71 protein-coding genes, 1 tRNA gene and 1 pseudogene are annotated in these 84,305 nt (G+C 73.0%); 21 read left to right on the forward strand and 52 right to left on the reverse strand.

Annotated features, from left to right (window positions below; all coding sequences use genetic code 11):
• Positions 1-49: 49 nt before the first annotated feature.
• Entirely contained in the window at positions 50-808 is a 759-nt protein-coding gene (locus tag ABIB16_RS03300) for an SDR family oxidoreductase (protein ID WP_123243847.1), read from the reverse strand.
• A gap of 37 nt (positions 809-845) precedes the next feature.
• A complete protein-coding gene (locus ABIB16_RS03305) occupies positions 846-1,592 on the reverse strand; it encodes a beta-ketoacyl-ACP reductase (protein WP_036315234.1) in 747 nt (248 codons plus the stop codon).
• Between the two features lie 171 nt (positions 1,593-1,763).
• On the opposite strand from ABIB16_RS03305, the gene ABIB16_RS03310 reads away from it, so the two are divergent.
• From ABIB16_RS03310 to ABIB16_RS03320, 3 genes are read left to right on the forward strand one after another with little or no spacing between them, the layout of a single operon-like run.
• Complete coding sequence (locus tag ABIB16_RS03310) at positions 1,764-2,231, forward strand: DUF3099 domain-containing protein (RefSeq protein ID WP_036315237.1); 468 nt, start codon at positions 1,764-1,766, stop codon at positions 2,229-2,231.
• Positions 2,232-2,257: 26 nt separating this feature from the next.
• The gene (locus ABIB16_RS03315) at positions 2,258-2,599 is read left to right on the forward strand and encodes a hypothetical protein (RefSeq protein WP_152743496.1); all 342 of its coding nucleotides are present in this window, start codon (positions 2,258-2,260) and stop codon (positions 2,597-2,599) included.
• On the forward strand, positions 2,596-3,513 hold the full coding sequence (locus ABIB16_RS03320; RefSeq protein WP_036315243.1) for an SURF1 family cytochrome oxidase biogenesis protein: 918 nt from the start codon (positions 2,596-2,598) through the stop codon (positions 3,511-3,513). Before ABIB16_RS03315 ends, ABIB16_RS03320 begins: the two co-directional genes overlap by 4 nt.
• Positions 3,514-3,543: 30 nt before the next feature.
• Here ABIB16_RS03320 and abc-f read toward each other — a convergent pair whose 3' ends face one another.
• Positions 3,544-5,142: a ribosomal protection-like ABC-F family protein gene (abc-f, locus tag ABIB16_RS03325; protein ID WP_036315246.1), complete on the reverse strand. Its 1,599-nt coding sequence runs from the start codon at positions 5,140-5,142 to the stop codon at positions 3,544-3,546.
• 122 nt (positions 5,143-5,264) lie between these two features.
• Here abc-f and ypfJ point away from each other — a divergent pair, with 122 nt between their 5' ends.
• The gene (gene ypfJ, locus ABIB16_RS03330; RefSeq protein WP_101967462.1) at positions 5,265-6,212 is read left to right on the forward strand and encodes a KPN_02809 family neutral zinc metallopeptidase; all 948 of its coding nucleotides are present in this window, start codon (positions 5,265-5,267) and stop codon (positions 6,210-6,212) included.
• A gap of 108 nt (positions 6,213-6,320) precedes the next feature.
• Here ypfJ and ABIB16_RS03335 read toward each other — a convergent pair whose 3' ends face one another.
• The 5 genes from ABIB16_RS03335 to ABIB16_RS03355 form a co-directional block, all read right to left on the reverse strand.
• Positions 6,321-6,647: a metal-sulfur cluster assembly factor gene (locus ABIB16_RS03335; protein ID WP_002855327.1), complete on the reverse strand. Its 327-nt coding sequence runs from the start codon at positions 6,645-6,647 to the stop codon at positions 6,321-6,323.
• A gap of 1 nt (position 6,648) precedes the next feature.
• The gene (gene sufC, locus ABIB16_RS03340; protein WP_036315253.1) at positions 6,649-7,413 is read right to left on the reverse strand and encodes a Fe-S cluster assembly ATPase SufC; all 765 of its coding nucleotides are present in this window, start codon (positions 7,411-7,413) and stop codon (positions 6,649-6,651) included.
• A 46-nt stretch (positions 7,414-7,459) separates the two neighbouring features.
• Positions 7,460-8,698 (reverse strand): Fe-S cluster assembly protein SufD, encoded by a 1,239-nt coding sequence (sufD, locus tag ABIB16_RS03345; RefSeq protein WP_354436041.1) that lies wholly within the window; start codon positions 8,696-8,698, stop codon positions 7,460-7,462.
• A 1-nt stretch (position 8,699) separates the two neighbouring features.
• Positions 8,700-10,172, reverse strand: coding sequence for a Fe-S cluster assembly protein SufB (gene sufB, locus ABIB16_RS03350; protein ID WP_049158418.1), 1,473 nt, complete (start codon positions 10,170-10,172; stop codon positions 8,700-8,702).
• Positions 10,173-10,248: 76 nt separating this feature from the next.
• Positions 10,249-10,944: a helix-turn-helix transcriptional regulator gene (locus ABIB16_RS03355; protein WP_101962887.1), complete on the reverse strand. Its 696-nt coding sequence runs from the start codon at positions 10,942-10,944 to the stop codon at positions 10,249-10,251.
• A 138-nt stretch (positions 10,945-11,082) separates the two neighbouring features.
• On the opposite strand from ABIB16_RS03355, the gene ABIB16_RS03360 reads away from it, so the two are divergent.
• The 3 genes from ABIB16_RS03360 to ABIB16_RS03370 are packed head-to-tail and all read left to right on the forward strand — an operon-like array spanning position 11,083 to position 13,880.
• A complete protein-coding gene (locus ABIB16_RS03360; RefSeq protein WP_225348482.1) occupies positions 11,083-12,048 on the forward strand; it encodes an ABC transporter ATP-binding protein in 966 nt (321 codons plus the stop codon).
• A complete protein-coding gene (locus ABIB16_RS03365; RefSeq protein WP_041105178.1) occupies positions 12,045-12,821 on the forward strand; it encodes an ABC transporter permease in 777 nt (258 codons plus the stop codon). Before ABIB16_RS03360 ends, ABIB16_RS03365 begins: the two co-directional genes overlap by 4 nt.
• 42 nt (positions 12,822-12,863) lie before the next feature.
• Positions 12,864-13,880, forward strand: coding sequence for a COX15/CtaA family protein (locus ABIB16_RS03370; RefSeq protein ID WP_041105180.1), 1,017 nt, complete (start codon positions 12,864-12,866; stop codon positions 13,878-13,880).
• Positions 13,881-13,969: 89 nt separating this feature from the next.
• Here ABIB16_RS03370 and ABIB16_RS03375 read toward each other — a convergent pair whose 3' ends face one another.
• Complete coding sequence (locus ABIB16_RS03375; protein WP_041105182.1) at positions 13,970-14,953, reverse strand: heme o synthase; 984 nt, start codon at positions 14,951-14,953, stop codon at positions 13,970-13,972.
• A 262-nt stretch (positions 14,954-15,215) separates the two neighbouring features.
• On the opposite strand from ABIB16_RS03375, the gene tkt reads away from it, so the two are divergent.
• The 5 genes from tkt to ABIB16_RS03400 are packed head-to-tail and all read left to right on the forward strand — an operon-like array spanning position 15,216 to position 22,716.
• Positions 15,216-17,390: a transketolase gene (tkt, locus tag ABIB16_RS03380; protein ID WP_210079359.1), complete on the forward strand. Its 2,175-nt coding sequence runs from the start codon at positions 15,216-15,218 to the stop codon at positions 17,388-17,390.
• 59 nt (positions 17,391-17,449) lie between these two features.
• Positions 17,450-18,568: a transaldolase gene (tal, locus tag ABIB16_RS03385; RefSeq protein ID WP_036338557.1), complete on the forward strand. Its 1,119-nt coding sequence runs from the start codon at positions 17,450-17,452 to the stop codon at positions 18,566-18,568.
• Between the two features lie 56 nt (positions 18,569-18,624).
• Positions 18,625-20,226 carry a phosphoglucose isomerase-related protein gene (locus ABIB16_RS03390; protein ID WP_206495725.1) on the forward strand — a complete coding sequence of 534 codons (1,602 nt, stop codon included), beginning with the start codon at positions 18,625-18,627 and terminating at the stop codon, positions 20,224-20,226.
• On the forward strand, positions 20,216-21,778 hold the full coding sequence (gene zwf / locus ABIB16_RS03395; RefSeq protein WP_354436042.1) for a glucose-6-phosphate dehydrogenase: 1,563 nt from the start codon (positions 20,216-20,218) through the stop codon (positions 21,776-21,778). Before ABIB16_RS03390 ends, zwf begins: the two co-directional genes overlap by 11 nt.
• Entirely contained in the window at positions 21,775-22,716 is a 942-nt protein-coding gene (locus ABIB16_RS03400; RefSeq protein ID WP_036315284.1) for a glucose-6-phosphate dehydrogenase assembly protein OpcA, read from the forward strand. Before zwf ends, ABIB16_RS03400 begins: the two co-directional genes overlap by 4 nt.
• 93 nt (positions 22,717-22,809) lie before the next feature.
• Here the strand turns inward: ABIB16_RS03400 and secG are convergent, their stop codons facing one another.
• The 11 genes from secG to uvrA all read right to left on the reverse strand — a co-directional run bounded on the left by secG (position 22,810) and on the right by uvrA (position 35,811).
• A complete protein-coding gene (gene secG, locus ABIB16_RS03405; protein ID WP_036315286.1) occupies positions 22,810-23,061 on the reverse strand; it encodes a preprotein translocase subunit SecG in 252 nt (83 codons plus the stop codon).
• A gap of 81 nt (positions 23,062-23,142) precedes the next feature.
• Positions 23,143-23,934, reverse strand: a complete 792-nt coding sequence (gene tpiA / locus ABIB16_RS03410; protein ID WP_036315288.1) for a triose-phosphate isomerase — start codon at positions 23,932-23,934, stop codon at positions 23,143-23,145.
• 2 nt (positions 23,935-23,936) lie between these two features.
• Complete coding sequence (locus ABIB16_RS03415) at positions 23,937-25,184, reverse strand: phosphoglycerate kinase (RefSeq protein WP_145951126.1); 1,248 nt, start codon at positions 25,182-25,184, stop codon at positions 23,937-23,939.
• 107 nt (positions 25,185-25,291) lie between these two features.
• Positions 25,292-26,302 carry a type I glyceraldehyde-3-phosphate dehydrogenase gene (gap, locus tag ABIB16_RS03420; protein ID WP_044658949.1) on the reverse strand — a complete coding sequence of 337 codons (1,011 nt, stop codon included), beginning with the start codon at positions 26,300-26,302 and terminating at the stop codon, positions 25,292-25,294.
• 185 nt (positions 26,303-26,487) lie between these two features.
• Positions 26,488-27,114, reverse strand: coding sequence for a superoxide dismutase (locus ABIB16_RS03425; RefSeq protein WP_036315296.1), 627 nt, complete (start codon positions 27,112-27,114; stop codon positions 26,488-26,490).
• Positions 27,115-27,263: 149 nt separating this feature from the next.
• Positions 27,264-28,229, reverse strand: coding sequence for a DNA-binding protein WhiA (whiA, locus tag ABIB16_RS03430; RefSeq protein ID WP_145951128.1), 966 nt, complete (start codon positions 28,227-28,229; stop codon positions 27,264-27,266).
• 31 nt (positions 28,230-28,260) lie between these two features.
• On the reverse strand, positions 28,261-29,307 hold the full coding sequence (locus ABIB16_RS03435) for a gluconeogenesis factor YvcK family protein (RefSeq protein WP_049147872.1): 1,047 nt from the start codon (positions 29,305-29,307) through the stop codon (positions 28,261-28,263).
• Positions 29,304-30,200: an RNase adapter RapZ gene (rapZ, locus tag ABIB16_RS03440; protein ID WP_119217298.1), complete on the reverse strand. Its 897-nt coding sequence runs from the start codon at positions 30,198-30,200 to the stop codon at positions 29,304-29,306. Before rapZ ends, ABIB16_RS03435 begins: the two co-directional genes overlap by 4 nt.
• A complete protein-coding gene (uvrC, locus tag ABIB16_RS03445; RefSeq protein WP_036315391.1) occupies positions 30,197-32,122 on the reverse strand; it encodes an excinuclease ABC subunit UvrC in 1,926 nt (641 codons plus the stop codon). Before uvrC ends, rapZ begins: the two co-directional genes overlap by 4 nt.
• Entirely contained in the window at positions 32,115-32,786 is a 672-nt protein-coding gene (locus ABIB16_RS03450) for a lysophospholipid acyltransferase family protein (protein WP_036315306.1), read from the reverse strand. The genes uvrC and ABIB16_RS03450 overlap by 8 nt, the downstream gene beginning before the upstream one ends.
• Positions 32,787-32,826: 40 nt before the next feature.
• Positions 32,827-35,811 carry an excinuclease ABC subunit UvrA gene (uvrA, locus tag ABIB16_RS03455; RefSeq protein ID WP_145951130.1) on the reverse strand — a complete coding sequence of 995 codons (2,985 nt, stop codon included), beginning with the start codon at positions 35,809-35,811 and terminating at the stop codon, positions 32,827-32,829.
• A 113-nt stretch (positions 35,812-35,924) separates the two neighbouring features.
• Here uvrA and ABIB16_RS03460 point away from each other — a divergent pair, with 113 nt between their 5' ends.
• A complete protein-coding gene (locus tag ABIB16_RS03460) occupies positions 35,925-36,605 on the forward strand; it encodes an MBL fold metallo-hydrolase (protein WP_144826482.1) in 681 nt (226 codons plus the stop codon).
• Between the two features lie 30 nt (positions 36,606-36,635).
• Here ABIB16_RS03460 and ABIB16_RS03465 read toward each other — a convergent pair whose 3' ends face one another.
• Positions 36,636-37,559: a methyltransferase domain-containing protein gene (locus ABIB16_RS03465; protein WP_036382741.1), complete on the reverse strand. Its 924-nt coding sequence runs from the start codon at positions 37,557-37,559 to the stop codon at positions 36,636-36,638.
• 42 nt (positions 37,560-37,601) lie between these two features.
• Here ABIB16_RS03465 and ABIB16_RS03470 point away from each other — a divergent pair, with 42 nt between their 5' ends.
• The gene (locus ABIB16_RS03470) at positions 37,602-40,235 is read left to right on the forward strand and encodes a DEAD/DEAH box helicase (protein WP_041102711.1); all 2,634 of its coding nucleotides are present in this window, start codon (positions 37,602-37,604) and stop codon (positions 40,233-40,235) included.
• Between the two features lie 32 nt (positions 40,236-40,267).
• Positions 40,268-41,734: an alpha/beta fold hydrolase gene (locus ABIB16_RS03475; protein ID WP_354436043.1), complete on the forward strand. Its 1,467-nt coding sequence runs from the start codon at positions 40,268-40,270 to the stop codon at positions 41,732-41,734.
• A gap of 52 nt (positions 41,735-41,786) precedes the next feature.
• Here ABIB16_RS03475 and ABIB16_RS03480 read toward each other — a convergent pair whose 3' ends face one another.
• The 7 genes from ABIB16_RS03480 to coaE (ABIB16_RS03510) all read right to left on the reverse strand — a co-directional run bounded on the left by ABIB16_RS03480 (position 41,787) and on the right by coaE (ABIB16_RS03510) (position 50,734).
• Positions 41,787-43,046 carry a TerC family protein gene (locus ABIB16_RS03480; protein WP_144826485.1) on the reverse strand — a complete coding sequence of 420 codons (1,260 nt, stop codon included), beginning with the start codon at positions 43,044-43,046 and terminating at the stop codon, positions 41,787-41,789.
• A 16-nt stretch (positions 43,047-43,062) separates the two neighbouring features.
• Positions 43,063-43,995 carry a TerC/Alx family metal homeostasis membrane protein gene (locus ABIB16_RS03485; protein WP_049147867.1) on the reverse strand — a complete coding sequence of 311 codons (933 nt, stop codon included), beginning with the start codon at positions 43,993-43,995 and terminating at the stop codon, positions 43,063-43,065.
• Between the two features lie 82 nt (positions 43,996-44,077).
• A complete protein-coding gene (locus tag ABIB16_RS03490; RefSeq protein ID WP_122054304.1) occupies positions 44,078-44,842 on the reverse strand; it encodes a hypothetical protein in 765 nt (254 codons plus the stop codon).
• Entirely contained in the window at positions 44,839-45,477 is a 639-nt protein-coding gene (locus ABIB16_RS03495) for a SatD family protein (protein ID WP_354436044.1), read from the reverse strand. The genes ABIB16_RS03490 and ABIB16_RS03495 overlap by 4 nt, the downstream gene beginning before the upstream one ends.
• A 76-nt stretch (positions 45,478-45,553) precedes the next feature.
• Complete coding sequence (gene uvrB, locus ABIB16_RS03500) at positions 45,554-47,683, reverse strand: excinuclease ABC subunit UvrB (protein ID WP_354436045.1); 2,130 nt, start codon at positions 47,681-47,683, stop codon at positions 45,554-45,556.
• A gap of 37 nt (positions 47,684-47,720) precedes the next feature.
• Complete coding sequence (gene coaE / locus ABIB16_RS03505) at positions 47,721-48,368, reverse strand: dephospho-CoA kinase (protein WP_036315330.1); 648 nt, start codon at positions 48,366-48,368, stop codon at positions 47,721-47,723.
• Positions 48,365-50,734, reverse strand: coding sequence for a dephospho-CoA kinase (gene coaE, locus ABIB16_RS03510; protein WP_354436046.1), 2,370 nt, complete (start codon positions 50,732-50,734; stop codon positions 48,365-48,367). Before coaE (ABIB16_RS03510) ends, coaE (ABIB16_RS03505) begins: the two co-directional genes overlap by 4 nt.
• A 154-nt stretch (positions 50,735-50,888) precedes the next feature.
• Here coaE (ABIB16_RS03510) and ABIB16_RS03515 point away from each other — a divergent pair, with 154 nt between their 5' ends.
• Positions 50,889-51,590 carry an IMPACT family protein gene (locus ABIB16_RS03515; protein WP_069941453.1) on the forward strand — a complete coding sequence of 234 codons (702 nt, stop codon included), beginning with the start codon at positions 50,889-50,891 and terminating at the stop codon, positions 51,588-51,590.
• The gene (locus tag ABIB16_RS03520) at positions 51,583-52,800 is read left to right on the forward strand and encodes a class I SAM-dependent methyltransferase (protein WP_354436047.1); all 1,218 of its coding nucleotides are present in this window, start codon (positions 51,583-51,585) and stop codon (positions 52,798-52,800) included. Before ABIB16_RS03515 ends, ABIB16_RS03520 begins: the two co-directional genes overlap by 8 nt.
• Before the next feature lie 135 nt (positions 52,801-52,935).
• Here the strand turns inward: ABIB16_RS03520 and rpsA are convergent, their stop codons facing one another.
• The 3 genes from rpsA to polA form a co-directional block, all read right to left on the reverse strand.
• Positions 52,936-54,393 (reverse strand): 30S ribosomal protein S1, encoded by a 1,458-nt coding sequence (gene rpsA / locus ABIB16_RS03525; RefSeq protein ID WP_036315338.1) that lies wholly within the window; start codon positions 54,391-54,393, stop codon positions 52,936-52,938.
• 142 nt (positions 54,394-54,535) lie between these two features.
• Positions 54,536-55,909, reverse strand: coding sequence for a GNAT family N-acetyltransferase (locus ABIB16_RS03530; RefSeq protein WP_135019263.1), 1,374 nt, complete (start codon positions 55,907-55,909; stop codon positions 54,536-54,538).
• Entirely contained in the window at positions 55,893-58,706 is a 2,814-nt protein-coding gene (polA, locus tag ABIB16_RS03535) for a DNA polymerase I (protein WP_203552464.1), read from the reverse strand. Before polA ends, ABIB16_RS03530 begins: the two co-directional genes overlap by 17 nt.
• A 67-nt stretch (positions 58,707-58,773) precedes the next feature.
• Between polA and ABIB16_RS03540 the strand changes: the two genes are divergently transcribed.
• Entirely contained in the window at positions 58,774-59,292 is a 519-nt protein-coding gene (locus tag ABIB16_RS03540) for a PaaI family thioesterase (protein ID WP_010078745.1), read from the forward strand.
• A gap of 31 nt (positions 59,293-59,323) precedes the next feature.
• On the opposite strand, the gene ABIB16_RS03545 is transcribed toward ABIB16_RS03540, so the two are convergent.
• The 7 genes from ABIB16_RS03545 to ABIB16_RS03575 form a co-directional block, all read right to left on the reverse strand.
• Entirely contained in the window at positions 59,324-59,701 is a 378-nt protein-coding gene (locus ABIB16_RS03545; RefSeq protein WP_010078746.1) for a cation:proton antiporter, read from the reverse strand.
• Between the two features lie 13 nt (positions 59,702-59,714).
• Positions 59,715-59,999, reverse strand: coding sequence for an MrpF/PhaF family protein (locus ABIB16_RS03550; RefSeq protein WP_010078747.1), 285 nt, complete (start codon positions 59,997-59,999; stop codon positions 59,715-59,717).
• Complete coding sequence (locus ABIB16_RS03555) at positions 59,996-60,430, reverse strand: Na+/H+ antiporter subunit E (protein ID WP_010078748.1); 435 nt, start codon at positions 60,428-60,430, stop codon at positions 59,996-59,998. Before ABIB16_RS03555 ends, ABIB16_RS03550 begins: the two co-directional genes overlap by 4 nt.
• A gap of 38 nt (positions 60,431-60,468) precedes the next feature.
• Positions 60,469-62,139 (reverse strand): monovalent cation/H+ antiporter subunit D family protein, encoded by a 1,671-nt coding sequence (locus ABIB16_RS03560; RefSeq protein WP_044658965.1) that lies wholly within the window; start codon positions 62,137-62,139, stop codon positions 60,469-60,471.
• Positions 62,136-62,567: a cation:proton antiporter subunit C gene (locus ABIB16_RS03565; protein WP_010078750.1), complete on the reverse strand. Its 432-nt coding sequence runs from the start codon at positions 62,565-62,567 to the stop codon at positions 62,136-62,138. Before ABIB16_RS03565 ends, ABIB16_RS03560 begins: the two co-directional genes overlap by 4 nt.
• Entirely contained in the window at positions 62,564-65,437 is a 2,874-nt protein-coding gene (locus tag ABIB16_RS03570; protein ID WP_044658966.1) for a DUF4040 family protein, read from the reverse strand. The genes ABIB16_RS03565 and ABIB16_RS03570 overlap by 4 nt, the downstream gene beginning before the upstream one ends.
• 70 nt (positions 65,438-65,507) lie before the next feature.
• A tRNA-Leu gene (locus tag ABIB16_RS03575) sits at positions 65,508-65,589 on the reverse strand.
• Positions 65,590-65,765: 176 nt separating this feature from the next.
• Between ABIB16_RS03575 and ABIB16_RS03580 the strand changes: the two genes are divergently transcribed.
• Positions 65,766-66,362 (forward strand): ANTAR domain-containing response regulator, encoded by a 597-nt coding sequence (locus ABIB16_RS03580; RefSeq protein ID WP_203552466.1) that lies wholly within the window; start codon positions 65,766-65,768, stop codon positions 66,360-66,362.
• 18 nt (positions 66,363-66,380) lie between these two features.
• Here the strand turns inward: ABIB16_RS03580 and pyk are convergent, their stop codons facing one another.
• From pyk to ABIB16_RS03650, 14 genes are all read right to left on the reverse strand, one after another.
• Complete coding sequence (pyk, locus tag ABIB16_RS03585; protein WP_203552467.1) at positions 66,381-67,868, reverse strand: pyruvate kinase; 1,488 nt, start codon at positions 67,866-67,868, stop codon at positions 66,381-66,383.
• Positions 67,869-67,921: 53 nt separating this feature from the next.
• A complete protein-coding gene (locus ABIB16_RS03590) occupies positions 67,922-69,379 on the reverse strand; it encodes a glutamate synthase subunit beta (RefSeq protein WP_354436048.1) in 1,458 nt (485 codons plus the stop codon).
• Positions 69,372-74,000, reverse strand: coding sequence for a glutamate synthase large subunit (gene gltB, locus ABIB16_RS03595; protein WP_354436049.1), 4,629 nt, complete (start codon positions 73,998-74,000; stop codon positions 69,372-69,374). Before gltB ends, ABIB16_RS03590 begins: the two co-directional genes overlap by 8 nt.
• A 180-nt stretch (positions 74,001-74,180) precedes the next feature.
• Positions 74,181-75,182, reverse strand: a complete 1,002-nt coding sequence (gene lgt / locus ABIB16_RS03600) for a prolipoprotein diacylglyceryl transferase (protein WP_041102695.1) — start codon at positions 75,180-75,182, stop codon at positions 74,181-74,183.
• 2 nt (positions 75,183-75,184) lie between these two features.
• Positions 75,185-75,991 carry a tryptophan synthase subunit alpha gene (gene trpA / locus ABIB16_RS03605; protein WP_354436050.1) on the reverse strand — a complete coding sequence of 269 codons (807 nt, stop codon included), beginning with the start codon at positions 75,989-75,991 and terminating at the stop codon, positions 75,185-75,187.
• Positions 75,988-77,313, reverse strand: coding sequence for a tryptophan synthase subunit beta (gene trpB, locus ABIB16_RS03610; RefSeq protein ID WP_217564719.1), 1,326 nt, complete (start codon positions 77,311-77,313; stop codon positions 75,988-75,990). The genes trpA and trpB overlap by 4 nt, the downstream gene beginning before the upstream one ends.
• Positions 77,314-77,342: 29 nt before the next feature.
• The gene (trpC, locus tag ABIB16_RS03615; protein WP_060973958.1) at positions 77,343-78,149 is read right to left on the reverse strand and encodes an indole-3-glycerol phosphate synthase TrpC; all 807 of its coding nucleotides are present in this window, start codon (positions 78,147-78,149) and stop codon (positions 77,343-77,345) included.
• Positions 78,150-78,154: 5 nt separating this feature from the next.
• Entirely contained in the window at positions 78,155-78,478 is a 324-nt protein-coding gene (locus tag ABIB16_RS03620) for an HGxxPAAW family protein (RefSeq protein WP_010078761.1), read from the reverse strand.
• A gap of 125 nt (positions 78,479-78,603) precedes the next feature.
• Positions 78,604-79,209, reverse strand: a complete 606-nt coding sequence (locus ABIB16_RS03625) for a Trp biosynthesis-associated membrane protein (RefSeq protein WP_044658968.1) — start codon at positions 79,207-79,209, stop codon at positions 78,604-78,606.
• On the reverse strand, positions 79,209-80,759 hold the full coding sequence (locus tag ABIB16_RS03630) for a chorismate-binding protein (RefSeq protein WP_049146872.1): 1,551 nt from the start codon (positions 80,757-80,759) through the stop codon (positions 79,209-79,211). Before ABIB16_RS03630 ends, ABIB16_RS03625 begins: the two co-directional genes overlap by 1 nt.
• Positions 80,756-81,136, reverse strand: coding sequence for a phosphoribosyl-AMP cyclohydrolase (hisI, locus tag ABIB16_RS03635; protein ID WP_010078764.1), 381 nt, complete (start codon positions 81,134-81,136; stop codon positions 80,756-80,758). The genes ABIB16_RS03630 and hisI overlap by 4 nt, the downstream gene beginning before the upstream one ends.
• Before the next feature lie 44 nt (positions 81,137-81,180).
• A complete protein-coding gene (hisF, locus tag ABIB16_RS03640) occupies positions 81,181-81,951 on the reverse strand; it encodes an imidazole glycerol phosphate synthase subunit HisF (RefSeq protein ID WP_010078765.1) in 771 nt (256 codons plus the stop codon).
• A 46-nt stretch (positions 81,952-81,997) separates the two neighbouring features.
• Positions 81,998-82,846, reverse strand: coding sequence for an ATP phosphoribosyltransferase (gene hisG / locus ABIB16_RS03645; protein WP_036338660.1), 849 nt, complete (start codon positions 82,844-82,846; stop codon positions 81,998-82,000).
• Between the two features lie 48 nt (positions 82,847-82,894).
• Entirely contained in the window at positions 82,895-83,158 is a 264-nt protein-coding gene (locus ABIB16_RS03650) for a phosphoribosyl-ATP diphosphatase (protein WP_010078767.1), read from the reverse strand.
• 126 nt (positions 83,159-83,284) lie between these two features.
• Between ABIB16_RS03650 and ABIB16_RS03655 the strand changes: the two are divergent.
• Together ABIB16_RS03655 and ABIB16_RS03660 are read left to right on the forward strand one after the other, a co-directional pair.
• Positions 83,285-84,133, forward strand: a pseudogene (locus ABIB16_RS03655) (IS481 family transposase); the annotation flags it as partial.
• Between the two features lie 49 nt (positions 84,134-84,182).
• Positions 84,183-84,305 (forward strand): transposase (locus ABIB16_RS03660; protein ID WP_354436051.1); only part of this gene is annotated, 123 nt, incomplete at its 3' end.

Below are 84,305 nucleotides of genomic sequence, written 5' to 3' on the forward strand. Positions count from 1 at the left end.
GGGCCGGATCCCACGGATCCGGCCCACGTCGTCAGGGGTGTGGTGCGGTTCAGTCCTGCCCGAGGAAGTCCTCGGCGCCGCCCACGAGCTCGGTGTGGCCGACCTCGAGGTCGTCGCGGCCCACGAGGGAGGCGATCTCGGCGGCGAACTCCTCCACGGAGTAGAGCTTGCCGGCGGCCTCGCGGCGGGCCTCGATGGCACCGGGCTCGGCGCGGTCGAGCAGGGTGGCGGTGATGGTGCCCTCGATCATGTCGCCGGAGACCACCACGAAGCCCACGCCCTTCTCTGCGAACGCGGGGATGCGCTCGCGCAGGGCGTCCTCGCCGGCGCGCTTGGAGCGGGCCACGGGCTCGTAGGAGTCCATCGTGGCGACCTCGTCGATGAAGTGCGCCTGGTGGGAGGTCACGAACACGATCTGCCCGCCGGCACCCATGCGCTCGAGCGCGGCGTCGGCCAGCGCGGCCTGGGCGTCACGGTTGAGCTTCAGGGCGTAGTCCTCGCCGAACTGGGACTCCATGCCGCCCGAGGCGTTGAGCACGAGCACGTCGAGCGAGCCGAAGTGCTCCACGGCGGCGTCCAGCAGCGCGGCCCGATCCTCGGCGACGGTCACGTCGCCGCCCACGGCCACGGCGCGGCCGCCGGCGTCCTCGATCCTCTGCACCACCTTGTTCGCGCGCGGCGCCTTCTGGCGGTAGTTCACCACGACGCCCGCGCCGCGGGCGGCCAGCAGCTCGGCGGTGGCGGCTCCGATGCCGCGGGAGGAGCCGGTGACGACGACGCCGCGTCCGGCCAGGTCCTGCTCGGTCATGTTCTGTGCTTCCTGTCTGCTCAGCGGTCGGTGGTCGTCAGTGGCCCATGCCCAGGCCGCCGTCCACGGGGATCACGGCCCCGGAGATGTACGCGGCCTCGTCCGAGGCCAGCCAGCGCACGACGCCGGCCACCTCCTCCGGGGCGGCGAAGCGGCCGGCCGGGATGGACGTCTTGTACTGGGCCTTGAGCTCGTCGTCGAGGGACTGCGTCATCTCGGTGTCGATGTAGCCGGGGGCCACGACGTTCGCGGTCACGCCGCGCGCGCCGAGCTCGCGCGTGATCGAGCGGGCCATCCCGACGAGGCCGGACTTGGAGGCGGCGTAGTTGACCTGGCCGGGCGAGCCGAGCAGGCCCACCACGGAGGAGACCAGGACGATGCGTCCGCGCTTCAGGCGCATCATGCCCTTGGTGGCGCGCTGCACCACGCGGAAGGCGCCGGTGAGGTTCGTGTCGATCACCGAGGTGAAGTCGTCCTCGGACATGCGCAGCAGCAGCTGGTCGTGGGTAATGCCGGCGTTGGCCACGAGCACCTCGACCGGGCCGTGGACCTCCTCGACCTCGCGGAAGGCCGCGTCCACGGAGGCCGCGTCCGTCACGTCGGCCCGGACCGCGAGGACCCCCTCCGGCCCCTCCCCCGAGCGGGAGGTGATGGCCACCCGGTCGCCGTGCGCGGCGAACGCCCGGGCGATGGCCAGGCCGATGCCGCGATTGCCCCCCGTGACGAGGACGCTGCGGCCGGCGGCCTGCGCGTCCGCTGCGGGCGTGGTGGTCTGATCGGCCATGGGAACACCTTCCGGACGGGACGGGACTAGACTGAAGCACCGGCGCGGCGCCGTCGACGCCGTCCTGCGGGACGCCGCCGAGGGCGGGCGCGCCGGCATGTGAACCACCACTCTACGTCCGCGGCCACGCGGGGGCCCTCCGCAGGGCGCGACGTGCCAGGAGGATGCGCCATGACCAGCTCCGCCGCCGGCTCCCGAGCCGGCCGTCCCGCCCGCGCCGGGCGCGGGACGACACCGGAGGTCCAGGGGGTCACCACCGCCGCCGCCGGCCGCAGCGCGGACCGGGAGGCGCGCATGAAGGTCTACCTGGTCCAGATGCTGCTCCGCACCGCCTGCTTCGTCGCCGCGCTCTTCACCCACGGCTGGTGGCAGCTCGGGTTCATCCTCGGCGCGGTCGTGCTGCCCTACGTCGCCGTCGTGCGCGTGAACAACACCGGCCCGCAGCAGGCCGGCACCCTGCGCGCCGTGCCCGCCCAGGGACCCGCCCTGGCCCCCCGCCCCGACGACACGGCGGCGCCCAAGCCGGTCGTGCTCACCGGCGACCTCGTGGACGACCCGCGCGACCGTGCGCCCCGGGCGCTGGGCCGAGGGTCCTCGTCCGCCGGCGGTCCCGGCCTGCCCGGACGGGGCGCCGCGTGATCGGGGCGGGCCCGGGTGAGCCGGGCATGGACCTGCTGGGCGCCCTCGCGTCCGGCCGCCTCGACCCCGCCGCCGGTGCCTCCGCCGCCCGATCCCCGCACGCCGCAGCGGACGGGCCCGAGCGGCCGGTCTGCTCGCGCCGCGGGTGCACCGCGGAGGCGACCTGGGCCCTGGAGTGGAACAACCCGCGCGTCCACGCCCCGGACCGCGTGAAGACCTGGCTGGCCTGCGCGGACCATCGACCCTTCCTGGACGACTTCCTGAGCGCCCGCGGCTTCCTGCGGCGCTCCCGCCCACTCGACCCGCCCGCCACGGAGGCGCCCGAGGTCGAGACGCCCGAGACCCCGCAGGAGCCCCCGCGCCCATGAGCACCCCCGCACCCATGTCGGCCCCGACCGCCCGCGACGCCGAACGCCTGCCTCCCCTGCGCTTCGGCTTCCTCGCCACCGGCCCGTGGATCCTCGGCTTCGTGCTGTGCATCCTCTTCGCGTTCCTGTGCCATGCGCTCGCCCAGTGGCAGTGGGACCGCCGCGTGGAGGTCCAGCACCGCGTCAACCGCGTCCTGGAGAACTACGACGACGACCCGGTCCCGTTCGCCGAGGCCTCCCGGCTGTTCACCGCGTTCCAGACCGAGGACGAGTGGACGCCTGTGACACTGACCGGCGAGTACCTCGTCGACGAGACGCTCATCGTCCGCAACCGTCCCCGCGCCGGCCAGCCCGGCTACGAGGTGCTCGTGCCGTTCCGGACGGACGAGGGCCCCGTCGTCGTGGTGGACCGCGGCTGGCTCCCGGTGGGCAACAGCCCGGGTCAGCCGGACGCCGTGCCGGCCCCGCCCGCCGGCCACGCCGAGGTCGTGGTGCGGGTCAAGCCCGGGGAGCCGGCCCTGGACCGCGACGCCCCGGACGGCCAGGTGCCCTCGATCGACCTCGCCGAGATCGCCGACACCGTGGGCGGGCCCGTGGCCGGGACGGCCTACGGGATCATGGTCACGGAGGACCCGGCGGTGGAGTCGATGCCGCAGAAGCTCGTCGAGCCCACCCTGGACGAGGGCCCGCACCTGTCCTACGCGATCCAGTGGTACCTGTTCGCGGCCATGGGCTTCGGGGTGTGGGGGTACTCCGCGTGGATGCGCGCCCGCAACGACCGGGCCGACGCCCTCGACGACGCCGCGGACGACGGGCTGCTCTCCGCGCACCGGGTCCCCCGCGCCAAGCCGGCCCGGCGGCGGCGCGACGGGCGGCTTACGGACGAGGAGGCCGAGGACGCGCTCTTCGACTGAGCCCGCCCTCCGCCTCGGCGGCCCGCGCACTCAGGCGAGGGTGATGAGGTCCCTGTAGTCGTCGTTCCAGAGGTCCTCGACCCCGTCCGGCAGCAGCACCACGCGCTCGGGGTCGAGCGCCTCGACGGCGCCCTCGTCGTGGGTCACGAGCACCACGGCACCCTCGTACTGGCGCAGCGCATGGAGGATCTCCTCACGGCTGGCGGGGTCGAGGTTGTTCGTGGGCTCGTCCAGCAGCAGCACGTTCGCGCTCGAGGCCACGAGCGTGGCCAGCGCCAGGCGGGTCTTCTCGCCACCGGAGAGGACGCGGGCGGGCTTGTCGACGTCGTCGCCCTGGAAGAGGAACGATCCGAGCAGCGTGCGCGCCTGGGTGTCGCCGAGCTGCGGGGCGGCGTGGCGCATGTTGTCCAGGACCGACGCGTCCTGGTCCAGGGTGTCGTGCTCCTGGGCGAAGTAGCCCAGCTTGAGCCCGTGGCCCGCCTGGACCTCGCCGGTGTCCGGGGTCTCCTCCCCGGCGAGCATGCGCAGCAGCGTCGTCTTGCCGGCGCCGTTGTAGCCCAGGATCACCACGCGCGAGCCGCGGTCGATCGCCAGGTCCACTCCCGTGAAGATCTCGAGCGAGCCGTAGGACTTGGAGAGGTTCTCGGCGCGCAGCGGCGTCTTGCCGGAGGCCTGCGGGGTGGGGAAGCGGATCGCGGCCACGCGGTCGACCGCGCGCTCGCCCTCGACGCCGCGCATGAGCCGCTCGGCGCGCTTGATCATGTTCTGCGCGGCGGTGGCCTTGGTCGCCTTGGCACGCATCTTCTCGGCCTGGGCCATGAGGGCCGAGGCCTTCTTCTCCGCGTTGGCGAACTCCCGGCGGCGGCGCGCCTCGTCCTGCTGGCGCTGGGCGAGGTAGTTCTTCCACGTCATGTTGTAGACGTCCATGGTCTGCCGGTTCGCGTCCAGGTAGAGGACCTTGTTCACGGTCATCTCCATGAGCTCCACGTCGTGCGAGATCATCAGGAGGCCGCCGGAGTAGGTCTTCAGGTAGTCGCGCAGCCACACGATCGAGTCGTGGTCGAGGTGGTTGGTGGGCTCGTCCAGCAGCATGATGTCCGCGTCGGAGAAGAGGATGCGGGCGAGCTCCACGCGGCGGCGCTGGCCGCCGGAGAGGGTGTGCAGCGGCTGGTCCAGGACGCGGTCCGGCAGGCCGAGGTTGGACGTGATCCGGGCGGCCTCGGACTCGGCCGCGTAGCCGCCGCGGGCCTCGAACTCCGCCTCCAGACGGGAGTAGCGGTTCATCGCCCGCTCCCGCTCGGCGTCGTCGACGGCGGCCATCCCGGCCTCGGCCTCGCGCATGCGCCGGATGGTCTGGTCCAGGTCGCGGGCGGAGAGGATGCGGTCTCGGCCGGACTGGTCCATGTCCTCGACCTTGGGGTCCTGGGGCAGATAGCCGATGCGCCCGGTCCGGGTCACGGTGCCCGCCGTGGGCTGCCCGCCGCCGGCCAGGACCTTGGTCAGCGTCGTCTTGCCGGCGCCGTTGCGCCCCACGAGGCCGACCTTGTCCCCCTTGTCCACGCGGAAGTTCACCTCGTCCATGAGGAGACGGGCGCCCACGCGCAGTTCGACATCGGTGACGGTCAGCATGGGGGTGTCAGACTCCAGGGGTCGAGGGAAGAACAGGGGTGCACCGGCGGGGCCCGGGCGATCCCGACGGGCGGGGGCCAGTGCGGTGCCGGGCCAGTCTAGTCCGTCTACACTCTGGCCCCATGAGCTTCAACGAGAACGTGCAGATCGACGCCGGCCGGGCCCGATCGGGCGGTGGCGGCGGGCTGGGGGGCCGGGGCATCGCCATCGGCGGTGGCGGCGGCCTGCTCGCGTTGCTGCTCGCGATCTTCGCGCCCGGGCTGGCCGAGCAGCTCGGCATCGACACGGGCGGCGGATCCGCCGGACAGAGCCAGTACCAGCAGCAGACGGGCTCGGGCGGCCAGGGCCAGCCCATCTCGGACGAGGCGTGCGCCAGCGGTGCGGACGCCAACCAGAACACGGACTGCCGCGTCATCGCGACCACCGAGGCCGCGGACGAGTTCTGGGGCGAGTACCTCGCCCAGTTCTCGGACATCCAGTGGCGCCAGCCGCAGCTCACCCTGTTCCGGGGCGGCGTGAGCACCGGCTGCGGCAGCGCCTCCTCGGCCACGGGCCCGTTCTACTGCCCGGCGGACGAGTCCATGTACTTCGACACCGCGTTCTTCGAGACGCTGCAGACCGACTTCGGCGCCGAGGGCGGGCCGCTGGCGGAGGAGTACATCGTGGCGCACGAGTACGGCCACCACGTCCAGCAGGTCACCGGCTACCTGCAGCACTCCAAGGACGGGACCACCGGCCCCACCTCCGGCGCCGTGCGCGCGGAGCTGCAGGCCGACTGCTTCGCCGGCATGTGGGCCGGGCACGCCGCTTCCACCGTGGACCCCGAGTCCGGCGCGCCGTTCCTGAAGCCGATCTCGCAGGACCAGCTGCGCCAGGCCATCGACGCGGCCTCCGCCGTGGGCGATGACCGCATCCAGTCCACCCACACCGGCCGGGTGAACCCCGAGGCGTTCACGCACGGCACCTCCGAGCAGCGCATGGCCTGGTTCATGCGCGGCTACCAGAGCTCCCAGCAGGAGCCGGACATCCGTCAGTGCGACACGTTCCGGGCCTCCTCCCTGGACATCTGAGCCGGGAGCCCCGGGGCGCCTGCGGGCCCGTCCGCACTCCCCCACCACGACGGCGGCCCGTCACCTTCACGCAGAAGGTGACGGGCCGCCGTCGTGGTCCGGGCCGGATCAGATGTTGAAGCCGAGGGCGCGCATCTGGTCGCGACCGTCCTCGGTGATCCGCTCGGGGCCCCACGGGGGCATCCAGACCCAGTTCAGCCGCCACTCGTCCACCATGGTGCCGATCGCGCGGGAGACCTGGTCCTCGATCTCGTCCGTGAGCGGGCAGGCCGCGGTGGTCAGGGTCATGTCCACGAGCAGCGCGCCGTCGTCGGCGTAGTGCAGCCCGTAGAGCAGGCCCAGGTCCACGACGTTGACGCCCAGCTCCGGATCGATCACGTCCTTGAGGGCCTCACGGATGTCCTCCGTGGGCGCCTGGTTCGTGGTCTCCGTCATCTCAGGCCCCCGCCGCGGCCTTCTCGAAGCGGGCGTAGCCCTCGGCCTCGAGCTGCTCGGCGAGCTCCGGGCCGCCGGACTCGGCGACGCGGCCGTCCACCAGCACGTGCACGTGATCCGGCTTGATGTAGTTGAGGATCCGCGTGTAGTGGGTGATCAGCAGGGTGCCCATCTCGTTCTGCGCCTGGGCGCGGTTGACGCCCTCGGAGACGATGCGCAGCGCGTCGACGTCGAGGCCGGAGTCGGTCTCGTCGAGGATCGCGAACGTGGGCTTGAACAGCTCGAGCTGGAGGATCTCGGCGCGCTTCTTCTCGCCGCCGGAGAAGCCCTCGTTGACGTTGCGGTTCATGAACGCCGGGTCGATCTGCAGGGCCTCGAAGGCGCCCTTGACGTCCTTGGTCCAGGTGCGCAGCGAGGGGGCCTGGCCGTCGAGCGCGGTCTTGGCGGTGCGCAGGAAGTTGGTCATGGTGACGCCCGGGATCTCCACGGGGTACTGCATGGCCAGGAAGAGGCCGGCCTGCGCGCGCTCGTCGACGCTCATCTCCAGCACATCCTCGCCGTCGAGGGTGATGGAGCCGGAGGTGACCTCGTAGCGCGGGTGGCCGGCGATGGTCGAGGCCAGGGTGGACTTGCCGGAGCCGTTCGGGCCCATGATCGCGTGGGTCTCGCCCGTCTCGATGGTCAGGGAGAGGCCCTTCAGGATCTCCTTGGGGCCGTTCTCGGTCGCGATCTGCACGTGCAGGTCGGTGATCTGCAGGGTTGCCATGGTGGTTCTCCTCGGGTGGAAGGCGGTGGGGTCTGCGGGGCGTCGGTCAGAGCTGCGCGATGCGGAGCTCGTCCTCCATGACGGCGGTCAGCTCGTCCTCGACGTCGCCGATGCCGATCTTCTGGATGATCTCGTTGAGGAAGCCGCGCACGATCAGGCGGCGGGCCTCGGTCTCGGAGATGCCGCGGGCCATCAGGTAGAACAGCTGGGTCTCGTCGAAGCGGCCGGTCGCGGACGCGTGGCCCGCACCCTCGATCACGCCGGTCTCGATCTCCAGGTTCGGCACCGAGTCCGCGCGCGCCCCGTCGGAGAGCAGCAGGTTCTGGTTCTTCTCGTACGTGTCCGTGCCCTCGGCCTCCTTGCGGATCAGCACGTCGCCCACCCACACGGTGCGCGCGTCCGTGCCCTGCAGGGCGCCCTTGTAGAGCACGTTCGAGACGCAGTCCGGCTGGTTGTGGTCCACGAACAGGCGGTTCTCGAGGTGCTGACCGGCGTCGGCGAAGTACAGGCCGTACATCTCGGCCTCGCCGCGCTCGGCGGCGAACCGCGCGGTCGGGGTCAGCCGCACCACGCCGCCGCCGTAGGACACGGCCACGTGCTTGAAGTGCGCGTTCGTGGCGACCGAGGCCTGCTGGGCCGAGACGTGCACGGCATCGCCCTCCCAGGCCTGCAGCGCGACCACGTTCAGGCGGGCGTCGCGGCGCACGTCGAACTCGACGTTCTGGGCCAGCACGGCGGTGCCGCGGTGGGCGATCACGACGTCGGCCTGCGCGTTCTCCTCCACGAGCACGGTCAGGTGCATCGCGGCCGGGTCGGAGGAGGAGCCGACGACGTCGATGCGCACCGGCTCGGCGACCTCGCCGGAGATCGTCACGACGGTGGCCTCGGAGACCGAGTTCCAGGCCGCGGCGGACACGCGGTCGTCCGGGGTCAGGACGGAGCCGACGCGGGCGTCGTCGCGGGCCACGGTCTCCACCGTGACGCCGGCCTGCTCGGCCACGGTCACGGCGGGGGCGGCACCGGTCAGGCGCGCGTCGTCGCCCTCGGGCAGGTGCAGCCCGCCCAGGCGCTTGAGCGGGGTGAAGCGCCAGTCCTCCTCGCGCCCCGTGAGCACGGGGAAGTCGGACAGCTCGAAGGAGCTGAGGCGATCGGCGCGCGAGCCCGCGGCGTTGCGCTCCCGGCCCCCGGCCCGGGCGGCCGGGTTCTGCGCGGCGGTGAGCTTCTCGCCCTCCTCGCCCATGCCCGGGATCATGGTCCGCTGGGTGTTCTCAACGGTGTCGGTCATGTCAGCCCACCGATCCTTCCATCTGCAGTTCGATCAGCTTGTTGAGCTCGAGCGCGTACTCCATGGGCAGCTCGCGGGCGATCGGCTCGATGAAGCCGCGCACGATCATGGCCATGGCCTCGTCCTCGGACATGCCACGGCTCATGAGGTAGAAGAGCTGCTCCTCGGACACCTTCGAGACGGTCGCCTCGTGGCCGAGGGTCACGTCGTCCTCGCGGATGTCGATGTACGGGTAGGTGTCGGAGCGGGAGACCGTGTCCACGAGCAGGGCGTCGCACACCACCGAGTTGGCGGAGCCGTTCGCGCCCTCGGCGATCTGCACCAGGCCGCGATAGGCGGCGCGGCCGCCGCTGCGGGCCACGGACTTGGACACGATCGAGGAGTTCGTGTGCGGGGCCATGTGCACCATCTTGGAGCCGGTGTCCTGGTGCTGGTCCTTGCCCGCGAACGCGACGGAGAGGGTCTCGCCGGTGGCGTGCTCGCCGGTCAGGTACACGGCCGGGTACTTCATGGTCACCTTGGAGCCGATGTTGCCGTCGATCCACTCCATGGTGCCGCCGGCCTCGACCACGGCGCGCTTGGTCACGAGGTTGTACACGTTCGTGGACCAGTTCTGGATGGTGGTGTAGCGCACGCGCGCGTTCTTCTTCACCACGATCTCGACGACGGCCGAGTGGAGCGAGTCGGACTGGTAGATCGGGGCGGTGCAGCCCTCGATGTAGTGCACGTACGAGTCCTCGTCCGCGATGATCAGCGTCCGCTCGAACTGGCCCATGTTCTCCGTGTTGATGCGGAAGTAGGCCTGCAGCGGGATCTCCACGTGCACGCCCTTGGGCACGTACACGAAGGAGCCGCCGGACCACACGGCCGTGTTCAGGGAGGCGAACTTGTTGTCGCCGACCGGGATCACGGTGCCGAAGTACTCCTCGAAGATCTCCGGGTGCTCCTTGAGCGCGGTGTCGGTGTCGAGGAACACGACGCCCTGCTCCTCCAGGTCCTCGCGGATCTGGTGGTAGACGACCTCGGACTCGTACTGGGCGGCGACGCCGGCCACGAGACGCTCGCGCTCGGCCTCGGGGATGCCCAGGCGCTCGTAGGTGTTGCGGATGTCCTCGGGCAGGTCCTCCCAGGTCTTGGCCTGGCCCTCGGTGGAGCGCACGAAGTACTTGATGTTGTCGAAGTCGATGCCGGACAGGTCCGGGCCCCACGCCGGCATCGGCTTGCGCTCGAAGTACTTGAGGGCCTTGAGGCGCAGGTTGCGCATCCACTCCGGCTCGTCCTTCTTGCCGGAGATGTCGCGCACGACGTCCTCGTTCAGACCGCGGACGGCCTTCTCGCCGGCCGCGTCGGAGTCGGCCCAGCCGTACTGGTAGGCGCCGATGGCGTTGAGCTCGGGGTTCTTGTCGAGGATCTCCTGGATCACGCCGGGGTCGGCGGTCTCCGCGGAGTCCCGCTGGACGATCTGGTCGGTCATCTCAGCCTCTCTCACTAGTCACTGCGGTCGGGGTCGGTCGGGTGGTCGGCGGGAGCCGGGGCGAGGCCCGCGCGGCTCAGTCGCGGCCCAGCGGCACATGTGTGGTGCACACGTGGGCGCCGGCGGCGAGGGTCGAGAGCCGGCGCACGTCCACCTCGAGCAGGCGGGCGAACAGCGCGGTCTCCTCTTCACAGAACTCCGGATGGCGCGCGGGAATTCCCTGGAACGGGCAGTGCCCCTGGCAGACCTGGTCCGCGCGGAGGGTGGGCGCCAGGCCCGCGCCGAAGTGGCGCAGCGTGCCGGCGTAGCCGGCCTCGTCGAGGACCCGGGCGAGGATCCGGGTGCGGTCCTGCAGCGCGGTCTCCCGGCCGCCGACGGCGGCCGTGAAGCGCTCCTCGATCTCCCGGAAGGCGTGGCGCGCGGCGCGGCGCACCTCCTCCTCCCCGCCGAGCTCCTCGAGGCGGGCCAGGGTGTCCAGGGCGACGGCGAGGTGGTCCTTGGGCAGGTGCTCCTGCGCGTGCGAGGTGACCACGTAGCGACGGGAGGGCCGTCCCGCGCCGCGGGCCGCGGTGACCCGCTTGACCTCGACGAGCGAGTCCTCCTCGAGCGCGTCCAGATGGCGGCGCACGGCGGCGGCGGTCAGCTCCAGCTCGCGACCGATCTCGGCCGCGCTCACGGGTCCACGCGTCAGGACCAGCTGCAGCACACGCTCGCGCGTGCCCTCGGCCGGGGCCGGAGCGGGGGGCGACGCAGACTGATCCGAATACACCACGCCATCATGACCTATTGATCTGGAACGGTTCAAGTGAGGCTCGCCTGGCTTGATGACGCCCGCGGCGGAACCCGCGTCAGACCGGGCGCCCCGGCCCCACGAGCCGGGGTCGCAGGGCCCGAGGACTAGACTGGCACAGTGCCCCGACCTCCCCTGACCCCGGATCCCGTGCCGCGCGACGAGCCCGTCCTGCGCCTGAGCGACGTCCACCGGAGCCTCGGCCGCGGCCGGTCCCGCACCCCCGTCCTGCGGGGCGTCGACCTCACCGCCCGTGCCGGCGCCGTCACGGTGCTGCTCGGCCCCAACGGGGCCGGCAAGTCCACCACCCTCGGCCTCTGCCACGGCATGGACCGGCCCGACGCCGGCACCGTGCGCGTCTTCGGCGCAGACCCGTGGCGGGCCTCCGCCGACCTGCGCGCCCGCATCGGCGTGATGTGGCAGGAGGGCGGCCTGCCGCCCGCGATCCCCGCCCGCCGCTTCGTCGGCCACGTGGCGTCCCTGTACCGCGACCCGCTGCCCGTCGAGCCGCTGCTGGAGCGCCTGCTGATCGCCGACGTCGCCGGTCGCCCCCTGCGCCGCCTCTCCGGTGGCCAGCGCCAGCGCGTCGCGCTCGCGGCCGCCCTCGTCGGCCGGCCGGACATGCTGTTCCTCGACGAGCCCACCGCGGGCCTCGACCCGGAGACCCGGCCCGTCGTGCACGACGTCGTGCGTGAACAGACCGACCGCGGCGCCGCCGTGCTGCTGACCACGCACCTGCTCGACGACGCCGAGCGGCTCGCGGACGACGTCGCCATCCTGCGCGCCGGCCGCGTGGTGCGCTCCGGCTCGCTGGCCGAGCTCACGCGCGTGGCCGAGGGCGACGTCGTCGACGTGGACTTCGGCGACGCCTCCCCCGACGCCGTCCGTGCCTGGGCCGACACCCTGCCCGCGCCGCTGCGCGCGGCCGGCCTCGGCGAGTCCGCCCGCCTGCGCGTGGCCGGCGTCCGCGGCCCGGACGACCTGGCCGTCCTCGCGGCGAGCTGGCGGGAGCACGCCCTGATGCCCACCCGATTCGAGCGCGCCGGACTGCGCCTCGAGCAGATCCTCCGGGAGACCGCCGCATGAGCACGCCCGTCGTCGACCACCGCGCCCCGGCCGGCATCGGAGCCCACGCGGGCGCCGCCCCGCTGGCCGCCCGCGTCCTGCGTCAGGCCGGCTACGAGACCGGCACCGCGCTGCGCAACGGCGAGCAGCTGCTCGTGACCGTGGTGCTGCCCCTGCTCGCGCTCGTGGGCGTGCACGTCACCGGCCTGCTCGACGCCCCGGGCCGATCGGGCCTGGACGTGGCCGTGCCCGGCGTGCTCGCCCTGGCCGTGATCAGCTCCGCGTTCACGGCCACCGCGATCGCCACGGGCTTCGAGCGTCGCTACGACGTGCTCGCCGCCCTGGCCACCACCCCGCTGGGCACGCTCGGCCTCGTCGCCGGCAAGGCCCTGGCGGTGGTGGCCCTCCTGCTGGTGCAGGTGAGCGTGATCGGCGGCGTCGGCCTGGCGCTCGGGTGGCGTCCGGACCCCGAGGGGATCCTGCCGGCCCTGGTCGCCCTCGCACTGGGGGCCGCCGCCTTCACGGCCCTCGGGCTGCTGCTCGCCGGCACGGCCCGGCCGGAGGCGACCCTCGCCGTCGCCAACCTGCTGTGGGTGCTGTTCGGCGCCGTCGGCGGCACGGTGTTCCCCGCCCGGGTCCCCGGCGTGGACCTGCTCCCCTCCGGCGCGCTGGGCACGGCCCTGCGGGCCGCCCTCCTGGACGGGTCCTGGTCGCCCGTCCCCCTGCTCGTGCTCACCCTGTGGGGCGCCGTGGCCGTCGCGGCCGCGCTCCGCTGGTTCCGCTGGCGGCCCTGAACCGTTCCCCGTCCCCCTGCATCGAACGATCGGAAGGACACCGTGTCCACCACCACCCCCGCGGCCCGGACCGCCCCGGCCGGACTCGCCGCCCGTCTGCCGCAGCGCCTCTCGAAGGCCACCATGGCCCTCGCCGTGGCGTCCCTGGCGTCCGAGATCGGCATCATCGTCACCGGCGGCGCCGTGCGCCTCACCGGCTCCGGCCTGGGCTGCCCCACGTGGCCCAAGTGCTCGCCCGAGTCCCTCACCAACACCCCGGAGATGGGCATCCACGGCTACATCGAATTCGGCAACCGGACGCTGACGTTCGTCCTGGTGGTCATCGCCGCCGCCATGTTCCTGTCCCTGTGGAACCTGCGCGGCACCCACCGGAGCCCCTTCTGGCTCTCCGTGGGCCTGCTGGCCGGCATTCCCGCGCAGGCCCTCGTGGGCGGCGTCGTGGTCCTGACGAATCTGAACCCGTGGTGGGTGGCCGGCCACTTCATCGTGTCCTCGATCATGGTGGCCGTGGCGACCCTGCTCGTGGTGCGCATCGCCGCCGAGCGCCGTGCCGGCCGGGCGGGGGTGCCCCTCGTGGACGGCGCCACCACCGGCCGGTCCCGTGCCGCCGCCTGGGCGGCGTTCGCGCTGACGTGGGCCGCCGTGTACCTGGGCACCGTGGTGACCGGCACGGGCCCGCACTCCGGCGACCCCGGCTCGCCGCGCCACGAGTTCGACCCGCTGCTGGTCACGCGTGCCCACGTGGTCCCGGTGTACCTGCTCCTGGCGGCCACCCTCGTCCTGTTCTTCACGGTGCGCCGCGCGGCCGGTGCCTCCCGCCTGCAGCGCGCCGCCGTGCTGCGGCTCCTGCTCGCCCTCGTGTTCCAGGCCGTCGTGGGCTACACCCAGCACTTCACGGGCCTGCCGATCGGCGTGGTCCTGCTGCACATGCTGGGCTCTGCCCTGCTCGTGGCCGCCGCGACGGAGACCTGGGACCGCCAGGTCGCCCGCTACGTCACGGCCGGGCCGGGTGTCCCGGTCGAGGCCGCCGCCCCCACGCGCACCGTCGCCGCGGGCTGACGCCCCGCGCACGCGAACGGTCCCGCACCGGCAGGTGCGGGGCCGTCGTCGTCTGCGTCCCGGGGAGAGCGCCCGGGGCGGATCGGCGCTCAGGCGCCGAAGTGCATCAGCGGCGCGCCCACGAACGGGTCCACGGCCAGGGCGATGAACAGCAGCGTCAGATAGGTGATGGAGAGGTGGAAGACCTTCATGGCCTTGCGGTCCTCGAAGTCCTCGCGCTGGGCCTGCACCTGCAGCACATGGGACTCCCAGATGAACCAGGCTCCGACGACGAGCGCGACCGCGGTGTAGACGATGCCGGCCCAGCCCATCGGCACGAGCAGGAGGGAGCACGCCACGGTGGCCCACGCGTAGAGCACGACCTGGTTGGAGACGTGGCGCGCGGAGGCGATGGCGCCGAGCATCGGCACGTCGGCCTGCTGGTAGTCGCGCTTGTACTTCATGGACAACGGCCAGTAGTGCGGGGGCGTCCACAGGAAGACCACGAGGAACAGCACGATGGCCGGCCACTCGACGGTCCCGCGCACGGCCGCCCAGCCGATCAGCACGGGGAAGCAGCCGGCGATGCCGCCCCACACGATGTTCTGCTCCGTGCGGCGCTTGAGCACGAGCGAGTACACGACCACGTAGAAGAAGATGGCGGCCACACCCAGGCCGGCCGCCAGCCAGTTGGCGCCGAACCCGAGGATCAGGATGGACACGACCGTCTGCACCCACGCGAACACGAGGGCCTCGCGAGGGGTGACCTCGCCGGTGACGAGCGGCCGGTTCTCGGTGCGCTTCATGACCCGGTCGATGTCGCGGTCGATGTAGCAGTTGAAGGTGCCGGAGGCGCCGGCGGCGAGCGCACCGCCGACGAGCGTGGCGATCATGGTGAGCACGTCCGGGAAGCCGCGCTGCGCGAAGATCATGGTCGGCAGCGTGGTCACCAGCAGCAGCTCGATCACCCGGGGCTTCGTCAGCTCGACGTACGCCCGGACCTTGCGGCGCAGGGGCAGCGGGGACCGGTCGACGACGCCGGGCTCGTCGGCGGTGACGCGGGCGGCGGACGGCGACTCCAGGGAGGATGACATCTGCTTCTCACGGTGAGGGGACGGTGGGCGTGCCCGTCCCGGGGTTCGGATCGGCCACTCGGGCGGTCCGCCTGCGGGCAGGCCTTGACCCAGTCTACTCGTGTCAACGGCTGTTCGCCCGGGGGCGAACCATGTCATGGGGCGCTCGGTCGGGCCCGCCCCGCCGTCGCGCGGCTAGGCTGGGACGACGGCCCCGCGCCGCGACGCCCCGGCGTCGGCCGGGGCCGCACCCCGACGCTCCCGATCCGCCAGGAGAGAACCCGTGACCGACGCCGCGCAGCCGTCCACCCCCCCGACCCTGGACCGGGTGGCCCCGGCCCGCGGGTTCGTCTACTCGGAGCAGGACCGCCGGATGGTGGACACGCTCAAGGCGCTCTCGGCGGACGCCGTGGAGAAGGCCGGGCACGGCCACCCCGGCACCGCGATCTCGCTGGCCCCCGTGGCGTGGCAGCTGTACCAGAACGTGATGCACCTGGACCCCACGGACGACCGCTGGGAGGGCCGGGACCGCTTCATCCTCTCCGCGGGCCACGCCTCGCTCATCCAGTACCTGCAGCTGTTCGCCGCGGGCGCCGGGCTCGAGATCGAGGACATCCAGGCGCTGCGCACCGAGGGATCCAGGACCCCGGGCCACCCGGAGTACGGCCACACCCACGGCGTCGAGGTGACCACGGGTCCGCTGGGCCAGGGCCTGGCGATGGGCGTCGGCTTCGCGTACGAGCAGCGTCGCGTGCGCGGGCTGATGGACCCCGACGCCGCCCCCGGCACCTCCCCGTTCGACCACCACGTGTTCGTGCTCGCCTCCGACGGGGACATCCAGGAGGGCGTCGCCGCCGAGGCCTCCTCGCTGGCGGGGCACCAGGAGCTCGGGAACCTGGTGGTCGTCTACGACGCGAACCGCATCTCGATCGAGGACGACACGGACGTCGCGTTCACCGAGGACGTGGTGCGCCGCTACGAGGCCTACGGCTGGCACGTGCAGGAGGTCGACTGGACCAACGGCGCCCAGGGCCACGCCGTGACCGAGTACACGGAGGACGTGGAGGCCCTGTACGACGCCCTCGTGGCGGCCAAGGCCGAGACCGGCCGGCCCTCGCTGATCAAGCTGCGCACCGTGATCGGCTGGCCCTCCCCCACGAAGCAGAACACCGGCGGCATCCACGGCTCCAAGCTCGGCACGGACGAGGTCGCCGGCCTCAAGGAGGGCCTCGGGCTGGACCCGGCCACGACCTTCGACGTCGACCCCGAGCTCCTGGCCGGTGCCCGGTCCATCGCCGAGCGCTCGGCCGAGTACCGCCGCGGGTGGGAGGCGGCGTTCCAGGCCTGGCGCGAGGCGAACCCGGAGAACGCGCGGCTGTACGACCGACTGGCCGGTCGAGAGCTGCCCGCCGGCTTCGCGGACGCGTTCCCGTCCTGGGACGCGGACGAGAAGGGCCTGGCCACGCGCGCGGCCTCCGGTGAGGTGCTCACGGCCCTCGCGCCGGTCATGCCCGAGCTCTGGGGCGGCTCGGCCGACCTCGCCGGGTCGAACAACACGACCATGAAGGGCGAGCCCTCCTTCATCCCGGCCCACCGCTCCACCGCCACCTGGCGGGGCGACGAGCACGGCCGCACCCTGCACTTCGGCATCCGCGAGTTCGCGGCCGGGGCGATCGTCAACGGCATCACGATCGGCGGCCTGACCCGTGCGTACATGGGCACGTTCCTGACGTTCTCCGACTACATGCGCCCCGCCGTCCGCCTGGCCGCCCTCATGGGCACCCCGAGCACGTACGTGTGGACGCACGACTCCATCGGCCTCGGCGAGGACGGCCCCACGCACCAGCCGGTGGAGCACCTGGCCGCCCTGCGGGCCATCCCCGGGCTCGACGTCGTCCGCCCGGCCGACGCCAACGAGACCGCGTGGGCGTGGCGGACGGTGCTCGAGCACCGGGACCGCCCGGCCGGGCTCGTCCTGTCCCGGCAGAGCCTGCCCGTGCTCCCCCGGGACACGGACGGCTTCGCCCCCGCCTCGGGCGTGGCCCGCGGCGCCTACGTCCTCATCGACGCCACGGATGCCGACGGCGCGCCGACGCCGGCCCGCGCGCTGCTGATCGCGACCGGCTCCGAGGTCTCCGTGGCCGTGCGGGCCCGCGCGCTGCTGCAGGCCGACGGCGTCCCGACCCGCGTCGTCTCCGCCCCCTGCCTCGAGTGGTTCGCCGAGCAGGACGAGGCCTACCGGGCCGAGGTCCTGCCCGACGGCCCCGACGCCCCGGTCCGCGTCTCCGTCGAGGCCGGCATCGCGATGCCGTGGTTCGAGCACACGGTGACGGCCTCCTCCCCGGGCGCCCGCGTGAGCCTCGAGCACTACGGCGAGTCGGCCGACGGCGCCCGCCTGATGGAGAAGTACGGATTCACTGGCGAGCACGTCGCCGAGGTGACCCGCGGCCTCCTCTGAGGCCCGGCGCCCACGGCGCCCCGAGCACGTCCACCCCGAAGGGAAGGCACCCGCAGACCATGAGCACCCCGCAGAACCCGAACACCGCCGCGCTGGCCCAGGCCGGTGTGTCGATCTGGCTCGACGACCTCTCCCGCACGCGGCTGGACGAGGGCACGCTCGAAGAGCTGATCGCCACCCGCTCGGTCACCGGCGTCACCACGAACCCGTCCATCTTCGCGGTCGCCCTCGCGGACGCGGGCGCCTACCAGGGACAGCTGCGCGAACTCGCCGCGGCCGGCGCCTCGGTGGACGAGGCCGTCGTCGCCCTGACGACCGAGGACGTGCGCCGCGCCGCCGACGTGCTCGCGCCCGTCCACGAGCGCACCGGCGGGGCGGACGGCTTCGTCTCCCTTGAGGTCGATCCGCGCCTGGCCCGCGACGCCGCCGGCACCGTGGCGCAGGCCCGCGAGCTGGCGGCGGCCGTCGACCGTCCCAACCTCATGGTGAAGATCCCCGCGACCGTGGAGGGCCTGTCCGCCATCGCGGACGTGCTCGGCGCGGGCATCAGCGTGAACGTGACCCTGATCTTCTCGCTGCCCCGCTACCGCCGGGTGCTCAACGCCTGGCTCACCGGCCTGGAGAAGGCCCGGGCGAACGGGCACGACGTCCGCCGCCTCCACTCGGTGGCCTCCTTCTTCGTCTCCCGTGTGGACACGGAGGTCGACGCGCGGCTGCGCGCGATCGGCACCCCCGAGGCCGAGGCGCTGACCGGCCGGGCCGCCGTCGCCAACGCGCGCCTGGCCTACCGAGCCTTCGAGCAGGCCCTGGACTCGGAGCGCTGGCGCCTGCTCGAGGCGGCCGGCGCCCCCGTGCAGCGGCCCCTGTGGGCCTCCACCGGCGTCAAGGACCCCGCCCTGCCGGACACGCTGTACGTCACCGAACTCGTGGCACCGCACACCGTGACCACCCTGCCGGAGAAGACCCTCGAGGCGGTCGCCGACCACGGGGTGATCGCGGCGGACACCGTCACGGGCGCCTACGCCGAGGCCGATGCCCTGCTCGACGCGGTCGGCGCGGCAGGCGTGTCCTACCAGGACGTCGTGGACGTGCTGGAGACTGAGGGCCTGGAGAAGTTCGAGGCCGCGTGGGACGAGCTGCTCGGCTCGGTCCGCTCCGGGCTCGACGCCCATCGCTGACCGCACCCGCCCCCCGACCCCGCCGCCCGCTCGCCACGCGCACGGAAGGACCCCCCATGAGCACCCTCGGCCTCACCGCCACCGGAGCCGCCCTCGAGGCGATCGACCGCCATCTGCCCGCCCTCCTCCAGGACCGCGTCGCCTCCCGCCTCGGGGCGCAGGACGCCGACCTGTGGGGGGCGCCGGCCCGCGACGAGGCCGCCAAGCGGCTCGGCTGGATCGACCTGTTCGAGGACTCCCGCGCCCTCGTCCCGCACATCGCCCAGCTGACCCGGGAGCTGCGCGCCGAGGGCGTGGACCGCGTGCTCCTGGCGGGCATGGGCGGTTCGTCCCTGGCCCCCGAGGTGATCGCGGCGACGGCCGGCGTCGAGCTCGAGGTCCTGGACTCCACGGACCCGTTCCAGGTCTCCCGTGCCCTCGAGCGCGACCTCGTGCGGACCGTGCTGGTGGTCTCCTCCAAGTCCGGCTCCACCGTGGAGACCGACTCGCAGCGCCGCGTCGTCGAGGCCGCGTTCCGCGACGCCGGGATCGACCCCCGCACCCGCCTGGTCGCCGTCACGGACCCGGGCTCGCCGCTGCACGCCGCGTGCGAGTCCGCCGGCTGGCGCGCCGTCTTCACCGCGGACCCGACCGTGGGCGGGCGCTTCTCGGCTCTCACCGCGTTCGGCCTGGTCCCCACCGGCCTGGCCGGGGTGGACGTCGCGGCCCTGCTGGACGACGCGGAGGCCGTGCTCGACCTGCTGACCGCCGACGACGAGGACAACCCGGGCCTGCAGCTCGGCGCGGCCCTGGGCGGCACGCAGCCGCTGCGCGACAAGCTCGTCTTCGCCGACCACGGGTCCGGCATCGCCGGACTGCCGGCCTGGATCGAGCAGCTGATCGCCGAGTCCACGGGCAAGGACGGCACCGGGCTGCTGCCCGTCGTCGTCGCCCCCGGCGACCCCGAGACCGTGTGGGACGCCCCCGACCTGCTGCAGGTGCAGCTCGTCGGCGAGGACGACGTCGCGGCCCCGGGCCACGGCGTGCAGGTCGCCGGCTCGCTCGGCGCCCAGCTGCTGCTGTGGGAGGTGGCCACCGCGGTGGCCGGCCGCCTGCTCGGGATCAACCCCTTCGACCAGCCGGACGTGGAGGCCGCCAAGGCCGCCGCGCGCACCCTGCTGGACGGCCCCGCCGCCGAGCGGACGGCCGACGGTGAGGTGGAGGGCGTCGAGGTCTCCGGCCCGGCGTCCGTGACCTCTGCCCCGGACCTGGCCGGCGTGCTGCGCGCCACGGCCGCGCTGGTGCCCGAGGACGGCTACCTGGCGGTCCACGCCTACCTCTCCCGTCATGACGACGCCGAGCTCGAGGAGCTGCGCGCGGACCTGGCAGAGCTGGTCGGCCGCCCGGTCACGTTCGGCTGGGGTCCGCGGTTCCTGCACTCCACCGGACAGTTCCACAAGGGCGGCCCGGCCGTCGGCGTGTTCCTCCAGATCACGGGTGACGCCGGCCTGGACCTCGAGGTGCCCGGACGCCCGTTCTCCCTGGGCAGGCTCATCGCCGCGCAGGCCGCGGGCGACGCCCGGGTGCTGGGCGATCTCGGCCGCCCCGTGGTCACCCTGCACCTGCGCCGCCGCGACGCGGGCATCGAGGCCCTGAGGAACGCCGTCCGTGGCCGGTGAGTCCCGGACCGTCCCCCGCAACCCGCTGCGCGACCCCCGTGACCGGCGCCTGACCCGCATCGCGGGTCCGTCGGCCCTCGTGCTGTTCGGCGTGACGGGCGACCTGGCGAAGAAGAAGCTCCTGCCGGCCATGTACGACCTGGCCCAGCGCGGCCTGCTGCCGCCGGCGTTCTCCCTCGTCGGCTTCGGCCGCCGCGACTGGTCCGACGAGGAGTTCGCCGACTACGTGCGTGCCGCCGTGGAGGCCTCCTCCCGAACCACCTTCGACGAGACCGTGTGGGACCAGTTCCGGGGCGGCCTGCGCTTCGTCTCCGGCGCGTTCGACGACGAGGCGGCCTATGTCCGTCTCGACGAGGTGCTCGCCGAGCTCGAGACCTCACGCGGCACGCGCGGGAACACGGCGTTCTACCTCTCCATCCCGCCGGACTGGTTCGAGGCCGTCTCCCACCACCTGGCCGACCAGGGCCTGGCCGACCGGTCCCAGCCGGCCGACGGCCCGTGGCGCCGCGTGGTCATCGAGAAGCCCTTCGGCCACGACCTGGCCAGCGCGCAGGAGCTCAATGCTGTGATCGAGCGCGTCTTCCCCTCGGACGCGGTGTTCCGCATCGATCACTACCTCGGCAAGGAGACGGTGCAGAACATCCTCGCGTTCCGGTTCGCCAACCGGATGTTCGAGCCGCTCTGGAACGCGGAGCACGTGGACCACGTCCAGATCACGATGGCCGAGGACATCGGCATCGGTGGACGGGCGAGCTACTACGACGGCGTGGGCGCGGCGCGCGACGTCATCCAGAACCACCTCCTGCAGCTGCTCGCGTTCACCGCGATGGAGGAGCCGATCTCGTTCGACGCGGACCATCTGCGCGCGGAGAAGGAGAAGGTCCTCGAGGCCGTGACCGTCCCGGACACGCCCGAGGGACTCGCGGCGGCCTCCGCCCGCGGCCAGTACACCTCCGGCTGGCAGGGCGGCGAGCGGGTCACGGGATTCCTCGACGAGGAGGGCTTCAACCCGGCGTCCGTCACGGAGACGTACGCCGCGCTCAAGGTGGGCATCCGCACGCGGCGCTGGCAGGGCGTGCCGTTCTACCTGCGGGCCGGCAAACGCCTCGGCCGGCGGGTGACGGAGATCGACGTCGTCTTCAAGAAGCCCCCGCACCTGCTGTTCCCCGTCCACGACGGGGACGAGTTCGGGCAGAACATCATCGTCATCCGGGTGCAGCCGGACGAGGGCGTCACCATCCGCTTCGCGTCCAAGGTGCCCGGCACGCAGACCGAGATCCGCGACGTCACGATGGACTTCGGCTACGGCCACGCCTTCACCGAGGACTCCCCCGAGGCGTACGAGCGTCTCATCCTCGACGTGCTCCTCGGGGAGCCGCCGCTGTTCCCGCGCCAGGCCGAGGTGGAGCTGTCCTGGCGGATCGTGGACCCGTTCGAGGAGCACTGGGCGAGCCTGGGCACCCAGCCCGAGCCCTACGCCCCGGGCACGTGGGGACCGCCCTCGGCCGACGCCCTCATGGCCCGCGACGGACGAAGCTGGAGGCGCCCGTGAAGATCCGCATGCACGACACCACCACCTCCCAGGTGGCCAAGCGCATCACGCAGCTGCGCGAGAAGAGCGGGGTCGTGGCCCTCGGCCGCGTCCTCACGCTCGTGATCAGCACGGACGACGCCGGCATCGAGTCCGCCGTCCAGGCCGCCAACGCGGCCTCGCTCGAACACCCGTGCCGCATCGTCGTCCTGGCCCTGGGCGACCCCGCGGCCCCCACCCGCCTGGACGCCGAGATCCGGGTCGGGGGCGACGCCGGCGCCTCCGACGTCGTGGTGCTGTGGTGCGCCGGGGAGAACGCCCACGCCGACGAGTCGCTCGTCTCCGGGCTGCTCCTGCCCGATGCGCCCATCGTCGTGTGGTGGCCCGGGGTGCCACCCGGGGTCCCCTCGGCGACGGCGCTCGGTCGCCTGGCCCACCGCCGGATCACGGACACGGCCTCGGCGTCCGCGGCCGAGCCCGCCCTGTGGGCTCTGCGCGCGGGCCACCATGAGGGGGACACCGACCTGGCCTGGACGCGCCTGACGCTGTGGCGGATCCAGGTGGCCGGGATCTTCGACACGCTCGACGTGGCCACCCTGCGCTCGGTGACGGTGGACGGGGCGCCGGACTCCCCCAGCACCATGCTGCTCGCGGCGTGGCTCACCCTGACCCTGAAGGTGCCCGTGACGATCGCGCACTCGAAGGTCGGCCACGGGATCCGTGCGGTGCGCCTGCGGTGCACGGACGGGGACGTGGTGCTCTCCCGCTCGCAGTCGCAGGTGGCCCGGCTCTATCAGCAGGGCCGGCCGGTGCAGCGCATCTCCCTGCCACGCCGGACGATCCAGGACTGCCTGGCCGAGGAGCTGCGCCGCCTGGACCCGGACGAGGTCTTCGGCGCCGTGCTCCACCAGGGCCTGCCGCGCACGGACCTCTCCCCCGTGCAGGCCTCCGAACGCTGAGGGGCCCCCGGCGCCCCACCGGTCCGGGACGCGCGAACGCCCCGCACGGATCTTCCGTGCGGGGCGTTCGCGTCGGGGCCCGGCGGGGCGGCCTCAGGACTCCATGGTCAGACGCGGCAGGACGCCGAGCAGGGCGATCACGACACCCCAGGCGACCACGGAGCCGACGGTCAGGCGGGTGAGCAGACGCTGGGCGGAGCCCGAGGAGCTCATCGAGCTGGTCACGCCGCCGCCGAACATGTCCGAGACGCCGCCGCCGCGGCCCTTGTGCAGCAGGATGAGCAGCACGATGACCACGCTGAGCACGACCACGAGGATCTGCAGGGCCAGGGTCAGGACGTCCACGGGAGGGCTCCTCGGGTCGAGGTGCGGCCCCGGCGCGCGCCGGGGCCGTCACGGAGAATGCGGTCGGTCGGGCCGGACGGATCAGGCCTGGTCGAACCGGACGATCTTAGCAAACTCGTCCGCGTCGAGGCTGGCGCCGCCCACGAGGGCGCCGTCCACGTCCGGCTGCGCCAGCAGCGCCGGCGCGCTGGAGGACTTCACGGAGCCGCCGTAGAGGATCCGCAGTCCGGCGGCGACGTCGTCGCCGTGCAGTGCGGCCACGCGGGCGCGCAGGGCCGCGCACATCTGCTGCGCGTCCTCGGGGCCGGCGACCTCGCCCGTGCCGATCGCCCATACGGGCTCGTAGGCGACGACGACGCCGGCCACGTCCTGCGCCGACAGGCCCGCGATCGAGCCCTCCAGCTGGGCGAGCGTGTGCTCGACGTGCCGGCCGGCCTGGCGCACCTCCAGGCCCTCGCCCACGCAGATCACCGGGGTGAGGCCGTGGCGCAGGGCCGCGGCGGCCTTGCGCGCGACGAGCGCGTCGTCCTCCCCGTGGAGGGTGCGACGCTCGGAGTGGCCCACGATCGCGTAGCGGCACCCCAGCGCGGCCAGGAACGCGCCGGAGACGTCGCCCGTGTAGGCGCCGGCGTCCTCGGGCGAGAGGTCCTGCGCGCCGTAGGCGAGGTCCAGGCGGTCGCCGGTGACGAGCGTCTGCACGGCCCGCAGGCCCGTGAAGGGCGGGAACACCGCGACCTCCACGGCCTCCTGGTCATGGTCCGCGTCCGTGAGGAGCCACGTGAGGCGCTGCACCAGGGTGACGGCCTCGAGGTGGTCCAGGTTCATCTTCCAGTTGCCCGCGATCAGCGGCACGCGTGTGGTCTGCTCCGCCATGCTCACGCCCGCCCCTCGCCGGCCAGGGCGGTGACGCCCGGGAGCTCCTTGCCCTCGAGGTATTCGAGGGAGGCGCCGCCGCCGGTGGAGATGTGGCCGAACGCGTCGTCGGCGAAGCCGAGCGTGCGCACGGCCGCCGCGGAGTCGCCGCCGCCGACCACCGACAGGCCGCCGGCCGCGGAGGCCTCGGTGAGGGCCCGGGCCACCGCCCGGGTGCCCTCCGCGAAGGCCGGGAACTCGAACACGCCCATGGGGCCGTTCCAGAACACGGTCTGGGCGCCGCGGATCTGCTCCGCGAACGCCCGGGCCGTCTCGGGGCCGATGTCCAAGCCCATGGCGGACGCGCCGTGCGCGCCCGAGGTGAGGGCGTCCACGGCCAGGACCTCGTGCTCGGCGTCGGCCGCGAAGCCGGAGGCCATGACGATGTCCGTGGGGAGCACGATGCGGGCGGCCCCGGCCTCGGAGCGGCGCAGGTACTCGCGGACGGTGTCGAGCTGGTCCTCCTCGAGCAGGGAGGTGCCCACCTCGTGGCCCTGCGCCTTGAGGAACGTGAAGAGCATGCCGCCGCCGATCAGCAGCGTGTCGGCCTTGTCCAGCAGGTTGTCGATCACGGCCAGCTTGTCCGAGACCTTCGACCCGCCCAGCACGACGACGTAAGGCCGCTCCGGGGACTCGGTCAGACGGGTGAGCACCTCGAGCTCGGCGGCGACCAGCGGACCCTGGTAGGCCGGCAGCTGTGCCGCGACGTCGAACACGGAGGCGTGCTTGCGGTGGACCGCGCCGAAGGCGTCGCCCACGTAGGCGCCGTCGTCGCCGGCCAGCGCCGCCATCTCGCCGGCCAGTGCGGCGCGCTCGGCATCGTCCTTGGAGGTCTCGCGGGCGTCGAAGCGCACGTTCTCCAGCAGCAGCACCTGGCCGTCCTGCAGGGCGGCGGCCTTCGCGCGCGCGTCGTCCCCGGTCACGTCCGCGGCGAGGGCGACGTCGGTGCCCAGCAGCTCGGCCATGCGCGCGGCGACGGGGCGGAGGGAGTACGCGGGGTCCGGCTCACCCTTGGGGCGGCCCAGGTGGGCCATGACGATCACGCGCGCACCGGCCTCGGCCAGGTCCCGGATCGCGGGCAGCGAGGCACGGATGCGGCCGTCGTCGGTGACGGTGTCCCCGTCCAGCGGGACGTTCAGGTCGGACCGGATGAGCACGGTGCGGCCGGCGACGCCGGCCTCGAGCAGATCGGTGAGGGTCGGTGCGGGCATGATGCCTCCTGGGGTGCCGGAGCGGGGTCGGTTCACGGTGCAGTCTAGGCGGACGGCCCGGGCCGACGGAGGAACCGTCGGCCCGGGCCGTCGGGCGCCGTGCGGGCTCAGAGCTTCGAGCCGATGAGGTCTGCGAAGTCCATGAGCTGGGAGGTGTAGCCGTACTCGTTGTCGTACCAGCCGATGATCTTCACGGTCTGGCCGATGGACTTGGTCAGCGGGGCGTCGAAGGTGCACGCCGCCGGGGAGGTGATGATGTCCGAGGACACGATCGGGTCCTCCGAGTAGACCAGGCGGCCCTGCAGCGGACCGGACTCCGCGGCCTTCTTGAACGCCGCGTTGATCTCCTCGACCTCCACGTGGCGCGTCAGCTCCACGGTCAGGTCGGTGGCCGAGCCGGTGATGGTGGGCACCCGCATGGCGAAGCCGTCGAGCTTGCCCTTCAGCTCCGGGATGACCTCGCCGATGGCCTTGGCCGCGCCCGTGGAGGTGGGCACCATGTTCTGGGCCGCGGCGCGCGCCCGACGGCGATCCTTCTTGTGCACGTTGTCGTGCAGGTTCTGGTCGCCGGTGTACGCGTGGATCGTGGTCATGATGCCGTCCACGATGCCGAACTCGTCGTTGAGGACCTTCGCCATCGGGGCCAGGCAGTTCGTGGTGCACGAGGCGTTCGAGACGATGTGCATCGACTCCGCGTCGTAGGTGTGCTCGTTCACACCCATCACGAAGGTGCCGTCGACCTCCTTGGCGGGAGCGGAGATGAGGACCTTCTTGGCCCCGGCGTCGAGGTGGGCCTGCGCCTTGGGGCCGGTCGTGAAGATGCCGGTGCACTCGATGACCAGGTCCACGCCGAGCTCACCCCACGGCAGCTTCGTCGGGTCGGCCTCCTGGAAGAACGCGACGTCGCGGCCGTCGATGCGGAACCCCTTCTCGGTCCGCTCCAGCTCGCCCGGGTAGCGGCCCAGGATGGTGTCGTACTTGGTGAGCCAGAACAGGTCCTCGGGGTCGGCGAGGTCGTTCACGGCGACCAGCTCGAGGCCCTCGTGGCCGCGGTCCCTGAGCACGCGCACGATGTTGCGTCCGATGCGGCCGTAGCCGTTGATGGCGATCTTGGTCATGGTGGTCTCTCTCGTTAGTTCGCGTTGCGTGGTCCCCGTGGCGGTGGGTCCGGGGCGGTACGGTCGAGCGGTCGCGCCCGGTCCGGGCGCGCGGTGGGGACAGGGCCGGAGCGCCGAGCCCCTCCCCGCATCGGGGCGCTGACGTCGTGGGGCCACGACATCAGCGCCCCGGTGCGCGGTGTGGATCAGGCCGGGAGGATCAGGCCGGAGGCGCCGGCGCGGGCGGCCTCGAAGCGGGCCTGCACGTCGGCCCAGTTCACGATGTTCCAGATCGCCTTGACGTAGTCCGCCTTGACGTTCTGGTAGTCGAGGTAGAAGGCGTGCTCCCACATGTCCAGCTGGAACAGCGGGATGGTGGCGACCGGCACGCCGTTCTGCTGGTCGTAGAACTGCTCGATCACCAGGTTGCCGCCGATGGGCTCGTAGGCCAGCACGGCCCAGCCGGAGCCCTGGATGCCGAGGGCGGCGGCGGTGAAGTGGGCCTGGAACTGGTCGAACGAGCCGAAGTACTCGTCGATGGCGGCGGCCAGCTCGCCGGTCGGCTTGTCGCCGCCCTCCGGCGAGAGGTTCTTCCAGAAGATCGAGTGGTTCGTGTGCCCGCCCAGGTTGAAGGCGAGGTCCTTCGACAGCTGGTTCACGGAGCCGAAGTCGCCGGCCTCACGCGCGGCGGCCAGCTTCTCCAGGGCGGTGTTCGCGCCCTTGACGTACGTGGCGTGGTGCTTGGAGTGGTGCAGCTCCATGATGCGGGCCGAGATGTGCGGCTCCAGCGCGGCGTAGTCGTAGTCCAGCTCCGGAAGGGTGTATTCGGTCATGCTTCCTCCTTGGTCAGGCGAGGCTGCGGGCAGGACGCCCTCGGCCTCCACCTCGGGCAACCTCGCGTCTCGGCGGCGTATTCCGTCCGTCTCCATTGTGATCGGGGGCGGAGCGCCGGGGCCAGATCCCGTCGACGGTGATCCCGCGCTCAGCCCTCGGAGGCCGCGTCCGTCCCGGGGATGCCCCGCTCGGCGGCCCGCTTGTCCGCCATGGCCAGTAGCCGGCGGATGCGCCCGGCGACGGCGTCCTTGGTCATCGGCGGGTCCGCGAGGCGGCCGAGCTCGTCGAGGGAGGCCTGCTTGTGCTCGAGGCGCAGCCGTCCCGCGTAGCGAAGGTGGTCGGGCACCTCGTCCCCGAGGATCTCGAGGGCCCGCTCCACCTTCGCCCCGGCCGTGACAGCGGCCTGGGCGGAACGGCGCAGGTTGGCGTCGTCGAAGTTCGCCAGGCGGTTGGCGGTGGCCCGGACCTCTTTGCGCTCGCGCCGCTCGCGCCAGAGGGTCGCGGTCTGCTCCGCGCCGACGGCGGCGAGCAGCGTGGCGATCGCCTCGCCGTCGCGGACCACGACGCGGTCCGACTGACGCACCTCGCGCGCCTTCGCCGCCACGCGGAGCCGACGCGCGGCCCCCACCAGCGCGAGCGCGGCCTCCGGGCCCGGCGTGGTCACCTCGAGGGCCGCCGAGCGGCCGGGCTCGGTGAGGGAGCCGTGGGCCAGCAGGGCCCCGCGCCACACGGCGGCGGTGGCCGCCGTCGTCCCGCTGACGAGGACCGGCGCGAGGCCACGCACGGGCCGTCCCCGCTGGTCGATGAGCCCGGTCTGCCGGGCGAGGTCCTCTCCCCCGCGCACGACCCGGAGCACGTACCGCTGACCACGGCGCAGGTTGCCGCCGGAGACCACCACGATCTCCGGGGCCAGGCCGTACAGGTCGGTGATGGCGGCGCGCAGGCGGCGCGCACTGGCGCCGTGGTCCAGCTCCGCCTCCACGACGACGCGGCCGGCCACGAGGTGCAACCCCCCGGCGAACCGCAGCATCGCCGCGGTCTCCGCCCGCCGCTCCGGGGTCGCGGCGACCGGCACACGGGCCAGCTCCTCCTTGAGGGTCATGGTCAGCGCCATGCTCGTGCTCCTTCTCGGCGAGGTGCGCGCGTCAGTGGGTCATCGCCTCGTCGATCGCGACGGCCAGGCGCAGCGGGTCGTGGACCTGGGGATCCTGGGCACTGCTCACTCTACTGAACGCCACGCGCGCGCCCATCCGGGCCGCCTCGGCCTCCACCGCCGCCCGGTCGGTGACCGCGTCCACGTCGGCGATCACCACGTCCAGCCGAAGGTCCGGCGCATAGGAGCGCAGCACCTTGAGGTGGTCGGCGTGGGTGAGGCCGGTGGTCTCCTGGTCTCCCGTGCGCAGGTTCAGCACCATGAGGCGCCGGGCGGTGGTGGCGGCGAGGGCCGCGCGCACGTCCGGCATCAGCAGGTGCGGCAGCACCGACGTGTACAGCGAGCCGGGTCCGAGCACCACCCAGTCGGCCAGCTCGATCGCCGAGAGCGCCTCCGGGGTGGCGGGGGCGTCGGACGGGCTCAGGCGGACGTCGGTGACGCGCCCCTCGAACGCGGCGACCGCGAGGGCCACCTGGCCCTCCACGCATCGGGTGCGCAGGCGGCCGTCCGGGCCGGCGCTGAGCACGTCCCCGCCGATGGTCAGCGGCACCCGCGAGACCGGCAGGACCTCGCCGTGCGCCCGCAGCAGGGCGCCGGCCCAGCGCAGCCCGTCCACCGGGTCGCCCAGCAGCTCCCAGAGGGCGACGATCAGGAGGTTCCCGAGCGCGTGGTTGTCCAGGGTGGCCTGGTCGGCGGGCACCTCGGTGGAGCGGAAGCGGTGCTGCATGACGTGGGCCCAGGTCCGACCCCAGTCGGTGTCGTCGCACAGGGCGGCCAGCGCCATGCGGAGGTCGCCGGGCGGCAGCACCGCCATCTCCCGGCGGATGGTGCCGGAGGAGCCGCCGTCGTCCGCCACCGTGACGACGGCCGTGAGGTGCCCGGCCACGTGCCGCAGGGCCGCGAGGGACGCGGAGAGGCCGTGGCCGCCGCCGAGGGCGGTGACCCGGGCCGTGGGGCGGGACATGCCGGCGCCCACCCCGCGCCCTTCCGAACCCATCCCGGGCGGCAGGGGCAGCTGGCCGGTGAGCGGGGACGTCATTCGCGCCCCATGTCCCGGTGCTGGACGTGCACCGTGACGTGGGGCACCTGGGCCAGGCGCCGGGCCAGCTCCTCGGCGACGGCCACGGAGCGGTGCTTGCCGCCCGTGCAGCCGATGGCGAGCGTGGCGTAGTGCTTGTTCTCCCGCCGGTAGCCCTCGAACACCGGCCCCAGCATGGCGACGTACGCGCGCAGGAAGTCCTCGACACCGGGGCGGGAGAGCACGTAGTCCGCGACCGCGGCCTCCGTGCCCGTGTGCGGACGCAGCGCCGGCACCCAGTGGGGGTTGGGGATGAAGCGCATGTCCGCCACGAAGTTCGCGTCCGCCGGGACGCCGTACTTGAACCCGAAGCTCATGATGGTCAGGCGCAGCGTGACGGGGCCGGACTCCGAGAACAGCTCGGTGATCTCCGTGGCCAGGCCGTGCACGTTCAGCTCGGTGGTGTCCACCACGACGTCGGCACGCGCCTTGAGCGGCTCGACGACGTCCCGCTCCGCGCGGATGCCGTCCAGCAGCCGGGCGTTGCCCTGCATCGGGTGGGGGCGGCGGCCGGCCTCGAAGCGCCGGAGGAGCACGTGATCGTCCGCATCGAGGAACACCGTGCGGTACTCCACCCCACTGTTGGCCAGGTGCTGCAGGGCGGCGTACAGCTCCTCGAAGTAGGAGCGCGAGCGCACGTCCACCACGATCGCCAGGCGCGGGAACGCCTCCGGCGAGCGGGCGATGAGCTCGGCCAGCGTGCCGAACAGGGCCGGCGGCATGTTCTCCACCACGTCCCAGCCGTGGTCCTCGAGCGCGTGCGCGGCGGTGGTCCGTCCGGCGCCGGACATCCCGGCGATCACGAGCACCTCGGATGTCGGCGGCTTCTCCGGCTGGAGGGTCTCCTCGATCATGACTCCACTGTATCCGCGGGCGTGTCGGCCGTGAGCGCCGTGTGGACGGCCTCGGCCAGCCGCGGCCCGATGCCGGCGACCTCGGTCAGCCGGTCCACGCCGGCGGCCCGGATCTCGGCGACGGAGCCGAAGTGGTTCAGCAGCGCGGTGCGCTTGGCCGGGCCCAGACCCGGGATCCCGTCCAGGGCGGAGACGGTCATCGCCTTGGACCGCCGGCTGCGGTGGCCCGCGATCGCGAACCGGTGCGACTCGTCACGGATGCGCTGGAGCAGGTACAGGCCCTCCGAGGTGCGCGGCAGGACCACCGGGAACTCGTCGCCTGGCAGCCACACCTCCTCGAGCCGCTTGGCCAGCCCGACCACGGGCAGGTCGTCCAGGCCCAGCTCCTCGAGGACCGCCGCGGCCGCGGCCACCTGGGGCGGGCCGCCGTCGACCACCACGAGCGAGGGCGGGTACGCGAAGCGGCGCCCCGCCTCCTGATCGTCCCCCTCGACCTGACCGGACAGCGGGGCGCCCTCCGCGCGCTCCTTGGCCAGGCGGGCGAAACGCCGCCGCAGGACGTCGCGCAGGGACGCCGTGTCGTCCCGGGCGGCCTCCCCCGTGACGTTGAAGCGGCGGTAGTCCTTCTTCTTCGGCAGCCCGTCCTCCATGACGACCATCGAGCCGACCACGTTGGTGCCCTGGGAGTGGGAGATGTCGTAGCACTCGATGCGCAGCAGGGGCTCGGTGATCTCCAGGGCCTCCTGCAGCTCCCGCAGGGCGGCGGAGCGGGTGGTGAGGTCCCCGGACCGCCGCGACTTGTGCAGCTTGAGGGCCATCTCCGCGTTCTCCCGGACGGTCTCCATGAGGTCCGCCTTCGAGCCCCGCCGGGGCACGCGCACGGCGACCCGGGACCCGCGCAGGCCCGAGAGCCACTCGGTGAGCTGTGCGGCGTCGTCGGGCTCGACCGGGACGAGGATCTCGTGCGGGATGCGCTCCGGCCCCTCGAGGTCGCCGTAGACCTGCTGGAGCAGGTGCGCGACCATCTCCGGCTCGGCGACGTCCTCCACGCGCTCCATGACCCAGCCGCGCTGGCCGCGGATGCGTCCCTGCCGGACGTGGAACACCTGCACCGCGACCTCCAGCTCGTCCGCGTGCAGGGCGAAGATGTCCGCCTCCGTGTTCTCCGGCAGCACCACGGCGTTGCGCTCGAACACGCGGCGCAGCGCGGCGATGTCGTCCCGCAGCCGGGCCGCGTCCTCGTAGCGCAGCTCCTCGACGGCACGGGCCATGGCCTTCTCCAGCTCGCGGATGAACCGGTTCGCGTCCCCGGCCATGAAGTCGCAGAAGTCCTGGGCCAGCGCGCGATGGTCCGCCGGGCTGATCCGGCCCACGCAGGGCGCCGAGCACTTGCCGATGTAGCCGAGCAGGCACGGCCGGTCCTGGGCGCGGGCCCGCTTGAACACGCCGGCCGAGCACGTGCGGACCGGGAAGACGCGCAGCATCAGGTCCACGGTCTCGCGGATCGCCTTGGCCGGGTGGAACGGGCCGAAGTACTTCACGCCGGGCTTCCGGTCGCCGCGCATCACCTGGACGCGCGGGAACTGCTCGTTCATGGTCACGGCCAGGTACGGGTACGACTTGTCGTCCCGGTACATGATGTTGAACCGGGGGCGGTACTCCTTGATCCACGTGTACTCGAGCTGGAGCGCCTCCAGCTCGGAGCCGACGACGGTCCACTCGACCGCGGCCGCCGTGAACACCATGGTCCGGGTCTTGGTGGCCAGCCGAGCCGGGTCCTGGAAATAGGAGCTCAGGCGGGCGCGCAGGTTCTTCGCCTTGCCGACGTAGACGACGCGTCCGTCCGCGTCGCGGAAGCGGTAGACGCCGGGCGACGTGGAGATCTCGCCCGGAGCCGGGCGGTAGGAGGCCGGATCAGCCACGGGCACCCGGGGCGGCGTTGTAGGCGTCCACCCGCTCCTGCCCCGAGAGCGCGCCGATGGCGTCCATGATCGCCGCCGTCGCGTCGCGGCGCTGCGGCAGGGTGTGTCGACGCCCGGGGTGGCCGAAGTCCAGGGGCGCGCCCACGCGCACGGAGAACCGGTGGGGACGGAAGCCGTTCGTGTCCGGCGGCTGGAGGTGCTGCGTGCCGACGAGGCCCACGGGCACCACGGGTGCGCCGGTGGCCAGGGCCAGCCAGGCCGCACCGGTGCGGCCGCGGTAGAGGCGGCCGTCGCGGCTGCGGGTGCCCTCCGGGTAGATGCCGACGCCCTGGCCGGACTCGAGCAGGCCCACGAGGGACTCGAGCGCGGCCACGGAGGCGGCCTGCTCGCCCCGGCGGACGGGGACGGAGCCCACGGACTCGAAGAACCGCCGCCGGACGCGGCCCCGCAGGCCCGTGCCCGTGAAGTACTCCTCCTTGGCGAAGAAGTGGACCGGGCGGGGGGCGAGGGCCTGGAGGATCACCGAGTCGACGAAGGACAGGTGGTTGGAGGCCATGACGAAGGGGCCCCGCGCAGGGACGTGCTCCATGCCGACGACCTCGGGGCGGCAGGTGAGCCGCAGGAGCGCGGCGGCGCTCCTGCGCACGGGCTCCGACGTCGCCATGGCTCTCCTTCGTCCGCGTCCTGCGTGGGCGGGGTCCATGCTACGCGAGCAGTTCCGCGAGGAACCGGCCCGTGTGGCTCTCCGCGACGTGTGCGACCTCCTCCGGCGTGCCCGCGGCCACGATCGTGCCGCCCCCGGAGCCGCCCTCGGGGCCGAGGTCGATCACGTGGTCGGCACTCTTGATGACGTCGAGGTTGTGCTCGATGGTGAGCACCGTGTTGCCCTTGTCCACGAGGGACTGGAGCACGTGCAGGAGCTTGCGGATGTCGTCGAAGTGCAGCCCCGTGGTCGGCTCGTCCAGCACGTAGATGGTGCGGCCGTTGGAGCGCTTCTGGAGCTCGGCCGCCAGCTTCACGCGCTGGGCCTCGCCGCCCGAGAGCGTGGTGGCGGGCTGGCCCAGGCGGACGTAGCCCAGACCGACGTCGACGAGCGTGTCCAGGTACCGCGAGATGCGGGTGTACGCGCTGAAGAAGTCCGCGGCCTCCTCGATCGGCATGTCGAGGACCTCGGCGATGTTCTTGCCCTTGTAGGTGACCTCGAGCGTCTCCCGGTTGTACCGGGCCCCGTGGCACACCTCGCACGGCACGTAGACGTCCGGCAGGAAGTTCATCTCGATCTTCAGCGTGCCGTCGCCCGCGCACGCCTCGCAGCGCCCGCCCTTGATGTTGAAGGAGAACCGGCCCTGCTGGTAGCCCCGGACCTTCGCCTCGGGGGTCTCCGCGAAGAGCTTGCGGATCGCGTCGAACACGCCCGTGTAGGTGGCGGGGTTGGAGCGCGGCGTGCGCCCGATGGGGCTCTGGTCCACGTGGACCACCTTGTCCAGGTGCTCGAGCCCCTCCACGGACCGGTGCCGGCCGGGCACGAGCTTGGCGCCGTTGAGCCGGTTGGCCAGGACCTTGTAGAGGATCTCGTTGATCAGCGTGGACTTGCCGGAGCCGGACACGCCCGTCACGGCGGTGAGGACCCCGAGCGGGACCTCCACCGAGACGTCCTTCAGGTTGTTCTCCTGGGCGCCGCGGACCGTCAGCATGCGCCCCTTCTCCGGGACGCGACGCCGCTCCGGCACCGCGATGGAGCGGCGCCCGGAGAGGTAGTCGCCGGTGACGGACCGCGTGTTCGCCTTGAGATCCGCCAGGGAGCCCGAGTGCACGACCTCGCCGCCGTGCTCGCCCGCGCGAGGACCGATGTCCACGATCCAGTCCGCCTCGGCGATCGTGTCCTCGTCGTGCTCGACGACGATGAGGGTGTTGCCGAGGTCCCGCAGGCGCAGGAGGGTCTCGATGAGGCGGCGGTTGTCCCGCTGGTGCAGGCCGATGGACGGCTCGTCGAGCACGTAGAGGACGCCGACCAGCCCGGAACCGATCTGCGTGGCCAGGCGGATGCGCTGGGCCTCGCCTCCGGAGAGGGTGCCGGCCGGCCGCTCCAGGTTGAGGTACTCGAGGCCGACGTCCAGCAGGAACGCCAGCCGGGCCAGGATCTCCTTGAGCACCTGGTCCGCGATCTGCCGCTCGCGGTCCGTCAGCCGCAGCCCCGAGAAGAACTCCATGGCCTCCCGCATGGGCAGGCGGGTGGCGTCCGCGATGGACAGGCCGCCCACGAGCACGTTCAGGACCGTGGGGTTGAGGCGGGCCCCGTGGCACGCCGGGCACGGGATCTCCCGCATGAACGACTCGTAGCGCTCGCGGGCGCCGTCCGACTCGGTCTCCCCGTGCTTGCGCATCACGTAGGGGATGACGCCCTCGAAGCCCGTGGTGTAGCGGCGCTCGCGCCCGAACCGGTTGCGGAACGTCACCTCCACCTTGAAGTCCTTGCCGTTCAGGACGGCGTCGCGCTCCGCCTCCGTCAGGTCCTTCCACGGGGTGTCCAGGGAGAAGCCCATCTCCTTGCCCAGCCCGCCGAGCACGCGCAGCCAGTAGTCCGAGGTGGACTTGCCCAGCGACCACGGCACCACGGCGCCCTCACGCAGGGACAGCTCGTCGTTGGCGACGACGAGGTCCGGGTCCACCTGCAGGCGGGAGCCGATGCCGGTGCACTCGGGGCACGCGCCGAACGGGTTGTTGAAGGAGAACGAGCGCGGCTCGATCTCGTCCACGGTCTGCTCGTGCCCGTTGGGGCAGGAGAGCTTCTCGGAGAACGAGCGGTACCGGGGGTTGCCCTCGGCGTCCCGCCCGCCGAACTCCGCGGTGTTCTTCCTGGCCTTCTCGGCGACCGGCTCCACGTCCACGAACTCGGCGACGACGAGGCCGTCCGCCAGCTTCAGGGCGGTCTCCACCGAGTCGGTGAGGCGCTGGCGGATGCCCTCCTTCATGGCGAGGCGGTCCACGACGACGGCGATGGTGTGCTTGACCTGCTTCTTCAGCACGGGCGGGTCCGAGAGCTGGACGGTCTCCCCGTCCACGACGGCGCGGGCGAAGCCCTGCGTGGACAGGTCCTGGAACAGGTCCACGAACTCGCCCTTGCGGCCGCGGACCACGGGCGCGAGCACCTGGAAGCGGGTGCGCTCGGGCAGCTCCTCGAGCTGGTCCACGATCTGCTGCGGGGTCTGCCGGCTCACCGGCTCCCCGCACTGCGGGCAGTGCGGCACCCCGACGCGCGCCCAGAGCAGGCGCATGTAGTCGTAGATCTCGGTGATGGTCCCCACCGTGGAGCGCGGGTTGCGGTTGGTGGACTTCTGGTCGATGGACACGGCCGGGGACAGGCCCTCGATGAAGTCCACGTCCGGCTTGTCCACCCGGCCCAGGAACATGCGGGCGTAGGAGGAGAGCGACTCGACGTAGCGTCGCTGGCCCTCGGCGAAGATCGTGTCGAAGGCCAGGGAGGACTTGCCCGAGCCGGACAGACCCGTGAACACGACCATGGCGTCCCGCGGGAAGCTGACGTCCACGTCCTTCAGGTTGTGCTCGCGGGCGCCCTGGACGACGATGCGGTCCCGCTCGCCCGAGCGCGCGCCGCCGGGGCCGGAGGCGAGGCCGCCGGCGTGGGTCTCGACGGCGGAGGAGACGGTGGTGGAGGAGTTCTTGGGCACGCGGCCAGCATAGGGGCGGCACGGACACGACACCGGGGTCTCGCCTATGGGCGAACCCACCGCGGGCTGGGCCCGCCCTGGCGCCTCGCCGCCCCGTCCGTACACTGTTGCGCATGCCCGAGACCGCCCGGAACCGCCTCCTGCACGATCTGCCCGCCGTCACGGTGCGCACCTGCTCCGTGTCGGAGATGGACAACAACGTGTACCTGCTCACCTCCAAGACCACGGGGGCGCAGGTGCTGATCGACGCCGCCGACGACGCCGAGGCCATCCGCGACCTCATCGCCTCGGCCGCGGACGACACCCCGTGCGAGCCGCGCCTCGAGATGATCGTCACCACGCATCGACACTGGGACCACGTGCGCGCGTTGCCGGCGCTGGCCTCCCTGACCGGGGCCCGCACGGCGGCCGGCGAGGACGACGCCGACGCGATCGCCGAGGCCACGGGGGTCGCCCCCGACGTGCGCCTGCGCCACGGGGACACCGTGGGGGCGGACGGGCTCCGGCTCGAGGTCGTGGCCCTGCGCGGCCACACGCCCGGGTCCATCGCGCTGGTGTGCCGCCCCGAGGCGGACGAGCCGGCCGTGCTCTTCACCGGCGACGCCCTCTTCCCGGGCGGGGTGGGCAACACCGAGGGCGACGACGGCCGGTTCCGTCAGCTGTTCACGGACGTCACCGATCGGATCTTCGACGCGTTCGACGACGACGTGGTGGTCCACCCCGGCCACGGCGCCTCCACGACCCTGGGCGCCGAGCGCCCCCACCTGCCGGAGTGGGCCGAGCGCGGCTGGTGACGGCCCGCCCGGGCGGTCCCGGGCCCGGCGTCAGGCCGGCTTCTGCCCCGCCATGAACAGGCGCCGGGCCGGGAAGATCGTCACCGGGCCGCCGTCGTCGGCCGTGACACCGGGCACCGGCGGGTACGCCTCGCGCATGGCGGCGCGGTACCGGTCCACGAACGCCTCGAGCAGCCCGGCGCCCTCGGCGGCGCCCTCCTCGGCGTCCCAGCGGGCCAGAGCCTGCAGGCTCGGTCGCAGGGCCGCGCCGGAGGTCCACCGGAACACCGGGTCCTCGCCCGTCAGCACCTGCTGGTACTCCGTCTCCCAGACGACCGGGGACCACCCCGCCTCGAGGAACAGCCGCGTGTACTCCTCGGGCGGCGCCACGGTGCGGGTCGTCGCCACCCCGTGCAGCGGCTCGGAGAAGGCCGGGTCCTCCGCCAGCGCCACGATCGCCGCGTGGGAGGGCTGCTCGTAGGGCCGCGGGATCTGCGCCGCGAACCACGCCCCCGGCGTGAGGTCCCCGAGCCAGCGCCGGATCAGGCGACGGTGCGTCGGGATCCACTGGAGCATCGCGTTGGACACCACGACGTCCGTCGCCCCCGACGGGCGCCACTGCGAAGCGTCGACCGCCTCGAAGCGCAGGTTGGCGGGGGCGCCCGTGCGGGCCGCCTGCTCCCGGGCCCGCTCCAGCATGGCGGGCGAGTCGTCCAGACCGATCACCTCGGCGTCCGGCCAGCGCTCGGCCAGCGTCCGGGTCAGGGTCCCCGGGCCGCAGCCCAGGTCCACCACGACGCGCGGGGCCTCGGCGCGCACGCGCCCCACCAGGTCGTGGAAGGGGCGGGCGCGGTGTTCGGCGAAGCCCTCGTACTGCGCGGGATCCCAGGTGAACCCCCCGCCCTGTCGGCCGGTCACGTCCCCCACGACGGCGTCGGTGTCCGGGTGCGGGCTCTCGGGCGCGATCTGACTCATGGCGGCACCGTATCGCGCGGAGCGGCCGATACCCTGGGGGCGATGACTTCTGCCGCCACGAACCCGCCCTCGCTGACCGACCGCATCGACGCGCTCCCGCCGGCCCCGGACGCCGACGACGTCTTCGGGGCCTTCGCGGCCTGGACCGAGGACCGCGGGATCTCGCTCTACCCCGCCCAGGAGGAGGCCGCCCTCGAGCTCGTCCAGGGCCGGCACGTGATCCTGGCGACGCCCACCGGCTCCGGCAAGTCCCTGGTGGCGCTGGCCGCGCACGCCGACGCGCTCGCCCACGACGCCGTCTCCTACTACACGGCGCCGATCAAGGCGCTCGTCTCGGAGAAGTTCTTCGCGCTGGTGGACGTGTTCGGCGCGGAGAACGTCGGCATGGTCACGGGCGACTCCACCGTCAACGGTGACGCGCCCATCATCTGCTGCACCGCCGAGATCCTCGCCAACCGCGCGCTGCGCGAGGGCTCGGGCATGGAGATCGGCACCGTGGTGATGGACGAGTTCCACTACTACGCGGACCCCTCCCGCGGCTGGGCCTGGCAGGTGCCCCTCCTCGAGCTGCCGCAGGCCCGGTTCCTGCTGATGTCGGCCACCCTCGGCGACACGACCCGCCTCGAGGCGGACCTGACCGAGCGCACCGGGCGCGAGGTCGCCGTCGTCGCCCACGCGGAGCGCCCCATCCCGCTGACGTTCGAGTGGTCCGAGGTGCCGCTGCAGGAGAAGGTCGAGGAGTTCGTGAGCACCCACCAGGCACCGGTGTACATCGTGCACTTCTCGCAGCTGGACGCCGTGGAGACGGCCCAGGGTCTGTCCTCGATCTCGGTGACGTCCAGGGAGGAGAAGGAGGCGATCGCCGCGCGGATCGCCGGCTTCCGCTTCTCCGCGGGCTTCGGGCACACCCTGAACCGCCTCGTCCGGGCGGGCATCGGCGTGCACCACGCGGGCATGCTGCCCAAGTACCGCCGCCTCGTGGAGAAGCTGGCCCAGGACGGGCTGCTCAAGGTCATCTGCGGCACGGACACGCTGGGCGTCGGGATCAACGTGCCGATCCGCACCGTGCTGCTCACCGCGCTGTCCAAGTTCGACGGCGAGAAGACCCGCCTGCTCCAGGCCCGCGAGTTCCACCAGATCGCCGGCCGGGCGGGCCGGGCCGGCTTCGACACCTCCGGCACCGTGGTGGTCCAGGCCCCCGAGCACGTGATCGAGAACAAGGCGGCCGAGCGCAAGGCCGCGGCGAAGTTCGCGAACGTCAAGGACGAGGCCGAGCGGGCCAAGCGCATGAAGCAGTCCGTGAAGTCCGGCAAGCGCAAGACCCCGCCGGCCGGCTTCGTCTCGTGGGGGCCGGCGACGTTCGAGCGCCTCGTCTCCGCCGAGCCGGAGCCGCTGGTCTCCCGCATGCGGATCACGCACTCCATGCTGCTGAACATCCTCGACCGGCCCGGCGACCCGGTCATCGCGGTCCGGCGCCTGCTGCGCGGCACCCACGAGACCCCGGCCCGCCAGGCGGTGCTCATGCGCCGCGCGCTCGGGATCTTCCGGGAGCTGCTGGCCACGGGCGTCGTCGAGCGTCTGCCCGAGCCGGACGCCGAGGGCCGCACCGTGGACCTCACGGTGGACCTGCAGCCGGACTTCGCGCTCAACCAGCCGCTCTCCCCCTTCGCCCTCGCCGCGCTCGACCTGCTGGACCCGGCCGATCCCGACCACGCGCTCGACGTCGTCTCCGTGATCGAGGCGACCCTCGACCCGCCGCGCCAGGTGCTCTCCGCCCAGGTCAAGCACGCCAAGGGCGAGGCCGTGGCCGCCATGAAGGCCGAGGGCATGGACTACAACGACCGCATGCGGGCCCTCGACGAGATCACCCACCCGCGGCCGCTGGCCGAGCTCCTCGAGCAGCAGTTCGAGCTCTACCGGCAGGACGCCCCGTGGCTCGCGGAGTTCGAGCTGACCCCCAAGTCCGTGGTGCGCGACATGTTCGAGCGGGCCATGGGCTTCGGCGACTACGTGCGGTTCTACGGGATCGCCCGGTCCGAGGGCGTGCTGCTGCGCTACCTCACGGACGCGGTCAAGGCACTGCGCCACACCGTCCCCGAGGCGGCCCGCACCGAGGAGCTCCAGGTGCTGCTGGACTGGCTCGACGAGATGGTGAAGCAGACCGACTCGTCCCTCCTGGAGGAGTGGGAGGACCTGGTGGCCGGGGACATCGACGAGCTGCGCCGGGACATGGAGGCGCTCGAGCCGCCGGCCCCGCCTCGCCTGACGGACAACGAGCCCGTGTTCCGGGTGATGGTCCGCAACGCGATGTTCCAGCGGGTGCGCCTGTTCGGCGACGAGCGGGACGAGGCGCTCGCGCGCCTGTCCGGCGAGCTGTCCGCCGACGACTGGGCCGACGCCCTCGACGCCTACTTCGACGACCACGAGGACATCGACGACGGCCCCGCCGCGCGCGGCCCCGAGCTGTTCCGCGTGGCCGCGGCCCCCGACGTCGCCGCCCCGCTGGAGCTGGCCGGCCCGCGCTGGTGGGCGGTGCGGCAGGTCCTGAAGGACCCGGACGGGGACCTGGACCACGGGATCAACGCCGTGGTCGACCTGGACGCCTCCGACGAGGCGGGCCATCCCGTGATCCGGGTGGTCTCCGTGGGCGCGCCCGAGTCCGGGTGGGGCCTGTGAGCGCCGGGGACGCTCGGGCGGCAGGACGGCCCGTGGCGGGCGACCCGCGCGGCTTCGCTCCCCTCGAGCCGGCCCGCCACCGCGTGGGCGAGCGCACCGAGCTCTACGACGGCACCGTCACGGTGGACCACTGGTTCTCGGTGCCGATCGACCACGCGCTGGGCCTCGCCGAGGCCGAGGCGCAGGACGCGGCGGGCACCGGCGTCGGGCCGCACGGGCGCGGCACGCTGACCGTCTTCGCCCGCGAGATCCGGGCGAAGGACGACCCCGGGGGCGAGCGTCCCTGGGCCCTGTACCTCCAGGGTGGCCCCGGCAGTGCCGGGCCCCGCCCGGCGCGCCTGAGCGGCTGGCTCGGCGCGCTGGCCGAGAGCCACCGCGTGCTGCTGCTGGACCAGCGCGGCACGGGGCGTTCGACCCCGGCCACTGTGGCGACCCTGACCGCCCCGGGCGCCTTCGCCACGGACGAGGCGCGCGCCGAGCACCTGGTGCACCTGCGGGCGCCCTCGATCGTGCGGGACGCCGAGATGCTGCGCCTCGCCCTCGGCGCCGGGCCGTGGACCACACTGGGCCAGAGCTTCGGCGGGTTCTGCACGCTGAGCTATCTCTCCTTCCACCCGGAGGGCCTGCAGCGCAGCCTGGTGACCGGCGGCCTCGCCCCGCTCACCGGCCACGCCGACCGGGTCTACCGGGCCACCTACGCCCGGATGCGCGCCCGCACCGAGGAGTTCTTCGACCGGCACCCGGCCGACCGCGACGCGTGGTCGGAGGCCGTGGGGCTGATCCGCGCCGCCGAGGCCGCGGGCGCCCCGATCCCCCTGCCCGGCGGCGGGCCGCTCACCGTGGGACGGGCCCAGGGTCTGGGCATGCTGCTGGGCGGCAACACCCGCGTGGACCGCCTGCACTGGGCCCTCGCCGAGGCCGTGGACCGCACCGGACCCGCGCCGCGCCTGTCCGAGACGTTCCTGGCCGCCGTCGCCGACCAGGACGACCGCCTCGTCAACCCGCTCTACACCGTGCTGCACGAGGCGATCTACGCGCAGCCGGCGGACCTGGCCGGCGGCCGGGCGGACACCGGCTGGTCGGCGTCCCGGATGCTCGCCGAGCACCCGGACTTCGACCCGGAGGCGACCACGGTCCCGCTGCCCACGGGCGAACACGTCATGCCCTGGTCCGTCGAGGTCGACCCCCGGCTGCGGCCCCTGGCCGGCACGGCGCGGCTGCTCGCCGAGCGCACGCAGTGGGGCCCGCTCTACGACGTGGCTGCCCTGGCGCAGAACACCGTCCCCGTGGCCGCCGCCGTCTACGCCGACGACGTGTACGTGGACCGGGACCTCTCGCTCGAGACCGCGCGGCGCGTCCGCGGCCTGCAGGTGTGGGAGACCGACGCCTTCCACCACGACGGCATCGCCGACGACGGACCGGCGATCCTCGAGCGGCTCCTGGCGATGACCGCGCCGGACGGCGCCGGGACGACGACGGCCCCCGACCCGGTCGACTGACCGGCCCGGGGGCCCGGGCGCCGGCGGAGGGCTCCCCGGCGCCGTGATCGGCTCAGACGGTGGGCCCGTCCTGCCGCACGATCTGCTCGGAGACCCCGCGCGCGTCGTCGTCACGGGGATCGGCGAGCCGGGTCTCGTGGGCCGTGCGGATGATGGCCGACCACGCGTCCTTGTGCTCGAGCAGCTGGTCGCGCCAGCGCTGGTCCACGGCCTCGGCCCGGGCCGTCCAGCGATCCATCAGGGCGGCGGCGCGCTCGCGCTCGGCCGGGTCGGCGTCCTCGGGCAGCTTCGAGTACCGGTACGAGTACTTCTCGGCGTTCTGCAGCGCCCGCAGGGCCTGGCCCTTCGGCGAGGCCAGGGAGATCGCCACGGTGATCGCCAGGATCACGACGACGACCACGAGGGACAGCGTCGTGGGGATCTCGACGACGGGCACGTTCTCGCCGCCGTTGATGAACGGCAGGTTGTTCTCGTGCAGGGCGTGCAGGATCAGCTTCACGCCGATGAACGCCAGCAGCGCGGAGAGCCCGTAGGCCAGGTAGACGAGGCGGTCGAGCAGGCCGTCGATCAGGAAGTACAGCTGGCGCAGGCCCATGAGCGAGAACGCCGTGGCGGTGAAGACGATGTACGCCTCCTGGGTCACGCCGAAGATCGCGGGGATGGAGTCGAAGGCGAAGAGGATGTCCGTGGCGCCGATCGCGATCATCACGAGGAGCATCGGCGTCATGAGGCGCTTGCCGTCCACCGTCGTGAAGAGGCGGTCGCCGTCGAACTGCTCGGAGGCGGGCAGGAACCGCTTGACGAGGCGGACCATCACGTTGTCCGCCTCGTCCTGGGCGCCCTCGGCGTCGCCGGACATCTCGCCCTTGAGCTGGCCGCCGGCGATGATCAGCAGGAACAGGCCGAAGAGGTAGAACACGTCCGACCACGCGGCGATGACGGCGGCGCCCAGCAGGATGAACAAGGTGCGCGAGATCAGCGCGAACGTGATGCCGAACAGCAGCACCTTCTGCTGGTAGTCGCGGGGCACGCGGAAGCTGGCCATGATGACCAGGAAGACGAACAGGTTGTCGACGCTGAGCGCCTTCTCCAGCAGGTAGCCGGTGTAGTACTCGACCGCGTGCTGGGTGTCGCCGAAGGCGAAGAACACGAGGCCGAAGATGAGCGCGAGGCCGACGTAGACGCCGGACCAGATCGCGGCCTCCCGGATCGTCGGCGTGTGCGCCTTGCGGACATGGGCGAAGTAGTCGAATGCGAGGAGGCCGACGATCAGCGCGATCGTCAGGCCCCAGGTCAGGCCGTTGATTTCCACGGGTCACCTCTCGGCGTCAAGGGTCGGGACGGTGCCGCAAGTCTCTCCGCCCGCCGCGACCGCGGCCCGGGCCCCTGTGTCCGGCCGGCGGCGCGCTCTCGGCGGCCGCGGCGTGCTGACGTCCACAGTGTTCGGGATACTCCCCTACGTCGCCGGTCAGTCTACCCGGTCGCACGACGACGCCCCGACCCGCGGCGGGCGGAGCGGGGCGTCGTCGGGCCCGCTGGCGCAGGCCCATGAGGGCGAAGATATTGGCGGTCAGGACGATGAACCAGTTCTGGGTGAGGCCGAAGATCGCCGGGATGGAGTCCACCGCGAACATCACGTCCGTCAGGCCGATCGTGATGAACACGACCACCATGGGGGTGAACATGCGCCGGCCGTCCACGGTGGTGCGCAGTCGGTTGCCGTCGTAGTCCGGCGCCACGTTGAGGCGGCGGGTCAGGCGGGCCACGACGCCCGGCTCGGACTCCTCGTCCCCGCCGTCGTCCTTGAGCTGCTGCCAGGCGGTCCAGAGCAGGAAGGCGCCGAAGATGTAGAACTCCCACGTCAGGTGCTCGATGGCGACGGCGCCGACCGCGATGAACACCGCGCGGGCGATCAGCGCGATGATGATGCCCACCATCAGCACCTCCTGCTGGTAGCGGCGGGGCACCTGGAACGTGGCCATGATGATGAGGAACACGAACAGGTCGTCCACGCTGAGGCTGTACTCGGTGACCCAGCCGGCGAGGAACTCGGTGCCGTGCTGCGCATCGCCCAGGGCGAAGAGCAGCCCCGCGAAGAGCAGCCCCGCGAAGACCAGCGCCAGCGCCACGTAGAACCCGATCCACAGGCCGGCCTCCTTCATGGAGGGCTCGTGGGGGCGGCGCGCGACGTACAGCAGGTCGAGCAGGAGGATGACGCCGAGGACCACAAGGGTCGTGGTCTCGAAGGCGGGACAGAGCACGTCCTTGGAGGGGTTCCTTTCGTGGGGGCCGCGCCAGTCTAGACGGGTGCGGCCCCGCGCGCGGATGCGGGTGGGCCCGGTCTCAGGCTGCGCCGGGGGCGGTCAAGCCGAGGGCGAGCCAGACGACGACGGCGCCGGCGGCGGCCAGGCCCCAGCTGGCGAGGGAGCCGATGAGGAACTCCTCCGCGCGCGAGCCGGCTCCGCGGTCCGCCGAGATCTCCGGGAAGCGCACGATGCCCTTGGCCGCCATCAGGGCCGCGATCACCGGATAGGCCTGCGCGAGCCCCAGCACGACCATGAGCAGCCGCTCCATGGGCCCGATGTAGCGGCCGCCGCGCAGGCCGTCGGCCGCGGGGTCCGTGGGCGCGGCGGACGGCACGGTCGTGGGCTCCGCCGCGGGGTCCTCCGCCTCCTCGTCGCCTCCGTCGGCGGGCCGGCCCGCCAGGGCGAGGACCGCGCGGGTGACCCGGTTGCCGGTCTCGGTCAGGGCCAGCGCCACCGCCAACAGCGTGAGGGCCGGGGGCGCGGAGCGCAGGCCCGCGGGCGCCAGGGTCGACTCGAGCACGGCCACCAGGCCGACCACGGCCACCACCGCGACCACCCCGAGCGGCCGGTCCGGGTGCAGCCACGTCCAGCCCATCAGCAGGCCGAGGGACACCAGGCCGCCGCCCACCGCGACGGCCACGCCGGTCGGCGCCAGCACGGCCACCAGCACCGCGGCGAGGACGGCGGCCACGGCCGCGCCGGCCCGGGCGAGCCACCGCCGCCGTGGGGCGGGCCAGGCGCCGGGCAGGACGGCGTCGAGCAGGTCGTGCAGCCCCAGGGCGAGCAGTGCGAGGGCGGTCACGGCGCGACCTCCGTCGCCGCGGCGGCGAGCTCGGCGTCCAGCTCGAGCAGCCGGCCGATCCCGGACCGCGCGACGGTCTGCGACACCGCGGACTGCGTGATCCGCTCCGCCCGTGCGGCCTCCGCCTGGGTCGCCCCGCCCAGCAGGGCTGCGGCGATCCGGCGTTCGCGGGCCTTGAGCCGGCCGAGGACGTGGTCGCGCAGCAGGGCGAGCCCGTCCACGGCGGCGGTGAGGGACGGGTCCGCGGCACGGAAGGCGGTCGCGGCGCCGGCGGCCCGCTCGTGCGCGTGCTCGACGGCCTCGCGGGCCCGATACCAGGCCGTGCCGTCCTCGATGCCGTCTTCGCCGGCGTCCAGGGCCCGCCGCTGCCCCAGGCCGATCCCGAAGCGCAGGTCGAGGCCCGGGGGCAGGGCGAGCGTGACGCGGACGGTCAGCCGGAGCGCGTCCGGCCAGGTGCGGTGCAGCGCCTGGAACTCGTCGCCGACGCTGGCCCAGGCGGGGCGCAGCGGCGGGACGTCCTGTTCCGCGGCCGCGAAGGCGGCCAGGATTTGCTCCTGCGCGCGCTCCCGGTCCGGGAGGGCGCGGGAGCCGACGATGTCCGCGATCACGGCCGCGACCGGGGGTGCTGCGCTCATGGCGTCACACTATCACTGATATGACGACATTCATCAGTGTTTTCATAACACCCTGGGTCGGCATCATGCCGGGTGGTCACTGCTCCCGCTTCATCTGCCGCAGCTCCTTCTTGAGCTCGCCGACCTCGTCGCGCAGGCGGGCGGCGAGCTCGAACTGCAGGTCCGCCGCCGCCTGGTGCATCTGCTTCGACATCTGCTCGATCAGATCGGCCAGGTCCTTGGCGGGCAGCGACGCCGGGTCCACCGCCGGGGCCTCGGTGCCCTCCCCCGTGGCCGGGGCCCGGTCCAGTGAGCTGAGGCCGCGGTGGCCCATGCCGAAGTCGAACCCGGACTTCACGCCCCCCATGCCCTTGAGGAAGTCGGCGGTGTCCGCGTCCTCCCGGGCCAGCTGGTCCGTGATGTCCGCGATGCGCTTGCGCAGCGGCTGGGGGTCGATCCCGTGCTCCTCGTTGTACGCGATCTGCACGGCCCGGCGCCGCTCGGTCTCGTCGATCGCCCGCCGCATGGAGTCCGTGACGTTGTCGGCGTACATGTGGACCTCGCCGGAGACGTTGCGGGCGGCGCGGCCGATGGTCTGGATGAGGGAGGTGGTGGAGCGCAGGAACCCCTCCTTGTCCGCGTCCAGGATCGCCACGAGCGAGACCTCGGGCAGGTCCAGGCCCTCGCGCAGCAGGTTGATGCCCACCAGCACGTCGAAGGTGCCCTTGCGCAGCTCCCGCAGCAGCTCCACGCGGCGCAGCGTGTCCACATCCGAGTGGAGGTACTCGACCTTCACCCCCGCCTCGAGCAGGTAGTCCGTGAGGTCCTCGGCCATGCGCTTGGTCAGCGTGGTCACCAGGACGCGCTCGTCCTTGGCCGTGCGCACGCGGATCTGCTCGAGCAGGTCGTCGATCTGCCCCTCGGTCGGCTTGACCACCACCTGCGGGTCCACCAGCCCGGTGGGCCGGATGATCTGCTCGACGTAGCCGTCCGCCTGGCCGAGCTCGTAGGCGCCCGGCGTCGCGGAGAGGTACACGGTCTGCCCGATCCGCTCGAGGAACTCGTCCCACTTCAGCGGGCGGTTGTCCATGGCCGAGGGCAGGCGGAAGCCGTGCTCCACGAGGGTGCGCTTGCGGGACATGTCCCCCTCGTACATCGCGCCGATCTGCGGGATGGTCACGTGGGACTCGTCCACCACGAGCAGGAAGTCGTCCGGGAAGTAGTCCAGCAGGCAGTGCGGGGCGGAGCCGGCGGGACGGCCGTCGATGTGGCGCGAGTAGTTCTCGATGCCGTTGCAGTAGCCCATCTGCTGCATCATCTCGAGGTCGTACGTGGTGCGCATGCGCAGCCGCTGCGCCTCGAGGAGCCTGTCCTGGGACTCCAGCTCCTGCAGCCGCTCCCGCAGCTCGTCCTCGATGGTGGTGATCGCCCGGCCCATGCGCTCGTCGCCGGCCACGTAGTGCGAGGCCGGGAAGATGTACATCTCCTCCTCCTCGCGCACCACCTGGCCGGTGAGCGGGTGCAGGGTCTGGATGGACTCGATCTCGTCCCCGAAGAACTCGATGCGCACCGCGAGCTCCTCGTACATGGGGATGATCTCCACGGTGTCCCCCCGCACCCGGAAGGTGCCGCGGTGGAAGTCGACGTCGTTGCGCACGTACTGCATCTGCACGAACCGCCGCAGGAGCACGTCCCGGTCCATCTCCGCACCGCGGCGCAGGGTGACCATCTGCTCGATGTACTCCTCGGGCGTGCCGAGGCCGTAGATGCAGGAGACGGTGGCCACCACGATCACGTCCCGCCGGGTCAGCAGCGCGTTCGTGGCCGAGTGGCGCAGCCGCTCGACCTCCTCGTTGATGGAGGAGTCCTTCTCGATGAAGGTGTCCGTCTGCGGGACGTACGCCTCGGGCTGGTAGTAGTCGTAGTAGGAGACGAAGTACTCGACCGCGTTGTTGGGCAGCAGCTCGCGGAACTCGTTGGCCAGCTGCGCCGCGAGCGTCTTGTTCTGCACCATCACCAGCGTGGGCCGCTGGAGGCGCTCGACGAGCCACGCCGTCGTCGCCGACTTGCCCGTGCCGGTGGCGCCCATCAGGACGACGTCCTTCTCCCCCGACTCCACGCGCTCGGCGAGCTCGGCGATGGCCTTCGGCTGGTCACCGGAGGGCTGGTAGGGGGAGATGACCTCGAACGGGGCGACGACGCGGTTGATCTTCTGGGCCAGGCTCATGGCAGAACCCTACGTCGCGCCCCGGACACCCCGGCGGTCAGTCCGCCGAGGGCTCAGCCGCGCCGGGGGCGAGGAACCGGTCCCACACCTGGTTCGCCACGGACGCGAGCCGCTCGAGGTCGGCGTCGTTGACGATGACCACGTCCGCGACGGCGCGCCGCTGCTCGTCCGTGGCCTGGGCCGCGATCCGCGCCTCGGCGTCCGCGCGGCTCATGCCGCGGTCCTCCACCATCCGGCGCAGGCGCTCCTCGAGCGGGGCCTCCACCACGATCACGAGGTCGAACGCGTCCGCCTGCCCGGTCTCCACCAGCAGCGGCACGTCCTGGACCACGACGGCGTCCGGCCCGGCCTCGGCGACGATGCGCCGGGCCGCAGCCCGGATCCGGGGGTGCACGATGCGGTTCAGGCGCTGTCGGGCGCCCTCGTCCCCGAAGACGATGCGGGCCATCTCGACGCGGTCGAGCTCACCGTCCGCGGTGATGACGCGGTCCCCGAACTCGTCCTGGACGGCGGCCAGCCCGTCGGTGCCCTTCTCGAGGACCAGCCGGGCGAGGGCGTCCGAGTCCACCAGGAGCGCGCCACGCTCCTGCAGGACACGGGCCACCGCGGACTTGCCGGCGGCGATCCCGCCGGTCAGGCCCACATGGACGCGCGGCCGTTCGGCCACCGGGTCGGTCTCGGTCATACGCGCTCTCCTCGGGCGGCCTCGAGCTGAGGCTGGATCTTGGCCTCCCAGTATGCCCGGACGGCCTCCTGCAGGTCCTCGAGCGAGCCGTCGTTCTCGATCACGGTGTCCGCGATCTCGGCCCGCTCCTCGTCCGCCGCCTCCTCATCGATGAAGGCCCAGGCCTGCTCGCGGGTCATGTCGTGGGACTCCATGAGCCGGGCGACACGCACCTCGGCGGGAGCAGAGACGGCCAGCACCTGGTCGAAGTCGTGCTCGGAGCCGGTCTCGGCCAGCAGGGCCAGGTCGACCACCAGCACGGAGTCCTCGCCGACCTCGCGAGCCCGGCGGTTCGCCTCGTCGCGCACCGCCGGGGCGACGATCTCGTACATGCGCGTCCGGGCGGTCGAGCTCTCGGCGGTGAGCCGGTTGAGGGTGCGCGCGTCCAGGGTGCCGTCCGCGCGGACGATGTCGTCGCCGAAGACCGAGCGGAGCTCCTCGAGCACGGGGCTGCCGGGCACGAGGATCTCCCCCATCAGGTCATCGAACTCCACGACGACGGCCCCCAGCCGCTCGAGCTCCGCGCCGACCTCGGTGCGGCCCGAGGCGATGCCGCCGGTCAGGCCGACGGTGACGAGGGCCTTGGCCGCGTCGATGCGCTGCTGGTGCCACGTCTTCGGGGTGTGCGTGTCGTTCTCCGGCTCGGTGCCGACCTCGAACTCGGGGCGGATCACGAAGTCCGAGACGTCCACGCCGTCCTCGGTGGCGCGGCGGCGGTACTCCTCGACCGGCAGCACCTGCTTCCACTGGCGGGTCCGCATGGGCCGCGCGGCACCCGCGTCCTCGCGCAGGGCCTGCAGCAGCAGTGCGGCCTGCGTGACGGTGATGAGCAGGATGGGCAGGCCGATCACGATGATGACCTCCTGCAGCGCCGCCAGGCCGTTCTCGCCCGCGGTGAGGATGATGGCCGCGCAGACCGCGCCGATGGACACGGCCCAGAACACGGACTGGCGGCGGGGCGCGGCATCCTCGTGGCCATTGGCCATCGCGTCCATCACGAGCGCGCCCGAGTCGATCGAGGTGATGAAGAACAGCGTGATGACCACGAGCGCCACGACCGCGGCCACCGTGTAGAGCGGCGTGCCCTGCAGGTGCTGGAACAGGGCGGCCTGGACGTTGCCGTCGGTGACGATCGTCTGCGTGAGGTCACCGCCCTGGCCCGGCGCCGGCGCGGTGGCGCGGTCCGACTGGAACGCGGAGTAGCCGTAGATGCCCATCCAGATGATGACGAACGCCGTGGGCAGGCCGAGGCCGGCCATGATGAAGGAGCGGATGGTGCGGCCGCGTGAGATGCGGGCGAAGAACATCCCCACGAAGGGCGCCCACGTCACGGTCCAGGCCCAGTAGAAAACGGTCCAGTCACCGGACCACTGGCCCGAGTTGTACGTGTCGTTGTAGGTGGAGAGCACGGGCAGCATGGAGGCGTACTCGCCGATCGCCTGCACGGTGCCGCGGATGACGTCCATGCTGGAGACGGCCCACATCAGGACGTACACGAGCAGGGCGATCGCCAGCAGGATGTTGCCGTAGGACAGCCGCTTGACGCCCTTGTCCATGCCGGCCAGCACGGAGGCCGTGCCCACGGCGGTGACGACGGCCAGGATGAGCGCCTGGACCCAGCCGGCCACGGGGGTGCCCAGCACGTAGTTCATGCCCGCGTTGATCTGCAGGGCGCCCAGGCCCACGGACACGCCGAGGCCGAACACGGTGGAGACCACGGCGATGATGTCGATCGTCTTGCCGATGGGGCCGTGGATGCGATCGCCGAGGAGGGGCTGGAAGGCGGAGGACACGCGCGGGGGCAGCTTGCGCTTGTACGTGAAGTAGCCGAAGCACAGGCCCGGGACGAGCAGGATCGCCCACATGTGGATGCCGAAGTGGAAGTTCGCGATCGCCATGGCCTCCGAGGCCGCGCGGTCGGAGAACGGCTCCGTCCCCGCCATGGGCGGGTTGGCGTAGTGGTTCATCGGCTCCGCGATGCCCCAGAACATCAGCACCGCGCCGACGCCGGCGGCGAACATCATGCCGAACCAGGTCAGGCCGGAGTACTCCGGCACCGCGTCGTCGTCGCCGAGCTTGACCCGGCCGTACCGGGTCACGGCGAGGATGAACAGGAACGCCACCAGCAGGGTCAGGCTGAGGGTGTAGATCCAGCCGACGTCGTAGCGCAGCCAGCTCGAGACCACGCCGAAGGCCGCCTGGACCGGGCCAGGGAACAGGCCCATCGCGGCGGTGAAGAGCACGACCGCGGCGGCCGAGCCGAAGAAGATCGCCGGACTCGTGCGGAGCCCCAACGTGTCGTGCAGGCGAGTGAGCGGGGAAGTCATGAGTCTCCCGGGACAGGGTCGTGGGAGGCCCGCGGCGGCACGCGTGCACGCTCACCGGTGGGCCGGTGCCGGGTGGCACGGTCTTCCACTGTACCGAAGCTCACGTCCGGGCTCGACGGCGTGCCCGTCCTCGGCCAGCCCCTAGGGTGGGGTCATGCCCGATCCCGCCCCCGCCCCGACCGCGCGCTGCACGGTCCTGCCGGCGTCCGCCCGCGACCCCGACGGCTGGCTGGAACGGGAGGTGGAGATCCGCCGCAGCCGCTTCCTCACCTACCTCGGGCGCGTCGAGGACGAGGCGCAGGCGCGCGAGATGGTCGCCGTCCTGCGGCGCCGGCACCACGACGCGCGGCACGTGTGCAGCGCGTTCGTCCTCGGCCCCGCCCGGGACCGGATGCGCTCCAGCGACGACGGCGAGCCCGCCGGCACGGCCGGCGTCCCCATGCTCGAGGCCGTCCTCCAGCGCGAGACCGCGCCGGGCCGGACCGACCTGACGGACGTGTGCGCCGTCGTCGTGCGCTGGTTCGGGGGGATCAAGCTGGGCGCCGGGGGCCTGGTGCGCGCCTACTCGGACTCGGTGTCCGGGGCACTCGACGCCGCCCCGCTGCGCACCCGCTCCCGGCTGGCCCTGCTCGCGGTGGAGGCGCCCCACACCGACGCCGGCCGGTGGGAGAACGAGCTGCGCGCGGCGGGCGTGTCCGTGCTGGAGGCGAGCTACGGCGCCGCGGCGGTACGCCTGACGGTCGGCGTGCCGGACACCGAGGAGGCCCGCGCGGCGTTCGCGGAGCGGCTCGCGGACGTCACGGCCGGCGCGGGGCATGCGGAACGGATCGGAGAGGACTGGGTGGACCATGAGTGAACCGCTGCCCCGGGGGGTCACCCCCGATGTCGCCCACGGCGGGCTGCCGGACGACCTCACCGCGGGCGTGGACTTCGCGGCGCTGGATCGGTGGCCGCTGCCGCCCGAGCCCGACCGCCAGGCCCACGACGCGGCGGACCTGCTCCTGCTCGACACCCTGGCCGGGTGGATCGCGAGCGGGCACGTCCCCGGCCCGGTGGCCGTCCTGGAGGACCGACACGGCGCCCTGACCCTGCCCCTGCTCACGGCCGGCCACGACGTGCGGGTCCACCAGGACGACGCCTCCGCCGAGCGCTCGCTGGACGCGAACCTCGCCGCGTGGCGCGCCGCCGGTCGCCTCGGCGGGGAGGCGGGCGAGCTCGAGCGAACGGCCACGCCCGAGGACGCGGCCCGGGGAGCCCGGACGGTCCTGCTGCCGCTGCCCCGCTCGCTCGACGAGCTCGACCGGCTGTCCCGGATCGTCGCAGCCGCGGCCGACCCCGGCGTGGTCCTGCTGGCCGGCGGCCGCGACAAGCACATGAGCCCGCGCATGAACGCGGTGCTCGGCGCGGCCTTCGAGGACGTCGTCGCCGGACGGGGCCGCCGCAAGGCGCGCGTGCTCACGGCCCGGGGCCCGCGTCCCGGCGTGACCCCCCGGCCACCGGAGGAGGCCGACCGCGACGTCCCCGGCGTGGGGAGCCTGCATCTGGTGGCCCACGCCGGCGCCTTCGGTGGTGCCGCCGCCGACCCGGGCTCCCGTCTGCTGCTCGCCTCGCTCGCCGACGACCCGCGCCCGCCCGGGCGCGTCGTGGACCTGGGCTGCGGCAACGGGCTGCTCTCGGTCGGGGCGGCGCGGCTGTGGCCGCACGTCACCGTGCTGGCCACCAACCAGTCCGCCGTGGCGGTGGCCTCGACGCTGGCCACGGCCCGCGCGAACCGCGTGGCGGACCGCGTCCGGGCCGTGCGCGACGACGCCCTGACCACGTGGCCGGACGGGACGGAGGAGTGCGTGCTCCTGAATCCCCCGTTCCACGACGGCAACGCCGTGGACCCCTCCGTGGCCCACCGGCTGGTGGCGGCCGCGGCGCGGGTGCTGGAGCCGGGCGGCCGGCTGTGGTGCGTCTGGAACTCGCACCTGCGGTACCGGCCGGTGCTGGAGGACCTCGTCGGGCCGACCCGGCAGACGGCGCGCGACCGCACGTTCACCGTGACGGTCTCCGAGCGCCGCTGAGCGCGGCCGTCGGGTCCCGTCCGCTCCCCCACGGCCAGCCCCCCGGGACGCGACGACGCCCCGCCCCTCCGGAGGGAGGGACGGGGCGTCGGGTGCTCGGCGCGGGCCGTCAGGGACGGTCACGCACCGCGGCGATCAGTTGCCGGTGAGCTTCTCGCGCAGGGCGGCGAGGGCCTCGTCGGAGGCCAGGGTGCCGCCGTCCGAGGACGGGGCCTCGGAGGAGTAGGACGAGCCGCCCAGGCCCGCACCGGCGTCGGCGCCGGCGGTGGCCTCCTCCTGGAGGGAGCGGCGCACCTGCTCCTTGTGGGCCTCCCAGCGGGCCTGAGCGTCGGCGTACTGCTGCTCCCAGGCGGCGCGCTCGGTCTCGAAGCCCTCCATCCACTCGTTGGTCTCGACGTCGAAGCCCTCGGGGTACTTGTAGTTGCCCTCCTCGTCGTACTCCGCGGCCATGCCGTAGAGCGCCGGGTCGAACTCGGTGCCCTCGGGGTCCACGCCCTCGTTGGCCTGCTTGAGGGACAGGGAGATGCGGCGACGCTCGAGGTCGATGTCGATGACCTTGACGAACAGCTCGTCGTTGACCGACACGACCTGCTCGGCGGTGTCGATGTGGCGCGAGGCCAGCTCCGAGATGTGCACGAGGCCCTCGATGCCGTCCTCCACGCGGACGAACGCACCGAACGGCACGAGCTTGGTGACCTTGCCCGGCACGACCTGGCCGAGGGCGTGGGTGCGGGCGAAGAGCTGCCACGGGTCCTCCTGGGTCGCCTTCAGCGACAGGGAGACACGCTCGCGGTCCATGTCCACCTCGAGGACCTCGACGGTGACCTCCTGGCCCACCTCGACGACCTCGGACGGGTGGTCGATGTGCTTCCAGGACAGCTCGGAGACGTGCACGAGGCCGTCCACGCCGCCCAGGTCCACGAAGGCGCCGAAGTTGACGATGGAGGACACGGTGCCGTTGCGGACCTGGCCCTTCTCCAGCTTGTGGAGGAAGTTGGAGCGGACCTCGGACTGGGTCTGCTCGAGCCAGGCGCGGCGGGACAGGACCACGTTGTTGCGGTTCTTGTCCAGCTCGATGATCTTCGCCTCGAGCTTCTGGCCGATGTAGGGGGCCAGGTCGCGCACGCGGCGCATCTCCACGAGGGAGGCCGGGAGGAAGCCGCGCAGGCCGATGTCGAGGATGAGGCCGCCCTTGACCACCTCGATGACGGTGCCCTCGACGACGCCGTCCTCCTCCTTGATCTTCTCGATGTCGCCCCAGGCGCGCTCGTACTGGGCGCGCTTCTTCGAGAGGATCAGGCGACCCTCCTTGTCCTCCTTGGTGAGGACCAGGGCCTCGACGGTGTCGCCCACGGCCACGACCTCGTCCGGGTCCACGTCGTGCTTGATGGACAGCTCGCGGGACGGGATGACGCCCTCGGTCTTGTAGCCGATGTCGAGCAGGACCTCGTCGCGGTCCACCTTGACGACGGTGCCCTCGACGAGGTCGCCATCGTTGAAGTACTTGATGGTCGCGTCGATGGCGGCGAGCAGGTCCTCGGCAGAGCCGATGTCGTTGATGGCGACCTGCGGGGCGTTGGAAGTGGTGGTCATGTAGGAGGGACTCCGTTGGGATCGGGGGTCACGTCGGGATCGATGCCGCCGGTGGGCGGCATCCGGGCACCAGAGGGGCCCCACCCGGCGTGGGTCGTGATGGACATGTATCAAATGCGCACGAATGTGCTCGTCCAGCGTATCAGAAGCCGACGAGGGTGTGCAGGGGTCGGCTGGGTCGCACAAGCCCGTCGAACGCCTCCGCCGCGCCGGCCCGCAGCTCCGCCACGACACCGGCCTCCGCCAGCACCGCGGCGCCGGCCCCGCGGGAGTGCCCGCCGAGCCAGAGCGCGGAGAACCGGGCCGCGTCGAGCCGGAGCCCCGCGCCCAGGCCCACGGCGTCGGCCGCGGGGCCCAGCCGCTCGGCGGCGCCGCGCCCCTGGCGGACGGTGAGCCGCCACGTCCCGTCGATCGCGCCGAGCGCGTCCTCGACGGCGACGACGACCTCCCCGTCGCCCGCCCAGCCACGGGCCGCCATGGCGGCGGGCAGGTTCAGGACCCGCAGGTACAGGTCGTCGGAGCCGCGGTGCCGACTCACCCGCCGCTCGTCGACGAAGAGCGCCTCGAGCCAACCGGGCTCGGGCGCGCGGCCCCACTCGATCCGCTCGACCAGGTCCAGTCGGGCCAGGTGGTGGACGAGCCCGCGCCGCGCGTCGGCGGTCGCCGCGAGGAACGCGGTGACGGTGATCGTGGGCGGCTCCTTCTCCCAGCCCTCGAACCGATACAGCGCGACGCCCTGGACCCGCCCGTCGTCGTCGCGGTGGACCGCCGCGTACAGCCCCGAGCCGCGCCCCTCGTTCCGACTCGCCTCGCGGTCCTCCCAGCGAGGCACGCTGAACGAGGTCCGCTGGACCGAGCCCGGGGTGGCCGGCAGCACCCGCCCGTACAGCTCGTCCACGAGGCCGGGGATCTCCCGCGGCTCCTCGACCGTGACCCGCCCGCCGGCCGGGGCGCCCGTGAACGCGGGGGCGCCCGAGACGTCGATCCGCACGGCGTGCCACCGGGTGGCGGCCCCGAAGCCGAAGCGGCCGTAGATGGCGGCCTCGGTCGCGGTCAGGGCGGCCGCGCACAGGCCGGCGTCGCGGGCGTCCGCGAGGGACCTGAGCATCATGGCCCGCAGCACGCCGCGCCGGCGGGCGTCCGGCGAGACGGTCACGTCGGTGATCAGCCAGGCGTCGACGGTGCGGCCGGGCCACGTGGTCAGCGGCTGCACGAAGTCCTCGAAGGTGGCGGCGGGGCGGCGGGCCGCCGGGTCGTCCCCCGGCGCGTAGACGCCGAGCCGGCGCCGTCCGTCGGCCGCGTGGGCCTCGAGCTGCTGGCGGAGCGCGGCGCCCGTGGGCACCGTCTCGTAGAAGCCCCGTTCGACCGCGGCCGCGAAGTGCGATGCGGCGGGGTCCTCGGGGCCGAGGACCCCGAGGTCGCGCAGCGCGAGGCCGTGCTCGCCGAGCCGGTCCTCGGCGGCGTCGGCCAGCCGCCGCAGCGACGGACCCTCCGGCGCGTCAGTGTGCGGCGTCATGCCAGCTCCTTCCCTGGCCGACGTGCACGTCGAGCGGCACGGAGAGCTCGGCGGCCCGGCCCATCCGCTCCTTCAGGAGCGCCGTGGCCTTGTCGAGCTCGGCGGCCGGGACCTCGAGGATGAGCTCGTCGTGGACCTGCAGCAGCAGGCGCGAGGCCAGCCCGTGCTCCTCGAGGCCGGCCTGCACGTCGAGCATCGCGCGCTTGATGATGTCCGCGGCCGAGCCCTGGATGGGGGCGTTGAGCGCGGCGCGCTCGGCCACGTCCCGCAGCTGACGGTTGTCCGAGCTGAGGTCCGGGAGGTAGCGGCGGCGCCCCTCGATCGTCGAGGTGTACCCGTCCTGTCGGGCCTGCGCGACGACGTCGCGCAGGTAGTCGCGCACGCCGCCGAAGCGGTCGAAGTAGCCCTTCATGAGGCCGCGCGCCTCGTCCACCGAGATCTTCAGCTGCTTGGACAGCCCGAAGGAGGACAGCCCGTAGGCCAGGCCGTAGCTCATCGCCTTCACCTTGGCGCGCTGCTCGGCGGTGACGTCGTCCGGGTCCACGCCGAACACCTGCGAGCCGACGAACGAGTGCAGGTCCTCGCCCTCGCGGAAGGCCTGGATCGGCCCCTCGTCCTCGGACAGGTGCGCCATGATGCGCATCTCGATCTGGGAGTAGTCGGCCGAGAGCAGCACGGCCTGCTCGCCGGCCACCTCGTCCGCCACGAACACCTCACGGATGCGGCGGCCCGCCTCGGTGCGCACCGGGATGTTCTGGAGGTTCGGGTGCAGCGAAGACAGCCGGCCCGTGGCGGCGGCGGTCTGCGAGTAGGTGGTGTGGATGCGGCCGTCCGGGGCGACGGTCTCGAGCAGCCCCTCCACGGTCTGCCGGAGCTTCGTGGCGTCACGGTGGGCCATCAGGTTCTCGAGGAACGGGTGCCGGGTCTGCTCGAGCAGGTCCTGCAGCGAGTCCACGTCCGTGGAGTAGCCGGTCTTCGTCTTGCGCGTGCGCGGCATGTTGAGCCGCTCGAACAGCACCTCCTGCAGCTGCTTGGGCGAGCCGAGGTTGACCTGCATCCCGCCGGTCTCCTCCGCGACGGACGCCCACGCGGACTCCTTGGCGGCGTCGGCGGCGTCGGTGAAGTCCTCGCGCAGGCCGGTCAGGGCGTCGACGTCGACGGCGATGCCGGTCAGCTCCATCCGGGCGAGCAGCCGCGAGAGCGGGATCTCGAGCTCTTGCAGCAGCCGCTGGGCCCCGCGGTCGAGCACCTGGGGCGTGAACTGGGTGGAGAGACGGCGCACCACCCAGGCGGCCCGCACGGCGTCCGCGGCGCGGTCCGAGCGTTCGGCGGCGGCCTGCCCGCCGTCGAGGTCGAACGTCCCCTGCGCCCGCTGCTGCGCGGGCTCGCGCGGGGCGGTGAGGGGGGTGTGCAGATGCGCCTCCGCCAGCGCCTCGAGCGAGGTGTCCCGCCGGTCCGGCTGGATCAGGTAGGCCGAGAGCAGCACGTCGTCCACCACGCCGTCCAGGGCCGCGTCCGGGCCGAGCCCGTCGCCCTCGGTGGGCGCGGCCAGCGCCTTGAGCGTGCGCTTGAGGTCGTGCACGGCCTTGGCCAGTCCGCCCTCGCCCAGGGCCTCGCGCACGGCGGCCACCAGCGCCGGGTCCGGGGCGTCGCCGTCGAGGGTGACGTGCAGGCCCGCGTGCTCGCCCACCAGCGCGACGCCGACGGGCGTGCCGAACGTGCCGGGCACGGGCACCTTGCGGCGGGGCAGCAGGGCCGGGCCCTCGACGTCCACGTGGACGCCGAGCAGGTTGCCGGCCTCGGCGGCGAGGAAGGATCGCACGTCCTCGGCCGTCGTCGCCTCGGTGAACTCCGGGGCGGCCTCGACCTCGGGGGGCGGCGCGTCCTCGCCCACCCGCTCGCCGAACACCTCGAACACGCGCTCCCGGATGCGGTTGAACTGCAGCGCGTCGAACAGCTCCTCCACGGGCTCGCGCTCGGGCATCTCGAGCCGCATCGCCTCGAGCCCGATCGGCAGGTCGAGGTCGCGCACGAGGGCGTTGAGGCGGCGGTTGCGGCGCACGTCCTCGAGATGCTCGCGCAGCGCCTCCCCCTTCTTGCCCGTGATCTCGTGCGCGTGTGCGAGCACGCCGTCGAGGTCCCCGTACTGCTTCAGCCATTTCGCGGCGAACCCGGGACCGACGCCGGGGACGCCGGGCAGGTTGTCCGCGGCCTCGCCGACGAGGGCCGCGAGCTCGGGGTACTGGGCGGGGGCGACCCCGTACTTGGCCATGACGGCGTCCGCGTCCATCGGCGGGATGTCGGAGACGCCCTTCTTGGGGTAGAGCACGGTGGTGCGCTCGGAGATGAGCTGGAACGCGTCCCTGTCACCGGAGACGACGACGGCCTCCCACCCCGCCTCCTCGGCGCGCGCGGACAGCGTGGCCACGATGTCGTCGGCCTCGTAGCCCTCCAGCGTGAGCGTGGGGATGCCCAGGGCCTCCATGACCTTCACGGTCAGCTCGATCTGGCCCGCGAACTCCGCGGGCGTCTCGGAGCGGCCCGCCTTGTACTCACCGTACTCCTCGGAGCGGAACGTGGGCCCGGAGAGGTCGAACGCCACGGCCACGTGCGTGGGCCGCTGCTGCCGGATCATGGTCAGGAGCATGGCGGTGAAGCCGTACACGGCGTTCGTGTGCTGGCCCGTGTCCGTGGCGAAGTTCTCGGCGGGCAGCGCGTAGAACGCGCGGAACGCCATCGAGTGCCCGTCCAGGACCAGCAGCCGCTGTGGGGCCTCTGGGGTCGGATCTGCCGCCATGGGTGCTCACGTCTCCTCTCGGCGCGCGGCGCGGGGCGCACCGGTCGCGTGTGCCAGCCTAGTGCTCATGAGTGAGCACACCGCGACCACCCCCGCCGCCTCCGACCGCGTGTACCGCCCCGGCGTCACCCCCGAGCTGAGCCCCGCCGAGCTGGCGGCGGCCTGCGCCGAGGCCGGTCTGACGCCCGAGCTCGTCGCCGCGCTCGGCGGCGCGGCGATCAGCCCCCTGGCCCAGAAGATGGGCCTGCGCTTCCTCGAGCTCACGGCCGAGCGCGCCGTCGCCACCCTGCCCGTGGCAGGCAACGAGCAGCCCGTCGGGCTGCTGCACGGCGGCGCCCACCTCGTCCTCGCCGAGTCCCTGGGCTCGATGGCCGCGAAGATCCACGCCGGGCCGGACCGCAACGTCGTCGGGGTCGAGATCAGCGCCACGCACCACCGGGCCGTCCGCTCGGGCCTCGTGACCGGCACCGCGACCGCCGTCCACCTGGGCGGCACCCTCGTCACCCATGAGGTGGTGATGACGGACGAGCAGGGCCGGCGGCTCTCGACCGTGCGCATGACGAACATGCTCCTCGACGCGCGCTGAGGCACGCCGCCCGGGCGGGCCGGCCCGTGCCTCAGTCCATGTCCGGAAGGCGCGGGGCCGCTCGGCCACCCTCGCGGCCGGGGGTATCCTCGGCGAGCTCGTCGTAGTGCCCCGGATTCATGGGCACCCCAGTGAGGTAGGCCGAGCGGCCCAGGGCCATGGTGGCCACCGAGGCCGAGCCCAGCTGCAGCACCACGATCAGGGCCACCTTCACGAACGCGGCCACCCCCGGGGCCAGTAGCAGGGCGCCCACCACGATCAGGATCATCCCGACGCCGCCGGCGGTGCCCACGGCGGAGACGCGGGTGTAGGGGTCGGGGAACCGGATCAGACCGAGTCCCGCGGTGACGAACGCAAGGGCTCCGATCACCACGAGCACGGAGCCGGCGGCGGTCAGGACGACGTCCACGGGTGCGACCTCCTCAACGCTTGCCGCGCGTGAGCGCGCGGGCCAGGGACATGCCGGACAGGAAGGCCACGACCGCGGCGATCAGGACCAAGTCGAACGTCCACGGGTTGTCCGCCCGGACGCCGAACAGCACGAGCATCCCGAGCACGCTGAACGTGAGCAGGTCGCCCGAGACCGCGCGGTCCGCGTCGAGCGGGCCCACCACGATCCTGTACGCGGACACGAGCGCCGACACGGTCAGCAGCGCGATGGCCAGGTCGATCCCCACCAGGGACCAGTCGTAGGCGAAGGGCATCATGCCACCCCCGTCTTCCGCATCGCGTGGAGCATGCGCGCCTCCATGTCGTGGATCTCCGCGCGCAGGGCGTCGGCGTCGTCAGCGTACAGGCCGTGCACGTAGAGCAGGCGCCGCGCGTCCGGGTCACCGTCCTCGTCACCGACGGCGCCGGCACGCCGGGTGCCCAGCGTCAACGTGCCGGGCGTCAGGGTGATCAGCGCCGAGAGCAGGGTGACCTCGGCGTCCGTGCGGCAGTTGCTGCGCACGCGGGCGATGCCCGAGCGCGCCTGGACGCCGGGGGTGACGAGGTCCTTGATGACCGCCTTCGAAGAGGTCACCAGGGCCCACGCGTACCAGCACCAGAACACGAGCCACCGCCAAGGCCAGGACACGGCGGAGGCCGTGCCGGGCGCCAGGTCGACGGTCCCGTCGGCGGGGGCGACGGTGTGCATGGGGGCGTCTCCTTCCGGAGGCTGCGGGAGTGCGGTGCTCATGGGTTGAGCACCGCCTCGATGTACCTGCTGGGGTCCATCAGGCCCTGAGCCGCGAGGTCGGTGACGGTCCACAGGGCCTGACCGCCGAGCCCGAGGGCGAGGGTGGCCATAGCTAGGACGACGGCGGGGGCGGCCAGCCGGCCTGGGATGCGGGAGCGCGTGACGTCCTCGTCCGGATCCACGGTCACCGGCAGCACGCCCGTGGGCGGATCGAGGGTTTCCTGCGAGGCCCACGACTCGGTGCGCTCGTGGTCGGTGCTCGAGCCGCGGCCGGAGGGCGACGGCACGGAGCCCGCCCGGCCCACGATGGGCATGGCCGCGGTGGCCAGGCGCTCGCGGTGCCCGTGTGGGGCCGTCGGAGCGCCCCAGAACCAGGCGTCCCACACCCGCAGCAGAGCCCACAGGCTCACCAGGGAGGCGCCCAGCACCAGCGCAGCGGTGACACCGCGGCCGGCGTCCAGGCCGGCGCTGATGAGCATGAGCTTGCCCACGAACCCGGAGAAGGGCGGGATGCCGACCAGGGAGAGCAGGCCCACGAAGAAGGCGACGGCGATCAGCGGCTCGCGCCGGGCCAGGCCCTGCAGGTCCGCGAGACGGCCGGTGCCGTAGCGCACCTCGATCGCGCCGGCCGCCATCAGGAGGCAGCCCATCGCCACCATGTGGTGCACGAGGTAGAACAGGCCCGCCGCGAGACCCAGGCGCGTGGAGAGCCCGAGTCCGACGAGGATGCCGCCGATGCCGCTCACCATCTGCCACGACAACACGGCGCGCACACCGTGCTCACCGACCGAGGCGAGCGCACCCACCACGAGGGTGGCGAGGGACAGGACCAGGATGAGCGGCAGCAGACGCGCATCGCCGTCGTACATGACGGAGTAGATCCGGTAGAGCCCGTACACGGCGACCTTGGTGTGCAGGGCGGCGAAGAGGGCCGTCACCGCCGGGGAGGTCGAGGAGTACGCCCAGGCCAGCCAGCCGTGCAGCGGGGCCACCGAGGCCTTGATGGACAGTGCGAACAGCACCATGCCCGCGGCGATCGCGATGCGTGGGTCCGCCGCGGCGGACCCGGCGAGCATCGCGAGGTTCACCGAGCCGGTCAGCCCGTAGACGAAGCCGACGCCGACCAGGAGGATCGTGGAGGTTAGCAGGTTGAGGGTGACGTACAGCCGCGCCCCGTCCACTCGGCGCAGGGGCTCACGGCGGTTGGCGGAGAGGACGTAGAGGCCGTAGCTGGGCACCAACATGACCTCGATGAACACGAACAGGTTGAACAGGTCCGCCGTCAGCAGGGCGCCGTTGACTCCGCCGATGAGGATCAGGAGCAGCGGGGCGAAGAACTGGGAGTTAGCGACGCGGGAGCCGTAGGCGAACGCCGCGCCCACGATCGTGAGGGCGCTCGTGAGCACGAGCATCAGGGCGGACAGCATGTCCGCTGCGAAGCCGATCCCGATGCCCCCGGGCCAGCCGCCCAGCGAGGTGGCGAGCACGGACCCGTCGAGGGCGTGGACGCCCAGGGCCAGCCCGCCGGTGGTGACGAGTCCGAGCACCGCGAACAGGACTGCCCGGTGGAGGCGGGGACGCTCCCCCGCCAGCACGAGCAGACCGGCGGACAGCAGCGGGACGGCGGCGAAGAGGGGCAGCAGCTGGCCCAGCGGGACGGCGCTCATCGACGCACCTCCGGGCCCTGGCCGGCGTAGTGCTGCGCGATCCGGCCGGCCGCGGCGTGCCGCTCCTCGCGCGGGAAGCGTGCGTCGGCGGCGGCCTGCTCCAGGGAGTCGCGGGTCTCCCCCGGCGAGGCCACCGCGTCGTCCGCGCGCCCGGTGACGGCCAGCGCGAGCAGCAGCACGGTGATCGCGAAGGCGATCACGATAGCGGTCAGGACGAAGGCCTGCGGCAGGGCATCGGCCTGCACCTCGACGTCTGAGGTCCCCGCGAAGGGCAGCCCGCGGCGGTCGGTGCCGCCCGCGGCGATGATGGCCAGGTTGGCGGCGTGGCCCAGCAGGACCATGCCGAGGATCACGCGCAGCAGCTCGCGCTTGGAGAACAGGTAGAACGCGCCGAAGGTCAGAAGTCCCACGGTAAGGGCGACGGTCATCGGGTGACCTCCTCTCGTGCAGTCGTGGTGGTCGGGGCCGAGGGATCGGAGGACGGGGCCGCCGGCGCGACGCCGGGGTCACGGCTCGAGGCGCGGAGCGGGTCCTCACCCGGCCGCTCGGGGCCGAGCAGGGAGAACGCGGCCACGATCAGGCCGATCACGGCCAGGTACACGCCCATGTCGAACGCGAGCGTGGTGGAGAGCCCGTAGTCCAGGACCTTCACTCCCGCGGCTCCGAGGAAGCCCTTGCCGGTGAGGTAACCGACGATCCCCGTCGCGGTGCCGACGGCGATGCCCGAGCCGATGAAGGCCAGGTACGGCCACCGCAACTCCGGGGCCGTGTCCGAGTCGGCGGCCAGGTAGAGCAGGGCGTAGCCGGCACCGGCGACCAGTGCGGCGATGAAGCCGCCGCCGGGCTCGTAGTGCCCGCGCAGCAGCAGGAACGCGGACAGCAGGATGATCAGCACGCCGAAGACACGGCCGAACACCCGGATGTGGACGAGGTTCTCGCGCACGTGGGCGAGTGGGGAGCGCATGTCCACGGCGGAGGGCTGTGGAGGCGTCGGCCGACGGTTGAGCAACAGGGCCGCGATGGTCAGCGCCGTCGCCCCGAGCACGGTCATCTCGCCCCACGTGTCCACGGCGCGGAAGTCCACGAGGATCACGTTCACCACGTTGGTCCCCCCAGCCTGGGCATAGCTCTGGGTCAGGTAGAAGTGGGCGATCTCCGACATGCTGGAGCGGCCGGTGAACGCGAGCACGCCCAGGGTCGCGGCGACGCCGGCGACGGAGGCGGCGAGGACCGCCTGCATCCTGCGCGGGGTCGGCTCGTCGCTGAAGCGGGCGGGCAGGCGGCGCAGCAGCAGCACCATGACGCACACCGTGAGCACCTCGACCATCAGCTGGGTCAGGGCCACGTCCACGGCGCCGAGGGTGAGGAACCACAGGGTCATGCCGAACCCTACGACGCCGACCACCACCATGGCGGCGATGCGCGTCTTGGCGCGGATGGTGGCGATCACGCCGGCACCCACCAGGACGACCAGCACCCAGTCGTGCCAGCGCGAGGGCTGGCCGACGACGGCGGGCAAATCCTCGATCGTGGCGACACCGGCCACGGCGAGGAGCCCCAGGACCAGGGCGGGGATGAGGAGGTGGGGGCGGGGAGCCAGGGTGCCGGAGGCGCGCGAGACGACCGCGCCGACGCCGATCAGCCGGTGCCGAACCTCGTCCACCGCATCCAGGGCGGAGAACGGCAGGGCGGCGTGGGAGGCCACGCGCTCCACCGGGCGGCGCAAGGCCACCAGCAGCAGACCGAGCACGATGATGGCGGCGGAGACGAGCAGGGCCGTGTTCACGCCGTGCCACAGCGCCAGGTGCGCGTGCACCTCCGCGCCGGAGGCGGCCTCGGCCGCGTAGGAGACGGGGGTGTCCAGCACACCGGGCAGCAGGCCCAGGGCCACGCCCGCGGCCGCGGCCAGCACGGGCACGCCCCAGAAGGTGGCAGGAGCCTCGTGGACCTCGTCCTCCCGGCCGGTCGGCCACGAATGGGCGGCCCCGTCCGGGCTTGGACCCCAGAGGCCCAGGGCGCCGAGCACGAGACGGCCGGAGTAGGCCACGGTGAACACGGAGGTCAGGGCGATGCCGGCGGTGACGAGGACGGGGAGCCATGCGGGACCGGGGGTCCCGAGAGCGGCCTCGACCAGGCCCTCCTTGGAGATGAAGCCGAACAGCGGCGGGATGCCCGCCATCGACAGGGCGGCGACGGCGATCGCCGTGCCGGTGACCGGCATGCGCACGTGGCGGGCCGCGAGCTCTCGCAGGTCGCGGGTGCCGGCCTCGTGGTCGACCACGCCGATCAGCATGAACAGCGCCGACTTGAACAGCGCGTGCGCCACGGTGTGCACGATCGCCGCGGTAAGCGCGACGGGGGTGCCGATGCCGATGGCGGTCACCAGCAGGCCCAACTGGCTCATCGTGGAGTAGGCCAGCAGACCCTTGAGGTCGTGGCGACGGATCGCGGAGACGGCGCCCAGCAGGGCCGTAATGAGGCCCGAACCGATCAACAGCGCGGACCACACCGGGTTCCCGGCCAGGACCGGGCTGAACACCAGCAGCAGGAAGATGCCGGCCTTGACCATCGCCGCGGCGTGCAGGTAGGCGGAGACCGGGGAGATGGCCACCATGGAGTCCGGCAGCCACGCCTGGAACGGGAACTGGGCGGACTTGGTGAACGCGGCCACCGCCAGCAGGACGGCGACCGTGGTGGTGAAGCCCGCCTCGGACCACACGTCCGAGGCCAACACCCCGGACAGCGAGGCAGTGCCGGTCCGCACGGCCATGAGGGCGACGGCGGCCAGCAGCGCGAGGCCGCCGCCCACGGTCACGAGCAGGGTCCGGATCGCGGGGTCGCGGGCATGGTCCCCCGAGCGCCCGATGAGGAAGAAGGAGGTGAAGGAGGTGAACTCCCACGCGACGAAGAGGACCACGATGTTGTCGGCGAGCACCAGCAGCAGCATCGACGCCGCGAACGCGGTCATCAGCAGGTAGAAGGAGCCGGGTCGGCTCTCCGTGCGGTCCCGACTGAGGTACCGGCTGGAGTAGGCGAGGATCGCGGCGCCGATGACGAGGACGATCATGGCGAACACCAGGGCCAGGCCGTTCAGCCGGAGGTCGAGGTCCACCCCGACCGCGGGGATCCACGGATGGTGCTCCGTCCGGACGTCGCCCGTCCACGCCGCGATCAGCACGCCGGCCGCGGCCAGCAGGGGTGCGGCCAGGACCCAGCCCGCATCCCTGCCCAGCGCCCGGGAGGCCGGGACGGCCGCCACCACCGAGAGGAGGGTCAGCAGGAGACTGGTCAGGAGCACAGGACACCACTCAGCTCGGGTCGATCGGTCACGGACACGGCGCCCACGGCGGGTGGCCGCGCGCCGACGGTGCCCGAAGTGGGACTCGAACCCACACGCCTCTCGGCACCGCATTTTGAGTGCGGCGTGTCTACCGATTCCACCATTCGGGCAGTGCCGCCCGGAGGCGGGACTCGATCACCCTATCAGCGCCCCGACCCGGCGTCCCCGGCCTTCCGGCGGGGGGTCACCGCCGCCGCGCCCGCGCCGCACTCATCGCGCACGGTAGCCTGGTGGACCACCAGCGGCGCCGCACCGACGCCGTCCCGGCCCGCGCGAAGGAGCTGCCGTGTCCACGCTGACGCCTCCCGAGGAGACCGGTCTGCGGGCCGTCGTCGCCGAGGACGAGACCCTCATCCGCCTCGACCTGGTGGAGGTGCTCACCGGGGCGGGCTACCGGGTGGTCGCCGAGGCCGGCGACGGCCGCGCCGCCGTCGAGGCCGTGCGCGAGCACCGCCCGGACATCGTGGTGATGGACGTGAAGATGCCCGTGATGGACGGCATCGCGGCTGCGGGCGAGATCGCCGGGGAACGGCTCGCCCCCGTGGTCATGCTGACCGCCTTCAGTCAGCGCGAGGTGGTGGAGCGCGCCCGGACCGCCGGGGCCATGGCCTACGTGGTCAAGCCCTTCACCGAGGCCGACCTGGTCCCCGCGATCGAACTGGCCGTGGCCCGCTTCGACGAGCTGCGCAGCCTCGAGGCCGAGGTGCGGGACCTGGGCGACCGCCTGGAGACCCGCAAGATCGTGGACCGGGCCAAGGCGCTGCTCCAGGAGCGGATGCGCCTGACCGAGGCCGAGTCCTTCCGCTGGATCCAGAAGACCTCCATGGACCGGCGCCTGACCATGCGGGAGGTCGCGCAGGCCGTCATCGACCAGGTCGGCTGAGCGGCGCCCGCGCGCTCGTCAGAGCGGGGAGCGGGCCGGCCAGAAGCCGACGGGCTCGCGCGTCTGCGGCGACGCCGCGGACGAGCCGCCCGCGGCGTCGTCGCCCACGCGGTGCACGCGCAGCGTGTTCGTGGAGCCCACGGCCCCGGGAGGGGACCCGGCGGCGATGACCACGAGGTCGCCGTGCTGGGCGATGCCCTCCGATGTGAGCGACTGCTCCACCTGGAGGGTCATCTTGTCGGTGGAGTCCTGGAACGGGACCATCTTCGGATAGACGCCCCACGTCAGGCACAGGATGTTGTGCGTGTGCTCGTGGTGGGTGAACGCGTAGATCGGCTGACGCGGCCGCAGGCGGCTGAGCCGACGGGCCGAGTCGCCGGACTCGGTGAACGTGGCGAGGAACGGGATCTCGAGCTGGTTCGCGACCTCGACGGCGGCCCGGGTGATCGCGCCGCCACGCGTGCGCGGACGCGAGCCGAGCGGGTGGATGAGCTCGAGGCCGTGGGTCTCGGTGGACTCGATGATCCGGGCCATCGTCTGGACCGTCTCGACCGGATACGCGCCCACTGAGGTCTCGCCCGAGAGCATGACGGCGTCCGCGCCGTCGAGCACGGCGTTGGCGCAGTCCGAGGCCTCGGCGCGCGTCGGGCGCGGGCTGTCGATCATCGACTCGAGCACCTGCGTGGCCACGATGACCGGCTTCGCCCAGCGGCGGGCGAGGTCCACTGCGCGCTTCTGCACCACGGGCACGTCCTCGAGCGGCAGCTCCACGCCGAGGTCGCCGCGGGCCACCATGATGGCGTCGAACGCGTCCACGATGGCCTCGAGGTTCTCCACCGCCTGGGGCTTCTCGATCTTGGCGATGACCGGGACCCGGCGCTCCTCCTCGTCCATGATCTCGTGCACCCGGTCCACGTCCGCGGCGTCCCGCACGAAGGACAGCGCCACCATGTCCACGCCGGTGCGCAGCGCCCAGCGCAGGTCCCGCTCGTCCTTCTCGGACAGGGCCGGCACGTTCACCGCCACGCCGGGCAGGTTGATCCCCTTGTTGTCCGAGACCATGCCCGGCACCTCGACCTCGGCCAGCACGTCCGTGTCCGTGACCTCGACGGCGCGCAGGCGCACCTTGCCGTCGTCCACCAGGAGCACGTCACCGGGGGCGACGTCCCCGGGCAGCCCCTTGTGGGTGGTGCCGACCAGCTCCCGGGTCCCGGGCACGTCCCGGGTGGTGATGGTGATCCGATCGCCCCTCTCGAGCAGATGCGGGCCGTCGGTGAAGCGGCCGAGGCGGATCTTGGGACCCTGGAGGTCGGCGAAGATCGCGACGGGGCGGCCCTCCTCCACGCTGAGGCGGCGCACCCGCTCGAAGGAGGCCGCGTGCACCTCGTGGTCCCCGTGGCTCATGTTGAGGCGGACCACGTCCGCCCCCGCCCGGATGATCGAGCGGGTGGTCTCGTCGGAGTCGGTGGCGGGCCCGAAGGTGGCGATGATCTTGGCGTGTCGCATGGGTCCACTCTAGGCGCGGGCGCGCTCCCTGTCCGAGGGGCTAGCCCCGCCGTTCACCTCAGGACGAAGCCGTGGTCGGAGGGCCGGACCGGCGCCGGGAGCATGGTGTCCCCCGAGAGGAACCGGTCCACCTCGGCCGCGACGGCGCGGCCCTCGGCGATCGCCCACACCACGAGCGAGGCGCCGCGCGAGACGTCGCCGCACGCGAACACGCCCGGGGCCTGCGTGGCGTACGTCTCGTCGCGGACCACGAGGCCGCGCTCGAGGGACACGGCGGAGCGGTCCACGAGCTCGTCCAGGTCCGCGCCCGTGAAGCCGAGGGCCAGCAGCACGAGGTCGGCCGGGATCTCGTGCTCGGTGCCGGCGCGCGGGCCGCGGGTGCCGTCGGCCCGGATCTCGGTCTCGGCCACCTTCAGGGCGCGCACCCGGCCGTCCGCGTCGCCGAGGAACTCGACGGTGGAGGCGAGGTAGGTGCGCTCGCCGCCCTCGGCGTGCGCGGAGGCGACCTCGAACAGGGTGGGCACGGTGGGCCAGGGCTGATGCTCGGGGCGCTGCTCCGGCGGCCGCCTGCCGATCGCCAGCGTGGTGACCGAGGCGGCCCCCTGGCGGTGGGCGGTGCCGATGCAGTCCGCGCCCGTGTCGCCGCCGCCGAGGATCACGACGTGCCGGCCCTGGGCGCTGATCGGCTCGGGCTCGCCGCCGGCGACCCGCCGGTTGACGGGCACGAGGTAGTCCATGGCCAGGTGGATGCCGTCCAGGCCGCGGCCCGGCAGGGGCAGCTCCCGGCCGACGGGGGCGCCGGTGGCCAGCACCACGGCGTCGTAGCGGCGCTGCAGCGCCTCCCAGCTCATGTCCGTGCCGATCCGCACGCCGGTGCGGAACCGGGTGCCCTCCTCGGTCATCTGGGCGATGCGGCGGTCGATCAGATGCTTCTCCAGCTTGAAGTCCGGGATGCCGAACCGCAGCAGCCCGCCGAGCGCCTCGTCCTTCTCGTAGACCACCACGGTGTAGCCGGAGCGGGTCAGCTGCTGGGCAACGGCCAGGCCCGCCGGGCCCGAGCCGACGACGGCGACGGTCAGCCCGTTCTGCCGCTGCGGCGGGTGCGGGATGAGGGAGGGCGCGTCGAAGAGGTGGTCCGCGATCGACAGCTCCACCTGCTTGATGGACACGGCCGGCTGGTTGATGCCGAGCACGCACGAGGCCTCGCACGGGGCGGGGCAGATCCGGCCGGTGAACTCGGGGAAGTTGTTCGTGGCCTCGAGGCGGGCGCCGGCCTCGTCCCAGTCGTCCCGGTACACGAGGTCGTTGAACTCGGGGATGAGGTTGCCCAGGGGGCAGCCGGCGTGGCAGAAGGGCACGCCGCAGTCCATGCAGCGGGAGGCCTCCGTGCGCACGATCGCCTCGTCCTGGCGCACGTGGACGTCCTTGAAGTCCATGATGCGGACGGGGACGGGGCGCGAGGGGCGCGCGACGCGCTCGCGATGCTTCAGGAATCCGCGCGGGTCAGCCACGGGTCACCTCCAGGATTCGGGCCCAGGCGGCGTCGCCGTCGGGGTCGGTGCCGGCGTCCCGGCTCTCAGTTCGGATCTCCTGCACGGCCGCGTAGCGGCGCGGCCGGACGGTGGTGAAGCGCTCCCAGAGCGCCTCGGCGGCCTCGGCGGGGCCGTCCAGCTCGGCGAGCAGGCGGGCGGCCAGGTCCGAGCCGGTGGCGGCCCGGTGCTCCTCGAGCAGCTCGCGGATGAGCGCGCGGTCCGCGCCCTCGGGGCGGCCGAGCAGCAGCTCGTCCTCCTTGACGGCGAGCGGGTTGAGCTGGGCGGGGTCCAGGTCCAGGAAGAACCCGACGCCGCCGGACATGCCGGCCGCGAGGTTGCGGCCGGTGTTCCCCAGCACGAGGGCGGTGCCGCCCGTCATGTACTCGAGGCCGTGGTCGCCGATGCCCTCGACGACGGCGACCGCCCCCGAGTTGCGGACCAGGAACCGCTCCCCCACGCAGCCGTTGAGGAACAGCCGCCCCGAGGTGGCGCCGTAGCCCACCACGTTGCCGGCGATCATGTTCTCCTCGGCCGCGAAGGGGGCCTCGGGGGCGGGTCGCAGGGCCACCGTGCCGCCGGAGAGGCCCTTGCCCACGTAGTCGTTGGCGTCCCCGGACAGGGTGATGCTCACGCCGGCCGGCAGGAAGGCGCCGAGGGACTGCCCGGCCTCGCCGGTCAGCTCGATGCGGATGGTGTCCCGGGGCAGCTCGTCGTCGAGCCGGGCCGCGGTGACGCGGTGGCCCAGCAGGGTGCCCACGGAGCGGTCGGTGTTCACGAGGCGGTCCGTGACGGTCACGGGCGTCTCGGTGAGCACGGCGTCCGCCACCTGGTCCAGCCAGCGCTGGTCCGCCTGGTCCTGGAGCCGGTGGTCCTGCTCCGTGAGCCGGCGGCGCGGGGCCTCCTCGGGCACCCCGACGTCCGAGAGCACGCCGGACAGGTCCAGGCCCTCGGTCTTGAAGTGCCCGATCGCCGCGTCCTTGTGCAGCAGGTCCTGGCGGCCGATCGCCTCGTCCAGGGAGCGCAGGCCGAGCTTGGCGAGCAGCTCGCGCACCTCCTGGGCGATGTACTCGAAGAACGTCACCACGAACTCCGGCCGGCCGGTGAAGCGGGCGCGCAGCTCGGGGTTCTGCGTGGCCACGCCCACGGGGCAGGTGTCCAGGTGACACACGCGCATCATGATGCAGCCCGAGACCACGAGCGGCGCCGTCGCGAAGCCGAACTCCTCGGCGCCGAGCAGGGCCGCGATCACCACGTCCCGGCCGGTCTTGAGCTGGCCGTCCACCTGCACGGTCACGCGGTCGCGCAGCCCGTTGAGCCGCAGCGTCTGCTGGACCTCGCTCAGCCCCAGCTCCCACGGGGTGCCGGCGTGCTTGAGCGAGTTCAGCGGGGAGGCCCCGGTGCCGCCGTCGTGCCCCGAGATGAGCACGACATCGGCCTTCGCCTTGGTCACGCCGGCCGCCACCGTGCCCACGCCGGTCTCGGAGACCAGCTTGACGTGCACGCGGGCCTGCGGGTTGGCGCGCTTGAGGTCGTGGATCAGCTGGGCGAGGTCCTCGATCGAGTAGATGTCGTGGTGCGGCGGCGGGGAGACGAGGGAGACGCCCGGCGTCGAGTGCCGCGTGCGCGCCACCCACGGGTACACCTTGGCGCCCATGAGCTGGCCGCCCTCGCCGGGCTTGGCGCCCTGGGCCATCTTGATCTGCAGGTCCGTGGCGGTGGACAGGTACAGGCTCGTGACGCCGAACCGGCCCGAGGCGATCTGCTTGACGCGCGAGTTGCGCTCCGGGTCGAGCAGGCGCTCGGGGTCCTCGCCGCCCTCGCCCGAGTTCGAGCGGGCGCCGAGGCGGTTCATGGCCACCGCGATCGTCTCGTGGGCCTCCTGGGAGATCGAGCCGTAGGACATGGCGCCGGTGGAGAACCGCTTCACGATCGACTCGACGGACTCGACCTCGGAGACCGGCACGCGCTCGCGCCCCTCCGTGGCGAGCCCGAGCAGGCCGCGCAGGGTCATCAGGTCCGCGGACTGCTCGTCCACGCGCCGCGTGTAGTCCTTGAAGATGTCGTAGCGCCGCTCGCGGGTGGCGTGCTGCAGGCGGAACACGGTCTCGGGGTTGAACAGGTGCGGCGGCCCCTCCCGGCGCCACTTGTACTCGCCGCCCACGGGCAAGCCCGCGGTGCCGCGCGGGCCCACGGTGGAGGCGGAGGAGCCGTCCACGGGGAACGCCGTGGCGTGGCGGGCCGCGGACTCGGCCGCGATCACGTCCAGCCCCACCCCGTCCATCGGCGAGCGGGTGCCCGTGAAATAGCGGTCCACGAAGGACCGGGAGAGGCCGAGCGCCTCGAACGTCTGGGCGCCGCAGTACGAGGCCACCGTGGAGATGCCCATCTTGGACATGATCTTCTGCACGCCCTTACCGAGCCCGTGGATGAGGTTCCGGGTGGCCTCCTGCTCGGTGACGCCGGTGAGCGTGCCGGTGCGCACGAGCTCCTCGGCCGTCTCCATGGACAGGTACGGGTTGACGGCGGAGGCGCCGTAGCCGATCAGCACGGCCACGTGGTGGACCTCGCGCACGTCGCCGGCCTCCACGAGCAGGGAGGTGCGGGTGCGCGAGGCGCTCGCCAGCAGGTGGTGGTGCACGGCCGAGGTGAGCAGCAGGGACGGGATGGGCGCCCACTGCGCGTTGGCGTCCCGGTCCGAGAGGACCACGTACTGCACGCCGCGCTGGACGGCCGCGGAGACCTGCTCGCAGATCTCCTTGAGGCGGGAGCGCATCTCCTCGGCGCCGCCGGCCACGAGGTAGAGCCCCTTGACCTTGAGGGCGCGGCGCGTGCCGTCCTCGGCGCGCACCGCGGCGATACGGGCGAGCTGCTCGTTGTCCAGCACCGGGAAGGGGATCTCGACGGCGTCCGTCGTCACCTTGCCCGCGGCGAGCAGGCTCGCCTGGGGTCCGATGCACGTGCGCATCGAGGTGACCTGCTCCTCGCGGATGGAGTCCAGCGGCGGGTTGGTCACCTGCGCGAAGTTCTGCGTGAAGTAGTCGAAGAGCAGGCGCGGGCGCGGGGAGAGCGCCGCGATCGGGGTGTCCGTGCCCATCGCCCCGAGGGGCTCGGCGCCGTGCCGCGCCATGGGCTCGATGATCGTGCGCACCTCCTCGTCCGTGTAGCCGAACAGGCGCTGGCGCAGGCGGACGGAGTCGCCGTGGTAGCGGACGGGCTCGCGCTCGGGCAGGTCCTCGATCCGCCGCAGCGAGTCGGCCACCCAGTCCTTCCACGGGGCGGAGGCGGCGATCTCGGCCTTGACCTCCTCGTCCTCGATGATGCGGCCCTGCTCGGTGTCCAGCAGGAACATCCGCCCGGGCTTGACCCGGCCCTTACGGACCACGGTGGCCGGGTCGATGTCCAGGACGCCGACCTCGGACGCGAGCACCACGAGCCCGTCCCGGGTCTCCCAGTAGCGGGCGGGGCGCAGGCCGTTGCGGTCCAGCACCGAGCCGAGCTGCACGCCGTCGGTGAAGGCGATCGCGGCGGGGCCGTCCCACGGCTCCATGAGCATCGAGTGGTACTGGTAGAACGCGCGCCGGTCCTCGTCCATGGTGGTGTGGTTCTCCCACGCCTCCGGGACCATCATCATGATCGCGTGCGAGAGCGGGCGGCCGGCCAGGTGGATCAGCTCGGCCACCTCGTCGAACGAGGCCGAGTCCGAGCCGGAGGCGCTCACGATGGGGAACATCTCCTCGGGCACCTCGCCGAGCAGCGGGTGGCGCAGCTCGCCCTGGCGGGCCCGCATCCAGTTGCGGTTGCCCTTGACGGTGTTGATCTCGCCGTTGTGCGCGATCGTGCGGAAGGGCTGGGCCAGCGGCCACGAGGGGAACGTGTTCGTGGAGAAGCGGGAGTGGACCACGGCCAGGCGGGTCACGTACCGCTCGTCCGAGAGGTCCGGGTAGAACGGCTCGACCTGCGCCGTCGAGAGCATGCCCTTGTAGACGAGGGTGCGCGAGGACAGGGAGGGGAAGTAGACGCCGCTGCGCTGGGCGCGGCGGCGCAGGCGCCAGGCCCGGGCGTCCAGCGAATGGCCGGGGGCCTCGACGTCCTCGCCGGCGGGGACGGCCAGGAAGAGCTGCTCGAAGACCGGCATGACAGCGCGCGAGCCCGGGCCGAGCACGGACTCGTCGGTGGGGACGGGACGCCAGCCGAGCAGGTCGAGGCCCTCGACGACGGCGGCCTCGGCGATCGCCTCCTGCGCGGCGGCGCGGGCGGCCTCGTCCTGGGGCAGGAAGGCGGTGCCGACGGCGTACTCCCCCGCCGCGGGCAGCTCGAAGGAGACGGTGGCGCGCAGCAGGGCGTCGGGGACCTGGGTGATGATGCCCGCGCCGTCGCCGGTGCCCTCGTCCGCTCCCACGGCGCCGCGGTGCTCGAGCGCCCGCAGGGCGGTCAGCGCGTCCTGGACGATCTTGTGGGTGGCCGGGCCGCGCAGGGTGGCCACGGCGGCGAGGCCGCACGCGTCCTTCTCCTGCTCCGGGTCGTAGAGACCCGCCGCCTCCGGCTGGGCGGCGAACGCGCGGAACGGGTCGGCGTGCGGGGTCTTCGATGGGTGCTGCATGGCGCGTCCTTCTCCTGTGGCCGGCCGGAGGGCCGGGGTGAGGAGGGGACGACGCTGGCCCCTGCGATGGTGAGCGGACCCTGCCTCGGGGATCGCCCGGCGGGTCGCGTTGCGCACGAGAGTAGCGAGGAAGGCGACCTGCGCCACATTCTCAGACGCGGATGTCCGAATGCTGGACGCTCAGCGGTCCTCGCGGACCCCCGCGGCCGTGGATCCGGCGCCGTCGTCGGGGCCCTGCCCCGCGACCGCCGCGTCGACGGGCGCGCCCGCGCCGGCCTCGAGGGCGGGGCCGCGGCCGGGCAGCCACACGGAGTCGTCCGAGCGCGGGCCGGCGGCGGCCGGGCCGTGCTTGACCAGGATGACGGCGAGCATCACGAGCGCCAGCAGGAGCATCACGATCGAGGTCCACACGTTCAGGCGCTGGGTGAGGCCGAACAGGGTGACCAGCTCCGCGTCGTCGATGCGCAGCGTCTCGATCCACACGCGCCCGGCGGTGTACCAGGCCACGTAGGCCCAGACCATCGCCCCGCGGCGCAGCCGCCACCGGCGGTCCGCCAGGAGCAGCACGGCCACGCCGAGCAGGCACCACAGGGACTCGTAGAGGAACGTGGGGTGGAACAGGGTGTCCGGGGCGACGCCGTCCGGGAAGTTCGGGTGGCCGGCGTCCACGCGCAGGCCCCACGGGGCCGTCGTCGGGCCGCCGAAGAGCTCCTGGTTGAACCAGTTGCCCCACCGGCCCACGGCCTGGGCCAGCAGGATGCCCGGGGCGACGACGTCGGCGAACGCGCTCAGCCGCACCCCGTAGCGGCGGCACGCGATCCACGCGCCGACCGCCCCGAGGGCGATCGCGCCCCAGATGCCGAGTCCGCCGTTCCACACGTACAGGATCTGGATCGGGTCGCCCGTGCCGTCGAAGCCGGGCCCGAAGTACCGGTCCGGTGAGGAGAACACGTGGTAGAGCCGCCCGCCCACGAAGCCGAACGGGATGGCCCACAGGGCGATGTCGAGCACGCGGTCCTCGGGGCCGCCGCGGGCGCGCCACCGGCGCTCGGCGAGCCACAGGGCCAGGACGATGCCCAGGATGATGCACAGCGCGTACGCGTGGATCTTCACCGGGCCCAGCTGGAACCCGTCCCACCCGGGGGCGGGGAAGGCGGCGAGCGGGGCCAGGGCGGCGGTCACCCTCAGCCCTCTCGGACCGTGCCGGCCGCGAGCTCGCGGGTCAGCGTGCCCACGGCCTGCGGCCCGCCGTCCGTCAGCGCGCGCACCAGGGCCGTGCCGACGATCGCGCCGTCGGCGTAGGCGCCGATCTCGCGGACGTGCGCCGCCTGGGAGACGCCGAGGCCGACGCACACGTGCTCCGCCCCGGCATCCTGGGCCCGGCGGACCACGGTCTCGGCGACGGTGGACACCGCGTCGCGGGTGCCGGTGACGCCCATGACCGACACCGCGTACACGAAGCCGCGGGAGGAGTCGACGGTGAGGCGCACCCGCTCGTCCGTGGACGAGGGCGCGGTGAGGAACACGCGGTCCAGGCCGTGACGGTCCGAGGCCTCCATCCAGGCGCCGGCCTCCTCGGGCACGAGGTCAGGGGTGACGAGACCGGCGCCCCCGGCCTCGGCGAGGCGGCGCGCGAACTCGTCGACGCCCATGCGGTCCACGAGGTTCCAGTACGTCATCACCAACACCGCGGCGTCAGTGCGCTGGGTCACCCGTCGGATGATGTCGAAGACGTCGGCCACGTGGAAACCCGCCTGCAGGGCGGCCTGGGTCGCGGCCTGGATCACGGGGCCGTCCATCACGGGGTCCGTGTAGGGCAGGCCCAGCTCGATGACATCGGCGCCGTTCTCCGCGGCGGCGACGACGGCCTCGACGCACTCGTCCACGGACGGGTAGCCGGCCGGCAGGAAGGCGACGAGGCCGGTGCGGCCGGCCGCCTTCGCGGCGTCCAGGGCCGCGGCGGTCTTGGAGTGCACGGTCATGCCGGTCACTGCTCCTCTCCGGGGGTCATCTCCTCGAGCGGGTCCTTCTCCTCCGCGGCCGTGCCGAGGCCGAACCAGGCCGCGGCCGTGGCGACGTCCTTGTCCCCGCGGCCGGAGAGGTTCACGATGATGATCCGCTCCTCCCCCTGCGGGGCGTCCGGCCCCACGAGGCCCTCGTCCGCCCAGCGGCGGGCCAGGCGCAGCGCGCCGGCCAGGGCGTGGGCCGACTCGATGGCGGGCGTGATGCCCTCGGTGCGCGTGAGCCGGAGGAAGGCGTCCATGCACTCGGTGTCCGAGACCGGCTCGTAGACGGCGCGGCCCGTGTCGTGCAGGAAGGCGTGCTCCGGGCCGACGGCCGGGTAGTCCAGGCCGGCGGAGATCGAGTGGGAGTCGATCGTCTGCCCGTCCTCGTCCTGCATCAGGTACGTGCGGGCCCCGTGCAGCACGCCGGTGCGTCCGAGCGTGATGGACGCGGCGTGGCGGCCGGTCTCGAGGCCCTCGCCCCCGGCCTCGAAGCCGTAGAGCTCCACCTCAGGGTCGTCGAGGAAGCCGTGGAACAGGCCCATCGCGTTGGACCCGCCGCCCACGCACGCCGCGACGGCGTCCGGCAGGCGGCCGGCCTGCGCCAGGATCTGCTCGCGGGCCTCTTCGCCGATCACGGAGTGGAAGTAGCGCACCATGGCGGGGAACGGGTGCGGGCCCGTGACCGTGCCCATCAGGTAATGCGTGGTGTCCACGGAGGCGACCCAGTCCCGCAGGGCCTCGTTGATCGCGTCCTTGAGGGTGCGGGCGCCGATCGCCACGGGGACCACCTCGGCGCCGAGCATCTGCATGCGGGCCACGTTCAGGGCCTGGCGGCGGGTGTCCTCCTCCCCCATGTACACGGTGCACTCCATGCCGAACAGCGCGGCCGCCGTCGCCGTGGCCACGCCGTGCTGGCCGGCCCCGGTCTCCGCGATCAGACGCGTCTTGCCCATGCGGCGGGCGAGTAGCGCCTGGCCGATCACGTTGTTGATCTTGTGCGAGCCGGTGTGGTTGAGGTCCTCGCGCTTGAGGAAGATGCGCACGCCGGGGGTGTCCGCGGCGAACCGCGGCACCTCGCTCAGCAGGGAGGGCCGGTTCACATAGTCCCGGAACAGGGTCCGCAGCTCGGCCTCGAAGGCGGGGTCCTGCCGCGCCTCGTCGTAGGTGCGGGTGAGCTCCTGCAGCGCGGCCATGAGGGACTCGGGCATCCACTGCCCGCCGTAGTCGCCGAAGTAGGGCCCGGCCTGACCCTGATACGGCCCCTCGAACTCGATCGCGGGCTCGGTGCTCGGACGGTCGGTGCTCATGGCGACCACGCTCCTCGGGTCTGGTTCGGTCAGCGGACGGTGAGGGACGCGGCGCGGAACGCGCGCAGCGCCTCCTCGGGGGCGCCGTGGCGCACGAGGGCCTCGCCCACCAGCACGACGTCGGCGCCCGCGGCGGCGTAGGCCTTGATCTGCTCCTCGGACTCGACGCCCGACTCGGCGACCCGGACGACGTCCTCGGGCAGCCCGTCGGCCAGCGCGGCGTAGCGGGCCGGGTCGACGTCCAGGGTCTTGAGGTTGCGCACGTTGACGCCGAGGATGCGGGCGCCGGCGGCGACGCCGCGCTCGATCTCCTCGGGCGTGTGGGCCTCCACGAGGGCGTGCATGCCCAGGGACTCGGTGAGCTGCAGGAAGCCGGCCAGCTCGGCGTCGTCGAGGGCGGCCACGATCAGCAGGACGAGGTCGGCCCCGTGGGCGCGGGCCTCGTGGATCTGGTACTCGGTGACGGTGAAGTCCTTGCGCAGGACCGGCAGATCGACGGCGGCACGCACGGCGTCCAGGTCGGCCAGGCTGCCGCCGAAGCGGCGGGCCTCGGTGAGCACGGAGACGGCACTGGCGCCGCCGCGCTCGTACGCGCGGGCCAGGGTGGCCGGCTCGGGGATCTCGGCGAGCGCCCCCTTGGAGGGGCTCGCCCGCTTCACCTCGGAGATCACCCGGATCCCCGCGGGGTCGGTGCGTCCGCCGTGCAGGGCCGCGTGGGCGTCACGCGGCGCAGGGGTGGCGGCCACCAGCTCGGCCAGGCGCGCCTCGGGCACGGCACGGCGACGAGGCTCGAGGTCCTCGCGGACGCCGTCGATGATCTCCTGGAGGACGGACACGCGGATCAGTGACCGTGCTGGCCGCGACCCGCGCCGGCCTTGCCGGCGACGATGCCCACGACGACGCCCACGGCCATCAGGGCCAGGCCGATCCACACGACGACGCTCCAGTCGGCGAGCAGGCCGACGCAGCCGGCCACGAAGCCGACGAGCACGAGCGCCACCATGGCCCACGCGCCGGGCGAGTTGCCGTGGCCAGGCAGCTCGAGGTGGGTCGGGTCGTTGAGCACCAGGCCGTCCTCGGTGACGACGACGTCCTCGACGGCGCCGCGGCGGGCGGCGCGACGGGTGGTGGGCTCGGTGTGCGCGGTGTTCGCGGTGTGGCTCATGGCTGTCCCTCACTGGTGCGTGGTGTACATGACGACTGTCCCTCATTGTGCCATGCGGGCACGGGACCGGGCCCGCGTGACCCGGGACGACCCGGGCGGTGCGGGGCGGTCCGAGAGACGGGCGCTCACGTGGGGTCGTTGCCGCGGGACAGCTCGTCCCACGCGTCCATCTGGTCCACGCGCCGGCGCTGGGCCGCCTCGCGGGCGGACTGCGCGGGCTGCTCCCCGGCGGCGGCCGGGCCGGGCTCGGAGGCCGCAGGCGCCTTCTCGTAGCGCCGGGACGAACGCCAGCCACGGCCCGCCAGTGCCGCCACGACGCCGCACAGCGCCGCGAGCACGCCGCCGGCCGCCGCGACCCACGGCCACGCCGTCACTGCGTAGTCCTGCGCGAGCGCGGTGGTCCCGGTCGCGTCGGCGACCGCGGCGGCCGCCGTCGTCGCCGGATCCAGGGCGGCGGTGACCGAGGTCGAGGCGATCACGACCCCGGCCAGCGCCATGAGCACGCCGACGATCACGGCGCCGAGGCGCCGGGCGGTGGTCAGGGCGAGGGCACCGGCCATCACGACCAGGGCCATGGCGGTGGCGACGGGCGCGGCGGCGCCGCCCGACGTCGTCGCCTCGGAGGCGATCCCGCCGGACAGGCCCGTGGCGGTCACCCAGGTGCGGCCCGCCGTGAGCAGCACGAGCCCGCCGGCGGCCAGCGCGGCGAGGACCACGGTGCGGCGGCGCATCACGCCTGCCCCAGCTCGCCCGCGGTCAGCACGGACCGCAGCGGCGCCGTCGCCTTGGTGACGGTCTCGGCGGTCTCGGCGTCGGGATCGGAGTCGGCGACGATGCCGGCGCCGGCCTGCACGTGCGCCTGGCCGCGGTGCAGCGTGGCCGAGCGGATGTTGATCGCCATGTCCATGTTGCCCGCCAGGTCGAAGTAGCCGACGACGCCGCCGTAGGGCCCGCGCTCGGTCGGCTCCCACTCGTCCAGCAGCTGCAGGGCGCGGGGCTTCGGGGCGCCGGACAGCGTGCCGGCGGGGAAGGCGGCGCGGAGGACGTCGAGCGCGTCGACATCGTCGCGCATGCGGCCCTCCACGTGGGAGACCAGGTGGAGGATGTGGCTGAACGCCTCGAGCTCCATGAACTGGGTGACCTCGACGGTGCCGGGGCGGCACACGCGCGAGAGGTCGTTGCGGGAGAGGTCCACGAGCATGAGGTGTTCGGCCCGCTCCTTCTCGTCCTCCAGCAGGTCCTTGCCGAGGAGGCGGTCGTCCTCCGCGGTGGCCCCGCGCCGCCGTGAGCCGGCGATCGGATGGGTGACCACGCGGCGGTCCCGCACGGTGACGAGCGCCTCGGGCGAGGAGCCCACGATCTCGTACGGCTCCCCGTCCGGGGTCTCGAAGGAGAAGAGGTACATGTAGGGGCTCGGGTTCACCATGCGCAGGACGCGGTACACGTCCAGACCGGTGGCGTCCGTGGTGACCGAGAGGCGGCGGGAGACGACGGCCTGGAACACCTCGCCGTCGCGGATCGCCCGCTGGGCCTTCCCGACGGCCTCCCGGAAGCCTTCGGCGCCCCACCGGTCCTCGGCCTGGGCGGCGACCTCGTCCGCGTCCGCCTCGAGCCAGCGGCGCGGGACGTCGCTGACCGGGTCCGCGGCCGGGGCGGTCAGGCGCTCGACCATGGCGTCCAGACGGGCGAGCGCGTCGTCGTAGGCGCGGTCCGCGCCGGTGGCCAGGCCGTTGCCGTTCACCGCGTTGGCGATCAGCGTCACGGTGCCGTCCAGGGCGTCGTGCACGGCCAGGTCGGTGACGAGGTTCATCGCGAGGTCGGGCAGGCCGAGGTGGTCCTCGGGCGGGTGCGGCAGGCGCTCCCACGCGCGGACCGTGTTCCACCCCAGGAAGCCGGCCATGCCGGAGACGAGATGCGGCAGGACGCCTCCGACCTCGGCGCGCACGTCCGTGCTCAGCAGGCGCAGGCACGCCGCGAGCACGTCCAGGGCGCGGCCCTGCGTGGGCAGCCCCTCGGGCGGGGTGCCCTGCCAGTGCGCCTCGCCGTCCCGCGAGGTCAGGGTGACGGCGGAGCCGGCCCCGATGAAGCTGTACCGGGACCACGCCGCGCCCGGGGTGGCGGACTCCATCAGGAAGGTGCCGGGGCGGGAGCCGGCCAGGCGCCGATGGATCGCCAGCGGCGTGAGGCCGTCCGCCAGCACCGTGCGGACCACGGGGATCACGCGGGCGGTGTCCGCCAGACGCAGGAACTCCGCACGGGAGGGAGTGGTGGCGGCGGTCATCGGGCGGCCTCCTCAGGGTCGACGGCGGCCGGCGGCATGACGAGCTCGCGGCCGGTGAAGCAGGTGCGGGTGCCCGTGTGGCAGGCGGGGCCGGTCTGGTCCACGGTGAGCAGCAGGGTGTCGCCGTCGCAGTCCGCGTGGACCGCGCGCACCCGCTGCAGGTGGCCCGAGGTCTCCCCCTTGCGCCACAGCTCGCCGCGCGAGCGGGACCAGTAGGTGGCCCAGCCGGTCTCGAGCGTCGCGCGCAGGGACTCCGCGTTCATCCACGCCATCATGAGCACCTCGCCGGTGCCCTCCTGCTGGGCGATGGCGGGCACCAGGCCCCGGTCGTCGAAGGTCACGGAGGCCACGAGGTCGTCGGGCGGGGAGATGCTCATGGAGGTCCAGTCTAGGGAGCCGGAGCGGGGCGTGGCCGCCGGGGTCAGCGGACGGTGTGCCCCGCCTGCCGCAGGGCGTCCTTGACGCGGGCGAGCATGTCGTCCGGGCCGAAGTGGAACAGGGAGGCGGCGAGCACCGCGTCCGCACCGGCCGCGACGGCGGGTGGGAAGTGCTCGGGCTCGCCGGCGCCGCCGGAGGCGATCAGCGGCACGCGCGTCACGGCGCGCACGTCCCGGATCATCTCCAGGTCGAAGCCCTCGCGCGTGCCGTCCGCGTCGATCGAGTTGAGCAGGATCTCCCCCACGCCGCGCTCGGAGGCCTCACGGCACCAGGCGACGGCGTCGATGCCGGTGCCGCGGCGTCCGCCGTGGGTGGTGACCTCATAGCCGGAGGCGCAGCCCGGGTCCTCCGTGCGCCGGGCGTCGAGGGAGAGCACGAGGACCTGGGACCCGAAGCGGCGGGTGATCTCCGTGATCAGCTCGGGCCGGGCCACGGCGGCGGTGTTGACGGAGACCTTGTCCGCCCCCGTGCGCAGCAGCCGGTCCACGTCCTCGACGGTGCGTACGCCGCCGCCCACGGTCAGCGGGATGAAGACCTCCTCGGCCGTGCGGGTCACGACGTCGTAGGTCGTGGCGCGGTCCGAGGTGGAGGCGGTGACGTCGAGGAACGTGATCTCGTCGGCACCCGCGGCGTTGTAGCGGCGGGCGAGCTCGACCGGGTCGCCCGCGTCCCGCAGGTTCTCGAAGTTCACGCCCTTGACCACGCGCCCGGCGTCCACGTCCAGGCAGGGGATGACACGCACGGCGAGGCTCACGTCGGCTCCTTCGTCTCGGGGGGCTCGGGCGGGACGGCGCGGGCCGTCAGAGGCGGATCGCGTGGATCGCGGAGATCAGGATGCCGCGGGCGCCCAGGGCGTACAGCTCGTCCATGACGCGGTTGGCGTCCGGCTTGCGGACCATGGAGCGCACGGCGACCATCGTCTCGTCCCGCAGCGGGGAGACCGTCGGTGACTCCAGTCCGGGGGTGACCGCGGTGGCCGCCTCCAGCAGGTCACGACGGATGTCGTAGTCGATCATCACCCAGCGGCGGGCCACGAGCACGCCCTTGAGGCGGCGCAGCAGCACGTCGAGGCCCTCGGGGCGCTCCCCTGCGCGGCCGATCAGCACGGCCTCCGAGTCGAGGATGGACTCGCCGAAGACCTCCATGCCGGCGGCGCGCAGGGTGCTGCCGGTCTCCACGACGTCGGCGATCGCGTCCGCCACGCCGAGCTTGACGGAGGACTCCACGGCGCCGTCGAGGTGGACCACCTCGGCGTCAAGGCCGGTGCGCTCCAGGTAGGCGTGCAGCAGGCCGTCGTAGCTGGTGGCGATGCGCCTGCCGGTCAGCTCGGACTCGGAGGAGAACGTGCCCACGGGCGCGGCCAGTCGGAACACAGACCGGCCGAAGCCCAGCGCCATGATCTCCTCCGCTGTGCCCTCGACCTGGGCGTCGCGGAACAGGTCCCGCCCGGTGAGGCCGACGTCGAGGGTGCCCTTGCCCACGTACACCGCGATGTCTCGGGGACGCAGGTAGAAGAACTCCACCTGGTTCTCGGGGTCCACGAGCACCAGCTCGCGGGAGTCGCGGCGCTGGCGGTAGCCGGCTTCCTGCAGGATCTCACGGGCGGCCTCGGCGAGGGCGCCCTTGTTCGGAACGGCGATGCGCAGCACGCGTCGGTCTCCTCGGGGTGCGGTGGGCGGGGAACGGGGCCGGCGGCCTCAGAGGTGGCGGTAGACGTCCTCGAGGCTGATGCCGCGGGCGATCATCATGGTCTGCACGTGGTACAGCAACTGAGAGATCTCCTCGGCGGCGGCCTCATCCGACTCGTACTCGGCGGCCATCCAGACCTCGGCCGCCTCCTCGACGACCTTCTTGCCGATCGCATGGACGCCGGCGTCGATCTGGGCCACGGTGCCGGAGCCCTCGGGGCGCTCTTGCACCTTGCGCGTCAGTTCCGCGTACAGCTCGTCGAAGGTCTTCACGTGACCACCCTAGCTGTTGTGGGTCATGAGGTTCTTGCCACGGGGTACGGGCTGAGATGAGACGAGCGGGCCCCTGCCGCAGGATGGAAGTTCCTCAACAACCCACCTGCCAGAAGAGACCCGCTCATGACTCACGCTAACGCACCCCTGACCCCGACCGGCCGGCTGCGCATGGTCCAACGCCACCTGCACGACGGGATCCCGCAGTCCCACGTGGCCGCGGAGTTCCGCGTCAGTCGGCCCACGGTGGCCACCTGGGTCGCCCGCTACCGTGCCGAAGGCGAGGCAGGACTGCAAGACCGGTCGAGCCGGCCCCATCGCTCACCTGCCCGGCTCGACCCCGCGATCGTGGCCGAGCTGGAGGCCCTGCGCCGGGCCGAGAAGTGGTCCGCCCGGCGCATCCATCACCACCTCGTCTCTGAAGGCCACCAGCTGTGCTTGCGCACCGTGGGGAGGTGGATGCACCGGCTGGGCATCTCCCGGTTGCGAGACCTCGCGCCCACGGGTGAGGACCTGCGCCAACGACCGCAGAAGATCACCGCCCGCGGCCCGGGGCACATGGTGCACCTGGACGTGAAGAAAATCGGGCGCATCCCCGAGGGGGGCGGCTGGCGTGCTCACGGACGTGAAAGTGAAGCAGGCCGTGCTTCCAAGCGTGGTGCAGGCCGGCGGGTCGGGTACACCTATCTGCACTCGGCGATCGACGGGTTCACCCGGCTGGCCTACACCGAAGCGTTGGAGGACGAGCGCGCGGTGACCACGATCGGGTTCTTCTGCCGGGCGAGGGCGTTCTTCGCCGCCCACGGCATCACCGTGGACCGGGTGATCACGGACAACGGGAACAACTACCGGGCCGTGGACTTCACCCGGAAGGTGGTCTCGCTCGGGGGCCGGCACCACCGGATCCGCCCCTACACCCCGCGTCACAACGGGAAGGTCGAGCGGTACAACCGGCTGATGGTGGACGAGGTCCTCTAGGGCGTGTCTGAGAATAGATGCACGAGTCAGCTGAGACCCTGGGGACATGTCCCGGTTCCAGATGCTCTCCGACGCCCAATGGGAGTTGATCGCCCCGATGCTCCCGACCCGGACCGGCCGCGCCGGCAGGCCGTTCGCCGACGCCCGCACCATGGTGGAGGCGATCATC

The sequence above is a fragment of the Micrococcus sp. UYEF5 genome (genome assembly GCF_040546065.1).
GTDB classification, from domain to species: domain Bacteria; phylum Actinomycetota; class Actinomycetes; order Actinomycetales; family Micrococcaceae; genus Micrococcus; species Micrococcus luteus.

Bases quoted from the DNA above. Each gene is read 5' to 3' on its own strand.
- ABIB16_RS03300 (WP_123243847.1), bottom strand. From the start codon at position 808: ATGACCGAGCAGGACCTGGCCGGACGCGGCGTCGTCGTCACCGGCTCC.
- ABIB16_RS03305 (WP_036315234.1), bottom strand. From the start codon at position 1,592: ATGGCCGATCAGACCACCACGCCCGCAGCGGACGCGCAGGCCGCCGGC.
- ABIB16_RS03310 (WP_036315237.1), top strand. From the start codon at position 1,764: ATGACCAGCTCCGCCGCCGGCTCCCGAGCCGGCCGTCCCGCCCGCGCC.
- ABIB16_RS03315 (WP_152743496.1), top strand. From the start codon at position 2,258: ATGGACCTGCTGGGCGCCCTCGCGTCCGGCCGCCTCGACCCCGCCGCC.
- ABIB16_RS03320 (WP_036315243.1), top strand. From the start codon at position 2,596: ATGAGCACCCCCGCACCCATGTCGGCCCCGACCGCCCGCGACGCCGAA.
- abc-f (WP_036315246.1), bottom strand. From the start codon at position 5,142: ATGCTGACCGTCACCGATGTCGAACTGCGCGTGGGCGCCCGTCTCCTC.
- ypfJ (WP_101967462.1), top strand. From the start codon at position 5,265: ATGAGCTTCAACGAGAACGTGCAGATCGACGCCGGCCGGGCCCGATCG.
- ABIB16_RS03335 (WP_002855327.1), bottom strand. From the start codon at position 6,647: ATGACGGAGACCACGAACCAGGCGCCCACGGAGGACATCCGTGAGGCC.
- sufC (WP_036315253.1), bottom strand. From the start codon at position 7,413: ATGGCAACCCTGCAGATCACCGACCTGCACGTGCAGATCGCGACCGAG.
- sufD (WP_354436041.1), bottom strand. From the start codon at position 8,698: ATGACCGACACCGTTGAGAACACCCAGCGGACCATGATCCCGGGCATG.
- sufB (WP_049158418.1), bottom strand. From the start codon at position 10,172: ATGACCGACCAGATCGTCCAGCGGGACTCCGCGGAGACCGCCGACCCC.
- ABIB16_RS03365 (WP_041105178.1), top strand. From the start codon at position 12,045: ATGAGCACGCCCGTCGTCGACCACCGCGCCCCGGCCGGCATCGGAGCC.
- ABIB16_RS03375 (WP_041105182.1), bottom strand. From the start codon at position 14,953: ATGTCATCCTCCCTGGAGTCGCCGTCCGCCGCCCGCGTCACCGCCGAC.
- tal (WP_036338557.1), top strand. From the start codon at position 17,450: ATGAGCACCCCGCAGAACCCGAACACCGCCGCGCTGGCCCAGGCCGGT.
- ABIB16_RS03390 (WP_206495725.1), top strand. From the start codon at position 18,625: ATGAGCACCCTCGGCCTCACCGCCACCGGAGCCGCCCTCGAGGCGATC.
- tpiA (WP_036315288.1), bottom strand. From the start codon at position 23,934: ATGGCGGAGCAGACCACACGCGTGCCGCTGATCGCGGGCAACTGGAAG.
- ABIB16_RS03415 (WP_145951126.1), bottom strand. From the start codon at position 25,184: ATGCCCGCACCGACCCTCACCGATCTGCTCGAGGCCGGCGTCGCCGGC.
- gap (WP_044658949.1), bottom strand. From the start codon at position 26,302: ATGACCAAGATCGCCATCAACGGCTACGGCCGCATCGGACGCAACATC.
- ABIB16_RS03425 (WP_036315296.1), bottom strand. From the start codon at position 27,114: ATGACCGAATACACCCTTCCGGAGCTGGACTACGACTACGCCGCGCTG.
- whiA (WP_145951128.1), bottom strand. From the start codon at position 28,229: ATGGCGCTGACCATGACCCTCAAGGAGGAGCTGGCCCGTGTGCCGGTC.
- ABIB16_RS03435 (WP_049147872.1), bottom strand. From the start codon at position 29,307: ATGACGTCCCCGCTCACCGGCCAGCTGCCCCTGCCGCCCGGGATGGGT.
- rapZ (WP_119217298.1), bottom strand. From the start codon at position 30,200: ATGATCGAGGAGACCCTCCAGCCGGAGAAGCCGCCGACATCCGAGGTG.
- ABIB16_RS03450 (WP_036315306.1), bottom strand. From the start codon at position 32,786: ATGGCGACGTCGGAGCCCGTGCGCAGGAGCGCCGCCGCGCTCCTGCGG.
- ABIB16_RS03460 (WP_144826482.1), top strand. From the start codon at position 35,925: ATGCCCGAGACCGCCCGGAACCGCCTCCTGCACGATCTGCCCGCCGTC.
- ABIB16_RS03465 (WP_036382741.1), bottom strand. From the start codon at position 37,559: ATGAGTCAGATCGCGCCCGAGAGCCCGCACCCGGACACCGACGCCGTC.
- ABIB16_RS03470 (WP_041102711.1), top strand. From the start codon at position 37,602: ATGACTTCTGCCGCCACGAACCCGCCCTCGCTGACCGACCGCATCGAC.
- ABIB16_RS03495 (WP_354436044.1), bottom strand. From the start codon at position 45,477: ATGAGCGCAGCACCCCCGGTCGCGGCCGTGATCGCGGACATCGTCGGC.
- uvrB (WP_354436045.1), bottom strand. From the start codon at position 47,683: ATGAGCCTGGCCCAGAAGATCAACCGCGTCGTCGCCCCGTTCGAGGTC.
- coaE (WP_036315330.1), bottom strand. From the start codon at position 48,368: ATGACCGAGACCGACCCGGTGGCCGAACGGCCGCGCGTCCATGTGGGC.
- coaE (WP_354436046.1), bottom strand. From the start codon at position 50,734: ATGACTTCCCCGCTCACTCGCCTGCACGACACGTTGGGGCTCCGCACG.
- ABIB16_RS03515 (WP_069941453.1), top strand. From the start codon at position 50,889: ATGCCCGATCCCGCCCCCGCCCCGACCGCGCGCTGCACGGTCCTGCCG.
- ABIB16_RS03520 (WP_354436047.1), top strand. From the start codon at position 51,583: ATGAGTGAACCGCTGCCCCGGGGGGTCACCCCCGATGTCGCCCACGGC.
- rpsA (WP_036315338.1), bottom strand. From the start codon at position 54,393: ATGACCACCACTTCCAACGCCCCGCAGGTCGCCATCAACGACATCGGC.
- ABIB16_RS03530 (WP_135019263.1), bottom strand. From the start codon at position 55,909: ATGACGCCGCACACTGACGCGCCGGAGGGTCCGTCGCTGCGGCGGCTG.
- polA (WP_203552464.1), bottom strand. From the start codon at position 58,706: ATGGCGGCAGATCCGACCCCAGAGGCCCCACAGCGGCTGCTGGTCCTG.
- ABIB16_RS03540 (WP_010078745.1), top strand. From the start codon at position 58,774: ATGAGTGAGCACACCGCGACCACCCCCGCCGCCTCCGACCGCGTGTAC.
- ABIB16_RS03550 (WP_010078747.1), bottom strand. From the start codon at position 59,999: ATGATGCCCTTCGCCTACGACTGGTCCCTGGTGGGGATCGACCTGGCC.
- ABIB16_RS03555 (WP_010078748.1), bottom strand. From the start codon at position 60,430: ATGCACACCGTCGCCCCCGCCGACGGGACCGTCGACCTGGCGCCCGGC.
- ABIB16_RS03560 (WP_044658965.1), bottom strand. From the start codon at position 62,139: ATGAGCGCCGTCCCGCTGGGCCAGCTGCTGCCCCTCTTCGCCGCCGTC.
- ABIB16_RS03565 (WP_010078750.1), bottom strand. From the start codon at position 62,567: ATGACCGTCGCCCTTACCGTGGGACTTCTGACCTTCGGCGCGTTCTAC.
- pyk (WP_203552467.1), bottom strand. From the start codon at position 67,868: ATGCGACACGCCAAGATCATCGCCACCTTCGGGCCCGCCACCGACTCC.
- gltB (WP_354436049.1), bottom strand. From the start codon at position 74,000: ATGCAGCACCCATCGAAGACCCCGCACGCCGACCCGTTCCGCGCGTTC.
- trpB (WP_217564719.1), bottom strand. From the start codon at position 77,313: ATGAGCACCGACCGTCCGAGCACCGAGCCCGCGATCGAGTTCGAGGGG.
- ABIB16_RS03620 (WP_010078761.1), bottom strand. From the start codon at position 78,478: ATGAGCCACACCGCGAACACCGCGCACACCGAGCCCACCACCCGTCGC.
- ABIB16_RS03625 (WP_044658968.1), bottom strand. From the start codon at position 79,209: ATGCGCCGCCGCACCGTGGTCCTCGCCGCGCTGGCCGCCGGCGGGCTC.
- ABIB16_RS03630 (WP_049146872.1), bottom strand. From the start codon at position 80,759: ATGACCGCCGCCACCACTCCCTCCCGTGCGGAGTTCCTGCGTCTGGCG.
- hisI (WP_010078764.1), bottom strand. From the start codon at position 81,136: ATGAGCATCTCCCCGCCCGACGACCTCGTGGCCTCCGTGACCTTCGAC.